Consider the following 113,060-nt stretch of genomic DNA (forward strand, 5'->3'; position numbering starts at 1 on the left):
GTGGCTGTACATCGCCTCGCTGCTGCCCGAGCCCTACACCAGCCTGGAGGCCGAGCGCCTGCCGCGTCAGCAGATCGGCTTCATCGTGTTGACCACGGCCTTGCTGCTGTTGTTCATCGGCTTGCTGGTGCACTGGCAAAGCTGGCCGCTCAAGCGCCTGGCGCGGGCTGCACGGGAAATGTCGCTGGGCGCCGATGTGGCGCCGGTGGCCGAAGGCGGTGGCAGCGAGGTGGTCGAGGTGGGGCGTGCGTTCAACAGCATGCGCGAGCGCATCAGCCGATACCTGACCGAGCGCAGCCAGCTGTTCAGTGCCATTTCCCACGACCTGCGCACGCCGATCACCCGCTTGCGCCTGCGCGTCGAGCTGCTGGAGGACGAGCGCCTGCAGGCCAAGTTCAGCCAGGATCTGGACGAGCTGGAACTGCTGGTCAAAGGCGCGTTGCAGTGCGTGAAGGACACCGACATCCACGAGAACATCGAGCCGGTCGACCTCAACCAGGTGCTGGAAATCCTGGCCGAGCCTTACCTGGGCGATGGCCGCATAACGCTCGAAGGCCGGGCGCTGGCGCCGTACCCGGGCAAGCCGCTGGCGTTGCGGCGCTGCATCGGCAACCTGATCGACAATGCCATCAAGTACGGCGAGCGGGCACGGTTGCGCATCATCGACAATGCCGAGGGTTTTGTCCTGCAGGTGGATGACCAGGGGCCGGGGGTGCCGCAGCAGCAGCTGGAGCAGGTGTTCGAGCCGCACTTCCGTCTGGCCGGGCAGCAACAGGGGTACGGGCTGGGGTTGGGGATTGCGCGCAACATTGCCCATAGCCATGGCGGGGAGGTGAGCTTGCTGAACCTGCGTGAGGGCGGGTTGCGGGTGACCTTGTATCTGCCGCGGGGCATGGACTGAAGGGTTGTATTGCCTCTACCGGCCCCTTCGCGGGTAAACCCGCTCCCACAAAGACCTCACAGGTCCATGCAGACTCCGAGGCTAACGCAAAAACCTGTAGGAGCGGGTTTACCCACGAAGAGGCCGGCACAGGCAACACAAATGTCACTGACTGGTGACAAATCCACCCTCCTTGGTGACATTCCCATCCAGGCCCGCTCACTAGAATTCGCAGACGACTGGCAAGGATCAAGCTGGCCCATGAGCACCTCCAACCTGGCTTCCACCCGCTGGCTCGATGCCCCGGCCCACAACGCCTGGCGCATGGCAGAAGGGCAACGCCTGCTGGCCTTCGCCACGGCTTCGAAACTGCCCGATGGCTTCGGTAGCCTCGACGCCGCAGGCCTGCTTGCCCCCGGTGCCCGCGCCGAAACCCTGATCACCACCCGCATGACCCACTGCTTTGCCCTGGCCCACCTGCAGGGGGTGCCCGGCTACCTGGCCTATGCCGAACACGGTGTGGCCGCCCTGCGTGGTGCGCTGCAGGATGCCACCTACGGCGGCTGGTTCGCCCACCCCGGTGGCCATGACGACAGCGGCAAGGCGGCTTACCTGCATGCCTTTGTCGCCCTGGCCGCCTGCTCGGCTGTGATGGCAGGTGCTGGTGGTGCACCAGCCCTGCTGGCAGACGCGGTGCAGGTGCTCGAAGCGCATTTCTGGAGCGAAGAGGAGGGTGCCCTGCGGGAAGCCTTCTCCCGCGCCTGGCAGTTGCCCGAGCAGTACCGTGGCGCCAACAGCAACATGCATGCGGTCGAGGCCTTCCTGGCCCTGGCAGACGTAACTGGCGACAACCTGTGGCTGCAACGCGCCTTGCGCATCGCCGAACGCATCATCCATACCCATGCCGCCGCCAACGGCTACCGGGTCATCGAGCATTTCGACGCCCTCTGGCAGCCGCTGCCGCACTACAACCAGGCGCACCCGGCAGACCACTTCCGGCCTTATGGCTCCACGCCCGGGCATGCCCTGGAGTGGGCGCGGTTGCTGCTGCACCTGGAGGCCAGCCTGGAACGGTCCGGCCTGCAAGCCCCGCAGTGGCTGCCAGACTGCGCCCGCGCATTATTCGACACAGCCTGCCGGCAGGCCTGGAGCGTCGATGGCACACCTGGTTTCGTCTACACCCTGGACTGGGCCGATCGCCCGGTGGTGCGCGCACGCCTGCACTGGGTGCATGCCGAAGCCTGCGCCGCCGCCGCGGCCCTGTTGCTGCGCACGGGCGAGGCGCACTACGAACAGTGGTACCGCCGTTGCTGGGACTTCATCGCCAACCATTTCATCGACCATGGCGCTGGCAGCTGGCACCACGAGCTCGATGCACACAACCAGCCCGCTGCGACCATCTGGCCAGGCAAACCCGACCTCTACCATGCCTACCAGGCGCTGCTGCTGCCGGGCTTGCCACTGGCACCCAGCCTGGCCAGCAGCCTGGCCGGCAATGTAACCAAACGATGACATTCGCGCATCGCTTCGTTACCTGGCGAGGCGAGCACGCTGTTTAGACTTCATGCAACGCAAGCGATCGACTTGCACGGCATAACAACAAGAAAGGTGCTTCGATGAATTCCACGCTCCGTCTCGCTGCCGCAATCTCACTGGCCTCCTTGTTCCCGCTGAGTGCCTTGGCTGCCGATGCCAAAGGCAGTGTCGAGGTCGTGCACTGGTGGACCTCCGGTGGTGAAAAAGCGGCGGTCGATGTGCTCAAGGCCCAGGTTGAAAAGGATGGCTTCACCTGGAAGGACGGCGCCGTCGCCGGTGGTGGTGGTGCCACCGCCATGACCGTGCTCAAGAGCCGCGCCGTGGCCGGCAACCCGCCGGGTGTCGCGCAGATCAAGGGCCCGGACATCCAGGACTGGGCTGCCACCGGCCTGCTCGACGCCGATGTGCTCAAGGATGTGGCCAAGGAAGAAAAGTGGGACTCACTGCTCGACAAGAAAGTCGCGGACACCGTCAAGTACGACGGTGACTATGTCGCCGTCCCGGTGAACATCCACCGCATCAACTGGCTGTGGATCAATCCCGACGTCTTCAAGAAGGCCGGGATCGACAAGGCGCCAGCCACCCTCGACGAATTCTATGCCGCCGCCGACAAGCTCAAGGCCGCCGGCTTCATCCCGCTCGCCCATGGCGGCCAGCCGTGGCAGGACAGCACCGTGTTCGAAAGCGTGGTGCTGGCGGTGATGGGGGCCGATGGCTACAAGAAGGCCCTGGTCGACCTCGACAGCGCGGCCCTGACCGGCCCGGAGATGGTCAAGGCGCTGACCGAACTGAAAAAGGTCGCCACCTACATGGACCCGGATGGCAAAGGCCAGGACTGGAACCTGGAAGCGGCCAAGGTCATCAACGGCAAGGCCGGCATGCAGATCATGGGCGACTGGGCCAAGAGCGAATGGACCCTGGCGAAGAAGACCGCCGGCAAGGACTACCAGTGCGTGCCGTTCCCCGGCACCGAAAAGGCCTTCCTATACAACATCGACTCGCTGGTGGTGTTCAAGCAGAACGACGCCGGCACGTCTGCCGGCCAGCAGGACATTGCCCGCAAGGTGCTGGGTGAGGACTTCCAGAAGGTCTTCAGCAGCAACAAGGGCTCGATCCCGGTGCGCAACGACATGCTGGCCGACATGGGCAAGTATGGCTTCGACGCCTGCGCGCAGACCTCTGCCAAGGACTTCCTGGCCGATGCCAAAAATGGCGGCCTGCAGCCGAGCATGGCGCACAACATGGCCACCACGCTGGCCGTGCAGGGCGCGTTCTTCGATGTGGTGACCAACTACATCAACGACCCCAAGGCCGACCCGGCCGATGCGGCGAAGAAGCTGGCGGCGGCGATCAAGTCTGCCCAGTAAAGCTGACGCGATTCCGTTGTAGGAGCGGCCTTGTGTCGCGATGGGCTGCGCAGCAGCCCCATAACCTGCGCACTCGATCTTTAAGGTAGGTAATCGACCTTGAGTCCTTTGGGGCTGCTGCGCAGCCCATCGCGACACAAGGCCGCTCCTACAGGGGAGTGCGGCGCCTTTGAGGTGAACCATGACCACAGCAACCGCCCAACTGCGGGCCTCACCCCTGGACGCGCTACAGCGCTGGCTGCCCAAGCTGGTGCTGGCGCCTAGCATGTTCATCATCCTGGTGGGCTTCTACGGCTACATCCTCTGGACCTTCGTTCTGTCCTTCACCACCTCGACCTTCCTGCCGACCTACAAATGGGCCGGCCTGGCGCAATACGCCCGGCTGTTCGACAACGACCGCTGGTGGGTGGCAAGCAAGAACCTGCTGCTGTTCGGCGGCCTGTTCATCGCCATCAGCCTGGTCATCGGCGTAGTGCTGGCGGTCTTGCTGGACCAGCGCATCCGTCGCGAAGGTTTCATCCGCACCATCTACCTGTACCCCATGGCGCTGTCGATGATCGTCACCGGTACCGCCTGGAAGTGGCTGCTCAACCCCGGCATGGGCCTGGACAAGCTGCTGCGTGACTGGGGCTGGGAGGGCTTTCGACTGGACTGGCTGATTGATCCCGACCGGGTGGTGTACTGCCTGGTGATCGCCGCCGTGTGGCAGGCCTCGGGTTTCATCATGGCAATGTTCCTTGCCGGCCTGCGTGGCGTCGACCCGTCGATCATCCGTGCCGCGCAGATCGACGGCGCCAGCCTGCCGCGCATCTACTGGCGCGTGGTACTGCCCAGCCTGCGCCCGGTGTTTTTCAGCTCGCTGATGATCCTCGCGCACATTGCCATCAAGAGCTTCGACCTGGTGGCGGCGATGACTGCCGGCGGCCCAGGCTACTCGTCCGACCTGCCGGCGATGTTCATGTATTCGTTCACCTTCAGCCGCGGCCAGATGGGCATGGGCTCGGCCAGCGCCATCCTGATGCTCGGGGCGATCCTGGCGATCCTCGTGCCTTACCTGTACTCGGAGCTGCGGAGCAAACGCCATGCATAGCCCTCTCGACAAAGCGGTGCTGAGCCCGAGCCGCATCGCCATCCACGCGGTGCTGTTGCTGGCGGTGCTGCTGTACCTGGTACCGTTGGTGGTGATGCTGCTGACCAGCTTCAAGACCCCGGAAGACATCAGCACCGGCAACCTGCTGAGCTGGCCGGCAGTATTTACCGGCATCGGTTGGGTCAAGGCCTGGAGCACGGTCAGCGGTTACTTCTGGAATTCGATCATGATCACCGTGCCAGCGGTGCTGATCTCCACCGCCATCGGCGCGCTGAACGGCTATGTGCTGTCGATGTGGCGCTTCCGCGGTTCACAGCTGTTCTTCGGCCTGCTGCTGTTCGGCTGCTTCCTGCCGTTCCAGACCGTACTGCTGCCGGCCTCGTTCACCCTCGGCAAGCTCGGCCTGGCCAGCACCACGACCGGCCTGGTGCTGGTGCACGTGGTCTACGGCCTGGCCTTCACCACGCTGTTCTTCCGCAACTTCTACGTAAGCATCCCCGATGCGCTGGTCAAGGCCGCGCGTCTGGACGGTGCCGGGTTCTTCACCATCTTCCGCCGCATCATCCTGCCGATGTCCACGCCGATCATCATGGTCTGCCTGATCTGGCAGTTCACCCAGATCTGGAACGACTTCCTGTTCGGGGTGGTGTTCTCCAGCGGCGATTCGCAACCGATTACCGTGGCCCTGAACAACCTGGTCAATACCAGCACCGGGGCCAAGGAATACAACGTCGACATGGCGGCGGCGATGATCGCCGGCCTGCCAACCCTGCTGGTCTACGTGGTGGCAGGCAAATATTTCGTCCGCGGGCTGACTGCTGGCGCGGTAAAGGGGTAAGTCATGGCAACGCTCGAACTTCGCAATGTGAACAAGACCTACGGCAGCGGTTTGCCGGACACCCTCAAGGACATCCAGCTGTCGATCAAGGATGGCGAGTTCCTGATCCTGGTCGGCCCCTCGGGCTGCGGCAAGTCGACCTTGATGAACTGCATCGCCGGGCTGGAGCAGATCACCGGCGGCGCGATACTCATCGACCAGCAGGACGTCAGCGGCATGAGCCCCAAGGACCGCGACATCGCCATGGTGTTCCAGTCCTACGCGCTGTACCCGACCATGAGCGTGCGCGAGAACATCGAGTTCGGCCTGAAGATCCGCAAGCTGCCGCAAGCTGCAATCGACGAGGAAGTGGCGCGGGTGGCCAAGCTGTTGCAGATCGAGCACCTGCTGGCGCGCAAGCCGGCGCAGCTGTCCGGTGGCCAGCAACAGCGCGTGGCCATGGGCCGGGCGCTGGCACGGCGGCCGAAGATCTACCTGTTCGATGAACCGCTGTCCAACCTCGATGCCAAGTTGCGCGTCGAGATGCGCACCGAAATGAAACTGATGCACCAGCGCCTGAAGACCACCACCGTGTACGTCACCCATGACCAGATCGAGGCCATGACCCTGGGCGACAAGGTGGCGGTGATGAAGGACGGCATCATCCAGCAGTTCGGCACCCCGCAGCAGATCTACAACGATCCGGCCAACCAGTTCGTCGCCAGCTTCATCGGCTCGCCGCCGATGAATTTCATCCCGGTGCGCCTCACGCAACAGGACGGGCGCCTGCTGGCCGTGCTCGACAGCGGCCAGGCGCGTTGCGAGCTGCCCTTGGGAATGGCCGCGGACGAGATGGATGGCCGCGAGGTCATCCTCGGCATCCGCCCCGAGCAGATTGCCCTGGGGGCAGCCGAGGGCAATGGCCTGCCCGGCATTCGCGCCGAGGTGCAGGTGACCGAGCCCACCGGGCCAGACCTGCTGGTATTCGTCACCCTCAACCAGACCAAGGTCTGCTGCCGCCTGGCGCCGGATGTGGCGTGCCGGGTCGGCGATAACCTGAACCTGCAATTCGACCCAGCCCGGGTGCTGCTGTTCGACGCCGCCAGCGGCGAGCGCCTGCACCTGGCCACCACTGCTGCAACCATGAAAGACAACGTGGCGCACTTCAAGGGCCGATAACTCGTCTACACCATCAAATAAGAAAAAGAGGACGCAAAGGGATGGAACAGCGCAAACGCATCAGGACATTGGGCTCGCTGGCCTTGCTCGCGCCACTGGCGATGGCTGTTGGCAGCAGCGTTCAGGCTGCCGAAGCTTTCTCCAGCGAATCGAAGTGGATGACCGGCGACTGGGGCGGCACCCGCACCGAGTTGCTGGAAAAGGGCTATGACTTCACCCTCGATTACGTCGGCGAGGTTGCCGGTAACCTGCACGGTGGATACAACGACGACAAGACTGCGCGCTACAGCGACCAGTTCGCCCTCGGCGCGCACCTGGACCTGCAGAAAATCTTTGGCTGGCATGACGCCGAGTTCAAGCTGGCGATCACCGAGCGCAGCGGCCGCAACCTGTCCAACGACCGCATCAGCGACCCGCGCGCCGGGCAGTTCAGCTCGGTGCAGGAAGTGTGGGGCCGCGGCCAGACTTGGCGCCTGACTCAGATGTGGGTCAAGCAGAAGTACTTCGACGGTGCGCTGGACGTGAAATTCGGCCGCTTCGGCGAGGGCGAGGACTTCAACAGTTTCCCCTGCGACTTCCAGAACCTGGCCTTCTGCGGCTCGCAGGTGGGCAACTGGGTTGGCGGCATCTGGTACAACTGGCCGGTCAGCCAGTGGGCGCTGCGGGTGAAATACAACATCACTCCGGAATTCTTCGTTCAGGTCGGTGCCTTCGAGCAGAACCCTTCCAACCTGGAAACCGGCAACGGCTTCAAGCTCAGTGGCAGCGGCACCAAAGGCGCGATCCTGCCGGTGGAAGCGGTGTGGTCACCCAAGGTCAATGGCCTGCCGGGCGAGTACCGCCTGGGTTACTACTACAGCACGGCCAAGGCCAACGATGTGTTCGATGACGTCAACGGCAACCCGCAGGCGCTGACGGGCGAGGCCTTCAAGTCGCACTCCAGCAAGCATGGCTGGTGGGTGGTGGCACAGCAGCAGGTCACCGCCCATGGCGGCGATGTAAACCGTGGCCTGAGCCTGTTCGCCAACTTCACCGTGCACGACAAGGCCACCAACGTCGTCGACAACTATCAGCAAGTGGGCTTGGTCTACAAAGGCGCATTCGACGCCCGGCCCAAGGACGATATCGGCTTCGGCGTGGCGCGCATTCATGTGAATGACGACGTGAAGAAACGCGCCGAACTGCTCAACGCCCAGAGCGGCATCAGCGATTACGACAACCCAGGCTTCGTGCCGCTGCAGCGTACCGAGTACAACGCCGAGCTCTACTACGGCTTCCACGTCACCAACTGGCTGACCGTGCGGCCCAACCTGCAGTACATCAAGAGCCCCGGCGGCGTGGATGAGGTGGACAACGCGCTGGTCGCAGGGTTGAAGATTCAGTCGTCATTCTGAGAGCAATTGTTGTAAATTTACGCCAATCCACTTCGGTACCCGGCAACCACTGGTCTTCAGTGGTTGTCGGGGATAGGCCGAGACAGCGCTATCTCAAACAACAAGAGCTCTGAACCATGCCCGAACATCCGCTCCATCGCTTCTTCACCTCGCAGCGGCCCCGGCCGACATTCGAGTGGGAGCGTTACCAGCAGCGCGATGTGCTGATCATCGACCATCCCCGTTGCCAGGCGGTGTTCAGCCGCCAGGGTGCGCAACTGCTGCATTTTCAACCAGCGGGTGAACGGCCCTGGCTGTGGTGCGCCGAGCAGTGGCCGCAGGTGGGGGCGATCCGCGGTGGCGTGCCGGTGTGCTGGCCATGGTATGGCCGCCACCCCAGCGAGGACTTGTGGCCCGCCCATGGCTGGGCGCGCCTGCTCGACTGGAAGCTGGTGGACAGCCGCGAGGACGAGGAGGGCGTAACCCTGAAATGGCGGCTGGACCTGTGCGACTGGCAGGTCGACCTGCATGCCCGGCTGGGTAGCCGCATGGAGCTGAGCCTGAGCACCGAGCACCAGGACAGCGAACCCTGTCAGCTGAGCCATGCCTTGCTGGCCTACTGGCGCATCAGTGACGTGTCCGAGATAGCGCTGTCCGGGTTGGAGGATATCGAAGGCTACGACCGCCTGAACCGCCAGGCCTGCCGTGAAGATGGCGCGCTGAAGCTCAAGGGCGGTTGCCAGAAGGTCTACCCCGGCACGCTGCGGGTGCAATTGCAGGACCCGGCCTGGCAGCGCGAGCTGTGCATCGATACCGGTGACAGCGACGACACGGTGGTGTGGCACCCGGGCAACCGCCCGCTGATGGGCGTGACCGGGCGTGAATGCCAGCGCTTCGTCTGTGTCGAGGCCGCCAGCGGCAGTGGCGAGGGCCTGAGCCTGGCGCCGGGGCAGCGTGCCCACCTGCGCCTGCAGGCCCACCGGCTCAGTTGAGCTCGTCGTCCTCGATCGGGTAGCGGCTGGCGTTGAGGCTTTCCTTGATCTTGCGCAGGTGCGGCTGGAAGTCCACGCCGCGCCGCAGGGTCATGCCGGTGGCCAGCACATCGAGCACGGTCAGCTGGATGATCCGCGAGGTCATCGGCATGTAGATGTCGGTGTCTTCCGGCAGCGGAATGTGCAGGCTCAGGCTGCAGGCATTGGCCAGTGGCGAACCGGCAGCGGTCAGGCCCAGTACCGAGGCGCCGTTTTCCCGGGCCAGGCGGGCCACCTCGACCAGTTCGCGGGTGCGCCCGGTGTAGGAGATGATGACGAACAGGTCGCCGGTGTGCGCCACCGAGGCCAGCATGCGCTGCATCAGCACGTCGGCGTGGGCCGATACTGCCAGGTTGAAGCGGAAGAACTTGTGCTGGGCGTCCAGCGCCACCGGGGCCGAGGCGCCCAGGCCGAAGAAGTGGATCTGCCGGGCCTGGATCATCATGTCCACGGCACGGCTGACCTGTTGCGGGTCGAGCTGCTGGCAGGCGCTGTCGAGCGAGGCGATGGCACTGGCGAAGATCTTCTGGGTGTAGGCTGCCGGGTCATCGTCAGCCTCCACCGCGCGGCTGACGTAGGCGGCGCCGCTGGCCAGGCTCTGCGCCAGCTGCAGCTTGAGCTCGGGGTAGCCGCTGACGCCGAACGAGCGGCAGAAGCGGTTGACGGTCGGTTCGCTGACCTTGGCCGCCTGGGCCAGCGCAGCGATGCTGAAACGGGTGGCTTGTTGCGGATTGAGCAGGATGACTTCGGCGACTTTGCGTTCGGCCTTGTTCAGCTCGTCGAGGCGGCCCTGGATCTGTTCCAGGAGGTTTCGCACGCGGTCCATGGGTGTGTCCTTGGGTCGGGAAGACAGCCGGCTGTTGGAGCAGCAGGCTTTTTGCACGGTCGTCTATCGTACTGTCGGCGCGGTTGACGTACCACTTGTCTGTAACACTTGTGTGTAATGTTGTGGTTTTTACTACATTATCCCTTGAAAACCGTATGTGAAAGCGGTATTCCTAGACCAACTTTAGGAAAGAACCAACATCATGGCTGCGATCAGTGTCGAACCTTGCACCTTTGCCCTGTTTGGCGCCCTAGGCGACCTGGCATTGCGCAAGCTGTTTCCTGCCCTCTATCAGCTCGACCGGGCCAACCTGCTGCACCCGGAAACCCGCCTGCTGGCGCTGGCCCGCGAGGCCGGTAGCGCGCAGGGCCACCTGGACAGCATCGAGGCGCACCTGCGCCGGCATGTGCCCGAGGCCGATATCGAGCCCGCCGCGCTGGGCCGTTTCCTCGCCAGGCTGAGCTACCAGCACCTGGATTTCCTCCAGCCCGAGGGCTATCAGGCCCTGGCCGAGCAGTTGCCGGGCGAGCTGCCGCTGATTGCCTACTTCGCCACCGCTGCGGCGGTGTACGGGGCCATCTGCGAAAACCTCGACAAGGCCGGGCTGGCCGCACGCACCCGAGTGGTGCTGGAGAAGCCCATTGGCCACGACCTGGAGTCGTCGCGCCGGGTCAATGATGCTGTGGCTCGGTTCTTCCCAGAGAGCCGGGTCTACCGCATCGACCACTACTTGGGCAAGGAAACGGTGCAGAACCTGATCGCCCTGCGTTTCGCCAACAGCCTGTTCGAAACCCAGTGGAACCAGAATTCCATCTCCCATGTGGAGATCACCGTCGCCGAGAAGGTCGGTATCGAAGGCCGCTGGGGCTACTTCGACAAGGCCGGCCAGCTGCGCGACATGATCCAGAACCACCTGCTGCAGCTGCTGTGCCTGATCGCCATGGACCCGCCCAGCGAACTGTCGGCCGACGCCATCCGTGACGAGAAGGTCAAGGTACTCAAGGCCCTGGCACCGATCACCGGTGAAGGGCTGAGCACCCGTGTGGTGCGCGGCCAGTACATCGCCGGCTACAGCGATGGCAAGCCGGTGCCCGGTTACCTGGAAGAAGACAACGCCAACGCCCAGAGCGACACCGAAACCTTCGTCGCCCTGCGTGCTGACATCCGCAACTGGCGCTGGTCGGGGGTGCCGTTCTACCTGCGTACCGGCAAGCGCATGCCGCAGAAACTGTCGCAGATCGTCATCCACTTCAAGGAAACGCCGCACTACATCTTCGCTCCGGAACAGCGTTTGCAGATCGGTAACAAGCTGATCATCCGCCTGCAACCGGACGAAGGCATTTCTTTACGGGTGATGACCAAGGAGCAGGGCCTGGATAAAGGCATGCAACTGCGCAGCGGCCCGTTGCAGCTGAATTTCTCCGATACCTGGCGCAGTGCAAGGATCCCGGATGCCTACGAGCGGCTGTTGCTCGAAGTGATGCGCGGTAACCAGAACCTGTTCGTGCGCAAGGATGAAATCGAATATGCCTGGAAGTGGTGCGACCAGCTGATTGCTGGCTGGCGTAACGCAGGCGATGCGCCCAAACCGTACGCCGCAGGCTCCTGGGGGCCGATGAGCTCGATTGCACTGATCACACGCGATGGGAGGGCGTGGTATGGGGATATCTGAACTGAAACTGCCAGCGACTGTGACGGTACATGAGCTGGTGGATGCCAAGGCTCTGGCCGCAGCCCAGGCCCATGACGTGGCCGAGCGCCTGCGCGCAGCCATTGCCGCCAAGGGCCAGGCCTGCGTGGTGCTATCCGGCGGCCGCAGCCCGGTGCCGTTCCTCGAGAAGCTGGCCAGCGAAAACCTCGACTGGGCCAAGGTCACCGTCAGCCTGGCCGATGAGCGCTGGGTGCCGGTGGAGCATGCCGACAGCAACGCCGGCCTGCTGGCGCGCCACCTGTTCAAGGGCGCGGCGGCCAAGGCCCGCTTCGTTGGTCTTTACCAGCAGGCGGAGAACCTTGATGCCGCTGCAGGCAAGGCCGATCAGGCCTTGGCCGAGCTGCCGCCAATTGACGTACTGGTGCTGGGCATGGGGGATGATGGCCATACAGCTTCGCTGTTCCCCGCCAGCCCCAACCTGGAAGCAGGCCTCGACCTGGCCAACCCACGCCGCTGCCTGCCTTTGCTGGCACCGAGCGTGCCGCGCCAGCGCCTTTCGATGACCCGCTCGCTGCTGGCCAGTTCCGCCTTTACCGCGCTGTCCGTACAAGGGCAGGGCAAACTCGCTACCCTGCGCGCCGCGCTGGCTGGCACCGACCTTTCCGAAATGCCGATACGCGCTTTTCTTCACGCCCCCCTGGACATCTACTGGTGCCCATGAGCCAAGGATCCACAGTCATGACCACCCTCGAACGCCCACAGCCCAAGCTCTCGATGGCCGACAAAGCCGCACGGATCGACGCCATTTGCAAAGAGGCGCGCATCCTGCCGGTGATCACCATCGCCCGTGAGGAAGACATCCTGCCGTTGGCTGACGCCCTGGCCGCCGGCGGTATCCGTACCCTGGAAGTGACCTTGCGCTCGCAATATGGCCTGAAGGCCATCCAGGTGTTGCGCGAGCAGCGCCCGGAGCTTTGTGTCGGTGCCGGCACCGTGCTCGATCGTGGCATGTTCGCCGCGGTTGAAGCTGCGGGTGCGCAATTCGTCGTTACGCCAGGCATTACCCAAGACATTCTCGAAGCTGGTGTGGACAGCGAGATCCCGCTGCTGCCAGGCATCAGCACGCCGTCCGAAATCATGATGGGCTACGCCCTGGGCTACCGCCGCTTCAAGCTGTTCCCGGCGGAGATCAGCGGCGGGGTAGCGGCGATCAAGGCCTTTGGCGGCCCGTTCGGCGATATTCGTTTCTGCCCTACGGGCGGTGTGAACCCGGCCAACGTGCGCAACTACATGGCGCTGCCCAATGTGATGTGCGTGGGTGGTACCTGGATGCTCGACAGCAGCTGGATCAAGAACGGCGACTGGGCGCGGATCGAAGCGTGCAGCGCGGAGGCGATGGCGCTGCTGGACGCCAACTGAATTTGTTGTGTGCTTTACGGCTTGTGGGGCGCTTGGTCGGCGCCCCTTTTTTTGCCTGAAATTCTCATTCATGCGGTATGGCTCAGGCCGCCTTGGCTTCCTGCTGGCTCAGCGAGCGGTTCAGCGCGCTGAACAATGCCTTGAAGCTGGCCGTGGTGATGTTTTCATCGATACCCACACCATGCACCGGGCGGCCACCGGCCACGCGCAGTTCGATATAGGCCGCGGCCTTGGCATTGGTGCCGGCGCCAATGGCATGCTCGTTGTAGTCCATGATCTCCACGGCAATCGGCAGGCCGGCCACCAGTGCTTCCAGTGCACCGTTGCCCTTGCCGCGCCAGTGCAGGGTGGTTTCGCCTTCACCGGCGACTTCCACTTCCACGGCGCTGTGGCCGTTCTCTTCCTGCAGACGGTGGCTGACCAGCGCATACGGGGAGTTGGCCTGCAGGTATTCCTTGTGCAGCAGGCTGTAGATCTGCTGGGCGGTCATTTCCAGGCCCAGGCGGTCGGTTTCGCCCTGTACTACCTGGCTGAATTCGATCTGCATGCGGCGCGGCAGGCTGATGCCGTATTCCTGCTCGAGCAGGTAGGTGATGCCGCCTTTGCCCGACTGGCTGTTGACGCGGATCACCGCCTCGTAGCTGCGACCGATGTCGGCCGGGTCGATCGGCAAGTAAGGTACTTCCCACAGTTCGCCTTCCTGCTGCTTGGCGAAGCCCTTGCGGATGGCGTCCTGGTGCGAGCCGGAGAACGCGGTGTGGACCAGGTCGCCCACGTACGGGTGGCGTGGGTGCACCGGCAGCTGGTTGCACTCTTCGACCACCTTGCGCACGCCGTCGATGTCGGAGAAGTCCAGCAGCGGGTCGATGCCCTGGGTGTAGAGGTTCAGCGCCAGGGTCACCAGGTCGACGTTACCGGTACGCTCGCCGTTGCCGAACAGGCAGCCTTCGGCACGATCGGCACCGGCCATCAGGCCCAGTTCGGTGGCGGCAATGCCGGTACCACGGTCGTTGTGGCAGTGCAGGCTGATGATCACGCTGTCGCGACGGCTGACATTACGGCAGAACCACTCGATCTGGTCGGCGTAGATGTTCGGGGTGGACACTTCCACGGTGGCCGGCAGGTTGAGGATGATCTTGTGCTCGGGGGTAGGGTTCCACACCTCGATGACCGCGTCGCAGACTTCCTTGGCGAACTCCATCTCGGTGGCGCTGAAGGTTTCCGGCGAGTACTGGAAGGTCCACTGGGTTTCCGGCTGCTGGGCGGCGTACTTGACGAACAGCTTGGCTGCGTTCACCGCGATGTCCTTCACGCCTTGCTTGTCCTGGTTGAAGACAATGCGGCGGAACGACGGGCTGGTGGCGTTGTACAGGTGGACGATGGCCTTCTTCGCCCCGCGCAGCGACTCGAAGGTGCGGGCGATGAGGTCTTCACGGGCCTGGGTGAGCACCTGGATGGTGGTGTCGTCCGGGATGTGGCCGTCTTCGATCAGCATGCGCACGAAGTCGAAATCGGTCTGCGAGGCGGACGGGAACGAGGCTTCGATTTCCTTCACGCCAACCTGCACCAGGGTCTTCCAGAAGCGCAGTTTCTTCTCCGAATCCATTGGCTCGATCAGCGACTGGTTGCCATCACGCAGGTCGGAGCTGCACCAGATTGGCGCGGCGGTGATGGTCTTCGACGGCCAGGTACGGTCAGGCAGGTCGATGGTCGGGAAAGCGCGGTATTTCTTCGAAGGGTCTTTGAGCATGGTCATGGAAGCAATCCTTTTGTGTGCGGCCGAGATCGGGCCTGCCGAGCGATAACGAGATAAAAGGCGAGGCGACGCGATTCAGCCTGGTAGTCGGGCGCTGACCAGGCAGAGGCTGCGATGTTGTCGGAGCAGGATGAGGGTGCTGTAGGTTTTCATGCCTTCAACCCTAACCAGTGGGGTGGGTGATGGCAAGCGTTCAGAAAAAATTGAGAGGAATGCTTAAAAAAAGCTGAAAGGCGAGATTTTATCGCTGTAATTTTCTGAGTGCTTCTCGATTTTTGCGCAGTATTTTTCGATGGCGCAACACCTTGGAAGCGAGTTTACCTGCTCTGGCCTCATCGCCGGCAAGCCAGCTCCCACAGGATTACCACAGGCCTCGAATCCTGCACGGGACCTGTGGGAGCGGGCATGCCCGCGAAGCAGGCGCCGCGATCTCAGGGCTGGAACGCGCCAATGAAAATCGCCGGATCCACCCGTGCATCGTTCAGGCTGACGTTCCAGTGCATGTGTGGCCCGGTAGCCCGCCCGGTCGAGCCCACGCGCCCGACCACCTCGCCCCGGCGCAGCTGCTGCCCCACCTGCACATCGATCTTCGACATATGGCAGAACATGCTGATAAAGCCCTGCCCGTGGTCGACGAACACCGTACGGCCATTGAAGAAGTAATCGCCCACCAGGATCACCTTGCCATTGGCCGGGGTCTTGATCGGCGTGCCGGCCGGTACCGCGAAGTCCAGCCCGGCATGCGGGTTGCGTTCTTCGCCATTGAAGAAACGGCGCACGCCGAACTTGCTCGACAGCGGGCCACTGACCGGCTTGTCGAGAATCAGGTTGCTGGGCAGGGTCGGGCTGAAGCTGCGGTATGCCTTGATCTGCTCGGCCAGCTCACGATCGATGCGCTTGAGGTCGGCCGGGTTCGGGTTGACCTGGCGGGTGTTCTTCAGGGTGATGCGCTGCTCGGGGTATTTCTTGCTACCGACCGTGAAGGGCAGGGTGCGGCCGCCCTGGCTCAGCATCGCGGTGCCGGGCTTCTGGGTCAGCGGGATGCCGACGATGGCCAGCCAGTTGTCCTGCTCTTTCACCACCAGCACCGGTTTGCCGTCGAAGCGGGCGCTGGGCGCGCTGGCGGCGGGGCCGAGGTCGACCACCGCCACGCCGCCGGGTACCGGCTTGTTCAGCGTGCGGGTGATGTAGCTGGCCTGGGCGCCGCCGGCCAGCAGCAGGAGGGAAAGGGCAAGCAGGGGCGCGAGCAGGCGGGGCATGTGTCAGTCCAGAAGTGAGAGGGTGACCGGGGTCAGGTGGTTGTCTTCGACCCGCACCAACAGCTCGCCTTCGTTCAGGCGGGCGGTCAGACGCTGGCCATTGCGGGTCTGTTCGGCGCTGCGGATGGCCTGGCCCTGTTCGTCCAGCAGGATGCTGTAGCCGCGGGCGAGGGTGGCCAGCGGGCTGACCACCTGCAGCGTCTGCAACTGGGCCTGGAAGCGCTGGCGGCGGTCCTTGAGCACCTCGCGCATGGCCCGTGGCAGGCGCTCGGCCAGGCTGTCCAGGCGTTGGCCCAGCAGTTTCAGGGTACGCCCCGGGTGCTGCGCGGCGAGGCGGGTATCCAGGCGTGCCAGGCGCTCGTGGCGCTGGTTGAGGTTGAGCATGAACGCGCGGCGCAAGCGCATGTCCAGGTCGTCCAGGCGCTGGGCCTGCTGGCGCAGGCGCTCGCCCGGGTGGCGCAGACGCCGGGTCAGCGACTCCAGGCGCAGGCGGTCGTGGGTCAGGCGGTTCTGCATGCGCAGCAGCAGGCGCCGTTGCAGGCCATCCAGGCGTTGCTGCAGGCCACTGTTGTCGGGGGCCAGCAGCTCGGCGGCGGCAGACGGTGTAGGCGCGCGCACGTCGGCGACGAAGTCGCTGATCGAGACATCGGTCTCATGGCCCACGGCGCTGACAATCGGCGTGACACAGGCGGCCACGGCCCGCGCCACCGCTTCTTCGTTGAAGCACCACAAGTCTTCAAGCGAGCCGCCGCCCCGGGCCAGGATCAGTGCATCGAACCCCAGGCTATCGGCCAGGCGGATCGCGCGCACGATCTGTGCAATGGCTTCGCGGCCCTGCACTGCGGTGGGGATCAGGTTCAGTTCCACTTGCGGGGCGCGGCGACCGAACACACTGATGATGTCGCGGATCACTGCGCCGGTGGGCGACGTAATGATGCCGATGCGCTGCGGGTGGGCCGGCAGCGGCTGCTTGCGTTCGGCGCTGAACAGCCCCTCGGCACCGAGCTTCTCTTTCAATGCCTCGAAGGCCAGGCGCAGGGCGCCATCGCCGGCCGGCTCGACGGTGTCGAGAATCAGCTGATAGTCGCCACGCCCTTCGAACAACGAAACCTTGCCGCGTACCCGCACCGCCAGGCCGTCGCGCAGGGCCTGGCGCACCCGCGTGGCGTTCTGCCGGAACAGCGCGCAGCGCACCTGTGCGCCGCTGTCCTTGAGGGTGAAGTACATGTGGCCGGACGCCGGGCGGGCGAGGTTGGAAATCTCGCCTTCCACCCATACGTTGCGGAACACGTCTTCCAGCAGCACGCGGGCGCGGCCGTTGAGTTGGCTGACGGTAAGGACCTCGCGGTCCAGGCCGAGTCGTTCGAAAGGGTCTCTGATCATGGCGGGCATCATAAAGGACATCGGCCCCGGTTGTCTGTCCTGGCCCTATCGCCGGCAAGCCGGCTCCCACAGGTATCGCGCTGGCTTGGGCCTCATGCTGTCCCTGTGGGAGCCGGCTTGCCGGCGATGGGGCCTTTCAGGCCTGCATCGCCGTCACGAACTGGCGCACCATCGAACCTGCGCCACGCCTGCAAGCCATCGCCACAGTACTCTCACACCCTCCTTCCAGTGCCACGAAGCTGACTGAGGCTGGCGCAATCTCGCGCATGCATTCCGGCAACAACGCCACCCCAAACCCCGCCTGAATCAACTGCAACTGGGTGGTCTTGCGCGACAGCACCTGCGCTGCGCGCGGGAAAAAGCCTGCCTCCATGCACATCGAGGCCGACAGGTAGCTCAGCCCGCCACGGTCCCGGTGCGGAATGGAAATGAAGCGCTCTTCCCGCAGTTGTTCCAGTCTCACCTGTGGCGCGCGGGCCAAGGGATGCCCGGCGGAGACCGCCAGCAACAGGGGTTCGCTGAACAGTTCATGCAGCACCACCCCTTCATACTGGCGCAGTACAGGCAAGCGCAGCAGGCCGATATCCAACCGCCCGGCAGCGATATCCTCCAACTGCGCCTCCGACGACTGCTGGGCAATTTCCAGCGAAACCCCTGGGTTGTCGCGCAAGTAACCGCCCAGGCGAGCCAGCAGCGGGCCGGTCAGCGGCACTGTACTGGAGTGGTTCAGGCGCAGACTGCCCTGCAGCCCTTCGCCAATGTCGCGGGTTACACGCTCGGCCTGCGCCAGGTCGGCCAGCAAGCGCCGCGCCCGTTCCAGGAAGGCCTGGCCAGCCAGTGTCAGGCGCGGCAGGCGCGCGGTGCGTTCGAACAGCGGCGTGCCCAGTTGCTGCTCCAGCTCCTTGATCTGCCGGCTCAGCGCCGACTGGGCGATGTACAGCCGCTCGGCGGCAGCGCTGAAGCTGCCGCATTCGGCGATTTCCACGAAGTAACGCAGTTGGCGGATTGACGTCATGTCATGCCTTTTCGAGATGAGTGTGGCGACAAAGGCATATTAGTCGGCATGGCTCATGGCTGGCTAACCTTTGCCTGTCTTCCCAGGAACTGCTGCCATGCTCGCCCAACTGTCGTTTTCCGGCCTCGACTGGCTGCCTATCCTGCTTGGTGTCGGCGCTGCCTACATCGTCTTCGGCATCGCCGGTTTCGGCACCGCGCTGGTGGCCGGCCCAGTGCTGATCCACTTCATGCCGCTGTCGCGGATCATTCCGCTGCTGGTGCTACTGGACTTCGTCGCCGCCTTCGGCAACCTGCTGCCCTCGCGCCGCGATGTCGTGCGCGGCGAACTGCTGCGGCTGCTGCCGTTCATGGCCATTGGCTGCGCGCTGGGTGTGGTATTCCTGCTACAGCTGAAGTCAGACCTGTTGCTGCTGCTGATGGGGCTGTTCGTCACGGCGTATGCCCTGTACGGGCTGGCGGTGAAGGTACGGCCGGCCAGTCTGTCGGGTTTCTGGGCAATGCCGATGGGCACGGCAGGCGGGCTGTTCGGCGCCTTGTTCGGCAGCGGCGGCTTCCTTTATGCGCTGTACCTGAGCGCGCGGCTGGAGGTGAAGGAGCAGGTGCGCGCTACCCAGAGCGCGCTGATCAGTTGCAGTACGGTGGTGCGGCTGACGCTGTTCCTTATCGCAGGCGTCTATGCCGACCAGAGCCTGCTGTTGCTCGCCGCCTGCCTGTTGCCGGTCATGCTCGTCGGCCTCTGGGCAGGGCGCAGGCTTACCCATCGGCTGTCTCGCGAAGCCTTCGTGCGCCTGGTCACCTGGCTGGTGCTGGCCAGCGGCCTGGCGCTGATCGGTCGCTACCTGAGCGCCTGAGCAGGCGGTAGAATTGCGCTATCACCGCAGTTTTTCAGGCTTGCCCCGTTCATGAACACCCAGAGCATCATCGTTCCCAAGCTTTCTACCGTCCCGGTGCACGAAGCCCGTGCCCGCGCCATCCTGCGCTGGCTGGTGCGCGAGAAAGTCGTCGAGGAACAGCTGACCACCTGTGGCCGCACCGGCAACCGCATGGGCCATGCCCTGGCCGAAGGTGCCCGCAAAGTGGCCCTGCATCCGGAAAAACTGCCCTTCGGCGAACAGGTCAACGGCCTGGAGGTGATGCTCAAACGCTGCATCTATACCCCTACCGAAGGTTTCCTCGAAGAGGCCGGTTGCCCCGAGTGCCGGCGCGAGGTGGGTGAGCCGCTGTTCGAAAGCCTGGAAGAATGGATGCCGGCAGTTAGCGACAACTTCACCTGCCCGTTGTGCGGCTTCGAAGATGACATCAATGGCTTCATTTACCTGCAGCCATGTGCCTTTTCCAACCTGGGGTTCATCTTCAACAACTGGGGCGAGGCCGGGTTCACCCAGGCCTTCCTCGACAGCTTCGCCGACTGGCTCGACCAGCCGGTGGCCGTGGTACAGGTAAAACTGCCACAAGGCTGACCGAAGGCCCTTATTTTGCATTGAGCGGCGCGCCGTGCATGAGTATAATGGCGCGCTTCCATTTTTCCCGCCCGGGAGCCCCCGCGATGCTGCGTATCAGCCAAGAAGCCCTGACCTTCGACGATATCCTCCTTGTACCTGGCTATTCCGAGGTACTGCCTAATGAAGTCAGTCTCAAGACCCGTTTGACCCGTGGCATCGAGCTGAACATTCCGCTGGTATCCGCTGCCATGGATACCGTGACCGAAGCGCGCCTGGCCATTGCCATGGCCCAGGAAGGCGGCATCGGCATCATCCACAAGAACATGACCATCGAACAGCAGGCCAGCGAAGTCCGCAAGGTCAAGAAGTTCGAGGCTGGCGTGGTCAAGGACCCGATCACCATCGACGCCGACGCCACCGTGCGCGACCTGTTCGACCTGACCCGCCTGAACAACATCTCCGGCGTTCCGGTGCTGGCGAACGGCGACCTGGTCGGCATCGTCACCTCCCGTGACGTGCGCTTCGAAAGCCGCCTGGACGCCAAGGTCCGCGACGTGATGACCCCGAAAGAGCGTCTGGTCACCGTCCGCGAAGGCGCCGACAAGAACGAAGTCCGCGAGCTGCTGCACAAGCACCGCCTGGAAAAAGTCCTGATCGTTGACGACAAGTTCAACCTCAAGGGCATGATGACCGTCAAGGACATCGAAAAGGCCAAGGCCTACCCGCTGGCCAGCAAGGACGACCAGGGTCGCCTGCGCGTCGGCGCCGCGGTCGGCACCGGCAAGGACACCGGCGAGCGTGTTGCCGCCCTGGTGGCTGCTGGCGTTGACGTGGTTGTGGTCGATACCGCCCACGGTCACTCCAAAGGTGTGATCGATCGCGTTCGCTGGGTCAAGGAAACCTACCCGCAAGTGCAGGTGATCGGCGGCAACATCGCCACCGGCGCTGCCGCCAAGGCTCTGGCCGAAGCTGGCGCTGACGCGGTCAAGGTCGGTATCGGCCCAGGCTCGATCTGCACCACCCGTATCGTTGCTGGCGTAGGCGTGCCGCAAATCAGCGCCATCGCCAACGTTGCCGCTGCACTGGAAGGCACTGGCGTGCCACTGATCGCCGACGGCGGCATCCGCTTCTCGGGTGACCTGTCCAAGGCCATCGTTGCCGGCGCTTCCTGCGTGATGATGGGTTCGATGTTCGCCGGTACCGAAGAGGCTCCGGGTGAAGTCGAGCTGTTCCAGGGCCGTTCCTACAAGGCCTACCGCGGCATGGGCTCGCTGGGTGCCATGGCACAGGCGCAAGGCTCGTCCGACCGCTACTTCCAGGACTCCTCGGCCGGCGCCGAGAAGCTGGTACCGGAAGGCATCGAAGGCCGTGTTCCCTACAAGGGCGCGCTGGCCGCGATCATCCACCAGCTGATGGGCGGCCTGCGTTCGTCCATGGGCTACACCGGCAGCGCAACCATCGAAGAGATGCGCACCAAGCCGGAATTCGTGCGCATCACCGGTGCCGGCATGGCCGAGTCCCACGTGCATGACGTGCAGATCACCAAAGAAGCCCCTAACTACCGCGTAGGCTGAGGCTTCCAGCTACAACAGAAAGCGGGGCTGTCATGACAGCCCCGCGTCGTTTCCGATTTCCACTGACGAGATTGAGTCATGGCCCTCGACATTCACGCTCACCGCATCCTGATCCTCGATTTCGGTTCCCAGTACACCCAGCTGATCGCCCGCCGCGTGCGCGAAATCGGCGTGTACTGCGAGCTGCATCCGTTCGACATGGACGATGAAGCGATCCGCGAATTCAACCCGCGCGGCATCATCCTCGCCGGCGGCCCCGAGTCGGTCCACGAAGCCAACAGCCCGCGCGCCCCGCAGGCGGTGTTCGACCTGAACGTACCAGTGCTGGGCATCTGCTACGGCATGCAGACCATGGCCGAGCAGATGGGCGGCAAGGTCGAAGGTTCCGACCTGCGTGAATTCGGTTATGCCCGCGTGGACGTGGTTGGCAAGAGCCGCCTGCTCGACGGCATCGAAGACCACATCGACGCCGACGGCTTGCTGGGCCTGGACGTGTGGATGAGCCACGGCGACAAGGTCACCCAGATGCCGGGCAACTTCCACGTGCTGGCCAGCACCCCGAGCTGCCCGATCGCTGGCATGTTCGACGACGCGCGCGGCTACTACGGCGTGCAGTTCCACCCGGAAGTGACCCACACCAAGCAGGGCGGTCGCATCCTGTCCCGCTTCGTGCAGGACATCTGCGGCTGTGAAGCCCTGTGGACTCCGTCCAACATCGTCGAAGACGCCATTGCCCAGGTGCGTGAGCAGGTCGGTTCGGCCAACGTCCTGCTGGGCCTGTCCGGCGGCGTCGACAGCTCCGTCGTTGCCGCACTGCTGCACCGCGCCATCGGCGACCAGCTGACCTGCGTATTCGTCGACAACGGCCTGCTGCGCCTGCACGAAGGCGACCAGGTGATGGCCATGTTCAAGGAGAACATGGGCGTCAAGGTCATCCGCGCCGACGCTGAAAAGCAGTTCCTCGACAACCTGGCCGGCGAGGCCGACCCGGAGAAGAAGCGCAAGATCATCGGCCGCACCTTCATCGACGTGTTCGATGCCGAAGCCAGCAAGCTGGAAAACATCCAGTTCCTCGCCCAAGGCACCATCTACCCGGACGTGATCGAGTCGGCGGGCGCCAAGAGCGGCAAGGCCCACGTGATCAAGTCGCACCACAACGTCGGTGGCCTGCCGGAGGAAATGAACCTCAAGCTGGTCGAGCCGCTGCGTGAACTGTTCAAGGACGAAGTGCGCAAGATCGGCCTGGAGCTGGGCCTGCCGTACGACATGGTCTACCGCCACCCGTTCCCGGGCCCGGGCCTGGGCGTGCGTATCCTTGGTGAAGTGAAGAAGGAATACGCCGACATCCTGCGTCGCGCCGACCACATCTTCATCGAAGAGCTGCGCAAGGCCGACTGGTACCACAAGACCAGCCAGGCATTCGTGGTGTTCCAGCCGGTCAAGTCGGTAGGCGTCGTCGGCGACGGCCGTCGCTACGCCTGGGTCGTGGCCCTGCGTGCCGTCGAGACCGTGGACTTCATGACCGCGCGCTGGGCGCACCTGCCGTACGAGCTGCTGGAAACCGTCAGCGGCCGTATCATCAACGAAATCGACGGTATCTCGCGCGTTACCTACGACGTGTCGAGCAAGCCGCCAGCGACTATCGAGTGGGAATGATCGGGTAGCCAGCTCAGGCTGGTACCCGTAGGCACGGATACACCAGAAAGCCCGCATAATTGCGGGCTTTCTGGTTCTTGCTCATTCAGATTTGCTTATTCTTTTGGCTTTTTGGCAAATAGCGCTTTCTGGTAGACATTATAGGAAAGCAACCTGCTCTTCACCGCGACGAACTCATCGCCCTCCACGCGCTGCGGGTGCTTTTCCTGCGGGTCATTCTCGATATTGTATTTGGTCAGGGTGTCCGAACTGAATTCGTATATGTATTTGTAAGGGTGCTCCACCAAGGCTGACGCCAGTTGGTCAAAGAACGTGGACATGAAGAATGTGCGTTTGCCATGTTCCCTCAACAAGCTGATGCCTTGGACAGACAGGGGCGACTCGGTCACGCCAAAGAAGTCGGCGACCGTGGGCGCAACATCGATCTGGTGACTGGTCGTTGTGGCGGGTTTGGGCAGTGACTTTTCCTTGGCCCAGAAAATCAGGGGTACGGTCACTTCTTCTTCGTGCATGGAAGCGTTGTGAATGAAGAGACCGTGCTCACCAAACGACTCACCGTGGTCACCCACGAGCACGAATAATGTCGAGTCCAGAAGGCCTTGCTTGTCGAATGATGTCAGCATTTCACCCAGTACGCTGTCTGTTCTGGCTATGCAGTCTTCATACTTTTCCAGCTCGCTCAGTAATGGGGGCCCTTGGCTGCATTGGTAGGGGTAGTGGGCTGCGCTTGGGAAGTAGAGTGCGATGAAACCCTGGCCATTCTTTTTTATCTTCTCCAGGTAAGAGATGCTGGACGAAAACAGCTGTTCGTCACTCTCACCGAAGCTATTGGCGTGTTGTGAGCGATTTTCGGCATGGGTGATCTCCGAAACTGCATAGGCATTCGATACGCCGATGGACTTCAGGAAACCCTCCATGTTTTCGAATTGCAGGTACAGCGAGCTGAATGCGACGGCTTCCATGTCTTTCCTGTTTTTCAGCTCATGGATGACGCTGGGTTGTAGCAGGTACATGGCCTCTTTGATTTCAATATCTGGGTAGGCGTGCAGCCCCGTCAGGATCGCGTGGTAGCCTTTGGACGAGTGAGGCACTGATACGTACGTTTTGAAGAGCATGCCCTCCCGAGAGAGCTTATCGAAGGTGGGATACCTCTCGGCGGTTTTGATGTCGGGCGCAAAAACGCTGTTCCAGCGCACCGACTCCAGAATGATGAAGACCAGGTTCTTGAAGTCTGGTGTGGCATGAGATTGAAGTTTTCGGATGTCGTTGACGCTGGTTAGCGGGTAGGCGGGTTGTTCGAATGGCAGCGGCGGTCTATGCGGAGCTGCATTCAAGGGAGTCGTGCTTCTGAGTGTTGTGACCAGCGGGCTGACGACAATATTTTCGTTCAGGTAATAGCGTGCGTCTTTGGCATGGATGGAGCCGATGAGCAGGGCGCCTATCACCAGCAGCGACGCCCAGAGGTGTTGTCTTTTCTTTATTGGGACCGTGCGCTGTTCTTTATAAGCGATGTAGGTTGCCAGCCCAGCGAAAGACCAGGTCACCAGGTAGGCAAGAAAAAGCACAAAGACAATGAACCTGAATGTGTGCCCGAACCCGGCGGCTTGGGTGAGGAACACCTCGGCTCCGGAGGTCAGGTTGCTTGCGTTCTGCAGGCTGTAGCGTATCAGTTGCCAGTCCAGTGGCTTCAGCCATAGCTCCCGAACTCGCATGTCCACCAGCAGGAACAGCAGCAAGGCGCCTGAGGCGATGCTTAACAGATAAAAATTGAATTTGTTTCTGGTAATGGTGGTGGCAGCAATCACAAAGAAGGCGACCACCAGCAGCACGTCTTGAAGCAAGTACAGGGCAATATCGAGAACACCGGTCTCCACCCATCGATAGGAGAAAAACTCGATCAGTATGATCTTCGGTGCCAGAAGAAGGCCTGAAGTGAGCAGCAGCGAAAAATACAGTAATGAATTCCTGTGCCACATGGTGTCAAACCTTCGCATTCACAGAGCAGGCGTCTTGTCTGAAGCGATAGGCGGGCAGAAGGCCAGCACCTGGGCACCCTGTCTGTTGAACTTAAGCAGCCCACCCTGAATCGGGCAAGTCAGCCTCTGGGCGTTAGTTGGGTACCGGGGGGAGCAGGTTGCCACAGGTGTCGGGGCAGATAACCGGTCGCGCGACAAGACTTCACTTAATCTTTCGCAAATGCAGGTGTATCGTATTCGCCCTTCATCGCCAGCCCCTGCTGGCAGACTGATTGCGAAGAACGCGAGGTACCCGCACCGATGTCCTTCACCCGTCGATAAATGCTCAAGGGCCCGACCGGCCTGGTTGTGGTTGGCCTGGGCGCCGGAGGCGCGGCCCGCTACTGGCTGGGCAAGGTCGAGGACGATAACGCCGGGCATGACTACGAACTGATCGCCGCGCCGCTTGACGTCGAGCTGGTGCCGAGGTTCAAGACCGAGGCCTGGGCCTTTATCATTCAGCTGTCTGCCCCGACGGGCGCATCATCACAGCGAATAGAACGGGTCGTTTTCAGGCGCCTGGTCGTGCAACGCTTGGGCGAGGTCCTGGATGTGTTCAGACCACGCCACTGTCTTTACCCATTCCTCGGGCATGCCGGATACCCCGTACAACGCTCCGGCCAGCTGCCCAGCCACGGCTGCCACGCTGTCGGCGTCGTCTGCCAGGTTTGCCGCCAGTAGCACTGCGTCTCTGAAATTGTCGGTATTCCAAACCGCCCATAGCGCAGCTTCCAAGGTGTCGATGACATACCCTGAGGAGCGGATCTGGTCGCGGCTTTTTTCCTTGTATTCGCCAGCGTTGATGATGGTGGCGCGGGGCTGCAGCGGGCGGACCATCGGGCGGCACATTTCATCCTTGTCGGCGCCGTTCAGGGCGAGGTGCAGCTGCGCGCCCAGCAGTTCGCAGCCACTCACTGCTTCGGGCGCCCGATGGGTGGCCCGACTCTGGCTTTGGGCTTCGCGCCACGTGGATGGCAGCATGTGGCGCCTGAATATGGCGGTGGGGGCGAGCCGGATGATGGAGCCATTGCCGGCCGTATTCGGCTCTGTGTTGCCTATCCAGTCCAGGCCATGGCGTAGCCACCCTTCCAAGGCAAGGCGTGTAGCATTGCCGATGTCGAAACAGACACCGTTTGCGCTGTTTTCCCCTCGCTTGTACCACCTGCACAGTCGCTCGAGATAATCTGCATGGTCGAATCGCATGCAAGCCAGGTACGAGTCCGCCAGGCAAAGCGCCATGCTCGTATCATCGGTCCACTCACCTGGCTTGAGCCTGAACGGCCCGCCGCCGACCATGTCATCGACGTGTGCTTTATCGCGAGGCAGGAACTCCAGGGTGGTGCCTACGGCATCGCCAATGGCCAAACCCAGCAACGCACCTTTGGCTCGGTCGAGCGATTGTTCGGGGGTTAATGTGCAAACGCGCGATTCTTGCCATTGCGGGTGCACGTAGGCACGGCCTGCGGACTCGCGTGGGGTGGGCGCTGGTAGCAAGTGGTTGTACCGGTAGGCATACTCGGTAACTTCAAGGGTAGGGCTGTGCAGGTCGATCATAGAACTTCTTCTAATAAGAGATGAGTCGTGGGGCCTTGCTCAATCCGGTTCAGTACCCTGAAAGAAGTACCCGGCGGGTACAGTACTTCCGCCTCGGGAATTTGCGTCAGGAAACTGATGTCCTTGCCGGATACGCCGCGTACGACCATCTGGGTATTGCCCGCGAATGGTGTTGTCGCGGATGAGCTGAAGAATGCCATGTCGGTCTCCACTGCGCCCATTTGCATGCGATTGAGCACATCCAGTGGCAGATCCGTTCCACGGTAGGTTTCAGCGCCAACATAGCGAGGCAAGCGTGCCAGACCTTCGGTTGCATGCTCGGCAAAAGCCATGATTTCAGGCGTGGCTGTGCCTTGGCGCATCGCCAGGTTATACGCCTTGTACACATCGTTGGTAGAGTAACCGTAAAGTGCGCCTATTTGATCGTCGCTGAGCAGTTTCGAAAGCTCCGGGGCCCGAAAATCTGCCCGGGCGCGGCCTTCGGCAATCCATCGCTCTGCCATGTCCTTGCCCACTGCCTCTCGCAGGCTCATGAGCTTCTTGGGCGCCGCTGCAATGCTTTTTTCAGTGGCTTGCTTTGCTGGCGGCAGCTCTGGCTCTGCTTTCTGCAGCGGTGTCGCGGCCTTCATCTGCAACTCAGGTTCAGCCAGCAGCCTGCTTTCGTTCTTCGCCAGCCAGGTGGCCAACTGTTTGTTGGAGATTTCGGCTTGAAGCTTGGCACTACGGCTGGCGATGCTTTCCACGCTGCTCATCACGCCGGCTTTCATCTGCCCGCGGGTCAGGTAGGTCACAATTGCCATCAGCAAAAGCATCACCAGCTGCTCTTGCCCACGGGCCAGTTGCCTTGCAGCGTGTTCGGTACGCTCTTGAACCAGCGCCGCCGAGCCGCCCGAAGGGTCGAGACCGGAGGGTTTCAAGCCGTCTTCGGCAGTCCACGCGGTAGCAAGCCCCTCTTGCATGGAGGCCAGGCACGCGGGAAGCCCTTGATAGAAATACTCCGCGATGGCGGCCAGGCCCAGCGCCATCAGGATCAGGTTGCCGACCTGCAGGCCGATACCGCTGCCTGCGACCACCCCAGGTGCCGCACCGACGCCAAAGGCTAGAGAACCCACGGCGCCGCCGATAGCGCCGCCTAGCGCGACGCTGCCGCCGAGAATCATCACCACTTCCTGCACGAGCTTGAGCAGTACGGGCAAAATCTGGTCGATATTGATGGACGCCCATTTGCGCGACAGATTTGACTGCATCATGGGATAGGACAAAGCCATCGCCTGCCGGACATTGTCTATCCGGTGTCCGCCTACAGCGCCATAAGCCTGGCTGGCGCCATCGCTTACGCGACGGGTGAAGCCGTCCCAGCTGTCATGGACATTGCGCAAGCCGCTGCTGACGCTTTGATTGAGGGCGCTGAATTTTTGGTCCAGGTTGCGTTCGATGTCGCCCCAGCTAGGGACGTGAGTTGATAAGTCCATTTACCATTGCATTCCTTTAGAGAAGGCAGGTGAGTGTGCGGGCGGCAGGCGATTCTTTCCCATGCACCACGCTGACGGTCAAGCCAGTCGCCAATCGAGCTGCCGATTGCATTGCGAGGCATTTTCTCATCTGAGGTGCCTCTGGCAATGGTGTCAATTTGATCTCATGCTTGTCGGTCAGTTCCGTTAAGTCTGCCGAATGGCCAATAGGGTGGCCAAAGCAAACGATGGCTGGATACTTCACTTAATATTTCCCATTTGCAGGTGTATCGTATTCGCCCTTCATCGCCAGCCGTGCTGGCAGCTTGATTGCGCAGAACGCGAGGTACCCGCACCGATGTCCTTCACCCGTCGACAAATGCTCAAGGGCCTGACCGGCCTGGTTGTGGTTGGCCTGGGCGCCGGTGGCGCGGCACGTTACTGGCTGGGCAAGGTCGAGGACGACAACGCCGGGCATGACTACGAGCTGATCGCTGCTCCCCTGGACGTCGAGCTGGTGACGGGCTTCAAGACCGAGGCCTGGGCCTTCGGCCCTTCGGCGCCAGGCACCGAGTTGCGTGTGCGCCAGGGCACCTGGCTGCGGGTGCGCTTCATCAACCACCTGCCGGTCGAAACCACCATCCACTGGCACGGTATCCGCCTGCCGCTGGAAATGGACGGCGTGCCCTATGTGTCGCAGCTGCCAGTCAAGCCGGGCGAGTACTTCGACTACAAATTCCGTGTGCCGGACGCCGGCAGCTACTGGTACCACCCGCATGTCAGCAGTTCCGAAGAGCTGGGCCGTGGCCTGGTCGGCCCGCTGATCGTCGAGGAGCGCGAGCCGACCGGCTTCCAGCATGAACGCACGCTCAGCCTGAAGAACTGGCACGTGGACGAGCAGGGCGCCTGGTTGCCGTTCAGCATCCCGCGTGAGGCGGCGCGCAACGGCACCGCCGGGCGCCTGATCACCATCAATGGCCAGGCCGATTCGGTCACCGAGTTGCCAGCCGGCCAGGTTGTGCGGGTGCGTCTGCTTAACCTGGACAACACCTGGACCTACCGCATCAACCTCAAGGGTAACTGCGAGGCAAAAATCTATGCTCTGGACGGCAACCCGGTAACCCCGCGCCCCTTGGACGATGACTACTGGCTCGGCCCAGGCATGCGTATCTGCCTCGCTATCCGTATTCCTGAGGCGGGGGAGGAGATCTCCCTGCGCGACGGTTTCGTGCGCCTGGGCACCCTGCGTTCGGTTGCCAGCAACGACGCGCCAAGTGACTGGCCGCCGGCGCTACCGCCCAACCCGATCGCCGAGCCGGACCTGGAGAATGCCGAAAAGCTCAACTTCAATTTCGAGTGGGCGGCGAAAGTCTCGGTCACTACGGACCAGGATAAGCCGTCGAGCATGTGGCAGATCAACGGCCAGGCCTGGGACATCACCGACAAGACCTGCGCCGAGCGCCCCATTGCCACGTTGCAGAAGGGCAAGAGCTACATCTTCGAGCTGAAGAACATGACCCAGTACCAGCACCCGATCCACCTGCACGGCATGAGCTTCAAGGTGATCGGCTCCAACCGTCATGACATCAAGGAGCCGTGGTTCACCGATACCTACCTGCTGGGCAAGAACGAGCGCGCCCAGGTGGCGCTGGTGGCGGATAACCCGGGCACCTGGATGTTCCATTGCCACGTCATCGACCACATGGAAACCGGCCTGATGGCCGCGATCGCGGTGGTCTGATGCGCCCGCAGATCATCGATCGCAGTCGCGATCAGGAATTCATGCGTCTGGCCCTGGCCCTGGCCGCCGAAGGTGCGGCCATGGGCGAGGTGCCGGTGGGCGCGGTAGTGGTGCAGCATGGGCAGGTGATCGGGCAGGGCTTCAACCGGCCGATCATCGACAGTGACCCCAGTGCGCACGCCGAGATGGTGGCCATTCGCGCGGCGGCGAAATCCGCCAGTAACTACCGGCTACCCGGCAGCACCCTGTATGTGACCCTGGAACCGTGCAGCATGTGTGCGGGGTTGATCGTGCATTCGCGGGTGATGCGGGTGGTATTCGGCGCGCTGGAGCCCAAGGCGGGGATCGTGCAGAGCCAGGGGCAGTTCTTCGGGCAGGGTTTCCTGAACCACCGGGTGATGGTGGAGGGGGGGGTGCTGGCGGAGGAGTGCGGGCAGATCCTCAGTGACTTCTTCAAGGCTCGCCGAGCCAAGGGGTAACCTGTCAGTGCCCTATCGCCGACAAGCCAGCTCCCACAGGATATCTGCAGGCCTTGGGGGCAGTGGTGAGCCTGTGGGAGCTGGCTTGCCGGCGATAGGGCCCTGACAGGCTACATCGGCGGCGACTGCTCCGCCGGCTTGTCCTTGTTCACCCCGGGCACATGCAGGCTGCCCTCGGCCACCTGGCCTTCGAGCTGCGGCTGGGTCACCCAGGTGAGGATGTCGTAGTAGCGACGGATGTTGGCCACGAAATGCACCGGCTCGCCGCCACGTGCATAGCCGTATTTGGTCTGCCGATACCACTGCTTCTGCGACAGCCGCGGCAGCATCTTCTTCACGTCCAGCCACTTGTTCGGGTTGAGCTTTTCGCGCTTGGCCAGGGTGCGGGCGTCTTCCAGGTGGCCGCTGCCGACGTTGTAGGCAGCCAGGGCGAACCAGGTGCGGTCCGGTTCCTGGATGCTGTCGTCGAGCTCTTCCTTGATCTTCATGAAGTACTTGGCGCCGCCCTGGATGCTCTGCTTCGGGTCCAGGCGGTTGGACACGCCCATGGCCTGGGCGGTGCGCTGGGTCAGCATCATCAGGCCGCGCACGCCGGTCTTGGAGGTGACCTCGGGCTGCCACATCGATTCCTGGTAGCCGATGGCGGCCAGCAGGCGCCAGTCCACCTGCTCGACCTTGGCGTAGCTCTTGAAGTGCTTCTCGTACTTGGGCAGGCGCTGCTGCAGGTGCTGGGCGAAAGTGTAGGCACCCACATAGCCCAGGACGTCGACATGGCCGTAGTAGCGGTCCTTCAGGCGTTGCAGGGTGCCGTTCTTCTGCGCCTTGTCGAGGAACTCGTTGACCTCGTTGAGCAGGCTGTTGTCTTCACCGGCCGCCACCGCCCAGCGCTGGTCGCGGGTGTCGCCCAGGTCGAAGGCAACCCGCACGTTGGGGAAGTACACCTGGTTCATCGCCAGCTCGTTGGAGTCGACCAGGGTCAGGTCGATCTGGCCTTCATCGACCATGCGCAGCAGGTCGACCACCTCGACGGCGTCGGATTCCTCGTATTCCAGGCCCGGGTACTGCTTTTTCAGCTCGGCCAGCTGGTCGGCATGGCTGCTGCCCTTGAGCACCATGATCTTCTTTCCGACCAGGCCCTTGGCGTTGGTGGGGCGCGTGCGACCGTTGCGGTAGATGACCTGTGGGGTCACTTCCAGATAAGGGTGGGAGTACCTGACCTGGGCCTTGCGCCGTTCGCTGGTGACCAGGCCGGCCGCTGCCAGCACCGGGCCGGAGGGCTTGCCGAGGCTGTCATACAGCTCGTCGAGGTTGTCGGCGGTCTCGATCTGCAGCTTCACGCCCAGATCTTCGGCGAAATGCTGGACCAACTCGTATTCGAAGCCGGTTTCGCCGTTGCGGTCCTGGAAGTAGGTGGCCGGGCTGTTGCGGGTGATCACGCGCAGCACGCCATCCTCCTTCACGCGCTCGAGGGTGCTGGGTTTTTCAACGCAGGCACCGAGCAGCAGAAAGAGTCCGGTTGCGAAAAGCCATCTGGCGCAACGCTGGCGCAAAGCAGTGTGGGCGAACATAGGTTGCAGTATACGCAAAGGACTGGCCCAACCATATCTCGACAACTGTTAGCTTGTCTGGTAGCGGGTTCTGTGCTTTGGGGGCTTGCCTTTGGAGGTTCAGCGCCTGGGAGGTCGAGCGCCGCCCGCGCGGCGCTTCGCAGCACAAGGCTGCTCCTACATCTGTTTCGGGCCAGTAACGCCTGCGCCAATGCGCGCGACTGCCTTGATTTTCCGACACGCTGCCGAGGTGGACGCCAAGGGGCCGCGCGCCACTCCCCCAGGAATAATTGGCCCGAAACAGATGTAGGAGCAGCCTTGTGCTGCGAAGCGCCGCGTGGGCGGCGCTCGATTTCACAGGCGCTAAATCTCTAAAGGTAGGCCCCCTGAATTCTGACCCGCAAGTCCGGTTCCGCCGCCCGGCAGCCGTGGCTTAGAGCGGGTGCCGAAACCCTTCGAATTAGGCTAGAATGCACGGCCTCTAAGCACACCCCTTCCTGAGGCTGTCCCGACGATGTTGATCCTGCGCGGCGCTCCTGCCCTTTCTGCCTTTCGCCACGGTAAATTACTCGAGCAACTGAGCCAGAAAGTCCCCGCTGTTACTGGTTTGTATGCCGAATTTGCCCATTTCGCCGATGTCGACGGCGAGCTGACCGCCGACCAGCAGCAGGTGCTGGGCCGTCTGCTCAAGTACGGCCCGAGCGTGCCGGTACAGGAGCCGAGCGGCCGCCTGTTCCTGGTCGTGCCGCGCCTGGGCACCATTTCGCCGTGGGCCAGCAAGGCCAGCGACATCGCTCACAACTGCGGCCTGCAGTCGATCCAGCGCCTGGAGCGCGGTATCGCCTACTACGTTGCCGGCAACCTGAGCGAAGCCGACGCCGAACTGATCGCGGCCGAGCTGCACGACCGCATGACCCAGCGCGTGCTCGGCCAGCTGGAGCAGGCCGCTGACCTGTTCAGCCATGCCCAGCCCAAGCCGATGACCTCGGTGGACATCCTCGGCGGCGGCCGTGATGCCCTGGCCAAGGCCAACATCGACCTGGGCCTGGCCCTGGCCGAAGACGAGATCGACTATCTGGTCAACGCCTTCCAGGGCCTCAAGCGCAACCCGAACGACATCGAACTGATGATGTTCGCCCAGGCCAACTCCGAGCACTGCCGCCACAAGATCTTCAACGCCAGTTGGGACATCGACGGCCAGGCTCAGGAAAAGAGCCTGTTCGGCATGATCAAGAACACCTACCAGATGCACAACGAAGGTGTGCTGTCTGCGTACAAGGACAACGCCTCGGTGATCGTCGGCAACGTTGCCGGCCGTTTCTTCCCGAACCCTGAAACCCGCCAGTACGGCGCGGTGCAGGAGCCGGTGCACATCCTGATGAAGGTCGAGACGCACAACCACCCGACCGCCATCGCCCCGTTCTCCGGCGCCTCCACCGGCTCCGGCGGCGAAATCCGCGACGAAGGCGCGACCGGCCGTGGCGCCAAGCCCAAGGCTGGCCTGACCGGCTTCACCGTGTCCAACCTGCGTATCCCGGGCTTCGAGCAGCCGTGGGAGCAGGCCTACGGCAAGCCTGAGCGCATCGTCGACGCCCTCGACATCATGATCGAAGGCCCACTGGGTGGCGCTGCGTTCAACAACGAATTCGGTCGCCCGGCCCTGACCGGCTACTTCCGTACCTTCGAGCAGGCCATCAACACCCCGCACGGTGAAGAAGTGCGCGGCTACCACAAGCCGATCATGCTGGCCGGTGGCATGGGCAACATCCGTGAAGACCACGTGCAGAAAGGCGAGATCACTGTCGGCGCCAAGCTGATCGTGCTCGGCGGCCCGGCCATGCTGATCGGTCTGGGCGGCGGCGCCGCTTCGTCGGTGGCGACCGGTGCCAGCTCGGCTGACCTCGACTTCGCTTCGGTACAGCGCGAAAACCCGGAAATGGAGCGCCGTTGCCAGGAGGTCATCGACCGCTGCTGGCAGCTGGGCGACACCAACCCGATCGCCTTCATCCACGACGTCGGCGCCGGTGGTATCTCCAACGCCTTCCCAGAACTGGTCAACGACGGTGGCCGTGGTGGCCGCTTCGAACTGCGCAACGTGCCCAACGACGAGCCGGGCATGGCCCCGCACGAAATCTGGAGCAACGAATCGCAAGAGCGTTACGTGCTGGCCGTCAGCGCCGTCGACTTCGAGCGCTTCAAGGCAATCTGCGAGCGTGAGCGTTGCCCGTTTGCCGTAGTGGGTGAAGCGACTGAAGAGAAGCACCTGACCGTAAGCGACAGCCATTTCGGCAACACGCCGGTAGACATGCCGCTCGACGTACTGCTGGGCAAGCCGCCACGCATGCACCGTTCGGTTACCCGCGAAGCCGAGCTGGGCGATGACTTCGACCCGAGCAAGCTGGACCTGGACAACGCCGTTCAGCGCGTTCTCAGCCACCCGGCCGTGGCCAGCAAGAGCTTCCTGATCACCATCGGCGACCGCACCATCACCGGCCTGGTAGCTCGTGACCAGATGGTCGGCCCGTGGCAGGTACCGGTGGCCGACTGCGCCGTCACCGCCACCAGCTTCGACGTATACACCGGTGAAGCCATGGCCATGGGCGAGCGTACCCCGCTGGCGCTGCTGGATGCCCCGGCGTCCGGCCGCATGGCAATTGGCGAGACACTGACCAACCTGGCTGCCTCGCGCATCGAGAAGCTGTCCGACATCAAACTGTCGGCCAACTGGATGTCTGCCGCCGGCCACCCAGGTGAAGACGCCCGCCTGTACGACACCGTCAAGGCTGTCGGCATGGAGCTGTGCCCGGAGCTGGGCATTACCATTCCGGTCGGCAAAGACTCGATGTCGATGAAGACCAAGTGGAGCGACGAGGGCGTAGAGAAGAGCGTTACCTCGCCAATGTCGCTGATCATCACCGGCTTCGCCCCGGTCACCGACATCCGCAAGACCCTGACCCCGCAACTGCGCATGGACAAGGGCGAGACCGACCTGATCCTGATCGACCTGGGCCGCGGCAAGAACCGCATGGGCGCTTCGATCCTGGCACAGACCTACGGCAAGATCGCTGCCCAGGCACCGGACGTCGACGATGCCGAAGACCTGAAGGCGTTCTTCGCCGTGATCCAGGGCCTGAACGAAGATGGTCACCTGCTGGCCTACCATGACCGTTCCGACGGCGGCCTGGTCACCACCGTGCTGGAAATGGCCTTCGCCGGCCACTGCGGCCTCGACCTGCACCTTGACCCGCTGACCGACAGCAAAGGCGACGTGCCGGCTATCCTCTTCAACGAAGAACTGGGCGCGGTCATCCAGGTTCGCCAGGATGCCACCCCGGACGTACTTGCACAGTTCAGCGCCGCTGGCCTGGGTGAAGGCTGCGTCGCGGTGATCGGCAAGCCGGTCAACAACGGTGAAGTGTCCATCAGCCTGAACGGCGAAGTGCTGTTCGACGACGACCGCCGCATGCTGCAGCGCCAGTGGGCCGAGACCAGCTACCAGATCCAGCGCCTGCGCGACAACGCCGACTGCGCCGACCAGGAATTCGACCTGCTGCTCGAGGAAGACAACCCGGGCCTGTCGGTCAAGCTGGGCTTCGACGTCAACGACGACATCGCCGCGCCGTACATCAAGAAGGGCGTGCGTCCGCAAGTGGCCATCCTGCGCGAGCAGGGCGTCAACGGCCAGGTCGAGATGGCAGCCGCCTTCGACCGCGCCGGCTTCGCCGCCATCGACGTGCACATGAGCGACATCCTCGCCGGCCGTGTCGACTTCGAAGCCTTCAAGGGCCTGGTCGCCTGCGGTGGCTTCTCCTACGGTGACGTGCTGGGTGCCGGTGAAGGCTGGGCCAAGTCGGCGCTGTTCAACAGCCGCGCCCGTGACGCCTTCCAGGCCTTCTTCGAGCGCACCGACAGCTTCGCCCTGGGCGTGTGCAACGGTTGCCAGATGATGTCCAACCTGCACGAACTGATCCCGGGCACCGAGCACTGGCCGCACTTCGTGCGCAACCGCTCGGAGCAGTTCGAGGCGCGTGTGGCCATGGTCGAAGTGCAGAAGTCCAACTCGATCTTCCTGCAGGGCATGGCCGGTTCGCGCATGCCGATCGCCATCGCCCACGGTGAAGGCCATGCGGAGTTCGCCAGCGAAGAAGCACTACTGGCAGCCGACCTGTCCGGTTGCGTGGCCCTGCGCTACGTTGACAACCATGGCAAGGTCACCGAAGCCTACCCGGCCAACCCGAACGGCTCGCCGCGTGGTATCACCGGCCTCACCAGCCGCGACGGCCGCGTGACCATCATGATGCCGCACCCGGAGCGTGTGTTCCGTGCCGTGCAGAACTCCTGGCGCCCGGATGAGTGGCAGGAAGATGCCGCGCTGATGCGTATGTTCCGTAACGCACGGGTGTGGGTGAACTAAGGCGTGTACAAGCTCGCCTTCTTTGTCCCCGCCAGCCACGTCGAAGTGGTCAAGGCCGCTGTGTTCGCCGCTGGTGGCGGGCGCATCGGTGACTATGACCACTGCGCCTGGCAGACGCTGGGCCAGGGCCAGTTCCGCCCGCTGGACGGCAGCCAGCCGTTCCTCGGGCAAACCGGCCAGGTCGAGGTGGTGGAAGAGTGGAAGGTGGAGCTGGTGGTGGCTGACGACCTGATTGCCCAGGTCGTCGCTGCACTCAAGCAGAGCCACCCGTACGAGACGCCAGCCTACGAAGTCTGGCGGCTCGCCGAGTTCTAGACCGCATCAAGGCTATTCGCGGGCAAGCCCGCTCCTACAGGAATATCGCAGTCATCAGAACCTGTGATATCTCTGTGGGAGCTGGCTTGCCGGCGATAGGGCCCTACAATCCAGCCACAATCTCCTTGCCCTGCCCAGGCCGCTTCAACCACCCACAAGCCAGCAACCCCACCTCGAACAGCACCCACATCGGCACCGCCAGCATCGTCTGTGAAAACACATCCGGCGGCGTCAGGATCATCCCCACCACAAAGCAGCCGACGATCACGTAGGGCCTGCTGCGCCGCAATGTAGCTACATCGGCCAACCCCACCCAGACCACGATAAACGTCGCCACCGGGATCTCGAACGCCAGCCCGAACGCCAGAAACAGCGCAAGGATGAAGTCCAGGTACTGGCTGATATCAGTCATCATCGCCACCCCCTCCGGTGTCACGCTGGCAAAGAAGCCGAACATCATCGGGAACACCAGGAAGAAGGCGAAGGCCATGCCGGCGTAGAACAGCACGATGCTCGATACCAGCAACGGCAGGGCAATGCGCCGTTCACGGCGGTACAGCCCCGGCGCCAGAAAGCCCCAGGCCTGGTGCAGCAGTAGTGGCATGGCGATAAACACTGCGCACATCGCAGTCAGCTTGAACGGCGTCAGGAACGGCGAAGTGACGCTGGTGGCGATCATGCTCGCGCCTTCCGGCAAGAAGCGCCGCAACGGCTCGGAAATCAGCGTATACAGCGTCTGGGCAAAGGGGAACAGGCCGGCGAACGCCAGCGCCACCAGCGCCAGGCAACGCATCAGGCGTTTGCGCAGGTCGCGCAGGTGTTCGGTCAGCGGCATGCTCGCCGCCGGGTCCATGGCAATGCTCATGAAAGGTTTTCCTTGGGGGGAGCGACCGTGGCCGCATCATTGGCCGGCTCCGCTTTCAGGCTGATGCCTTGGCGGATCTCCTGTTCCAGGCGCTGCAAAGGCGCACTGTCGAGAGTGGGTAGCTCGACAGCGGGCAGTTCGATCTCCCGCTCCACCTGCCTGCGCAAGGCGTGCATGGCCCTGCGCGCCTGGCCCAGGCCGCGCCCGAGGGTGCGTGCAGCCACCGGCAGGCGCTCCGGGCCTAAAACCAATAGTGCGACGATGCCGACCAGCAGCAACTCGCTGAAGCCTACCTCGAACATCAGGGCTGACGGTCTGCTTGCGGTTGCTGCGTACCCTGACCGGTCAACGGGCACTGTTGCTGCACCTGCGTTTGCGCTGGGGGAGTGGCGTCAGTGTCACCGCCCATGGACTTGCGAAAACCCTGGATCGCCTCGCCCATATCGCTGCCCAGGCCCTTGAGGCGCTTGGTACCAAACAGCAGGAATACGATCAGCAGTACGATCACCAGTTGCCAGATTCCAATGCCACCCATTGCGACCACTCCTGTAAGGTCATGAAAAGGAAAGACAATCCTGCCTCGCGCAGATGACGTACACATGACGAACGGTCACTGCCATCTACCTGCAACACCGGGCGTGTTGACTGGCGTCTTTATTCGGCGACAGGGGCAGGCAAGGATGGGTGGCAGGCAACAGCAGGGCGCGGCCCTGCTGATGGTGATGGTTGTGCTGGCGATGCTGGCGGCGGGCATGGCCTGGCTGGTGGAAGATGGCCGACGCCAGGTCGATGATGTGCGTCTGTTGCACCAGCGGGTGCAGGCGCGCGCGATGGAGCAGGCCGGCCTGGCCTATGCCGAGCAGGCCCTGCGTGACCCCAGCTGGCGGCTTAGCCCACTGTTCTGGCAGGCCTTGCGCGGGCAGCCGTTGAACTACGATTTTGGCGCCGGCCAGGCGCAGTTGCGGGTGCGCGACCAGCACACCTGTTTCAACGTCAATGCGCTGCTCGGTGCTGACGGCGAGCGTGCTGCGCGCCAGTTGCGCTACCTGCTGGGCGACGACATGGCTGCCGAGCGCCTGGTCGATGCCCTGGCCGACTGGCTGGATGCCGACAGCGATGCCCGCCTGCAGGGCGCCGAGAGCGCCCAGTACCTGCGCCAGCAACCACCACGCCTGGCTGCCAACCAGCCGATGCTCGATACCAGCGAGCTGAATCTGCTACTGGAGCCGGACGCCAGCCGCCAGGGCCGTTACCCGATGCTGTGCGCCTTGCCGCAGACCACCGGCTGGCGGCTGAATGCCAATGCCCTGGGGCTGGAGCATCTGCCGTTGCTGGAGGCGCTGTATGAAGGGCGTTATCCACGCTCGTTGCTCAGCCGCATCATCAGCGGCCGGCCGGCGTCGGGGTATGTGGATGCAACTGCGCTACGCCAGGCCCTGGGGGCGGTGGATGACGAAACCTTCGAGCGCTTGAGCGAAGGGCTGCTGCTGAACAGCGGGTATTTCCTGTTGCAGCTGTCGTTCGCGGAGGAGGGGCGGGTGATACGCAGTGAGTTCCAGGTGGAGGCGCTGGGGGTGGTGCAATGGCATGCCCGGGTACCGGCGCAGCAGGTGCGGGTGCGCAGCCGCGAGCCGATGGTGTGGTAGGGCTTGAGATTGCCGGGGCTGCTTTGCAGCCCATCGCGACACAAGGCCGCTCCTACAGGGGAATGCGATCCCTTGTAGGAGCGGCCTTGTGTCGCGATAGGGCCGCAAAGCGGCCCCTATGCCCAGAACGGTCAGACAGTCCCAATCTCGCCGCCATCAGTACGCTGGATCACCACAGTCACAGCCTGAAGCCTTTCCGTGGCCCATGTCGCGGAACTATTTTTCGCTGAGCAATACATCCTTGGAAGAGGCGCGTCACAAGACCACGGCGCTGCTCCAATTTGCTCGACAGCACCCTTGGATTGCAAAAGCTAATTCAATGGCGGTTGAAGCATTATGGTGCTATCGGAAATATACATTTCGAATGGCTGATGCAGTATCACTGATTAGGCGTCTATCGAGATAAGCTAGAGTTCCGAGCTCGGCGGTTACAGCGAGAGCCGTATTGGGTTCGCCAAAAATACTATTCGTTACACGGTCGGTAGTATAGGCCACTGCAAGTCCAGCGGCTGCATGGTTTAACTGTCTGACGGCCGCATTAGACAATGGTTCTAGTACTGTGGCACTATTAATGACTCTGTTTCCTATTCTCGCGGCAAACTCGATGTCACGGATATTTAGTGAAACGTGAAATGAATCCGGTGATGGTGCTTGTTCAGTGGTATGAATTCTTATATTAACGTTGGGGCTTTGTAAGGTTTGGTTTCCGGTGCGTAACTGTGGTCTATCTACAGAATATGTTGGAAGCTTACCGGCCAGCCAATTTACTCCCCGCTTCAACCATTGCCACCATTGTCCATTTGGGTCATGCCGATTGATGGGGTCGTTCTGGCAATAGCTGTATCCATTAGGTCCACCTTTACGGAACGGAGATTGATTATCACTCTGGAGAAATCGTCTTGATCTGGGACTATAGAATCGGCGTCCATTGCCAAGTGCATAACATTGCAGCATTGTATCGAGTCGCTGCCCGCTGAATGCGACAAGATGTGCTAATGGAGTTGTTTGGAGAAATCCATAGGGCGAATAGTTTTGTGGCAAACCTTCTGGAATACTGCGCAAAGCAGTGTTTGCATTGTCGGATTGCAGAATTTGGCTGGCTTTTTTCGAGGTGTCTAGTTCCGCTAGTGTAATGCCATTGGCCCACAATAGGCGACGTGGGCTGTCACTTGCTTCACAAGTCAATTGGTTATCTTGGAAAAAGAATTTTTTCCGTTTTGATTGGGGCGTTGCTGAACGCATGTGTGTGTTCCAAAGGGTTACAAGTGGTAAAAGTATTTTTCACAAGCTTGCGGATGTCTACTGGCAGATTTATCAGGTGGTTTGAATACACTGCTACTGGGCATGCGGTCCCGAGTAGAAATGTAACGGATGATTTTTCCGGGGCTGCTTTGCAGCCCATCGCGACACAAGGCCGCTCCTACAGGGGAATGCGATCCCTTGTAGGAGCGGCCTTGTGTCGCGATAGGGCCGCAAAAGCGGCCCCCGTGCGCAGATCAATCAGGCGGTGCCGATCTCTCCGCCATCGATACGCTGGATCACCACCGTCGCAGCCCGCGGCCTTACCGTGGCACCTGCCGGGGTGGCATCGGTGGCCTTGTCGGTATACGGCCAGTTCTCCGGGTGCTGGATGTTGACGAACAGCGTCTTGTTGTCCGGGGTAAAGGTAATGCCGGTCACCTCGCAGCCATTCGGCCCGACGAAGAAGCGGCGCAGGTCCACCTGGTTCTGCGCGTTCACCGGCACCTGCTTGCCGCTGGCATCCACCAGATTGGTGGGGATCACTGCCAGCAGCTGGTCGTTGGTGTAGTCGGTCACGGTGCTCTCGCCGTTGTCGGTCTCGAACCACAACACGCCACGGCTATCGAAACTCATGCCGTCCGGGCTGGCGAACTGGTTCAGTTCGGTCAGGCCGGAGCGGTTGATGTCGGCCGTACCGGCAGCGTTGGCGCCGAACACGAAGATGTCCCAGGTGAAGCTCAGCTGGTCGTCGCTGTCGTGCCAGCGGATGATGTGGCCGTGACGGTTCGGGCCGCGCGGGTTGGCTGCATCGACCTTCTCCGGGGTGCGCGCGCTGTTGTTGGTCAGGGTCAGGTACACGTCGCCGTTCAGCGGGTTGACCGTGGTCCATTCCGGGCGGTCCATCGGCGTTGCGCCCACCGCATCGCCAGCACCACGGGTGTTGAGGATGATGCCCGGCAGGTCGCCATACAGCGCACCCAAGGTGCTGCCGCCAGTGGTCGCAGTGCCCACGTCCAGCAGCAGCCATACGCCAGTGCCGTCGGCATTGAAGCGTGCCACGTACAGCTTGCCCTGGTCGAGGTACTTGGCGCCGGTGGCCAGGCGGTCGGCGGGGTTGGCGTCGGCGGCGTCCCACACAGCGGTGGACACCCACTTGTACAGGTACTCGTTGTTCGAATCGTCGCCCATGTACCACACCAGCGGTTTGCCCGCGACCGCCAGGCCCGGGCAGCAACCTTCGTGGCGGAAACGGCCCAGCGCGGTGCGCTTGGTGGCCAGTGTGGCGCTGTTGTACGGATCGATCTCGACGATGTAGCCGTAGGTGCTGGCTTCGTTGCGGTAGTCGTCGGTGGCGCTGGCGCCTTTGACGGTGACGTCGAAACGAGCGAATTCGTCGGCCACTTCGCTGCTGTCACCGGCTGCGGTTTCCCACTTGTACTGGCCGCTGGAGGTGCCCACGCCAATGCGGCGCTGGTCTTCAGGGCGGGTACCTTTGTTGACGAAGATGCCTGGCCAGTTCTCTTCACAGGTCAAGTAGGTACCCCAGGGGGTGTAGCCGTTGCCGCAGTTGTTGTTGGTGCCGCGGCAGTGGGTGCCGTCCGGCGAATACTTGGTCTTCACGTGATCAGTGCCGCGCAGGGGGCCGGTTATTTCCATGCGCGAGGCGGTTGTGAAACGGCGGTTGAGCGGGTCGTTGTCGACCACCTGCCAGCGGCCGCCGATTTTCTGCAGGCGCACCACGCCGGCACCATGGGCGTTGATTTCCTTGCGCACTTCCTCGACCGGGCGCTTGCCGTTCACATCGGTGGTCGGGCCGGCCGGGTGCAGGGCGGCGGTGTCGATGTACTCGAAGTTGATCGCCAGCAGGCCGTCTTCGGAGCTGCCGTTGATGGGGAAGAAGTGCATGCCGTCATGGTGCATGCCCATGGCGTTGGCCTGGTCGGTCGAGGTGTTGCTGCCGTCGGATTTCCACGGGTTGCCGTTGCTGTTGATCGGCGTGCCCCAGGGCGCCAGCACATAGGCGCTGTAACCGGCGGCTACCACGCAGGCGTCGGTGCGCGAGCCCGGAATGGACTGGAAGCCCAGTGCCAGTTTCGGCACTTCCGGCTCAGTCACGGGTGGCTCGGTGACCGGATCATCGTGATCGGAACCACCACCGTCGAAGCAGCCTGTCAGGCCGGTACCGGCAATCATGGCGATGGCGGCGCCCAGGCTGCCACGCATCACGCTGCGGCGGCTCAGGTAGGCGTCCATAACGCTGGCCATCGGCAGGTTGCCGCTTTGGTTCCGGTCCAGGTTGTCGCCGGTATCTCGACTCATCAGGGTGTCCTTATGTTGGCTGAGTTGGAGGAACCGCGACTTTAGTGCGCAAATATGATGATTCATTGGCAGAAATGTTAAAGGGGTTTTAAAACAACTCGCTCTTAGAAGCGTGCTCTACAGATCAATTTGGAATGGCTGTCGGATTTCTGCCATCAAACTGTAATGCCAACGCCGCAACATCCGGGGCCCTGAATGAACATGGATAAGGATGGCGGGTTCGATGGCAAGCAGTGTGCACAGGCGCGAAGTGATCAGCTGGATGGGTATCGGTGCCTTGGCACCGTTGCTCGGCGCCTGCTCCGCCCTTCCTGGGCAGCAGGGCGGCAATGCCAGCTTCGACCTGCTGTACGTGGCCGACACCCTCGATGCCCGCCAGCCTGGCCAGGCCGTGGTGCCGGCCACCCGCCTGGGGCCGGTCAGCCACCTGGGCCGCGCCCCATGGATGACCGGCAGCAGTGCCAGCATCGCCTACCCGCAACTGGCGCCATTGCTCGATGCCAGCCAGGCTGCATCTGCCCAGCTGGGCGGCTATGCGGTGCTGGCGGCGTTGCTCGAGCAACTGCGCGGTGAGGCTGGGGCGGGCAACAGCCTGACCCTGGAAAACGGCCAGGGCTGGAATGGCAGTGGCCTGGCCTACCTGACCCAGGGCGAAAGCGGCCTGCAGGGCAGCCAGCTGCTGGGCAGCGAAGCGCGGGTCAGCAGTGACGAGCGCGTGCTGTGGCCACAGCGCAGCCCGGCGCTGTATCGCCAGGCTGGCACCGTTACCCTGGGCGCCGGGCTGGCAGACACACAACGCCGGGCTTTGGGCCTGGAAGCCTTGCGCGTCTTCGAACGTGGCGGTGCACGTATTGCTGTGGTCGGCGTGACCGACCCCTACGCCCAGGACCAGAAAGCCTCTCTTAAACAGTGGTACCAATCATTGCAGCCGGTGTTCGAACAGGCGCGGCGCGATGCTGACCTGGTGGTAGCCATGGCCGATGTCGGTACCGGGCCGGGCCTGTGGCTGGCCGAGCGGGTGCCGCAGATCGACGTGTTGCTGTGCGCCCGCGGCCAGGACCTGTGGCCGGCGCCGGTCGAGGTTAGCCAGGCCAGTGGCCGCCGCGTGCCGGTGCTGTTCGCCGGTTGCCGGGGCAGCGGCGCCTTCCGCCTGCGCTGCCAGCGCGTGGCCGGGCTGTGGCAGTTCGACGGGCGTTTCTTCCCAGCCTTTGAGCACCAGCTGGCACCCGCCGCGCAGCAGCGTATCGGGGCATTGCAGGCAGAATTGCGCCAGCAGCGCGCCGGCCACGCAGCCTGGCTCGACCAACCGCTGGCCCGCGCACCCCAGGCGCTGTGGCGCCGCGATACCCGAGGCGGCAGCTGGGACCGCCTGCTGCATCAGGCCCTGGCCGACGACAGCAGCATGCCGGTGTTGCTGCCGGGCCTGCGTTACGACTATCCGCTGCCCGCCGGGGCGGCCATTACCCGCGAACACCTGATCAGCCTCACCGGTGGCTACCCGGCACCGGTGGTCGAAGCTCCGGCCCGGCAGGTCGAACAAGTGCTGGAAAACGCCGCGGAGCAACTGTTCGGCGACCCGCTGCTGCTGGACAACAGCCAGGACCTGCCGCGCTGGCAGGGCCAGGCCTGGCGTGTCAGCTACAGCCCGCAAGGCAAGCGCATCAGTGGCCTGGAGCCGGTGCAGGGCCTGTGCCGCACCTTTGGCCTGCAATTCGAAAACCAGGCCGGCGAGCCGCTGTGGCAACGGGTCGAAGCCTGGCTCGCCCGCCAGGCAAGCGACTGGCAACTGGCGCCGCTGCAACTGCCCGAAGTGCGCTACGTGCAGGGGCACCCGGGCTGGCACCCAAGGCAACTGGCCTCGTGATGCTCGCCTCGCGCCTGCTGACTGGCGCTGGCCTGACCCTGGTCGGCTGGCTGGCGGCCCAGTGCGTGCTGCAACTGGGCCGCCAGCCGCAACCGGCCACTGCGCCCGCCGCGCCCGACAAGCCGCTGCCTGGCTTGATGGTCGGCCATTGGCAGGTACCCGTCAACGACGGTGCCATCGCCATCACCCGCCTGCCGTTGCAATACCTGGGTGGCCTCAAGGCCCAGCCGCTGGCCTCCAGCGTGGTGGTGCTGCGCTATGGCGAACAGGTGCGCACCTTGGCCCGCGGCCAGCGCCTGGCGCCAGGGATCGTGCTGCAGGACATCGACAGCGATGGCCTGATTTTCAACAACCAGGGGCGGCGTGAACGCCTGCCCTGGCCGCCACGCCCCGCCGTGACCGGCTTCAAGCGGCAAGGATGAACGATGCCTGTTAGATATTGCGTGGCGGCCGCACTGAGCCTGGCCCTGTCCATGGCCTGTGCTGAAGAGCCGGTGTTCGACGACAACGGTACGCCGATGTACGAGGTGAACTTCGTCGACACCGAACTGGGCGAGTTCATCGACAGCGTGTCGCGCATCACCGGCACCACCTTCATCGTCGACCCCCGGGTCAAGGGCAAGGTCACCGTGCGCACCGTCGACCTGCACGACGCCGATGCCATCTACGACATCTTTCTGGCCCAGCTGCGCGCCCAGGGCTACGCCACTGTCGACCTGCCCAATGGCAGCGTGAAGATCGTTCCCGACCAGGCCGCTCGCCTGGAGCCTGTGCCGGTGGAGGCGGGAGGGCAGCAGGGGGAAGGCAGCGACAGTGTGGCTACGCGGGTATTCAATGTGCGTAACGCCGCCAGCGAGCAGGTGCTGGGCATTCTCAAGCCCCTGATCGACCCACGGGTCGGTGTGATCACACCTTATCCGGCGGCGCACCAGTTGGTAGTTACCGACTGGCGCAGCAACCTGGAACGTATCGCCAGCTTGCTGCGCCAGCTTGACCGCCCCCAGGACGCACCAGGCAGTGGCAGTACCCAGGTCATCTACCTGCGCCATGCCAATGCTGGCGAAGTGGTCAAGGTGTTGCGTGGGCTCAGCCAGGAAGGCATGGCGCCCTCTGAAGGTGCGGGCGAAGCAGAGGGCAAGGAAAGGCCCGTAGTGCCTGTCGCCGGGGGGGCGGGCATCCGCCTGGAATACGAAGAAGGCACCAACGCCGTGGTCATGGTCGGCCCCGACAGCGAGCTGGCCGCTTACCGCGCCATCGTCGAGCAGCTGGACATCCGCCGTGCCCAGGTAGTGGTGGAAGCGATCATCGCCGAGGTGTCCGACAGCAGCGCCCAGGAGCTGGGCGTGCAGTGGCTGTTCGCTGACGAGAAGTTCGGTGCCGGCATCGTCAACTTCGGTAGCAACGGGGTAAACATCGCCAGCATCGCAGGGGCCGCTGCCAGCGGCGACAACGAGGCCCTTGGCGATTTGCTGTCCAGCACCACCGGCGCCATGGCGGGTATCGGCCATTTCGGCGGCGGCTTCAACTTCGCCATGCTGGTCAACGCGCTGAAGGGCAAGAGCGGCTTCAACCTGCTGTCCACGCCCACCCTGCTGACCCTGGACAACGCCGAGGCGTCGATCCTGGTCGGCCAGGAAGTGCCCTTCGTCACCGGATCGGTGACGCAGAACAACGCCAACCCGTACCAGACCATCGAGCGCAAGGAAGTCGGGGTGAAGCTGCGCATCAAGCCGCAGATCAACATCGACAACAGCGTGCGCCTGGACATCGTCCAGGAAGTGTCGTCGATTGCCGACACCACGGCTGCCAGCGACGTGATCACCAACAAGCGCGAGATCAAGACCAAGGTCATGGTCGAGGACAACGGCCTGGTGATCCTCGGCGGCCTGATCAGCGACGAACTGAGCACCAGCGACCAGCGTGTGCCGCTGCTTGGCGATATCCCTTACCTGGGCCGGCTGTTCCGCTCCGACGCCACGAAGAACACCAAGCAGAACCTGATGGTGTTCATCCGCCCGCGCATCCTGCGTGACGGGCCGAGCCTGGCCGGGCTCAGCGAAGACAAGTACCGCACCTTGCAGCAGACCACGCCGCTGCAGTTGCCCGACCTGGCGGATGCGCAAAACGCTACGCCGCTGTTGCAGGTGTTCCCCTCCAGCCGCGCACGGCTGGAAGGCGGTGACTGGTGATGCTGCCTTATCGCCAGGCACGGCAGAGCGGGGTGGCCATGGCCCCTGCGGAGCAGGGCTGGCAGCTATGGTTGCGGCACGACGCCGACAGCGCCCAATTGCAAGAGCTGCTGCGCGTGCACGGCCAGCCCAGCCTGCTCGAATACCTGGAGCCTGCACTGTTCGACGAACGCCTCGGCCAGCTGTACCAGGCCGGCGATGCCGCCACCGAGGCGCTGATCGAAGGCATCGGCGACCAGGTCGACCTGGACAGCCTGATGAGCGAAATGCCGCGCATCGAGGACCTGCTGGAAAGCGACGACGAAGCCCCGGTAATCCGCCTGATCAACGGCCTGTTCGGCCAGGCCCTGCGCCTGCGTGCCTCGGACATTCACATAGAAACCTTCGAGCAGAGCCTGGTGGTGCGCTTGCGTGTCGATGGCCACCTGCGCGAAGTGTTGCGCCCACCGCGTGCGTTGTCGGCCATGCTGGTGTCGCGGATCAAGGTCATGGCCCGTCTGGACATCGCCGAAAAGCGCCAGCCCCAGGATGGCCGTATCACCCTGCGTGCGGCGGGGCGCGAAGTGGATGTGCGGGTCTCGACCCTGCCCGGCATCCACGGCGAACGGGTGGTGATGCGCGTGCTCGACAAGCAGGCCAACCTGCTGGCGCTGGGCAACCTGGGCATGCCGGCGGCGGTGTTGCAGGGCCTGCGCAGTTGCCTGGCACGGCCCAACGGCATCGTGCTGTCCACGGGGCCGACCGGTTCGGGCAAGACCACGACCCTGTATGCCAGCCTCAACAGCCTCAACGACGGCAGCCGCAACATCCTCACGGTCGAGGACCCGGTGGAATACGCTATCGCCGGCATCGGCCAGACTGCCATCAACCCGCGTGCCGGGCTGACCTTTGCCAGCGGCCTGCGCGCCATCCTGCGCCAGGACCCGGACGTGATCATGCTCGGCGAAATCCGTGACCAGGAGACCGCGCAGATCGCCGTGCAGGCCAGCCTCACCGGCCACCTGGTGTTGTCCACGCTGCACACCAACAGTGCGGTGGGTGCGGTGACCCGCCTGCGCGACATGGGCATCGAACCGTTCCTGATTGCCTCGTGCCTGCGCGGCGTACTGGCCCAGCGCCTGGTGCGGCGCTTGTGCAGTTGCGCCGTGGCGCACCCGCTGCAGCCGGCGGAACGCGACCTGTGGCCCGAGCTGGCGGCGCTGGGCAGCAGCTACCACGCGGTGGGCTGCGAGCAGTGCCAGGGCAGCGGGTATGTCGGGCGCCTGGGCCTGTATGAATTCATCGAGCTGGATGCCGGGCTGATCGGCCTGTTGTACGACGGCGCCAGCGAACTGGCCATGCAGGACTACCTGGCCGAGCGCCGGCAGAGCCTGGTGGCGATGGCCAGTGACTGCCTGGCCCGTGGCGAGACCAGCCTGGCCGAAGTACTACGCGTGGTGCAGGGCTGAGCCATGCCGACCTATCGCTACCAGGCCGTCGACCTCGCCGGCAAGACCCACAAGGCCAGCTTGCAGGCCGACAGCGAACGTCATGCCCGCCAGTTGTTGCGTGAGCAGGGCCTGTTCGCCCGCCGCTTGCAGCGTCACGAAGCCGGCACCCGGCAACCCCGGCGCCAGCGCCTGAGCCGCGCCCAGCTATGCGAACTGACTCGTCAGCTGGCCACCCTGACCGGTGCCGGTATCCCTCTGGTCGACGCCCTGGCTACCCTGGAACGGCAACTGCGCCAGCCCGCCTTGCACAGTGTGCTGGTGGCCTTGCGCGGCTCGTTGGCCGAAGGCCTGGGCCTGGCTCGCAGCCTGGCACGTCAGGGGGCACCGTTTACCGGCCTGTACTGCGCGCTGGTCGAGGCCGGCGAGCGGTCCGGTCGCCTGGCCCAGGTGCTGACCCGCCTCGCTGACCACCTGGAGCAGGTTCAACGACAGCAGCACAAGGCACGTACCGCGCTGATCTACCCCACCGTGTTGATGGGGGTGTCGCTTGCCGTGGTGGTAGGCCTGATGACCTTCGTCGTACCCAAGCTCACCGAACAGTTCGCCCATGCCGGGCAAAGCCTGCCGCTCATTACCTCGTTGCTGATCGGCCTGAGCCAAGGGCTGGTGCAGGCCGGGCCCTGGCTTTTGGCGCTGGCCCTGTTGCTTGGCGCGCTCGGCGGCTGGTTGCTGCGCAAGCCGCACTGGTGCCTGCGCCGTGACCAGCTGCTGCTACGCCTGCCACATATAGGCAACCTGCTGCAGGTGCTGGAAAGCGCGCGCCTGGCACGCAGCCTGGCAATCCTCAGCGGCAGTGGCGTGGCCCTGCTCGAAGCCCTGCAAGTGGCCACCGAAACCGTCGGCAACCGCCGTATCCGCCTGGCCATGGAGCAGGTGCGCCAGCAAGTTCAGGGCGGCACCAGCCTGCATCGCGCGCTGGATGCCTGCCAGCAGTTCCCGCCGCTGCTGGTGAACATGGTCGGCAGCGGCGAGGCCAGCGGCACCCTGGCCGACATGCTCGAGCGCGTGGCCGATGACCAGGAGCGCGGCTTCGCCCGCCAGGTCGATACCGCCATGGCGCTGTTCGAACCCCTGATGATCCTGGTGATGGGCGCCGTGGTGCTGTTCATCGTGCTGGCGGTGCTGTTGCCGATCATGCAACTCAACCAGGGCCTGCAACTGTGACGACAAGGAGTACTGCCATGCAGCATCGACGTAACCGCCAGCGCGGTTTCACCCTCATGGAAATCATGGTGGTGATCTTCATCATCGGCCTGCTCATCGCCGTGGTCGCGCCCAGCGTGCTGGGCAACCAGGACAAGGCCATGAAGCAGAAGGTGATGGCCGACCTGGCCACCCTGGAGCAAGCGCTGGACATGTACCGCCTGGACAACCTGCGCTTCCCCAGTAGCGAGCAGGGCCTGGCCGCGCTGGTGAAAAAGCCGGCCCAGGAGCCGCTGCCACGGGCCTGGCGCAGCGACGGCTACGTGCGCCGCCTGCCGGAAGACCCATGGGGCACCCCTTACCAGTACCGCATGCCCGGCGAACATGGCCGGGTCGACGTGTACTCGCTGGGTGCCGACGGGCTGCCGGGCGGCGAAGGCCAGGATGCCGACCTGGGTAACTGGGAACTGTAACGGGTGCGTCGTCAGCGGGGCTTCAGCCTGATCGAATTGCTGGTGGTGCTGGCTATCGCCGGGCTGATGACCGGATTGGCGGTGGCCGGGTTCGGCAACAGCCAGGCCAGTGTCGACCAGGCGCTGCAACGGCTGGCGAGCGAGGCCCGGTCGCAGGCCGCGCTGGCCCGGCATGCCGGGCAGCTGCGCGGGCTGCGCTGGAATGGCCAGCGTCCGGAGTTCGTCCGGCGCGAGGGTAATGGCTGGGTGGTCGAGGCAGTCGCCCTTGGTGACTGGCCCAAGGGGCTGCGCCCGGACTGGCCGGCCAGCCCGCAGCCGCGCCTGTTGTTCACCCCACATGGCTGGGCGCAACCAGGCAAGGTGCGCTGGCGTTGGGCCGATGGCAGCCAGCAATGGGCCTGGAGCCGCGATGGCCGCATGCAGGTGGTGGTCGCCCCATGAAGCGGCATCAGCGTGGCTTCACCCTGCTGGAGGTAACCGTGGCCCTGGCGATTGCCGCGGTGCTGGCGGTGATCACCAGCCAGGTTTTGCGCCAGCGCCTGGCGGTGCAGGACAACCTGCAGCAACACCGCCTTGGCCTGCTATGCGCGCGAGAACTGCAAACCCGCTTTGCCGTCGAGCAGTACTGGCCAACTGAAAACCAGGTTGGCGGTGAACTGAGCCAGGGCGGCCAGCGCTGCCACTGGCAACTGCAACTGCGCCGCACCGGCGTACGCGACCTGCGCCGTGGCGAGCTGCTGTTGTTCGCCGACCGCGACCAGCGCCTGCCGCTAGGCCAGTACACCGTGTTTCTGGAGCGGCCATGAGTTACAGAGATCGTGAAGCGTGCGCGGTCCCTGTAGGAGCGGGTTTACCCGCGAAGCAGGCACCGCGGTGCATGGCACCGGCTTCGCCGGTGTTCGCGGGTGAACCCGCTCCCACAGATGCCCAGTTCCCCCCCCCGCGCAGATGTCTACCCACGAGGCACCGCCAGGCCGGCCTTACCCTGATCGAGCTGATGGTAGCCCTGGCACTTACCGCCGTGCTCGGCATCATGCTCGCCGCCCTGGTCAACGGCTGGCTCAAGGTTCGCGAACGCCTGCAGGTCACCAACCAGGAAACCTCGGTATTGGATTTCTGCCTGGCCCTGGAGCGTCGCTTCGACAGCCCGGTAATGCGCCGTGTCTACGACCAGCGCCTGCCCTTGGCCAGGCGCTGGCTGGACTGGCAACCGGCAAGCAACCAGTTGCTCTGGGTCGCCATCACCGGCATGCCGGAAGCCGAAGGCGGCTCGCGCCTGCAGCGCCAGCGCCTGCGCTTCGAGGCGCGTGAGCAGCGCCTGCTGCTGGAAAGCTCGGCCGATCTCTATGCCGCCGCCGCCCCACGCTGGGTCCAGCGCGAGCGGCTCGACCGGGTCAGCGCCATGAATGTTCTTTATTACCAGGGCGGCCGCTGGCTGGCCTGGCCTTCCGACCAACCTACGCACCCCGGCCGTGGCGTGCGTCTGGAACTGCAGCGTGACGGAGCACCCTATGTCTGCACTTTCGCCCTCCCGTGGGGGCGCTCATGAAGTTTGAATGGCGGCGGCGCAGCCCGGCCCAGTCGTGGCTGTTGCTGCGACCGGGCGTTGTCTGGCACTGGGCGCTGGCCGAGGGCGGCCTTGTGCAACGCCATGGGCAGGGCGAGCCCCCGGCGAACCTGCAAGCCCGTGTGGCGTTGATCCTGCCTGCCGAGACCTGCAGCTACTTCCGCGTGCCGGCACCGCCGGGGCTCAAGCGTGAAGAATGGCCGCTGTTGCTCGAAGACCGCTTGCTGCAGGCAGTCGACGAGGTGACATGCGCCTGCCTGGCCCGCGAGCCCGGCCATCTTCGGTTACTGGTAGTGGCTCGTCAGCAACTGGAGGACTGGCGCGGGCAGTGCGCCGAATGGGGCTTGCAGGTGGCACGTTGCTGGGCAGAACTACAGCTGCTGCCGCCCCCCGAGGCGGGAAATGCCTGGCAATGGCAGCGCACACCCGGCATGTATTTGTACAAAGGGCTGGCCGAAGACAGGCAGGAGCACTGGCTGGCCTGGCCGGATGCACTGGGCGAGGTGCCACGGCAGCCGTGGGCGGAGCTGCAAAAGGTTTCGCTGAGCGGAGACTGGCCCAGTACGCTGGCACCGCTCGATTTATTGCCAGGCCTGTTCGAGCGTACCCGCAAGGTGCGTTCGCTGCCGGTGGTTTCCCGGCCACAGCAACGGCTGCTCGCGGCCTGCCTGGTACTGGCTGCCGTCTGGGGCGGGCTGTGGTTGAACAAGCAGTGGGCCCAGGCGCAACTCTGGCGCAGCCAGGTCATCGCCGTGACCGGTGAGCAGGCCAGCCCCCGGCACGCCGCGCAGGCCCTCAAGCGCCTGCGCGAAAGTGAACTACAACAGCAACTGCGTACACGACAGCTTGAAGACTTGCAGGCGGCGCTGCAGACATGGCTGCGTGACCATCCCGGCTGGCACTTGCAAGCGGTACGTTTCGACGGCCAGCGTTGGCACCTGCGGCTGGAGGGTGACGGCAGTACGCCGCCATGGAGCGACATGGCGACAGCTGCCGGGGCCTCCGTTCAGGTGCAGGACGGCCAAGTGATGTTCGACCTGGGAGCCGCCTCATGAACCGGAACTGGATACAGCGTCACCGTTTGAAGTTCGCCTGGCTACTGATTGCTGTTTTGCTGGCTTTCCTGGCCCTGCGCGCAGGCCTTGCGCAATGGCGCGAGCTCAGCCAGTGGCGCGGGCTGGCCGAACAGGCCGCCAGCCTTCAAGGCGGCCCGGGGTTGAGCCTGGAGCGGCTACACCAGTCGGCCCAGGCGCGGCAGATCGAACTGGCCGAGGTCGATGCGCAGGGCAAGACCTGGCAACTGCGTGGGCAGGTGGCCGACGAGCGAGTGCTGCAAGGCTGGTTGCAGACCCTGCGTGCAGAAGGCGTACAGCCATTGCAGTGGGGGCTGGAACAGCATGAAAAGAGATTGCGCTTCGACCTGGTGGTGCGGCCATGAGCCGAAGAAGTGTGGCGTGGGTGCTGTTGGTATTCACCGTGACATTGCTGGTGGAACTGCCGGCCAGCTGGGTGGTGCGCGGGATAGGCCTGCCAGCGCGTGAGGTCAGCGGCAGCCTGTGGCAAGGCCAGGCGCAGCAACTGGGGCCGGTCGGGCCATTGCGTTGGGCGGTGCAGCCCTGGCGCTTGCAGGCGGATGCACAGCTGGGCTTCCAGGGCCAGGCCTGGCAGTTGCGCGCCGAAGGCTGGCCATGGCGCTGGCGGTTGGGGGCGACGGCCATGGGCGCCCAGGCGACGGTGACGACGGATTTCCGCTTGGCCGGCCAGTGGCAAGGCGCGTTGCGGGTGCAGGGAGCAGGGCGGCAATGCCGTGCCAGCGAAGGCCGCATCGCGGTAACCGACCTTGCCTTGAGCGAGCCCTGGTCACTGGGCCTGGGGCAGGGCTGGCTGGAAATGGACTGCCGCAGCGGCTGGCACCTGCGCGGGCAGTTGGCGCAGCCGGGGCAGCATCTGTTGGCCGTGGATGCTGACCTGCCAGCGCGACGGGCGCAAGTGGTGGTGGAGTTGCAGCCAGAAGCGGCGCTGACGCCTTTGCTGCGTGGCGTGCAGTGGCTTGGGCCGCAGGCGCTGGCAGGGCAGCGGGATTTGCGCTGGTAGACAGGTGTTATCGCCGGCAAGCTGGCTCGGCTCCTACAACTTATCCAATCGACTCTGACCCGTCCTTTGTAGGAGCAGCCTTGTGCTGCGAAGAGGCCGGTACGAGCAATAATCAGGCTTTGTCAGTACCAACCTCTTCGCAGCACAAGGCTGCTCCTATAAAAACTCACTGAACCAATGAGTTCCATGAGAGCGGGTTTATCCGCGAACACGGGCGAAGCCCGTGCCCTCCAGCGCGGCGCCTGCCTCAGTTTTTCTTGCCCTGCACACTCGAAGCCCACTGCTCACTGCGATTGTGCCCACTGGTCCTCAACAACCCAAGGTCCAGTGCATTTTCCCCATCCGCCGCACCCTTGCCCTTGGCCAGCTCGGCCACCGCCGTGCCCAGGTCCACCGGTGAGTTGGACGCATCGATCGACACATCCCGGCGATAGTCGTTACCGCTCAGTGTTTCCCGGCTAACCGAGTTGGCGTCGAGTACCACATCGCCTTTGGCCGACTGCAAGCGTGCCCCCACCAGGTGAGCGTTGCCACCAACCTGCAGGTCGATGCCGTCGCTACCTTTGAGCGTGGCCTGCTGGCCTACGCTGTCGCGCTGCGCGTGCGACACGTCGAGGCTGAAAGTGGGCGAGAGCCCCGGGTCTGCCTTGCTCAGGGCGGAGCCAGCTTTTTCATTCACCTTGCTCCCCAGCGGCCCTGCCACCGAAGTGGCCGCGTTGACGTAGCCCCGCGGGTTTTTCTCCTGGCTCAGGCGGGCATCACCTTTCACGCTCAGGGTATCGACGCTGTCCTTGCGGCTGGCGATACGCAGGTCGCCATCGATCATTCCCTTGATATGCCCAGCCTCCACGTTGGCGCCTTCGAGGCGGGTATCGCCGCGGCTTTGCAAGTCGATGCGCTCGGCGCGCAGGTCGCTGGCATTCCAGGTGAGGTTGTCGCGCTTGTCGAGCTCCACTTTGACGCGGCCATGCAGGCCGCGAGTATCGAGCGCGCCCTTGGCCATGTCGAAGCCGGCACCGGCGGTGATGTCGAGGTTGTCACGTCGCTCCTGGCTGGATGACGCTTCCACCAGCATGCCCCCATTCGATGCGTCGAGGGTTATTTGTTCGGCCGAAGCCTGCAGGCCCTCAAGGTGCAGGGCGACATTCTCGCGGGCGCTGCTGCCCAGGGTCACTGTGCCGTTGCTTGCGAACAGGGCATTCACCGCCTGGCGTGCCGCTTCGTCCTGCTTGCCGTGGCTGAAGTGGCCGCCGATGGCGCCGCCCTTGGTGTTGCCAGCCTTGACCGCCAGCTCCACGCCCCCGCCCAACTTGGCGCCGGTAGCGTTCTGGGTATCGCTGGCTGCCTTGACCTGTAGCCGGCCGCCGCTTTGCAGTTGTATGTCGCCAGTCTTGGCCTCACGGCTGCCAATGCGGGTGCCTTCGAGCAACAGGTCGCCGCCACTGCTCAGCTGTACCTGGCCCTTGGCGTCGATCTGCGCCACCTGGGCCTTGCGCTGTGTGCTCTGGTTCTGGCCATGGTCGAGGTAGCCCCGGCCATCGACGCCGGTGCTGCCCGGGCGGTTGCCGACCTTGGCCCAGGCATTGCCGTCGAGCTGGCGTGACTGCTGTTCGACCTGGTCGGTTGCCTGGGGCAATGTCAGCGAACCGGCACTGCTCATGACCACGCTGCCTTCACCGCCATCGATGCGCGTCCCTTCATAATGCCCTGAGCTGCCCAGTTGCACCTGGATGCCCTGTTGCCCATACAGGCTGCCGGGTACGGCGCTGCTGGCGCTGTCCTTTTTGTCCAGCGAGCCGCCTTTGCCGGCAGCGCGTACATTGAGGTCTTCGCCGGTGCTGGTGTCCAGGCGAACATCGCCGCCGTAGGCCAGGCGTTGCACGGTATTTTCCTGGGTGTTCTCGGCAGCCTGCATCTGGTGTTGTCGGGCCTCGATCTTCAGCTTGCCGGCGTTGGCGCGCCAGGCGGTGCCCTGGTCGGTGATGTTGTCGGCCTTGACTTCGACCTTGGCCCCGGACAACTCGCTCACCTGGGCAAAGCCGCGGCGCTGGTTTTCCAGGCGCTTGATGTGCTCCACGGTCATGTCGGCGCCAACGCTGGGTGGCGCCATGGCGTCTTCGGGGGAGGCTTGCTGGAAGCGTGCGGCTTCTTCGCCCAGCACCAGGCGTTCGATGGGGCGGGTAAGGTCGCGATACTCGACACTGGCGCCGAGGCTGCCCGACCAGTCGTCACGGCTTTGTTCACGTTCCTCGATATCCTGCATCGCGCGGTTGTCGATGCGTTTGGCCGTTACCTGCAGAGTGTTGCCAGCCTTGACGCGTGCGGCCTCGGTGACCAGTTCATCGCCTTTGAGCTTCAGGTCGCCGCTGGCCTGCAATGTGCTGCGTTGCGCCTTGCTGTCGCGTTCAGTCTGCACCTGGCGGTTGTGATGGCCTTCGAACAAGCTGCCCAGCCGATCGATGCCGCCGGTCACCGTCAAGCCGCCGCCACTCTGGGTGGTGCTGGTGGTGGTGTCGTGGTCATTGCGGGTTGCCCCCAGGGTCACCTTTTGGGCCTGCACATCAAGGTCGCCTGCGGCGGCTTTCACCGTGGAACCGTTGACTTGCAGGTGGGCCCTGCTGCCAAGGCTCACCGAGGCGCCCTCGAGCTCACTGGCGACCTGGCTGGTGGTGCGCTGCCTGCTGCTGGTGGTGGCAACGTCATAGGCAATGCCGGCCGAATACTGGCGGGACTCGGGCTTGCCATCCTCGGCCTCCTGGGTCTGCTTGGCGCTGGTAGTGAAACCACGTTGCTGGTTACGGGTTTCGCGCTCGTCAACCGCTTGCGCGCTGGTAATCAGCAGGTCGCCCTTGGCCTCTACCTGCAGGTGCTCACCCGCTACGATCTTGGCCCCCTGGATGCGCATTTCCTCGGCGCTGGCCAGGCGCAGATTGGTGGCCGAGCTGACGTCGCTGGTAAGCACCTGTTGCGTACGCTCGGTGTTCTCGCGGTCGCTGCCAATCAGGCCGAACAGCTTGCTGTCGCTGGTACGGTCGGTAGAGGTGGTTCGACCATGGTCGGCTTCGATGGCCAGTGCACCTTTTGTGCTGTAGAGCACCGAGTCCTCCTTGCCGAATACGGTACTGCCCTTGATGGCTACCTGGTCAGCTGTCACGGTAAGCTTGCCATCCGCCGTGACACTGCTGCCGGCAACGGCCTGGCCTTCGCTGTCGTTACCCTTGCGGTCGCCAAAGAAGGTGCCGGATACCAGGTCGCCGCGATAGTCGCGCCGGGTACCGCGCTGCTGCAGGGCGGTGGTAGCGATGTTTGCCTCCTTGGCTTCTATCGCCATGTCGCCGCGGCTGTGCAGGCTGCTCCCCTTCACATCGACAGTATTCTTGGCCTTGAGCGTCATGCGCTGGGCCTGGAGCGCACTGCCTTGTGCGGTTTCCTTGTACTGGTCGGTATCACTGTCACCGCGCCACAAGTCCTTGCGGTGGCGAACCTGCTCTTCGGTGTGTTGGCTGTCGATGCCGGCAGCGATGGCCAGGTTGGCGCCGCTGTCGAGGGTCAGCTCATTGCCAGCATCCACCTTGGCAGCCACCAGGCGCATGTCGTCAGCGGATTGCAGCAGCACGCTGTCCTTGCCTTGCAAGCGGCTGCCCTGTTGCTGCTGCTGGGTGGTGGTAGTTTCGCGGTTGTAGGTTTCGCGGGTGACGAACAGGAACTTCTTGTTCCAGCTGTCGCTGTCGCGCTCGATGTTCTCGCGGGTTGTGGCATCCAGCGTGAGCTTCTTGCCCGCCTTGGCCTCGATTCGCCGAGCCTGCCCATCGACGGTTTCGAGTGTCAGGTCATCGGCAGCGGTCAGCCGCAGATCGCCCTGTTCGCTGTGCAGTTCGACGGGGCTGTCGGCCTTGCCGCTGACCTGCAGGGCGCCGGCCGACTGGATGTCGACCCCGTCGATGCCAAGCAGTTGCGATGCCCCCACACGCACACCAGCACCTTCTGCGGTGCTCACCACGCGAATGCGCCCGGCGCGCATGGCACCGAACAGGCTGGCATCGATGCTGGAAGGGGTACCGGGCAGGTGCTCGACAATTTCGCCGCTGCTGCTGTCGATACGGTTGCGACCCACTGTGATATCGATGGAGTTGCGCGCCATCAGCAGCCCTTTGCTGTCCACGCGCGGGGCAATCAGCTCGAGGGCGCCGTTGGGGTTTCGCTGGCCGCCCTCGAGCACTTGCAGGGTACCGCTGGCGTTCAGCGTGTCGAGATACTTCAGTTGCTGGCCCTCGAACTCGGGGGTACCCACCACGAAGCCGGCGCGCGTGGTGTTGATGAAACTGCCGCCGTTGAGGGTGATGCCATTGGGGTTGGCCAGGATGTAGTCGGCTGGGCGGCCAAAGATTTCCTGTGGCCCTTCGATCAGCGAGGCGTTGCGGCTGACCACCTCGTTGAGGATGGTCGAGGCGGCCTGGCCCTGAAATTGCGGGTTGGCCGCCAGGGCACCGGCCAGTTCCGACTGCCCGGCCTGGGTGGCATTGTTCAGCACCAGCCCTGAACGGTCGACGTTGTAGTCGAGGAACTGGTTGTGTGACAGCCCGTTGGCGTTTGGCGCGACAATATCGATGACCGGGACGCCGTGGCCGTCGTTGATGACCGGTGTACCGCCGGGGCCGCTGGTTGCTGCCAGGCCGCCCTGGGCCAGTGCGGCGCCGGGCCCGAGCAGGCCGAGGAAGATGGCCCAGCGCAAGATATCCGGGCGGGAATACGGTGACTGCGAGAGTGTTTGCATGTTCTCGTTCTCTTTGTTGTGGGTGATTCAGATGGTCAGGGCCAGTTCCACTACCCAGAAGCCGGGTTCCAGCAGCGGGCGGGGCAGGTCGCTGGCATACAGCGCCCGTTGGTAGCCCAGGCGCAGGTGGCTGCCGGGCAGGCTCAGTTCGGCCCCGGCAGTGGCCCCGGCGAGGCGTTGTGAAGGCTTGCCTTCGGCAGTGCGGGTCCAGCCCAGGTCCAGGCCGATGTAGGGGCGTACCTGCAGGGGAGCCGTCCAGCGCTCCGGCAGCGGCTGACTGACGGTGTTGCGCCAGACGGCGCTGCTGGCACCTGAGTAGGTACGCAGGCGAAACCCGCGCACGGCCGAATCGTCGCTGGCCAGCAACTGCTCGACGGCGGGTAGCGGGTCACTGCTGTACTGCAGAGCCAGTTCGCTCTGCCAGCGCCATGGGTGGCTGGCCGGGCCTTGGCGCAGGTGCAGCAGGTTGGCTCGGTACTTGCGAAAATCCGGGCGCAGGCGTTCCGCTCCCAGCGGTGAGCGGTCGGCGCCGAAGGCATCGATGCCCTGGGCGACACCGAGGTAGCCATTCCACAGGCCGCCCTGGAGCCACAGCAGGTTGATACCCGCTTCCAAGGAGACCAGGGTGGGGCTCTGCTGGACGATCACCGCGCCCGCGCTGCGGTTGACCATCTGCTTGCGGTCCAGCCGGGCGCTGGCGCTGAGCATGCCTTGTTGGTTGCGCCACAGCACCCGCTCGACGCTCAGGCCCTGGTAGCTGCTGCTGCCGTCGGCTACCTGGCGGCTGTGGGGGAGCGGCGCCTCGTAGCGCAGCTCGCTGGCGCTGAGCGCGAAGGTCCAGGCGCCGTAGGGGATGCTGTAGTACAGCGAGATGCCTTGGCTTTGCCCGGGCGCATCGAGCACCGTGCCGTTCAGTGACAGGCGCAGGTCATCATTGAGGCCCAGTGGGCTGTCCAGGCCGAAGCCGAGGTTCAGGCGATGACGCCCGGTCAGGTCGCTGCCGCGGTTGTCGAAGCGGCTGTCCAGGTGCCCGCGCGAGGCCACCTTGCGCGGCTGCACGACAACCCGGGTGCCGCCCTGCAGTTCGCCGGGCAGCAACTCTGCGGACAGGTCATAAGCGCGCAGCCGGTTGAGCTGGTCGAGGCCTTGCTCCAGGGCTGGCAGGAACAGTGGCTGCCCGAGCAGGCCGGGAAAGGCGCCGGGGAGGGACAGGGGCAACTCGGGGCCGGCCATTTCGATGGACTCGACGAACCCCTCGACGATGACCAGGTTCAGCGGTGCGCCGTCTTGTGGAGGTTGCTGCAGGTAGGGCCGGCTGGTCGGGTATCCGGCTTGCACATAGCGCTGGGTGATGGCTTTCAGCAGCCCGTTGATTTCCGCGATACCCATGCACGGGGTAATGAACCTGCGGAGGGTTGGCGTTAGCGCCGAGTCGGAAAGCTCGCGGTTGCCGGCCACGCGTACGCCGGTGATGGCCCAGCAGTGTTGGTCGTGGGGGAGGGGGGCGGTGGCGTCGTGGCTTTCGGCAGGGGCGGGCTGGCGCTGCCAGCGTTCCAGCCGCTGTTGCTGTTCCAGCTGTCGCAGCCCGCGCTGCTGATCGCGCAGTTGCTGGCTGGCCGGGTCGTCGGCCAACGCCTGTGGTGCGGCCAGCAAACCTGACAGGCAGCAGGTGAGCGCCCAGCAGGTGGCGCGATGAATGTGGAACGGCATTGAAGCACCCCGCAAATGATGTACGGATTTCGTACTCGTCTGCGTGGATGCTAAAAATTAAGGGGTTCGCCTGGATGCAGTACCCGGCCTAAGCGCTTGTAGGGCGCGTTCTTGCCTGATGGTGGGAAGCTTCCTACAGCATCAGTTGAAAGGCCCGCTATCAGGGCCGAATTTCGATCAACGTGCCATCCCGCACCAGGTCCCACACTTCCTGCATGTCGCGGTTACGCATGGCAATACACCCATCTGTCCAGTCCAGGGTATGGAAGTACCACTCCGGATACTCGTCGTTGATCGGCGTGCCATGGATCATGATCATGCTGCCGGCACTCACCCCTTCACGAGTGGCACGGGCCGCATCGTTGATGTTCGGGTAGTTGATGTGTATGGCCAGGTTGAAACGGTCGCTTTGCTTGCGCCAGTCCAGCCAGTAAAGGCCCTCGGGGGTTTTCTTGTCGCCTTCGCGCTCCTTGGCGCCTTTTGGCTGCTTGCCCAGCGAGATGCGGTAGGTTTTCAGCGGTTCGCCACGGCTGATCAGTTGCAGACGGCGCTCGGACTTGATCACCAGCACCTTGTCGATCAGCGGTTGCATGGCCTGCTGCGAAGGCGACGGGGTTTGCACTGCCGGCTGGGGCTTGCGGATGATGGTCTCGGTGAAGGCCGCCTGGGACACCGAGGTAACGCAAAGGCAGAAAAGGGCAAGCAACCAGCGCATGTAACGGTATCCCTGAAGGCTTCTAGGTGGTGGGCGAGACGTTCATCGGCGGCAGGTATTCATGGCCTATGGGGTAGTGCTGCCTGATGCGATCGCGATAGTAGCATTCTAGTGTGCGAGTGACGGTGCGGAAAGCCAGCTCGCCCCACGGAATCTCATGTTCCTCGAACAGCCGCACCTCCAGGCTTTCGACACCGACAGCGAAATCAAGGTCCGCAAGCTCGGCGCGGAAGAACACGTGCACCTGGTTGATGTGTGGCAGGTCGAACAGCTGGTACAGGCTCATGCTGCCGACCCGGGCGCAGGCCTCCTCGACGGTTTCGCGACGGGCGGCCTGGTCCAGGGTTTCGCCGTTTTCCATGAAACCGGCGGGCAGGGTCCAGAAGCCGCGGCGTGGCTCGATGGCGCGCCGGCACAGCAGCACCTGGCTGCCCCAGGTCGGCAACACGCCGGCGATGATGTTGGGGTTCTGGTAGTGGATGGTCTGGCAAACCTCGCAGACATACCGCAGGCGGCTGTCGCCCTCGGGGATCCGCTGAGTGACCGGCTGGCCGCACGCGCTGCAGAATTTCATGTGTAGTTCCTTTTGCTCCGGGCTATCTTGGCGCGCCGGCCGTGCCGTCGCAAGCGCACGGGGCTTGGGTGCTTCGCGCCTTTGGTGCATCATGCAAGGCAGGCCTTGGATATGAGCGTGCGCAATGCTGGACGAGCTACTTCGCCGAATGAGCAACCACCAACCCGCATCACTGGAAACCGACCGGCGGTTCCCCGAAGCGGCGGTCCTCTTGCCCATTACCCGCAGCGAAGCGCCCGAGCTGGTCCTGACCCTGCGCGCCAAGGGCCTGTCCACCCACGGCGGCGAAGTGGCTTTTCCCGGTGGCCGCCGCGACCCGGAAGACCCGGACCTGGTGTTCACCGCGCTACGTGAAGCCGAAGAAGAAATTGGCCTGCCACCAGGCCTGGTGGAAGTGATCGGCCCGCTCAGCCCGCTGATTTCGCTGCACGGCCTGAAAGTGACGCCATTCGTCGGGCTCATCCCCGATTTTGTCGAATACCGTGCCAATGATGCCGAGATCGCGGCAGTATTCACCGTGCCGCTGGAATTCTTCCGCCAGGACCCGCGCGACCATACCCATCGTATCGATTACCAGGGGCGCAGCTGGTATGTGCCCAGCTATCGCTATGGCGAATACAAGATCTGGGGGTTGTCGGCGATCATGATCGTCGAACTGGTCAACCTGCTGTTCGATGCCGGCATCAGCCTGCACCAGCCCCCGGAGCGTTACATCGAAAACTGAGCGGGGCCAACCCCGTCGTCTGCGTTGCAGCCTGAGGAGCAAGCATGAAATACCGCCTGGGCAACCTGCGGGTCGAGAGCCACCCCACCAGTTGGGCCGCACCCAACGCCACGCTGATTGGCAAGGTGCGCCTGCAGGCCGATGCCAGCGTGTGGTTTGGCGCGGTGCTGCGCGGGGACAACGAGCTGATCGACATTGGCGAAGGCAGCAACGTGCAGGATGGCACGGTGATGCACACTGACATGGGCTCGCCGCTGACCCTGGGCAAGGGCGTGACCGTTGGCCACAACGCCATGCTGCATGGTTGCACGGTGGGCGACTACAGCCTGGTCGGTATCAACGCGGTCATCCTCAATGGCGCGCGTATCGGCAAGCATTGCATCATTGGCGCCAATGCGCTGATTGCAGAAGGCAAGGAGATCCCCGACGGTTCGCTGGTGATGGGTTCGCCGGGCAAGGTGGTGCGCGAGCTGACCGAACAGCAGAAACGCATGCTTGAAGCCAGTGCCGCGCATTACGTGCACAATGCCCAGCGTTATGCACGGGAGTTGGTGGTTGATGATGAGTGATGTAGTGGAGCGGCCGGTGGCCTCGCCGTGCGTGAGCATCTGTGCACTGGACGAGCAGGATATCTGCACCGGTTGCCAGCGAAGCGTGGCGGAAATCAGCCGCTGGGGGCGGATGGACAACGACGAGCGCCGGGCTGTGCTCAAGCGTTGCCATGAAAGGGCCGTGGAGGCTGGCCTCATCCTGTAGGCTGACGCGCCCCCCTGTAGGAGCAGCCTTGTGCTGCGAAGAGGCCAGCAAGGCAAAAGGTGTTCGTTTGTAGTTATGGCCTCTTCGCTCGCCCGCCCCTGTGGGAGCGGGTTTACCCGCGAACCAGCCAGCGGTAATCTGTGCCGCTTGCCCACAGACTACCCGCCATGTTCTATCTGATTGCCTACATCAGCAGCGTAGTGCTGATCAACTACGCCTTCTCCAGTGCGCCGCACCTGGACATCATCTGGTCCGCCTGGGGCGGCCTGGTGTTCATCCTGCGCGACATGGTGCAAACCCGCTTCGGCCATGGCGCCCTGGTCGCCATGCTGGCGGCGCTGGTGCTGTCCTACGTCACCTCGGAACCGGCCATCGCCCTGGCCAGCGCCACCGCCTTCTTCATTTCCGAACTGATCGACTGGCTGGTGTTCAGCATCACCCGCCGACCGCTGCGCGACCGCCTGTGGCTGAGCTCGGCGCTGAGCATCCCGGTCGACACCTTCATCTTCTTCGGCATGATCGGTGCCCTGACCCCAGCCGTGATCGGCACCGCCATGGCCTCGAAATTCGCCGGTGTCACCGCCGTGTGGCTGGCCATGGCATTTCGCGCCCGGCGGGCCGCCGTGGCGGGTTGATGGTGTAGAATAGCGGTCCTTTTTCAGCGGGCGGCGCCAAGCCTGGTGCGGCCCCGGACGCCTTCGAGGACCTGAAATGACCCGTATCGGAACCCCCTTGTCGCCCACTGCGACCCGTGTACTGCTCTGCGGCTGTGGCGAGCTGGGCAAGGAAGTGGTGATCGAGCTGCAGCGCCTGGGCGTCGAAGTGATCGCCGTCGACCGCTACGCCAATGCCCCGGCGATGCAGGTGGCGCACCGCAGCCACGTGGTCAACATGCTCGATGGCGTGGCCCTGCGCGCGGTGATCGAGGCCGAGAAGCCGCACTACATCGTCCCTGAAATCGAGGCCATCGCCACCGCCACCTTGGTCGAGCTGGAAAACGAAGGTTTCAACGTGGTGCCGACCGCCCGCGCCACCCAGCTCACCATGAACCGTGAAGGCATCCGCCGCCTGGCCGCCGAAGAGCTGGACCTGCCGACCTCGCCGTACCACTTCGCCGACACCTATGAAGACTACGCCAAGGCCGTGGCCGATGTCGGCTACCCGTGCGTGGTCAAGCCGGTGATGAGCTCGTCGGGCAAGGGCCAGAGCCTGCTGCGCAGCGATGCCGACCTGCAGAAGTCGTGGGCCTACGCCCAGGAAGGCGGCCGCGCCGGCAAAGGCCGGGTCATCGTCGAGGGCTTCATCGACTTCGAATACGAAATCACCCTGCTGACCGTGCGCCACGTTGGCGGCACCACCTTCCTCGAGCCAGTCGGCCACCGCCAGGAGAAGGGTGACTACCAGGAATCGTGGCAGCCGCAGGCCATGAGCCCGAAGGCGCTGGCCGAGTCGCAGCGGGTGGCCAAGGCGGTCACCGATGCCCTGGGCGGTCGTGGCCTGTTTGGCGTGGAACTGTTCGTGAAGGGCGACCAGGTGTGGTTCAGCGAAGTCTCGCCGCGCCCGCATGACACCGGCCTGGTGACCCTGATTTCCCAGGACCTGTCGCAGTTTGCCCTGCATGCCCGCGCCATTCTTGGCCTGCCAATTCCGGTTGTGCGCCAGTTCGGCCCTTCGGCTTCGGCGGTGATCTTGCCCGAGGGGCAGTCGCAGCAGACCAGCTTTGCCAACCTGGGTGCGGCGCTGAGCGAGCCGGATACCGCCATTCGCCTGTTCGGCAAGCCGGAAATCAACGGTACCCGCCGCATGGGCGTGTGTCTGGCGCGTGACGAATCGGTCGAAGCGGCGCGTGCCAAGGCGACCCGTGCTTCGCAGGCGGTCAAGGTCGAGTTCTGATCCGATTGGGGCTGCGTTGCAGCCCTTCGCGGGCACGCCCGCTCCCACAGGTTTCGGCGCTACCCCTGTGGGAGCGGGCGTGCCCGCGAAGGGCCGCAACGCGGCCCCATTTACTTACAGCTGCGTATTGCGGGTCTCTTTCAGGCACAGCACGGCAATCAAGCTGATCACCGCCGCCACCGAAACATAACCCCCCACCCAGCTCAACCCACCCATGCTCACCAGCTTCTGGGCAAAGAACGGTGCCGCCGAGGCGCCGACGATGCCGCCCAGGTTATAGGCCGCCGAAGCGCCGGTATAACGCACGTGGGTCGGGAACAGTTCAGGCAGCAGTGCCCCCATCGGCGCAAAGGTCACGCCCATCAGGAACAGTTCGATGGCCAGGAACAGCGCCACGCCTGCGGTCGACCCCGAAGTCAGCAGCGGCTCCATGGTAAAGCCCGAGGCCACCGCCAGCAGGCCGCCGACGATCAGCACTGGTTTGCGCCCGTAGCGGTCGCTGAGCCAGGCCGACAGTGGTGTGGCCAGGGCCATGAACACCACCGCGAAGCACAGCAGGCCAAGGAACGTCTCGCGGCTGTAGCCCAGCGTGGTCACGCCATAACTCAGCGAGAACACCGTGGAGATGTAGAACAGCGCGTAGCACACCACCATCGCCGCTGCGCCCAGCAGGGTCGGCAGCCAGTATCTGGAAAACAGGTCGACCACCGGCATTTTCACCCGCTCGTGGCGGGCGACGGCCTTGGCGAACACCGGGCTTTCTTCCAGCTTCAGGCGCACATACAGGCCCACCAGTACCAGCGCGGCGCTGAGCAGGAACGGAATGCGCCAGCCCCACTCGCGGAACTGCTCGTCGCTGAGCACCAGGGCCAGGGTCAGGAACAGGCCGTTGGCGGCCAAAAAGCCGATCGACGGGCCCAGCTGCGGGAACATGCCGAACCAGGCGCGCTTGCCTTCGGGCGCGTTCTCGGTGGCCAGCAAGGCCGCGCCACCCCATTCGCCACCCAGGCCCAGGCCTTGGCCAAAGCGCAGCAGGCAGAGGATGATCGGCGCCCAGACACCAATGCTGTCGTAGCCCGGCAGCACGCCGATGGCCGTGGTGGACACGCCCATCAGCAGCAGCGAGGCGACCAGGGTCGACTTGCGGCCGATACGGTCGCCAAAGTGGCCGAACAGTGCCGAACCCAGCGGGCGCGCCAGGAAGGCGATACCGAAGGTGAGGAAGGCCGCCAGCATCTGCGCGGTGCCTGACCCGGACGGGAAGAACACCGGGCCGATCACCAGGGCGGCGGCAGTGGCGTAGACGTAGAAATCGTAGAACTCGATGGCGGTGCCGATGAAGCTGGCGGTGGCTACCCGCGCGGGCGAGTTGACCGGCGCGGCAGGCGCTTCGGCATAGGTGCTGCTGGTTGTCATTGAATAGGTCCCTGACAGTCTGGTCCGGCTCCATTGGGATAAGCCCCGCGGTGTGCAATGCAAAAGGGCAGGCACGGTGGCGCGGGCGCCGGAGCGTTTTGTTGTTGTGTGCGCCCGACTGACGATAGCCCAAGGGGGATAGGGGCGGGGGCGGGCACTGTTCGGGGTGTTGAAGCAGGACCGCGGGGCGTGTCAGTGGAGCGGACTGGCCGTGGAGCGCCGGGTGCGGGTAGCAGGCGGGACGGCGGGGCTGGGTAAGCGTGACCCGAGTATAGCTATCGGGTCACGGTCCACACCAGTACCTTGCTGGCACAATTGTCCTCTGTTTCGAGGATTTCCAGGCGATAGCGGCCGATCTTCAGGCAAACGGCGCTTTCCGGGATGCTTTCCAGCGCTTCGGTGACCAGCCCGTTGAGGGTTTTCGGCCCGCCGTCGCAGGGCAGGTGCCAGCCCAGGCTGCGGTTGATCTCGCGCAGCGAAGCAGTGCCGTCGATGACGAAAGTGCCATCGGGCTGCGGGTGCACGTGGGGGTTGTCCAGGCTGTGTTCATCCTCGAACTCGCCAACGATCTCTTCGAGGATGTCTTCCAGGGTGACGATGCCCAGCACTTCGCCGTACTCGTCCACCACCACGCCCAGGCGGCGCTGCTGCTTGTGGAAGTTCAGCAGCTGCATTTGCAGGGGCGTGCTCTCGGGCACGAAATAGGGCTCGTAGCAGGCGCCGAGCAGCATCTCCAGGGTCAGCTCGGCCTTGGGCAGCAGGTGGCTGATCAGCTTGGTATTGAGGATAGCTTCAACCTGGTTGATGTCGCTGTGGTACACCGGCAGGCGGGTGTGGCGGCTGACGATCAGTTGCTCGATGATGCGTTCGATCGGCTCGTCGAGGCTGATGCCGTCCACTTCGTTGCGCGGTACCAGGATGTCGTTGACGGTCATCTTGTCCAGTGACTGCAGGCCGTCGAGCAGGCCGTGGCGCGGTGCTTCGTGTTCCTCATCCTCGTCGAATTCGTCGGCTTCCTGCGGGTGCAGGGCCACGGCCGTGGGTTGCACGCGGAACGGACGCAGGATCAGCTTGGCAATGCCATCCAGCAGGCAGGCTAGCGGTTGCAGCAGGGCGAGGGGGACTTTCAGCAGGCTGGTGCCGAGGCTGACGAACGCTTGCGGGTTGCGCCGGGCCAGGCGCCGCGGCAGGTATTCGGCAAACACCAGCAGGACGAGGGTGGCGGCCAACCCGGCCAGCCAGAAGCCGTGCTCGCCGCTATGGCGCTGGCCAACCAGGCAGGCCAGGCCCAGCACCAGCAGCTTGCCCAGGCTGGCGCACAGCACCAAGGCCTGGGTCGGCAGCACGGGCTGGCCCTCCTCGCCGGTGCGCAGCGCGCCATTGAGTTGCAGGCGGGCGGCATCCACCGCGGTGAATAGCGCCGACCACAACAGCGCCAGTGCCAGGGTGCCGAATAGCGGTGCGTACGGCAGGGTATCCATGGGCGGCCGTCAGATATGCAGGATGAATTCGCGAACCAGCTTGCTGCCGAAATAGGCCAGCATCAGCAGGCAGAAACCGGCCAGCGTCCAGCGGATGGCCTTGTGGCCACGCCAGCCCAGGCGGGTACGGCCCCACAGCAGCACGCTGAACACCACCCAGGCGATACAGGCCAGCAGGGTCTTGTGTACCAGATGCTGGGCGAACAGGTTGTCGAGGAACAGCCAGCCGGAGATCAGCGACAGCGACAGCAGGCACCAGCCAGCCCAGAGGAAGCCGAACAGCAGGCTTTCCATGGTTTGCAGCGGCGGGAAGTTGCGGATCAGCCCGGATGGGTGCTTGTTCTTCAGTTGGCGGTCTTGCAGCAGCAACAGCAGGGCCTGGAACACCGCAATGGTGAACAGCCCATAGGCCAGGATCGACAGCAGGATATGCGCGAGGATGCCCGGCTCTTCGTTGACCAGCGGCACCGTGCCGGGGGGCGCGAACTGGGCCAGCAGCGCGGTCACCGCGCCCAGCGGGAACAGCAGCACCAGCAGGTTTTCCACGGGTATGCGCAAGCAGGCCAGCAGGGTCAGGGCGATGACGGCCACGGCGATCAGGCTGGCGGCACTGAAGAAGTCCAGGCTCAGGCCCAGCGGGGTGATCAGCTGGAAGAACAGCGCACCGGCCTGGGCGAGTACCGCGAAGGTACCCAGCAGGGCAAGCAGGCGCTTGTCGGCCTTGCGGTTCTGGGCAAGGTAAGAGCCCTGGTAGATGGCCGCTGCTATATATAGGCCGGCGGCGATCAGGTTGGGGATGAGGCTGGGTGAGGAGAACATAAGTCCTGGTTGGCGAGCCTTAAAGAGACGGAGTTTGGCATAGATCGCGCTGGTCTAGGAAGACTGGCAGACTGCGGTGCGGCATTCGCGGGCGCGCCCGCTCCCACAGGGATCGCGCCGCTCTTCAGGATGGTGATGTTCCTGTGGGAGCAGGTTCACCCGCGAAGAGGCCGGCACAGCCACCGAATATCTACCCGGCCGCCAGCAAGGTGTGCGCCGCCGCCGCACTTCGCTATAATCGCCGCCTTGCTGTGCCCGGCGGGTATGCATTCCCCCCTGGGCGCCTGACAAACCTCGGCTTTTACTGGGCCTGAAAGGATCACCATGTTCGAAAACCTGACCGACCGCCTGTCACAGACGCTGCGCCATGTCACCGGCAAGGCCAAGCTGACCGAAGACAACATCAAGGACACGCTGCGCGAAGTGCGCATGGCCCTGCTCGAGGCCGACGTTGCCCTGCCGGTGGTCAAGGATTTCGTCAACAGCGTCAAGGACCGTGCAGTCGGCACCGAAGTGTCGCGCAGCCTGACCCCAGGCCAGGCGTTCGTGAAGATCGTCCAGGCCGAGCTGGAAAGCCTGATGGGCGCGGCCAACGAAGACCTCGCACTGAACGCCGCTCCGCCAGCCGTGGTGTTGATGGCCGGCTTGCAGGGTGCCGGTAAGACCACCACCGCCGGCAAGCTGGCGCGCTTCCTCAAGGAGCGCAAGAAGAAGAGCGTGATGGTGGTGTCCGCCGACGTCTACCGCCCGGCGGCGATCAAGCAGCTGGAAACCCTGGCCAACGACATCGGCGTAACCTTCTTCCCGTCCGACATCAGCCAGAAGCCGGTGGCCATCGCTGAAGCGGCCATCCGCGAAGCCAAGCTGAAGTTCATCGACGTGGTCATCGTCGACACCGCCGGCCGTCTGCACATCGACGCCGACATGATGGACGAGATCAAGGCGCTGCATGCCGCGGTCAAGCCGATCGAGACCCTGTTCGTGGTCGACGCCATGACCGGCCAGGACGCCGCCAATACCGCCAAGGCCTTTGGCGAGGCGCTGCCGCTGACCGGCGTGGTGCTGACCAAGGTTGACGGTGACGCCCGTGGCGGTGCCGCGCTGTCGGTGCGTGCCATCACCGGCAAGCCGATCAAGTTCATCGGTATGGGCGAGAAGACCGAAGCCCTCGAACCGTTCCACCCCGACCGCGTCGCCTCGCGCATCCTCGGCATGGGTGACGTGCTCAGCCTGATCGAGCAGGCCGAGCAGAACATCGACAAGGCCAAGGCCGACAAGCTGGCCAAGAAGCTGAAGAAGGGCAAGGGCTTCGACCTCGAAGACTTCCGCGACCAGTTGCAACAGATGAAGAACATGGGCGGCCTCGGTGGCCTGATGGACAAGCTGCCGAGCATCGGCGGGGTCAACCTGTCGCAGATGGGCAACGCCCAGGGCGCCGCCGAGAAGCAGTTCAAGCAGATGGAAGCGATCATCAACTCCATGACCCCGGCCGAGCGCCGTGATCCGGAGCTGATCAGCGGCTCGCGCAAGCGCCGTATCGCCATTGGTTCCGGCACCCAGGTGCAGGACGTCGGCCGCCTGATCAAGCAGCACAAGCAAATGCAGAAGATGATGAAGAAATTCTCCGCCAAGGGCGGCATGGCCAAAATGATGCGCGGCCTGGGCGGGATGCTGCCGGGCGGCGGCATGCCGAAGCTGTAACCCCTATTCCGGGTGCCTGCCGTTTGTCCGGCAGGCGTCCAGAACCCCCGCCGTGGCGGGGCAATGGCCGCGGATTTCGCGGCTCAACCGGCAGATCTGGACGGCAGGGCAGGGCCTTGCCGAAAAAGTCATTTGCAAATGTCCGTGTATTCCCCGAGAATATGCGGCCTTTTGGGCACCCGTGTGCCTATTTGGCATTCAGATTTGCAGTACCAGCTGCTGTATCAACTGCAGCACCGACTATAGGAACGATGTTCACATGGTAACCATTCGTCTGGCCCGTGGCGGCTCGAAAAAGCGCCCATTCTACCACCTGACCGTGACCAACTCGCGTAACGCCCGTGACGGCCGTTTCGTTGAGCGCGTAGGTTTCTTCAACCCGATCGCTGCTGGCGCCGAAGTCAAGCTGTCGGTCAACCAAGAGCGCGTCAACTACTGGCTGAGCCAGGGTGCACAGCCGTCTGAGCGCGTTGCTCAGCTGCTGAAGGACGCTGCCAAGGCTGCTGCCTGAGTAGTATGAACGCGACGCCAGAAAAGGCTGACGACCTCATCGTCGTTGGCAAGATTTTTTCGGTTCACGGCGTTCGCGGCGAGGTGAAGGTGTATTCCTTTACCGATCCGATTGAAAACCTGTTGGATTATCCGCGCTGGACGCTTCGGCACGAAGGCAAGGTAAAGCAGGTCGAGCTGGTCAACGGTCGTGGCTCCCAGAAGGGCCTGGTCGTGAAGCTGAAAGGCCTCGATGATCGCGATGAAGCCCGTCTTCTGAGCGGTTACGAAATCTGCATTCCGCGGAGCCTTCTGCCCAACCTGGCTGCTGACGAGTACTACTGGTACCAGTTGGTCGGCCTGAAGGTCATCAACCAGGACGAACAACTGTTCGGCAAGGTCGATCACCTGTTGGAGACCGGTGCGAACGATGTAATGGTGGTCAAGCCCTGCGCAGGCAGCCTGGATGATCGCGAGCGTCTGTTGCCCTATACGGCGCAATGCGTGCTCGACGTCGACCTGGAAGCAGGCGTGATGCGGGTTGAATGGGACGCGGACTTCTAAACGATGGGTAACCTTCGCGTAGACGTCATCACGTTGTTCCCCGAGATGTTCTCGGCCATCACGGAGTACGGCATTACCAGCCGCGCGGTGAAACAGGGGTTGCTTCAGGTGACTTGCTGGAACCCGCGGGACTACACCACAGATCGTCACCACACGGTGGATGATCGGCCGTTTGGCGGTGGTCCGGGCATGGTGATGAAAATCAAGCCTCTGGAAGATGCCCTGGTTAGCGCCAGGCAAGCGACCGGAGCAGCGGCGAAGGTGATCTACCTTTCGCCACAAGGCCGCAAGCTGACTCAGCAGGCGGTCAAAGGCCTGGCCGAACAGGAATCGTTGATCCTGATCGCCGGTCGTTATGAAGGCATCGACGAGCGCTTTATCGAGGCTCATGTCGATGAGGAGTGGTCGATTGGCGACTATGTGCTTTCCGGTGGCGAGCTGCCGGCCATGGTACTGATCGATGCGGTTACACGGCTGCTGCCCGGAGCTTTAGGGCATGTGGACTCGGCGGAAGAAGATTCCTTCACCGACGGTCTGCTCGATTGCCCGCACTACACCCGACCTGAGGTGTATGCGGATCAGCGTGTTCCCGACGTGTTGCTAAGTGGCAACCATGCACACATCCGGCGTTGGAGAATGAAGCAGTCCCTTGGTAGGACCTTCGAACGACGCGCCGATCTTCTGGAAAGTCGCTCGCTTTCTGGAGAAGAGAAGAAGCTGCTCGAGGAATATCTCCGCGAGCGGGACGATAGTTAAACGTATCGATGGTGGATCACGTATCCATCTTAGGAGCACAGCATGACCAACAAGATCATCCAGCAGCTCGAAGCCGAGCAGATGAGCAAGGAAATCCCGACCTTCGCACCAGGCGACACCGTTGTCGTTCAGGTTAAAGTGAAGGAAGGTGAGCGTTCCCGTCTGCAGGCGTTCGAAGGCGTCGTTATCGCCAAGCGTAACCGCGGTCTGAACAGCGCCTTCACCGTGCGCAAGATCTCCAGCGGCGTTGGCGTAGAGCGTACCTTCCAGACCTACAGCCCGCAAATCGACAGCCTGGCCGTGAAACGTCGTGGTGACGTGCGTAAAGCCAAGCTGTACTACCTGCGCGACCTGTCCGGCAAAGCCGCTCGCATCAAGGAAAAACTGTCCTGAGTGCAGTTTGCCCGGTGGCCGAGGCCGCCTAGCGAGAAAAAAGCAGCCTTCGGGCTGCTTTTTTGCGTTTTGACCCCCGAAGATGTGATTGCCATGACTACCCGAGAGCAGGAAATCCTGCGCCGCACCGAGCTGTCGGTGACCCGCGTGACCAAGGCGGTGTTCCCCAACACCACCAACCACCACAACACCCTGTTCGGCGGCACCGCCCTGGCCTGGATGGACGAAGTGTCGTTCATTGCTGCCACGCGCTTCTGCCGCCTGCCACTGGTGACCGTGTCCACTGACCGCATCGACTTCAAGCACCCGATCCCGGCGGGCTCGATCGTCGAGCTGGTGGGGACGGTCATCAAGGTGGGTAATACCAGCTTGCAGGTGCAGGTGGATGTGTTCGTCGAGAACATGTACCTGGATGGGCGCGAGCGAGCGATTCATGGGGTGTTCAGCTTCGTCGCCATCGACGAGGACAAGCGGCCGGTGCCGGTCTTGCCCCAGGCCTGAGCCCATCCTGGGCCTGACGCGGCCCCTGTAGGATCACCTTGTGTCGCGATGGGCTGCACAGCAGCCCCAAGATGGTACAGCCCTTGGAATCCTGGGGCTGCTGTGCAGCCCATCGCGACACAAGGCCGCTCCTACAAGGCCCGCGTCAGCTGCCCAAGCCCCTGATTGGGCACGACAACTTGTCAGCTGCTGTGAAACACTAGCCCCACCTCCAACACCCAGCAGCCCCGAATGCCCGCCCTAGACCACCCCCTGATCGACCAGTTCCTCGACGCCCTGTGGCTTGAAAAGGGCCTGTCCGACAACACCCGCATGTCCTACCGCAGCGATCTGGCCCTGTTCAACGGTTGGCTGCAGGAACACGGCGTCAGCTTGCCCGATGCCGGCCGCGACCTGATTCTCGACCACCTGGCCTGGCGCCTCGACCAAGGCTACAAGCCGCGCTCCACGGCACGCTTCCTGTCCGGCCTGCGCGGTTTCTTCCGCTACCTGCTGCGGGAAAAACTGGTGGCCATCGACCCGACCCTGCAAGTCGACATGCCGCAACTGGGCAAGCCGCTGCCCAAGTCGTTGTCCGAAGCCGACGTCGAAGCCTTGCTGCAGGCCCCGGACCTGAGCGAAGCCATTGGCCAGCGTGACCGCGCCATGCTCGAAGTCCTCTACGCCTGCGGCCTGCGGGTCACCGAACTGGTCAGCCTGGCCCTCGATCAGGTCAACCTGCGCCAGGGCGTGCTGCGGGTGATGGGCAAGGGCAGCAAGGAGCGCCTGGTGCCCATGGGCGAAGAGGCGGTGCTTTGGTTGCAGCGCTACCTGCGCGATGGCCGCGCCGAACTGCTCAATGGCCGCCCCAGCGATGTCTTGTTCCCCAGCCAGCGTGGCGATCAGATGACCCGCCAGACCTTCTGGCATCGCATCAAGCACCATGCCCGGGTCGCCGGTATCGACAAACCGCTGTCGCCGCATACCCTGCGCCATGCCTTCGCTACTCATCTGCTCAACCATGGTGCCGACCTGCGCGTGGTGCAGATGCTGCTGGGCCACAGTGATCTGTCGACCACGCAGATCTACACCCATGTCGCCAAGGCTCGCCTGCAGCAATTGCACGCTCAGCACCACCCGCGTGGATGAATGTTTTTCATGTTCCGCCGACCGGTCCTTGCAAGGCCCTTCACTGGCGGTGTGATGTGGTAGGCTTGAGCGGTTTGCACCAAGGGCCGCACGGTCACCGCGTATTTTCCGCAGGTGGCGCCCTCCGGCCCCTGTCCGCCTTCAGGAGTTCCCATGCGCGTGACCCAGTTTTTCGCCGCCGCCGCGTTGGCGCTGGCCAGTACCTTTGCCGTTGCCGCGGCAACCGACAGCAATACCGCTGCCGAGCAGGCCATCCGTAAGTCGTTGCAGAACCTCGAGCTGGAAGTGCCCGTCGAAAGCGTGGCCAGCAGCCCGGTCAGCGGCCTCTATGAAGTCAAGCTGCAGGGCGGCCGCGTGCTGTATGCCAGCGGCGACGGCCAATTCGTGATGCAGGGCTACCTGTTCCAGATCCAGGACGGTAAGCCGGTCAACCTCACCGAGAAGACCGAGCGCCTGGGCATTGCCAAGCTCATCAACGGCATTCCAGCCGCCGAGATGGTGGTTTATCCTGCCAAAGGCGAGACCAAGTCGCACATCACCGTGTTCACCGACACCACCTGCCCGTACTGCCACAAGCTGCACGCCGAGGTGCCCGAGCTCAACCGCCGCGGTATCGAAGTGCGCTATGTCGCCTTCCCGCGTCAGGGCCTCGGTTCGTCGGGTGACCAGCAGTTGCAGGCCGTCTGGTGTTCCAGCGACCGCCGTGCGGCGATGGACAAGATGGTCGAGGGTGAGGAAATCAAGGCCGCCAAGTGCGCCAACCCGGTCAGCAAGCAGTTCCAGCTGGGCCAGTCGATCGGCGTCAACGGCACGCCGGCGATCGTCCTTGAAAGCGGCCAGGTCATTCCGGGCTACCAGCCGGCACCGCAGGTCGCCAAGCTGGCATTGGCCAAGTAATCCAATTCAGTACGCCGTCGTCATGGGGTGACGGCATGTTTCACGGTCGGCATAGGTGCCGGCCGTTCAATGGGGAGTTCACAGTGAAACCGGTCAAAGTAGGCATCTGTGGGTTGGGGACCGTCGGTGGCGGAACCTTCAATGTACTTCAGCGCAACGCCGAGGAGATCGCCCGCCGTGCCGGGCGCGGTATTGAAGTGGCACAGATTGCCATGCGCTCGCAGAACCCGAACTGCCAGATTACCGGTACCCCCATTACCGCTGATGTGTTCGAAGTTGCGAGCAACCCGGAGATCGACATTGTCATCGAGCTGATCGGTGGCTACACCGTGGCCCGCGAACTGGTGCTCAAGGCCATCGAAAACGGCAAGCACGTGGTCACCGCCAACAAGGCGCTGATTGCCGTGCACGGCAACGAAATCTTCGCCAAGGCCCGCGAGAAGGGCGTGATCGTCGCCTTCGAAGCGGCCGTGGCCGGTGGCATCCCGGTGATCAAGGCCATCCGCGAAGGCCTGTCGGCCAACCACATCAACTGGCTGGCCGGCATCATTAACGGCACCGGCAACTTCATCCTCACCGAAATGCGTGAGAAGGGCCGCGCCTTCCCGGACGTGCTGGCCGAAGCCCAGGCGCTGGGTTACGCCGAAGCCGACCCGACCTTCGACGTTGAAGGCATCGATGCCGCGCACAAGCTGACCATCCTGGCCTCGATCGCTTTCGGCATCCCGCTGCAATTCGACAAGGCCTACACCGAAGGCATCACCCAGCTGACCACTGCTGACGTGAACTATGCCGAGGCCCTGGGCTACCGCATCAAGCACCTGGGTGTGGCCCGCCGCACTGCCGAAGGTATCGAGCTGCGCGTACACCCGACGCTGATCCCGGCCGACCGCCTGATCGCCAACGTCAACGGCGTGATGAACGCCGTCATGGTCAACGGCGACGCTGCCGGCTCCACCCTGTACTACGGCGCCGGTGCCGGCATGGAGCCTACCGCTTCGTCGGTGGTCGGTGATCTGGTGGATGTGGTCCGTGCCATGACCTCCGACCCGGAAAACCGCGTACCGCACCTGGCCTTCCAGCCGGATTCGCTGTCGGCCCACCCGATCCTGCCGATCGAAGCCTGCGAAAGTGCCTACTACCTGCGCATCCAGGCCAAGGATCACCCTGGCGTACTGGCCCAGGTGGCCAGCATCCTCTCGGAGCGTGGCATCAACATCGAGTCGATCATGCAGAAGGAAGCCGAGGAACAGGACGGCCTGGTGCCGATGATCCTGCTGACCCATCGCGTGGTCGAGCAGCGCATCAACGACGCCATCGTCGCCCTGGAAGCCCTGCAGGACGTCATCGGCAAGGTCGTGCGCATTCGCGTCGAGCAGCTCAACTAACAATAGTGCCGTGGGGCCGCCAGCGCGGCCCCGGCCCCAGTATCGAAGGTTTGCACCCATGCGCTATATCAGTACCCGCGGCCAGGCTCCGGCCCTCAATTTCGAAGACGTCCTGCTGGCTGGCCTGGCCAGCGACGGCGGCCTGTACGTCCCGGAAAACCTGCCACGCTTCACCCAGGAAGAAATCGCCTCGTGGGCTGGCCTGCCGTACCACGAACTTGCTTTCCGGGTGATGCGCCCGTTCGTCGAAGGCAGCATCGCCGACGCCGACTTCAAGAAGATCCTCGAGGAAACCTACGGCGAGTTCGCCCACGCCGCGGTTGCCCCGCTGCGTCAATTGAACAGCAACGAGTGGGTGCTGGAGCTGTTCCACGGCCCGACCCTGGCGTTCAAGGACTTCGCCCTGCAACTGCTCGGCCGCCTGCTGGACCACGTGCTGGCCAAGCGCAACGAGCGCGTGGTGATCATCGGCGCCACCAGTGGTGACACCGGTTCCGCCGCCATCGAAGGTTGCCGCCGTTGCGACAACGTCGACATCTTCATCCTGCACCCGCACCAGCGCGTGTCGGAAGTGCAGCGCCGGCAAATGACCACCATCTTCGGCGACAACATCCACAACATCGCCATCGAAGGCAACTTCGACGACTGCCAGGAAATGGTCAAGGCCAGCTTCGCCGACCAGTCGTTCCTCAAGGGCACCCGCCTGGTTGCGGTCAACTCGATCAACTGGGCGCGGATCATGGCCCAGATCGTCTACTACTTCCACGCTGCCCTGCAGCTGGGTGGCCCGGCGCGTTCCGTGGCGTTCTCGGTGCCGACCGGCAACTTCGGCGACATCTTCGCCGGCTACCTGGCACGTAACATGGGCCTGCCGGTCAGCCAGCTGATCGTCGCCACCAACCGCAACGACATCCTGCACCGCTTCATGAGCGGCAACCAGTACGTCAAGGAAACTTTGCACGCGACCCTGTCGCCGTCGATGGACATCATGGTCTCGTCCAACTTCGAGCGCCTGCTGTTCGACCTGCACGGCCGCAACGGCGGCGCCATTGCCGAGCTGATGGCCAACTTCAAGCAAGGTGGCGGCTTCAGCGTCGAGCAAGACCGCTGGACCGAAGCGCGCAAGCTGTTCGACTCGCTGGCAGTGAGCGACGAGCAGACCTGCGAAACCATCGCCGAAGTGTTCGCCGCTACCGGCGAAGTGCTCGACCCGCACACCGCTATCGGCGTCAAGGCCGCCCGCGAGTGCCGCCGCAGCCTGGACACGCCGATGGTGGTGCTGGGCACCGCGCACCCGGTCAAGTTCCCGGAAGCGGTGGAGAAGGCCGGTGTTGGCAAGGCGCTGGAGCTGCCAGCGCACCTCAGCGACCTGTTCAGCCGTGAAGAGCGTTGCACGGTGCTGGCCAATGACCTGAAGGCCGTGCAGGGCTTTGTCAGCCAGCATGGTAACCGCGGCAAGCCTTTGTAAGCATCGGGGCCGCACTACGGCCCATCGCTGGCAAGCCAGCTCCCACCCCGACCGCATAGACCCAAGGTCATGTGCAATCCCTGTGGGAGCTGGCTTGCCAGCGATGGGCTGCGGAGCAGCCCTAATTATCCGAATCTTCCCACTGCTCCATCAGAAACATCCTATTCAGGCCGCCCAGCGCAACGCCTAAATTAGCCGGTCCTCCCATCAGGAGCGGCTCATGCACCAGCCCTACGTGTTGATCCACCAGGCTCGCCCATCCCATCAGATCCTCCTGCACCAGGCCCTCAACGCTCAGGGCATGTTCCGTGTGCGCATCAGCGAAACCAGTGCAGACCTCGACGCCTGCCTGAACGCCGATCACCGCCCCGATCTGCTGATCCTTGACCACGCCATGCCAACCCGGGCCGGCCTTGCCTTGCTCGAACAGCAGCACCGAACTCGTGCTTTGCTGTTCGTCGGCCAGGCTACCCCCAAGCGCCGCAACCTTGCCCAAGAGGCCAGAAACCGGGGCCTGTGGGTGCTCGCGGAACTGTCCTGGCCACTGTCGATGCCATGCCTGCAGCGAGCTCTGCAGGCACTGCAGGTGCGCCCGTGGCGGCGTATTCAAACTGTCACGTCCGCCCCGCATGCTCACTGAAGCAGCCGCGGTGTAACGAACTTTCCGCTGCGTCTGTTGGTCAGTTCCTCTATATCCCACCACGCAGCGAGTGATCCGGATGGAAAGAATCTGCAGACTGCTCAACGAAGCCCTGACCCCCTATCAGACCCACCTCGGCGTCGCCGATGCCCAGGGTAATCGCCAACTGACCGTTCATGACCGCCTCGCCGGCATCACCTTGCGGCGCACGGTGAGCGAACGCCAGTTGCAGGAACAACGCCTGTTGGTCGACCTGGTGGATGGCCTTCACCGTGACCTGCAGATCGCCGAAGGGCGTTTGCAGCCCTGTGTGATCGCGGCATTGCAGCAGCGTCAGCAACCCCATGGAACCTTTGCCTGAGTGGTTTATCAGACACTGTAGGGGCAGCCTGGCCAGTGCTTTGCTCCGGCGCTGGCAAGGCTGTCACGGGAAGCCCCCAAGGGCTTTCGCTTGGCCCCGGGCGTGTTTCCCCAGCGCCCGGGGTTTCTTTTCTTGGGGGGCAGGCACATGTCCTTGTAGGAGCGGCCTTGTGTCGCGATGGGCCGCAAAGCGGCCCCGGCAATCTTTGCGGCGAAGCTGAAAATGTGGGGCCGCTACGCGCCCCATCGCGACACAAGGCCGCTCCTACAGGGGCCGATCGGGCAGCTAGTGGTCTTCGAAGAAGCGCTTGCTCTCTTCCAGGTAGTCTTCCTGCAACGCCGGGTCCAGCCAGCGTGCATACAACCCCGGCAACACATCCCGACGCAGGGCAGGCAGCAGCTGGTCGATGTGCGCAATGGCTTCACGCCCCAGCTCGCTGTTTGAACAGCCCACATGCAGAAACTGGTAGCGGTTTACCCCTTTCACAGGGTGAAACTGGTAGTCAGCCAGCGCCCCGCCTTGCAGGTCGACCAGGTAGCGCACCTCGGGCCAGTAGCCGAGCACCATGCGCAGGCGCCCGAGCTGTTGCATCTGCAGCAGGTTGGCGGTGGCGTCGTTGCCGTAGTGGCGGCTGAACGCGGTGTCGGGCAACTGGCGCAGGATGGCGTCGATCTGTGTGCCATAGCTGCGCTCGGCGACAACACCCAGCTTCAGTGGGGTCTTGCTCAGCAGGTTGAGCAGGTCTACCTCCTGGCCGTCGAGGTAAGGCGCCACCAGCGCCTCGCTTTCCTTGCGCAGCACCAGGCCGCCACTGAGCACGCCCAGGGAAGGCACGGAAAACCTCACATATTCGGCGCGTTCCGGCGTCCACAGCAGGGTCGGGTCGCAGGTGAAACTTTTCGGGTCCTGCAGCATCTGGATGCCGCGGGCGCGGTTGACCCGCAGGATGCTGTGGTCGTACTCGGGCATCTGCCTGATCAGCAGGGGCAGCAACTGGTCGATCACCCCTTGGCCTTTTTCCGGCCCTTCCAGAATGGTGAACGGCGGCAGGTCGCGCACCAGCCAGAAGATGCGCTCCTTGGCGCTGGCTGGCTGCAGCAGTGCAGGCAGCAGCCCGCACAGCAGGACCAGGTGACATAGGCAACGGGCAGCGCGCATGGACCAGGGCCGCGCCAGGGTCAGACCGTGCCTGCTGCGCGCAGGCTGGCGATGGCCGCCGCGTCGTAGCCCAGGGTGCCGAGCAGTGCCTCGGTGTGTTCGCCCAGCGCCGGGCCTACCCACTCGGTAGAGCCGGGGGTGTCCGACAGCTTGGGCACGATCCCCGGCATGCGGAATGGCTTGCCGTCCGGCAGCTTGGCCTGCAGGAACATTTCGCGTGCCAGGTACTGCGGGTCATTGAACATGTCCTCGGCCGAATAGATGCGGCTGGCCGGTACTTCGGCGGCGTTCAGCACCTGTATCAGTTGCTCCAGCGGCAGGCTGTTGGCCCAGCGGTCGATTACCCCGTACAGCTCGTCACGGCGCAGGTCGCGGCCATCGTTGGTGGCCAGGGTCGGGTCGTCGGCCAGGTCGGTGCGGCCAATGGCTTGCATGAAGCGCTTGAAGATCGCATCGCCGTTGGCGCCGATCTGTACATGCTTGCCGTCGGCGCTGGTGTGAATGGAGGAGGGCGTGATGCCTGGCATGATGTTGCCGGTACGTTCGCGGATAAAGCCGAACACATCGAACTCCGGGACCATGCTTTCCATCATGGCGAAGATCGCTTCGTACAGGGCCACGTCTACCACCTGGCCCTGGCCGCCGTTGACTTCCCGGTGTCGCAGCGCCATCAGTGCACCGATCACACCCCACAGGGCAGCAATCGAGTCACCGATGGAAATACCCGTGCGCACCGGTGGGCGGTCGTCGAAGCCGGTGATGTAGCGCAGGCCGCCCATCGACTCGCCCACGGCGCCGAAGCCCGGCTGGTCCTTCATCGGCCCGGTCTGGCCGAAGCCCGACAGGCGCACCATTACCAGGCGCGGGTTGAGCGCGTGCAGCACGTCCCAGCCCAGGCCGAGTTTTTCCAGCACGCCCGGGCGGAAGTTCTCGATCAGGATGTCGGCGTCGGCCAGCAGGCGTTTTAGAATCTCGCGGCCCTCTGGGTGCTTGAGGTTGAGGGTGAGCGACTGCTTGTTGCGGGCCTGCACGAACCACCACAGCGAGGTGCCCTCGTACAGCTTGCGCCATTTGCGCAACGGGTCGCCGCCATCGGGCGATTCGACCTTGATCACCTCGGCGCCGAATTCGGCACAGATACGCGAGGCGAACGGGCCAGCGATGAGGGTGCCGAGTTCGACAACCTTGAGACCGGCGAGGGGTTTGCTGGGCGTAGTCATGGGGCATCCGTGGCAGCTGGGCAGATGCGTGGTTTTATCATAGGTCCGAAGCGGCAGATACTGCTGCGGGGCAACGAAGGGCAGTATCGGTTAGACTGTGTCACTTTTTCTCTGCGCAAGAAGCCCGTCGACCATGGCCCAGCCGTCCACCACCTACAAATTCGAACTGAACCTGACCGACCTCGACCGCGGCGTGTACGAAAACGTCCGTCAAACCATTGCCCGCCACCCTTCGGAAACCGAAGAACGCATGGCCGTACGCTTGCTGGCCTACGCCCTCTGGTACAACGAAAACCTGTCGTTCGGCCGTGGCCTGTCCGACGTGGACGAGGCGGCGCTGTGGGAAAAGAGCCTGGACGATCGCATCCTGCACTGGATCGAGGTAGGCCAGCCGGACGCCGACCGACTGACTTGGTGCTCGCGCCGCACCGAGCGCACCAGCCTGCTGGCCTACGGCAGCCTGCGCGTATGGCAGAACAAGGTGGTAGATGCGGTCAAGGGCCTGAAGAACCTGAACATCGCCGCGGTGCCGCAAGAGGTGCTGGAAACCCTCGCCACCGACATGCCCCGCACCATCAAGTGGGACGTGATGATCAGTGAAGGCACCTTGTTCGTCACCGACGACCGTGGCCAGCACGAAGTGCAGCTGGACTGGCTGCTTGGTGAGCGCGGCTGAAGCACCCCATGCGTATCGAACCTCGCCCGCTGCCGCCGACCCTGCCATTCCTGGGTAACCTGCCACCCTTGCTGACCCGCCTGTACGCCGCGCGCGGCGTGCAGAGCGAGGCCGAGCTGGACAAAAGCCTCGCGCGCCTGCTGCCGTACCAGCAGCTCAAGGGCATCGAGGCCGGCGTGGATCTGCTGGTCGAGGCTATCGACCAGCGCCAGCGCATCCTCATCGTCGGCGACTTCGATGCCGACGGCGCCACTGCCAGTACTGTCGGCGTGCTGGGCCTGCGCCTGCTGGGCGCGGCCCATGTCGACTACCTTGTGCCCAACCGCTTCGAATACGGCTACGGCCTGACCCCGGAAATCGTCGAGGTGGCGCTGCAACGCCAGCCGCAGCTGCTGATCACCGTGGACAACGGCATTTCCAGCGTCGAGGGTGTGGCTGCTGCCAAAGCCGCCGGGCTCAAGGTGCTGGTCACCGACCACCACCTACCGGGCGCGGAGTTGCCCGACGCCGACGCCATCATCAACCCCAACCAGCCGGGCTGCAGTTTCCCGAGCAAGGCGCTGGCCGGGGTAGGGGTGATCTTCTACGTGCTGATGGCCCTGCGTGCGCGCCTGCGCAGCCTGGGGCGCTACGAAACGCAGCCGCAGCCGAACATCGGCGAATTGCTCGACCTGGTTGCCCTGGGCAGCGTCGCCGACGTGGTGCCATTGGATGCCAACAACCGCATCCTGGTGCACCAGGGCCTCGAACGCATTCGTGCCGGCCGCGCCCGACCGGGGCTGAAGGCCATTCTTGAAGTGGCCCGTCGCGATCACCGGCGTATCACCTCGACCGACCTCGGCTTCATCCTCGGCCCGCGGCTGAACGCTGCCGGGCGCCTGGACGACATGAGCCTGGGCATCGAATGCCTGCTGTGTGAAGACGCGGCCCTGGCCCAGGACATGGCCCAGCAGCTGGACGACCTGAACCAGGACCGCAAGTCCATCGAACAGGGCATGCAGCGCGAGGCCCTGGCCCAGCTCAAGGACCTGCCTGTCGAGTCGATGCCATATGGCCTGTGCCTGTTCGATGCCGACTGGCACCAGGGGGTTATCGGTATTCTGGCTTCGCGCCTGAAGGAGCGTTACCACCGGCCGACCATCGCTTTCGCCGACGCTGGCGAGGGTATGCTCAAAGGGTCGGCGCGTTCGGTGCCGGGGTTCCATATTCGCGATGCGCTGGATGCGGTGGCGGCGCGCCACCCGCACCTGATCAGCAAGTTCGGCGGCCACGCGATGGCGGCGGGGTTGTCTTTGCCCGAGGCCAATTTCCCGGCATTTGCCGAGGCGTTCGATGAAGAAGTGCGACGCCAGCTGCGCGAAGAGGACCTGACCGGTCGGCTGTTGTCCGACGGCAGCCTGGCGGTGGAGGAGTTCCACCTCGACCTGGCCAAGGCCCTGCGCCATGCCGGGCCCTGGGGGCAGCACTTCCCCGAGCCGCTGTTCCATGGCGTGTTCCAGCTGGTGGAGCAACGCGTGGTGGGCGAGCGGCACCTGAAGGTGGTGCTCAAGAGCGAGTGCGGCTCGGTGCGGCTGGACGGCATTGCCTTTGGCATTGACCGCGAAGTGTGGCCGAACCCGACGGTGCGTTGGGTCGAGTTGGCGTACAAGCTGGATGTGAACGAGTTCCGTGGCAACGAAAGTGTGCAGTTGATGATTGCCCACATGGAGCCGCGCTGACTGCAAGTACTGCGGCTTCCGCAACTCTGTAGGTATGGCACAAGGCCTTGATGCCAGGTGAAGATCCCTGTGGGAGCGGGCATGCCCGCGAACACCGGCGAAGCCGGTGCCATCCACTGAGTCGCCTTCTTCGCGGGCACGCCCGCTCGCACAGGGTCAGCGCCGCGCTTGAGGCTTGCACCGTACCTGTAGGAGCGGGCATGCCCGCGAACACCGGCAGAGCCGGTGCCAGCCACCGAGTCGCCTTCTTCGCGGGCACGCCCGCTCCCACATGGCCTGAGCCGGGCTCAAGGCTTGCGCTGTACCTGTGGGCTGGCGAATGGCTGATTGACCGCCTCTCCGATTCCACACGAAGGGTGGCAGTTGTACGCGGTGTGGAATCCAGGCTACGAGTAGACCCGTTAGGCTTTGCGGCCTTCCGCGCACAACTGCCATGACGACAGCTACTCGGTAATTGATCGGGATTCCACCCCCGGCCGCTGAATGCCAGCGACCAGCAAAGGCCAGAGAGTCGGGATTCCAGTAACAATCAGACGCGAGTCGACAGGACTTGTAGGTTATTTCCTCAGCCTAGGCTTCACCAGATCTGGGCCGTAAGGGATATCTGAAACTCTGATCAGACATGGCGCTGGTAACGCAGAGCCGTTCAACCTCTACCAAATCCCATGGAACCTCCCCCCCAACCATTCTGGTCTAGTCTGAAGTTATGACCGGACCTGGGCCAGGGACGTGCAATTGAGTGTCCGGGCCGGATCACCATTGGAGTCCTTGGGAGGTGCCCTCATGAGCCTGCTGCTCGAGCCTTACACCCTGCGTCAGCTGACCCTGCCCAACCGCATCGCCGTTTCGCCGATGTGCCAGTATTCCGCCGTCGATGGCCTGGCCAATGATTGGCACCTTGTCCATTTAGGCAGCCGCGCCGTGGGTGGCGCTGGCCTGGTAATCACTGAAGCCGTGGCGGTGACCGCCGATGGCCGCATCACCGCTGAAGACCTCGGCCTGTGGGACGACGCTCAGATCGCCCCGCTGCAACGCATCACCCGTTTCATCACCGCCCAGGGGAGCGTGCCCGGCATCCAGCTGGCTCACGCCGGGCGCAAGGCCAGCACCTATCGCCCATGGCTGGGCAAGCAAGGCAGCGTCAAGCTCGAGGAGGGCGGCTGGCAGCCGGTGGGCCCGTCGAAAATCGCCTTCGACCCGCAACACACGACGCCGCACGAGTTGAACCACAATGAGATTCAGGGTGTGATCGACGCCTTCGTCGCCTCGACCGAGCGCGCCCTGAAGGCCGGTTTCAAGGTGGTCGAAATCCATGCCGCCCACGGGTACCTGTTGCACCAGTTCCTGTCGCCGCTGAGCAACCAGCGTCGCGACGAATACGGCAGTTGCTTCGAAAACCGCATCCGCCTGACCCTGCAGGTGGTCGAGGCCGTGCGCAAGGTCTGGCCTGCCGAGTTACCGCTGTTCGTGCGGGTATCGGCAACCGACTGGGTCGAGGACGGCTGGAACCCGGATGAAACCGTCGAACTGGCCCGCCGCCTGCGTGGTTTGGGCGTCGACCTGATCGACGTGTCCTCCGGCGGCACCTCGGTCAACGCCGAAATCCCCACCGGCCCGGGCTACCAGACGCGCTTCGCCGAGCGTGTGCGCAAGGAATCGGAAATCGCCACCGGCACCGTGGGCATGATCACCGAACCGGCCCAGGCCGAGCACATTCTGCGCACTGGCCAGGCCGACATCATCTTCCTCGCCCGCGAACTGCTGCGCGACCCGTACTGGCCGCTGCATGCCGACGACGACCTGGGCGGCAACAAAGCTACCTGGCCAGCGCAATACCAGCGCGCCACCAGCCGGGCCAACCCGATTCACGAGTCGGACCTGCGGGACTAGGTTCTACCTGCACAGGCCTCTTCGCGGGCATGCCCGCTCCCACAGGTACATCAAAAACCTCAAGGGCTGTGATGTACCTGTGGGAGCGGGCAAGCCCGTGAAGAGGCCAGTAGATTCAACCCTGGACTAGTGCTTGATCATCACATGCCGCACACAGGTGTAGTCCTCCAGCCCATACATCGACATGTCCTTGCCATACCCCGAATGCTTCTGCCCGCCATGGGGCATTTCGCTGACCAGCATGAAGTGGGTGTTCACCCAGGTGCAGCCATACTGCAGGCGCGCCGCCAGGCGGTGGGCGCGGCCGGTGTCGCGGGTCCATACCGATGAGGCCAGGCCGTAGTTGGAGTCGTTGGCCCATTCCAGCGCCTGCGCTTCGTCGTTGAAGCGGGTCACCGACACTACCGGGCCGAACACTTCATTACGCACGATTTCGTCGTCCTGCAGGGCGTCGGCCAGTACGGTCGGTTCGAAGAAGAAACCGTCGCCCTCGATCGCCTTGCCACCGGTCACCAGGCGAATGTGCGGTTGGGCGATGGCCCGTTGCACCAGCCCTGCGACCTTGTCGCGGTGCTGGGCACTGATCAGTGGCCCCAGTTCGGTGTCCTCGGCTTCCTGCAGGCCCGGTTTGAGGCTGGCCACCGCGGCCCCCAGGCGTTCGACGAAACGCTCGTAGATGCCATCCTGCACGTACAGCCGACAGGCGGCGGTGCAGTCCTGGCCGGCGTTGTAGAAGCCGAAGGTACGGATGCCGTCGATGGCGGCATCGATGTCGGCATCGTCGAACACCAGCACCGGGGCCTTGCCGCCCAGTTCCATGTGCATGCGTTTCACGCTGTCGGCGGTGGCGCTGATGATGTGCGCGCCGGTGGGGATCGAGCCGGTCAGCGACACCATGCGCACCTTGGGGTGGTTGACCAGCGGGTTGCCGACCGTCTGGCCACGGCCGAAGAGGATGTTCAGCACCCCCGGTGGCAGCAGGTCCCGGGTCAGTTCGCCAAGGCGCAGGGCGGTCAGCGGGGTCAGCTCGGAGGGCTTGATCACCACCGTGTTGCCGGCAGCCAGGGCCGGGGCGATCTTCCACGCCAGCATCATCAACGGGTAGTTCCACGGCGCGATCGAGGCCACCACGCCCAGCGGGTCGCGGCGGATCATCGAAGTATGGCCCGGCAGGTACTCGCCAGCTGCCGAGCCACCCAGGCAGCGCGCCGCACCGGCGAAGTAGCGGAACACGTCGGCAATTGCCGGGATCTCGTCATTCAGCGCAGCGCTCAGCGGCTTGCCGCAGTTCTGCGATTCCAGTCGGGCCAGTTCATCGCCATGGGCTTCGATAGCGTCGGCCAGTGCCAGCAAGGCTTGCGAGCGTTCCTTGGGGCTGGTTTGCGACCAGCTGTCGAAGGCCTGGTCGGCGGCGCGCACGGCGCTGTCCACCTGGGCCTCGCTGGCTTCGTTGATCTGCGCCAGGGCACTGCCCAGCGCCGGATTGAGCACGGTCCAGGCCGGGCCTTCGCCAGCGACCAGTTGGCCATTGATTAGCATCTGCGTTTGCATCGGGGACTCCTCCAGGGTCATTTGCCGCTGCCCGCGACGCTTTCGCCGCCACGGGTCAGGTAATAGGCGCCAAGTATCGGCAGCATGGTCACCAGCATCACCAGCATGGCGACCACGTTGGTCACCGGCACGTCGCGCGGGCGGCTGAGCTGGTTGAGCAGCCAGATCGGCAGGGTGCGTTCGTGGCCGGCAGTGAAGGTGGTGACGATGATTTCGTCGAACGACAGGGCAAAGGCCAGCATGCCACCGGCCAGCAGCGCCGAACCGAGGTTGGGCAGGATGATGTAGCGGAAGGTTTGCCAACCGTCGGCACCGAGGTCCATCGAAGCTTCGATCAGGCTCTGCGAAGTGCGCCGCAGGCGGGCGATCACGTTGTTGTAGACGATCACCACGCAGAACGTGGCGTGGCCGACCACGATGGTGAACACGCCGGGCTCGATCCCCAGGCTCTTGAACGCCGAGAGCAGGGCGATGCCGGTAATGATGCCAGGCAGGGCAATAGGCAATATCAGCATCAGCGAAATGCTCTCCTTGCCGAAAAAGCTGCGCCTGTACAGCGCCGCCGAGGCCAGCGTGCCGAGCACCAGGGCGATCAGCGTGGCCAGGCAGGCCACCTGCAGCGACAGCTTTATCGCTTCCAGCACATCGGGCCGGGCAAAGGCCACGGCGAACCACTTCAGGGTTAAGCCCTTGGGCGGGAAGCTGAATGCCGCGTCTTCGGTGTTGAAGGCGTACAGGAAGATGATCAGGATCGGGAAGTGCAGGAACAGCAATCCGCCCCAGGCCGCCAGGCGCAGCCCGGTCGAGGCTTTTTCAGAGTGCATCGAAGGCCCCCAGTCGCTTGACGATGGACAGGTACACCGCGATCAGCACGATCGGCACCAGGGTGAACGCGGCGGCCATCGGCATGTTGCCGATCGCCCCTTGCTGGGCATAGACCATGCTGCCGATGAAATAGCCGGGCGGGCCGATCAGCTGCGGCACGATGAAGTCGCCCAGGGTCAGCGAGAAGGTGAAGATCGAGCCGGCGGCGATGCCCGGGATCGACAGCGGCAGGATCACCTGCACGAAGGTTTGGCCGGGCCTGGCGCCCAGGTCTGCCGAGGCTTGCAGCAGCGACGGCGGCAAGCGTTCCAGCGAGGCCTGGATCGGCAGGATCATGAACGGCAGCCAGATGTACACGAACACCATGAAGCGCCCCAGGTGCGAAGTCGACAGCGTGCTGCCGCCCACGCCCGGCACCGTCAGCACCATTTGCAGCAGGGCATCCAGGTGCAGTTGCTGGGCGAACCACTGGGCCACGCCGCCCTTGGCCAGCAGCAGGGTCCAGGCGTAGGTCTTGACGATGTAGCTGGCCCACATCGGCATCATCACTGCGATGTAGAAAAATGCCTTGGTCTTGCCGCTGGTGTAGCGCGCCATGTAGTAGGCGATGGGGAAGGCCAGCACCGCGCTGGCCAGCGACACCGCCAGCGCCATTCCCAGGGTGCGCAGGATGATGTCGAAGTTCGACGGGTTGAACAGCGCGGCGAAATTGCCCAGGGTCAGGTCCGGGGTCACCGCCATGGTGAAGTCGTCGAAGGTATAGAAGCCTTGCCACAGCAGGTTCAGCAGCGAGCCCAGGTAGATCGCGCCGAACCAGGTCAGCGGTGGGATCAGCAGCAGGGCCAGGTACAGGTTGGGGCGCCGGTACAGCAGGTTGGACAGGCCGCGCAGCGTGCTCATGTCAGCGGCCCTCCGTTTCCTGCAGCACTGTCATGGCTTCACGGGGCCAGTGCGCCTGTACCCGTTGCCCTGTTTGCCATGCCTGTGCCTGTGCCTGCGCCTGCCAGCGGTCGTTGGCCTGGCTCACCGCCAGCAGCTGGCCGCCGTCCAGCTGCAGCTCGTAGCGGGTGGCACTGCCCTGGTACTGGATATCGCGCAGCAGGCCGCTGACCTGGACGTGCTGGCTGGCTGTGGCCGGGTCGCCGAGGCGGATGTGTTCGGGGCGGATGGAGAAGGGCGCCGGGCTGCCATTGAGCAACGTGGCCAGTTCGCCGCGCACAACGTTGGAGGTGCCGACGAATTCGGCGACGAAGGTGGTGGCCGGCTGCATGTACAGGTTGCGCGGGGTGTCGACCTGCTCGATACGGCCGCGGTTGAATACTGCGACGCGATCGGACATCGACAGCGCCTCAGTCTGATCGTGGGTGACGAAGATGAAGGTGATACCCAACTGGCGTTGCAGCTTTTTCAGCTCGCCCTGCATCTGTTCGCGCAACTTCAGGTCCAGCGCGCCAAGCGGCTCGTCCAGCAGCAGTACCCGTGGCCGATTGACCAGCGCGCGGGCCAGGGCCACGCGCTGGCGCTGGCCACCGGACAACTGCGCCGGCTTTCGCGCGCCATAGCCGGCCAGGGCCACCATCGCCAGGGCTTCTTCGGCGCGGCTGTGGCGTTCGGCCTTGGCCACGCCTTTTACCTTCAGGCCGTAGGCGATGTTGTCCAGTACGTTCATGTGCGGGAACAGGGCGTAGTCCTGGAATACGGTGTTGACGTCGCGCTGGTAGGGCGGTACGCCCGCAGCTTCGACACCGTGGATGCGGATCGAACCGCTGGTGGGTTGCTCGAAGCCTGCGATCAGGCGCAGGCAGGTGGTCTTGCCCGAGCCAGAGGGGCCGAGCATGGAGAAGAATTCGCCATCGATGATGTCGATGCTGACCTGGTCGACGGCCTTGACCTCGCCGAAGGTGCGGGAAACCTGGGTGAACTGGACGGCTAGGGGCATAGGCGGTACTCGGTTGTTCTTGTATTGCCAGTGCCGGCCCTATCGCCGGCAAGCCAGCTCCCACAGGTACTGTGCAGGCTTCAAGGCCTATGCGGGCCCTGTGGGAGCCGGCTTGCCGGCGATAGGGCCGGTACAGGTGAAGAAACCCTCAGCGCCCGCCCATGATCGCAATGTAATCCTGGGTCCAGCGGCTATACGGCACGAACTTGCCGCCCTGGGCCTGCGGGGTTTTCCAGAAGGCGATCTTGTCGAAGTTGTCGAAACCGTTGGTCTTGCAGCCCTCGGCCCCCAGCAGCTCGTTGCCGGTGCAGGCCGCCGGCACCGCCGGCAACGAACCGAACCAGGCCGCCACGTCACCTTGTACTTTCGGCTGCAGCGACCAGTCCATCCATTTGTAGGCACAGTTGGGGTGCTTGGCCTCGCTGTGCAGCATGGTGGTGTCGGCCCAGCCGGTCGCGCCTTCTTTGGGAATGGTCGAGGCCACGGGCTGCTTCTCGGCCTTCAGGCCGTTGACCATGTAGCCCCAGGAGCTGGAGGCAACCACGCCTTCGTTTTTCACGTCGCTCATCTGCACCGTGGCGTCATGCCAGTAGCGGTGGATCAGCGGTTGCTGCTGGCGCAGCAGTTCCAGCACGGCCTTGTACTGCGCTTCGCTCAGCTCGTACGGGTCCTGGATGCCCAGCTCCGGTTTGGCCGTCTTCAGGTACAACGCCGCATCGGCGATGTAGATCGGCCCATCGTAGGCCTGCACGCGGCCCTTGTTCGGCTTGCCGTCGGGCAGGTTCTGCGGCTCGAACAGCACACCCCAGGTGGTGGGCGCCTGTTTGAACACGTCGGTGTTGTACAGCAGCACGTTCGGGCCCCATTGGTACGGGGTGCCGTAGACCCGCTTGTCGACCACGTACCAGCCACCGTTCTGCAGCCGTGGGTCGATGTTCTTCCAGTTGGGGATCAAGTCGGTGTTGATCGGCTGTACCCGCTTGCCCGCGATCAGCCGCAGCGAGGCATCGCCCGAGGCGGTGACCAGGTCATAGCCGCCCTTGGTCATCAGGCTGACCATCTCGTCCGAGGTGGCGGCGGTCTTGACGCTGACCTTGCAGCCGGTTTCCTTCTCGAAGCCGGTCACCCAGTCGTAGGCCTTGTCGCTTTCACCGCGCTCGATGTAGCCGGGCCAGGCGACGATGTCCAGGCGGCCCTCGCCGGGCCCCAGGGCCTTGGGCGGTTCGGCAGCCTGCAGGCTGGCGCTGGCCAGCACGGCGCAGGCGGTTGCGCCGAGCAATGCGGTCTTGTGCACTGACATGGTGTTCCCTCTTCTTGGAGATTTTGGTCGGGGCAGTCATCAAGCAAGCCGTGAAGCGAGCGTTATAGGCGTAGTGCGGTTTACGCGCGGTATTGGCGATATCGAGTCTAGTTGGCTTTTTGCCAGCCAATGCAACATCCGGAAGCAAATCCCCCCATGGCGATCGGGCGGGCAGGGCTTAACCTGACGGCTCCCTTGGCCAACGTGGAGACCGTTTGATGAACACCCGGGGATTGCTCGACCAGTTGCTCAAGTCCGGCCAGGACTTGCTCGCCAGCCAGGCCGGCAAGGGCAGCTCTGGCAAGCCAGGCGCCAGTGCCGGCGGCCTTGGCAGCCTGCTTTCCGGTGCCGGTGGCGGCGCCCTGGCGGCGGGCGCCATGGGCTTGCTGCTGGGCAACAAGAAGGCCCGCAAGTATGGCGGCAAGGCCCTTACCTATGGCGGCCTGGCCGCGCTCGGTGTGCTGGCCTACAAGGCCTACGGCAACTGGCAGGCGCGCCAGCAGGTGGCCGCCGCCGAGCCGCAGACCGTCGACCGCCTGCCGCCGGCCCAGGCCGAACTGCACAGCCAGGCGGTGCTGCGGGCGCTGGTGGCGGCGGCTAAGTCAGATGGCCATATCGATGAACGCGAGCGTGCGCTGATCGAGGGTGAATTCACCCGCCTGGACAACGACCGCGAGTTGCAGCACTGGCTGCATGCCGAGCTGAACAAGCCGCTGGACCCGGCCGAAGTGGCCCGTGCCGCGCAAACGCCGGAAATGGCCGCCGAGATGTACCTGGCCAGCGTGATGATGGTCGACCAGGAAAACTTCATGGAGCGCGCCTACCTGGACGAACTGGCCCGCCAGCTGCGCCTGGACCCGGCCCTGCGCCAGGAGCTGGAAAGCCAGGCAAGGCTTGCCGCCGGCCAGTGATGGGGGCTGCGTTGCAGCCCATCGCCGGCAAGCCGGGTCCCACAGGGATCACACATGACCTGAGGTCATGCGGTCGAGGTGGGAGCCTGGCTTGCCGGCGATGGGCCGCACAGCGGCCCCAATGGCGTTGGGCACAAATGACCGGTCTGTCGGCAAGGTTACCTGGTCACCCCACATTTCAGCCGCATGAGCACTGGGCGCCTGGGCTATACTTCGGCGATTTTTCCCGCTCGTTGTGAATTCCTGAGGGCTGAATGTGAAGAACTGGACCTTGCGCCAACGGATCCTGGCAAGTTTCGCCGTGATCATCGCCATCATGCTGCTGATGATCGTGGCCGCCTACTCGCGGTTGGTGACCATCGCATCCGCCGAACAGGCAGTGGGGACCGACAGCATTCCCGGCCTCTACTACAGCTCGATGATCCGCAGTGCCTGGGTCGACGGTTACGTGGCTAGCCAGCAGTTGGTAGGCCTGTCCAACCAGCGTGAATTCACCTCGGCCGATGCGGAACTGTTCAAGAGCTTCCAGGACCGCCTGAAAGAGCACATGGCCAGCTACCAGGGCACCATTCAGGATGATGACGACCAGGCGCGGTTCGACGCCTTCATCCAGATGGAGGTTGCCTACCTCAAGATCATCGAGCAGGTGCTGGAAGCCTATCGAAAGCACGACTATGCCGAAGCCCAGCGGTTGATCACCGATGTGCTGACCCCGGCCTGGGTAGAAGGCCGCAAGCTTCTGAACGAAGTGATCGAGCACAACCGGGCCGCCGCCGACACCGACACCAACGAGATCGTCGGCGCCGTGAGCACCGCCAAGGGCAGCATGATGGTTTCGCTGCTGCTGGCGATCATCGCCGCCGGTATCTGCGGCCTGTTGCTGATGCGCGCCATCACCGCGCCCATGCAGCGCATTGTTCATGCCCTCGACAAACTGCGCTCCGGCGACCTGAGCATGCGCCTGAGCCTGGACCGCAAGGACGAGTTCGGCGCGATCGAAAGCGGCTTCAACGAAATGGCCGAGGCCCTGGCCAACCTGGTGGCCCAGGCCCAGCGTTCGTCGGTGCAGGTGACCACCTCGGTGACCGAAATTGCCGCAACCTCCAAGCAACAGCAGGCCACCGCCACCGAAACGGCCGCCACCACCACCGAAATCGGCGCCACCTCGCGGGAAATCGCCGCCACTTCGCGTGACCTGGTGCGCACCATGACCGAAGTTACCTCGGCCGCCGACCAGGCCTCCAGCCTGGCCGGCTCCGGCCAACAGGGCCTGGCACGCATGGAAGAAACCATGCACCAGGTGATGGGTGCCGCCGACCTGGTCAACGCCAAGCTGGGCATCCTCAACGAAAAGGCCAGCAACATCACCCAGATGGTGGTGACCATTGTCAAGGTTGCCGACCAGACCAACCTGCTGTCGCTCAACGCTGCCATCGAAGCGGAAAAGGCCGGCGAGTACGGCCGGGGCTTTGCCGTGGTGGCCACCGAAGTGCGCCGCCTGGCCGACCAGACCGCCGTTGCCACCTACGACATCGAGCAGATGGTGCGCGAGATCCAGTCGGCGGTGTCGGCCGGGGTCATGGGCATGGACAAGTTTTCCGAAGAAGTGCGCCGCGGCATGTTCGAGGTGCAGCAGGTGGGCGAACAGCTCAGCCAGATCATCCACCAGGTGCAGGCCCTGGCGCCGCGCGTGCTGATGGTCAACGAAGGCATGCAGGCCCAGGCCACCGGTGCCGAGCAGATCAACCAGGCGCTGGCCCAGCTCAGCGATGCCAGCACCCAGACAGTCGAGTCGCTGCGCCAGGCCAGTTTCGCCATCGATGAGCTGAGCCAGGTGGCCGCGGGCCTGCGTGGCGGCGTGTCGCGCTTCAAAGTCTGACCGCGATGAACGACTTGCAATCGCGGGCCGCGCGGACGGGCAACGCCAAGGGGGCGTTGTACCTGCAGTTTCGCATTCGGGAGCAACGCTTTGCCCTGAGCGTGCACGAGGTGATCGAGGTGCTGCCGCGTCAGCCGCTGAAACCGATCGCCAAGGCACCTGCCTGGGTCGCAGGCATCCTTGCGCACCGAGGCCTGTTGGTACCAGTGGTCGACCTGGCGGCATTGAGCTTCGGCCAACCGGCAGCGCAGCGCACCAGTACCCGCCTGGTTCTGGTGCACTACCGAGTCGGCCTACAGCTTGGTCTGATACTGGAGCAGGCCACCGAAACCCTGCGTTGCCACCCCGACGAGTTCCAGCCGTATGGCGTGGACAGCGGCGAGGCCCCGTACCTGGGCCCGGTGCGTCAGGATGAGCAGGGCTTGTTGCAGCGCATCGAAGTCAACGACCTGCTCCCCGATGCCGTGCACGAGTTGCTGTATGCGGGTGATCCGACAGGGATGCCGACATGAACGAACAGCATTTCTTCCGCTACTTGCGCGAGCGCATAGGCCTGGACGTGGAGTCGGTGGGCGCGCCCATGGTCGAGCGTGCGCTGCGCCAGCGTTGCGTGGCCGTGGACGCCGCGGACCTGGATGATTACTGGCTGCACCTGCAGCAGTCGACGGATGAGCAACAGGCGTTGATCGAAGCGGTCATCGTTCCGGAAACCTGGTTCTTCCGTTACCCCGAATCCTTCACCGCCTTGGCCAGCCTGGCGCACAAGCGCCTGGCCGAGCTGGCCGGGGCGCGCCCGCTGCGCTTGCTCAGCCTGCCTTGCTCGACCGGCGAGGAGCCCTATTCGTTGGCCATGGCCTTGCTCGATGCCGGTATCGCGCCGGGGGCGTTCATGATCGACGGCATGGACATCAGCCCCAGTTCCGTGGCCAAGGCCGGGCAGGCCGTGTACGGGCGCAATGCCTTCCGTGGCAGTAACCTGGGCTTTCGCGAGCGTTACTTCGATGCGCTCGACGAAGGCCACCTCCTGCATGAGCGGGTGCGTGACCAAGTCAGCCTGCAGGTGGGCAACGTACTCGACCCGGCCCTGGCCAGCCGCGATGGCCTGTACGACTTCGTGTTCTGCCGCAACCTGCTGATCTATTTCGACGTGCCGACCCAGCAACGGGTGTTCGAAGTGCTCAAGCGCTTGCTGCATCCACAGGGCGTACTGTTCATCGGCCCCGCCGAAGGCAGCTTGCTGGCGCGGTTGGGCATGCGCCCGCTGGGGATTGCCCAGTCGTTCGCCTACGTGCGCCAGGAGGGCGGTAGCGCTGCGCTGGCTACGCCCCCGGTCCAGCCCTTGCGTCGCACGTCGCCAGCACCTGCCAAGCCAGGCTCTCCGTTACCGAGCGCAGCGTTGCCGCGCCCATTGCGGGTGCTCCCCTTTGCCGCCAAGCCAGCACCGGCGCGCGAGCACAAACGTGAGGATGCAACTGAGTTGCTGGCCAGCATTGCCCGGCTTGCCAACGCCGGTGCCAGCGAGCAGGCCCGTGCCGAATGCCAGCGCTACCTGGGCCAGTTCGCGCCTTCGGCGCAGGTTTACTACTGGCTGGGGCTGCTCAGCGACACCGAAGGCGATGCGCAGCAGGCTCTGACCCACTATCGCAAAGCCCTGTACCTGGAACCGCAGCACTCCGAGGCGCTGGTACACCTGGCTGCCTTGCTGGCAGCCCAGGGTGACCTGGCCGGTGCCCGGCGCCTGCAGGAGCGCGCCGCGCGGGTTGGCCGGGAGTCTGAACGATGAAGGAATCCGCGATGCAATTGCTCGCCGAGGCTGACACGCACGTCGATGACTGCTGGAACCGCATTGGCGTGCACGGCGACAAGCAGTGCCCATTGCTGGAGCGTCATGTTCACTGTCGCAACTGCGAGGTATATGCCGCAGCGGCCACACGCCTGCTCGACCGCTACGCACTTATGCAGGACCACCAGGCCGCCGTGGCTGCGCCGGTGGAGGAAAACACTGGCCGCTCCATGCTGCTGTTCCGCCTTGGCGAAGAATGGCTGGCGCTGCCCACCGCCTGCCTGGCCGAAATTGCCCCGCTGCAGGCGGTGCATTCGCTGCCGCACCAGCGCTCGCGGGTGCTGCAGGGGGTGGCCAACGTACGTGGTGCGCTGGTGCCGTGCCTGTCACTGGCTGACTTGCTGGGTGTGCAGGCCAGCGCTGCCGAGCAACGTGGCGGCCGGGCGATGCCACGCATGCTGATCCTGGCCGCGGAGGGCGGGCCGGTGGTGATGGCGGTCGAGGAAATCGACGGCATTCACCGGCTCGACCCGCTGCTGCTGAACAGCGGGCAGGACGCCTCCCACTTCACCGCAGCGGTCCTGCAATGGCGTGGCCGCAGCGTGCGGGTGCTGGACGATCAACATTTACTGTCTGCCGTGCGGCGGAGCCTGTCATGACCCCAGAGCAAATGCGCGACGCATCGTTGCTCGAACTGTTCAGCCTGGAGGCCGAGGCGCAGACCCAGGTGCTCAGTGCCGGCCTGATGGCGCTGGAGCGTAATCCCACGCAGGCCGACCAGCTTGAGGCTTGCATGCGCGCGGCCCACTCGCTGAAGGGCGCGGCGCGGATCGTCGGAGTGGACGCTGGCGTCAGCGTCGCCCATGTCATGGAGGACTGCCTGGTGGCCGCCCAGGAGGGTCGCCTGCGGCTGAGCGCCGAGCATATCGATGCCCTGTTGCAGGGCACCGACCTGTTGATGCGCATCGCCACGCCTGGCGATGCCGGGGCGCAGGCGACCCTGCCGGTGTTCCTTGCGCAAATGGCCAACCTGCTCGACCCGGGGGCGGCAGCCTTGCCCCCCGCGCCGCCAGCCGTGCCAGCGCTGCCGGAAGCGCCGGCGCAAACCGTGCAAGCCGAACCTTTGCCGCTGCCCGTCGAACCCTTGGAGCCTGAGCCCGAGCCCGAGCTGGCCCCGCGTCGCAAGGCCGGCAAGCGCACCGGCGAAGGTACGGAGCGGGTGCTGCGGGTCACCGCCGACCGCCTCAACAGCCTGCTCGACCTGTCCAGCAAGTCGCTGGTGGAAACCCAGCGGCTCAAGCCTTACCTGGCCACCCTGCAGCGCCTCAAGCGCATGCACGGCCAGGGCATGCAGGCGCTTGATGGCCTGCGCTTGCAACTGGAGGACAGTGGCCAGAGCAGCGAGGTGCTCGAAGCCCTGGCACAGACCCAGCGCCTGCTGGCGGAAACCCAGCAGATCCTGCAGCAGCAGGCTGCCGACCTGGACGAGTTCGGCTGGCAGGCCAGCCAGCGCGCACAACTGCTCTACGACACCGCGCTGGCCTGCCGGATGCGGCCGTTTGCCGATGTGCTGACCGGCCAGAGCCGCATGGTGCGCGACCTTGGTCGTTCGCTGGGCAAGCCGGTGCGGCTGTTGGTGGAAGGGGAAAAGACCCAGGTCGACCGTGATGTGCTGGAAAAGCTCGAGGCACCGTTGACCCACCTGTTGCGCAACGCGGTCGACCACGGCATCGAGCTGCCCGAGCGGCGCCTGCTGGCGGGCAAGGCGGAGGAGGGCGTGATCCGCCTGCGGGCCTCGCACCAGGCCGGTATGCTCAGCCTTGAACTGATCGACGACGGTGCCGGCATCGACCTCGAACGCCTGCGCAGCAGCATTGTCGAGCGCGCCCTGTCGCCCGCTGACACGGTGGCGCGCATGAGCGAGGAAGAGTTGCTGACATTCCTGTTCCTGCCCGGTTTCAGCCTGCGCGACAAAGTCACCGAGGTGTCCGGGCGCGGTGTCGGCCTGGATGCGGTGCAGCACATGATCCGGGAGCTGCGCGGTTCGATAGAGCTGACCCAGCTGGCCGGGCAGGGCTGCCGTTTCCATTTGCAGGTGCCACTGACCTTGTCGGTTGTGCGCAGCCTGGTGGTCGAGGTGGGTGGCGAGGCCTATGCCTTCCCGCTCGCTCATATCGAACGCACGCTCGAAGTAAGTGCCGAAGAGATCGTGCAGATCGAGGGGCGCCAGCATTTCTGGCACGAAGGCCGGCACATAGGCCTGGTCGCGGCCAGCCAACTGCTCAATCGCCCGGCCGGGCAAACGCAGGAGAGCAACCTGCGCGTGGTGGTGATCCGCGAGCGCGAGCAGTTGTACGGGGTAGCCGTGGAGCGACTGGTGGGCGAGCGGGTGCTGGTGGTGATGCCGCTCGACCCACGGCTGGGCAAGGTGCAGGACATCTCTTCCGGCGCCCTGCTCGACGATGGCTCGGTGGTGCTGATCGTCGATGTGGAGGACCTGCTGCGTTCGGTGGAGAAGCTGCTCAGCACCGGCAGCCTGGAACGCATCGACCGCGGCAGCAGCGGCACCCGTGGCGTGGCGCGCCAGCGCATTCTGGTGGTCGATGATTCGCTGACCGTGCGTGAACTGCAGCGCAAGCTGCTCGGCAACCGTGGCTACGACGTGGCCGTTGCGGTGGATGGCATGGACGGCTGGAACGCCTTGCGTGGCGAGGACTTCGACCTGCTGATCACTGATATCGACATGCCGCGCATGGACGGCATCGAGCTGGTCACCCTGGTACGCCGCGACCAGCGCCTGCAATCGCTGCCGGTGATGGTGGTGTCCTACAAGGACCGTGAGGAAGACCGACGGCGGGGCCTGGATGCCGGCGCCGACTACTATTTGGCAAAGGCCAGTTTCCATGACGATGCGTTGCTGGATGCTGTGGTTGAGCTGATCGGAGGTGCTCAGGGATGAAGATCGCCATCGTCAACGACATGCCCATGGCCGTCGAGGCGCTGCGCCGGGCGATTGCCCTCGAACCGGCGCATCAGGTGGTGTGGGTGGCCAGTAATGGCGCCGAGGCGGTGCAGCGCTGCACCGAGCAGCAGCCAGACCTGATCCTCATGGACCTGATCATGCCGGTCATGGATGGCGTCGAGGCCACCCGGCGGATCATGGCCGAAACCCCTTGCGCCATCGTCATCGTCACGGTCGATCGCAAGCAGAACGTGCACCGGGTATTCGAGGCCATGGGCCACGGCGCCCTCGACGTGGTCGACACGCCGGCGCTGGGGGCGGGCGATCCGCGTGAAGCGGCAGCGCCACTGCTGCGCAAGATCCTCAACATAAGCTGGTTGATTGGTCAGCAGCGCGCACCGGCCGCACGACCGGTCGCCGCACCCGTGCGGGCGGCGTCACAACACCGCGGGCTGGTTGCGATCGGTTCGTCCGCTGGCGGCCCGGCGGCCCTCGAAGTACTGCTCAAGGGCCTGCCGGCGGCGTTTCCGGCGGCCATCGTGCTGGTCCAGCATGTGGATCAGGTATTTGCCGCGGGCATGGCAGAATGGCTCAGCAGCGCCGCCGGCTTGCCGGTGCGCCTGGCCCGTGAGGGCGAGCCACCACAGCCGGGGCAGGTATTGCTGGCCGGCACCAATCACCACATCCGCCTGCTACAGAACGGCCAACTGGCCTACACTGCCGAACCTGTCAATGAAATTTACCGGCCCTCGATCGATGTGTTCTTCGAGAGTGTGGCGCGCTATTGGACCGGCGATGCGGTGGGTGTGTTGCTTACCGGCATGGGTCGCGATGGTGCCCAGGGCCTGAAGCTGATGCGCCAGCAGGGTTTCCTGACCATTGCCCAGGACCAGGCCAGCAGTGCGGTGTACGGGATGCCCAAGGCCGCTGCGGCCATCGATGCCGCAGTGGAAATCCGCCCGCTGGAACGCATAGCCGGGCGCTTGATGGAATTTTTCGCAAAATGACGAAGTGTATTGAATCACGCCGCCAGGCCGGCAGTGATCGGGTGAACAGGTATGAATGATTTACCGATCGAAGGTTTCACGACCCCCAACGAGAACTCGGCGATGGTGCTGCTGGTCGACGACCAGGCCATGATCGGCGAGGCGGTGCGGCGTGGCCTGGCCCATGAAGAGAACATCGACTTCCACTTCTGCGCCGACCCGCACCAGGCGGTGGCCCAGGCCGTGCGCATCAAGCCCACGGTGATCCTGCAGGACCTGATCATGCCTGGCCTGGACGGGCTGACCCTGGTGCGTGAATACCGCAACAACCCGGCGACCCAGGACATTCCGATCATCGTCCTGTCGACCAAGGAAGACCCGCTGGTCAAGAGCGCAGCCTTTGCTGCCGGGGCCAACGATTACCTGGTCAAGCTGCCGGACACCATCGAGCTGGTGGCGCGCATCCGCTATCACTCGCGTTCCTACCTTACCCTGTTGCAGCGCGACGAGGCCTACCGCGCTTTGCGTGTCAGCCAGCAGCAACTGCTCGATACCAACCTGATGCTGCAGCGGCTGATGAACTCCGATGGCCTGACCGGGTTGTCCAACCGCCGCCACTTCGACGAGTACCTGGAACTGGAATGGCGCCGGGCCATGCGTGAGCAGCAGCAGTTGTCGCTGCTGATGATCGACGTGGACTACTTCAAGGCCTACAACGACAGCTTTGGCCACCTGGCCGGTGACGAGGCCTTGCGCCAGGTGGCCGAAGCGATCCGCGGCTCGTGCTCGCGGCCGACCGACCTGCCGGCGCGCTATGGTGGCGAGGAATTCGTCCTGGTATTGCCCAACACTTCGCCGGGTGGGGCACGCCTGATGGCCGAGAAGCTGCGCCAGACCGTGCTCGGCCTGGGCATCCCGCACACCGCGCCGGTGCCCGACTCGTATCTGACCGTGAGCATTGGCCTGGCTACCCAGACTCCGTCCATCGGCAGCCATAGCCGGCAACTGATCTCGGCTGCGGACAAAGGCCTGTACCAGGCCAAGAATGGCGGGCGCAACCAGGTTGGCATCGCCTGACAGGGCCTGCACGGTAATTGCAGCCATTCGGCGCCCGGCGGGTCTGCCGCCCTGCGGCGGACTCGGTTATACTCGCAGGCTTTTCACCGAATTCGTGCGAGTAGCCAGCCCATGGAAATCCAACCGATCCTGAACACCATCAAGGACCTCACCGAGCGTTCCCAGTCCATTCGGGGGTATCTTTGACTACGATCACAAGCATGACCGCCTGATCGAAGTCAACCGCGAGCTGGAAGACCCCAACGTCTGGAACAAGCCCGAGTACGCCCAGGCCCTGGGCCGCGAGCGTGCCATGCTGGCGCAGGTCGTCGAGACCCTGGACAAACTGTCCAATGGCCTGTCCGACTGCAAGGACCTGCTCGACATGGCCGTCGAGGAAGAGGATGAAGGCGCCGTAAGCGACGTCGAGACCGAGCTGCAAGCCCTGGAAGAGTCCCTGGCCCTGCTTGAGTTCCGTCGCATGTTCAGCGGCGAGATGGACATGAACAACGCCTACCTGGACATCCAGGCCGGCTCCGGCGGTACCGAGGCGCAGGACTGGGCCAACATCCTGCTGCGCATGTACCTGCGCTGGGCCGACAAGCGTGGTTTCGATGCCACCATCATCGAGCTTTCCGAAGGTGAAGTCGCCGGCATCAAGGGCGCCACCGTGCATATCAAGGGCGAGTACGCCTTCGGCTGGCTGCGCACCGAGATCGGCGTGCACCGCCTGGTGCGCAAGAGCCCGTTCGACTCCGGTGCCCGTCGCCACACCTCGTTCTCGGCGGTGTTCGTGTCGCCCGAGATCGACGACAAGGTCGAGATCGAGATCAACCCGGCCGACCTGCGTATCGACACCTATCGTTCCTCCGGTGCCGGTGGTCAGCACGTGAACACCACCGACTCGGCGGTGCGTATTACCCACGTACCGACCAACACCGTGGTGGCCTGCCAGAACGAACGCTCCCAGCACGCCAACAAGGACACCGCCATGAAAATGCTGCGGGCCAAGTTGTACGAGCTGGAAATGCAGAAGCGCAACGCCGCCTCGCAGGCGCTGGAAGACAGCAAGTCGGACATCGGCTGGGGCCACCAGATCCGCTCCTACGTGCTGGATGACTCGCGTATCAAGGACCTGCGTACCGGTGTCGAGCGCAGCGACTGCCAGAAGGTATTGGACGGCGACCTCGACCAGTACCTGGAAGCGAGCCTCAAGCAAGGGCTGTAAATCGCACACAACCGCCGCGGTACCTGGCCTGGGCCGGTACCGCGTGCCCTGCCCGAAAGGGGCACCGAACACCTGATGGAAAGAATGACGAAATGAGCGACCTCAAGACCGAAGCGCAAGACCTGCAACAGGAAGAAAACGCCCTGATCGCCCTGCGCAAGGAAAAGCTTGCCGCCGAGCGCGCCAAGGGCAATGCCTTCCCCAATGACTTCCGTCGCGACAGCTACTGCAACGACCTGCAGAAGCAGTATGCGGACAAGACCAAGGAAGAACTGGAAGCTGCAGCGATTCCGGTCAAGGTTGCCGGCCGCATCATGCTCAACCGCGGCTCGTTCATGGTCATTCAGGACATGACCGGCCGTATCCAGGTCTACGTCAACCGCAAGACCCTGCCGGAAGAGACCCTGGCTGCGGTCAAGACCTGGGACCTGGGCGACATCATCAGCGCCGAAGGTACCCTGGCCCGTTCCGGCAAGGGCGACCTGTACGTCGAAATGACCAACGTGCGCCTGCTGACCAAGTCGCTGCGCCCGCTGCCCGACAAGCACCACGGCCTGACCGACACCGAGCAGCGCTACCGCCAGCGTTACGTCGACCTGATGGTCAATGAAGAAACCCGCCACACCTTCCGTGTGCGTTCGCAGGTGATCTCGCACATCCGCAAGTTCCTCATCGAGCGCGACTTCCTCGAAGTCGAGACGCCGATGCTGCAAACCATCCCGGGCGGTGCCGCAGCCAAGCCGTTCGAAACCCACCACAACGCCCTGGACATGGCCATGTTCCTGCGTATCGCGCCGGAGCTGTACCTCAAGCGCCTGGTGGTTGGTGGCTTCGAGAAGGTATTCGAGATCAACCGCAACTTCCGTAACGAAGGCGTTTCGACTCGTCACAACCCTGAATTCACCATGCTCGAGTTCTACCAGGCCTACGCCGACTACCGCGACAACATGGACCTCACCGAGGAACTGTTCCGCGAGCTGGCGCAGCTGGTACTGGGCACTACCGACGTGCCGTACGGCGACAAGGTGTTCCACTTCGGCGAGCCGTTCGCCCGCCTGTCGGTATTCGACTCGATCCTCAAGTACAACCCGGAGCTGACCGCTGCCGACCTGCAGGACGTCGACCGCGCCCGCGACATCGCCAAAAAGGCCGGTGCCAAGGTGCTGGGCCACGAGGGCCTGGGCAAGCTGCAGGTGATGATTTTCGAAGAGCTGGTCGAGCACAAGCTGGAGCAGCCGCACTTCATCACCGAGTACCCGTTCGAAGTATCGCCGCTGGCCCGTCGCAACGACGACAACCCGGCTGTTACCGACCGTTTCGAACTGTTCATCGGTGGCCGCGAGATCGCCAACGCCTACTCCGAGCTCAACGATGCCGAAGACCAGGCCGAGCGCTTCCTGGCCCAGGTGGCCGAGAAGGACGCCGGTGACGACGAAGCCATGCACTACGACGCCGACTTCGTTCGCGCACTGGAGTACGGCATGCCGCCGACTGCAGGTGAAGGTATCGGTATCGACCGCCTGGTGATGCTGTTGACCAACTCGCCGTCGATCCGCGACGTGATCCTGTTCCCGCACATGCGTCCGCAGGCCTGAGTGAATTGAATGAGCCGCCTTTCGAGGCGGCTTTTTCTTGCCTGAAGCTTTATGTTGTCAGTACCGGCCCTATCGCCGGCAAGCCAGCTCCCACAGGGTTCCCACAATCTTCAGGACTTGTGCAGTACCTGTGGGAGCTGGCTTGCCGGCGATAGGGCCGGTACAGGCTGCAGATGACTTGAACCATGAGGTACCCCCTGTGACACCCGCAATGCCTCACCAGGGCGCCGCCGGCATCGCCACCGCCGTCGCCGAAAGCGTGCAATACCAAGGCCGCAAGACTGCCCGCCAGGGCAGCGAGCAGCGTCGCCAATTGATCCTCGACGCCGCCATGCGCATTGTCGTGCGCGATGGCGTACGCGGTGTGCGCCATCGCGCCGTCGCCGCCGAGGCCGGTGTGCCATTGTCGGCCACCACCTACTACTTCAAGGATATCGAGGACCTGCTCACCGATACCTTTGCCCAGTACGTCGAACGCAGCGCCGCCTATATGGCCAAGCTGTGGGCCAATACCGAGGTGGTGTTGCGCCAGTTGCTGGCCCAGGGTGACGGCAGCCCGCAGGCGCGGGCGCGGTTGGCTGACGAGGTAGCACGCATGACTGCCGACTACGTGCAGCGACAGTTGCTGAACCGCCGTGATTTTCTGATGGCCGAGCAGGCCTTCCGCCAGGAGGCGCTACTGTGCCCGCGCCTGGCTCAACTGGTGTGCGCCCATGAACAGATCCTGTTGCATGGCACCCGCCAATTGCTGCAGGTGGTGGGCTCGCAACAACCGGAACAGGACGCCCAAATGTTGACGGCGATTATCGAGCAGATGGAATATCAGGGCCTGCTCAAGGATGCGAACGCGCAAGCCGATGGGCAGATGCTCGCTATGCTTAGCCGATACCTGCAGCTGGTGCTTGCATCGGCCTGAGCCGAGACTGACTTTTCAAGGAGAACCTGATGAAAGCCTGGCGTGTGGTGTTGTTGACTCTGTCATTCCTGCTGCTGGGCGGTTGTCTGGTGACCTTCCACGAGCCCTTGCCTAGCAACCAGGCGGCGCCCAAGGCCCTGCTCGGCAAGTGGAGCAGCAAGGACGCCTGGGGCGAGCCGCTGAAGTTGGTGATCAGCCGTAGCGGCGGTGATGCCTACAAGGCGGTGGCCACGGCCAAAGGCAAGGCCCCTGAGGAATACGTGTTCACCGTGTCGCGCCACGGCAACCGCTGGTACCTGTCGGCTGGCGTGCCGAAGCGCCTGGGTGGCAATTTCCTGATCGGCGGTTTCGATATCGTCGATGGCAAGGAACTGGTGGTCTACAACCTGGATGTCGAGCAGGTGCAGCAGGCGGTGGACAAGAAGGAGCTGACCGGGCGCAGCACCGAAGTGCCGGAAGACAACGGCGACGGCGTGCTGATCGACAGCCCGTCGGCGCGGGTGCTGGCGTACCTGGACGACCCGGCCAACTCCGACCTGTTCGTTGAAGTGGCGCGGTTCCAGCGCTCCGGCAAGTAATTACCTGTGCCGGCCCAGGTCCCCTGTAGGAACAGCCTTGTGCTGCGAAGAGGCCAGTAGGGCAAACCATTTCAGTTGCCGCTAATGGCCTCTTCGCAGCACAAGGCTGCTCCTGCAGGAACCGAGGCCGGTACAGGCAAAGCAAGGCTTGGCACTTTGTTCCAATAAGGAGTCCCCGGTGGACGAATACCAGCAAACCATCCGCGCCCTGTCCGACCGCATCGTCGCGGCACAGACCCCGATCCGGGTTCTGGACGCGGTGAAGTGGGACGACAACATCCGCCAGGGTTTCCTCAAGGCCAAGGGCAAGGAGCCGCCGGCTGTCGACCGTGCCTACTACCAGTCGCGCCCGCTGGCGTTCGATTCCAGCGCGGTCAAGGCCGAGTTTCAGGGCATCGAGCGCGACATCATTCGCCAGCTCGGCCAGTTCAACCCGGTCGGGCAGATCATGAAGCGCATGTGCCGCGAATACCGCATGGTGGTGCGCATGCTCGAAGCGCGTGGCACCGAGGATTTCGGGCTGATCTCCCAGGAACTGTACGGCGCTGCCTCGGATGCCTTCCACGCTGGTGATCCGACCTTGGCCGACCTCGGCCTGATGCTGTCGGACTACCTGAACAACATCGATGGCCGTGGCGACCTCAAGGACGAACCGAAGAACCTCACCGCCAAGGAGGCCGTGGAAATCCTCCAGCACCGGCTGAACAAGGTGTTTGGCGAGGCCGAAGAGACCATCCGTGTGTTCGAGTCCGACGGTATCGTCGCCGATGCCGCGGCCGGGGCCGACTACATCAAGGTGCGTGCCGACGCCATGTTCAACTCCCGTGACGTGCGTGCCCTGGAGGTGCACGAAGGGCTGGTGCATGTCGGCACCACGCTCAACGGCCTGAACCAGCCGATCTGTACCTTCCTGGCCAAGGGCCCGCCCTCGTCGACGGTGACTCAGGAAGGCCTGGCCATCCTCATGGAGGTGATCGCCTTCGCCTCCTACCCCAGCCGCCTGCGCAAGCTCACCAACCGCACCCGCGCCATCCACATGGTCGAGGAGGGTGCCGATTTCATGCAGATCTACAACTTCTTCCGCGAGCAGGGGTTCGAGATGACGCAGAGCTACAGCAACGCCAGCCGGGTGTTCCGCGGGTCGGTGCCCAATGGCCTGCCATTTACCAAGGACTTGTCCTACCTCAAAGGCTTCATCATGGTTTACAACTACATTCAGTTGGCCGTGAAGAAGGGCAAGCTCGAACAGATCCCGTTGCTGTTCTGTGGCAAGACCACCCTGGAAGACATGCGTACCCTGCGACAGCTGGTCGAGGAAGGCCTGGTCGAGCCGCCCAAGTACCTGCCCGAGCAGTTCCGCGACCTCAATGCGCTGTCGGCCTGGATGTGCTTCTCCAACTTCCTCAACCACCTGAGCCTGGACCGTATTGAAGCCGATTACGCGAACATTCTCTGAGTGCTGCCGCCTGCTGGCCCTGGGTTTGATCCTGCTGGGCCTGGGCGGTTGCAGCAGCCTGCTGTTCTATCCCGAGCGCGGCCAGCCGTTCACGCCCGAGCGGGCCAGGCTCGAGTACCGCGATGTCACCTTGATCACTGCTGATGGCATCCGCCTGCACGGCTGGTGGTTGCCGGCCAAGGCCGGGGTCGAGGTCAAGGGCACGGTGCTGCACCTGCATGGCAATGGCGGCAACCTGCCTGGGCACCTGGGCGGCAGCTACTGGCTGCCGGAGCAGGGCTACCAGGTGTTGATGATCGATTACCGCGGCTATGGCCTGTCCCAGGGCGAGCCGAGCCTGCCCGAAGTGTACCAGGACATCGCCGCGGCCATGGCCTGGCTGGAGCAGGCGCCCGAGGTCAAGGGCAAGCCGCTGGTGCTGCTGGGGCAGAGCCTTGGCGGGGCCATGGCCATTCACTACCTGGCGGCCCATCCGGAGCAGCGCCAGCGTTTCAACGCCCTGGTGTTCGATGGTGTGCCGGCCAGTTACCGTGCGGTCGGGCGCTTTGCCCTCAGCACCTCGTGGATGACCTGGCCGCTGCAGGTGCCGCTGTCGTGGCTGGTGCCGGACGGCGACAGCGCGATCCGCTCGATCGAACAGCTGAGCAGCCCGCCCAAGCTGTTCTTCCACAGCATCGACGATACCCTGGTGCCGATGGACAACGGCATCCGCCTGTACCAGCACGCGCCAGCGCCGCGGGTGCTGCAACTGACCCGTGGTGGCCACGTGCAGACCTTCGCCGACCCGACCTGGCGCCAGGTCATGCTGCGTTTTCTTGACGACCCCAGCCATTTCAACGGCCTGCGGCGGCTGGCCGAAGTGCCCAATTACCCTGACGAGAAGAACAAGCAATGAGTGAAGAACGCAACGCCATCCCGCTGATCCTGACCGGTGTCGGCAGCATCATCGTGACGGTGGGGGCCTTGTGGTACTACGGTTACCTGCATTTCGCCAAGCCCGAAGATGCCCTGTTGCTGCAGGACTTCACCATGCTCAAGACCATCCCCGGCGAGGACTACAAGGTCTCGCTGGACCCGGCACCACAAATGGCCCAGTGCGTCGACGGCGTGTTGGTGCTGTTCGATACCCAGCAGAAAGGCCTGACAGGGGTGCTGGTGGACAACCGCAAGCGCGCTGTGCGTTGCATGGGCGAGGAAACGCCGCAGCAGGTGCAGTGAGCCATTATCTCTGCTGCCTGTGCTGGCCCTTTCGCGGCTGAAGCCGCTCCTACAGGGACCGCGCCAGTCCCTGTGGGAGCAGCTTCAGCCGCGAAAGGGCCAGCACAGGCAAAAGAAAGCCCCGCTTCGATCGCGGGGCTTGTCAGTTCAGCTAGCCAGCCTTACTGCTGTACCTGGCTCACAGAGCGAGGTGCCACCGGCTGGTTGTCGTTGGAGATGGTCACCTCCACCCGGCGGTTCTGCGCACGCCCCGAATTGCTCGAGTTGTCCGCTACCGGGTACTCCTTGCCATAGCCCTGGGCGACGATGCGCGCTGGGTCGACGCCAGCACGTACCAGTGCCATGCGTACACTGTTGGCGCGGCGCTCCGACAGGCCCTGGTTGTAGTTGGCCGAGCCGACGCTGTCGGTGTAACCCTCGACGATCACCTTGCGTTCCGGGTTTTCCTGGAGGAATTGCGCCAGCTTGGTGACGTTCGGGTAGGCGTTGCTCTTGAGTTCGGCCTTGTTGAAGTCGAACAGCACGTCTCCGAAGGTGACCAGCGTGCCGCGGTCGGTCTGCTTGGCGTTGAGGCTGTCCTGCAGCTTGGCGATCTGTGCGTCGCGTGCGTCAAGCTTGGCCTGGGCGCGCTGGGCCGAAGCGTTCTTCAGTTCGCTTTCGGCAGTGCGCAGGGCGATGGTCTGCTTGGCCACTTCGACGCGCTGGTTGGTCAGGTAGGCCAATTGGTCGACCTTCTTCTCGTCTTCACGGTCCATGTAGGCCTTGTCGGCCTTGTTCAGCCAGTCCTGGGCGTCCTTGGTCTCCAGCGCCGCAACCTTGCTCGATTGCGGGTCGCTCTGCAGCGAGGAGAAGTTGGTGCGGGCCGATTCGAGGTTGGCGTTAGGGTCGTGCGAGCAGGCGGCAAGGCCGACGCTCAGGGCCAGCAGGGCGGGAATCATGACGTAGTTGCGCATAGTGTTCATCCTTTGATCGTGTGCGAAGACCGAGGTGGGCAGGGCAGGGCTCACTGAGCGCTGCGCAGGCCTTCCTCACGTACGTCCTGAACGCCCTGGCGGGCATCCTGCACGGCCTTCTGGGCCTTGGCCGCCTGGGCCTTGCGTTCGGCGAGGCGGGCGTCCCACTCGGCCTGTTCGGCCAGGCGCCTGGCGTCGTCGTACTTCTTGTCATGCATGGCGATCTCGGCCTGCTTGAACTTGTCCTGTGCCGCTTTCATTTCAACGGCGGCGAACTCGGTGCCGCCAGCGCTGACGGCGGAGTTCACGGCGGACTGGGTGACTGCATACTGCTCGGTGGGCGGGTTGCCGGCACAGCCAGCCAGGACCAGGCTGCTGCCCAAGGCCAGCGCTGCCAGCTTGAACCCGCGCACATGAGTGGATGAGGGTTTGTAGATGCGGGTGTTCTTGGTGGTCAGTTCCATTGGATCACTCCTGTTTACGACATTGTCCGTAGCAGTCCATCGCTCGTTCCCTGACACGTGCGCGCGCTTCAGCTCAACGGTGCACAACGGCAGGTGTGCAGGGTTTTAGCGTGATGGCTATCGGCTGTGACTGACGCATTTTTCGGATAGTTCAGAAAAATTTGATCCTGTCTGGGGTTTGTGGCGTCTGGGAGATCGAGCGCCGCCCCCGCGGCGCTTGATCTCACAGGCGCTGCAAACCCCACGTCCTACCCATTAGCTATTCGCTATCGGCCCCAGGGTTGCTCAGGGCGTGCAGATGCTGTCGCGACAGTGACAGAAAGCGCGGAGTAGGGCCGATGTCCTCGTACAGCGGGTCGCCTTCCTCGTCGGTGGCAATGACCTGGCGGCCTTGCACATAGGGGAAGCTGGCCTCCAGTTCCTCGAGGGCTGCCGCGACCAGCTCTCCGAGCAGTTCCTCGGCGGTGCGCTTGGGGTACATGTCGATCAGCGCGGCCAGGCGCGCTTCGGACTCAAGGTCCAGATGCAGGACATGGCCCGTGGGGCTGAGGGTACCGGCGGCATTCTGTTCCCAGTGCTGGGCGAGTTCACGGATTTTCATGCTGACCTCTGTTGACGCCTGAAAGGGCTGCAATGCATGGGAGTGTCGTGCTTTCACTTTAGTTTGCTTTGGCCGATCACGGCTTGCCATCGGCGCCTGGCTGTGGGCACTCTTGGAGCGAATACCGCGCTCCCACAGGGGATCGCGTAAAGGCTGAAAAAGGGATGCAATGCGCCAGAGCCGCGCCGGAGAGAGGGCCAATGACCGATATCGATGTGCGTTTGCGTGAAGATGTCCATGTGTTGGGTGAACTGCTTGGCGATACCATTCGCCTGCAGCATGGCGAGGCGTTCCTGCAGAAGATCGAGGACATCCGTCACAGTGCCAAGGCCGACCGCCGTAGCGCCGGCGAGCAACTGAGCTCGACCCTGGCGGACCTGGCCGATGAAGACTTGCTGCCCGTGGCCAGGGCCTTCAACCAGTTCCTCAACCTGGCCAACATGGCCGAGCAGTACCAGTTGATCCGCCGCCGCGACGCCGACCAGCCCGAGCCGTTCGAGGCCCGGGTGCTGCCCGAGCTGCTGGCGCGCCTGAAGCAGGCCGGGCACAGCAATGATGCCCTGGCCCGGCAATTGGCCAAGCTCGACATCCAGCTGGTGCTCACTGCGCACCCCACCGAAGTGGCTCGCCGCACCCTGATCCAGAAGTACGACGCCATCGCCGGCCAACTGGCTGCCCAGGACTACCGCGACCTGACCCCGGGGGAACGCCAGCAGGTGCGCGAGCGCTTGCGCCGGCTGATCGCCGAGGCCTGGCACACCGAAGAAATCCGCCGTACCCGACCGACGCCGGTGGACGAAGCCAAGTGGGGCTTTGCGGTAATCGAGCATTCGCTGTGGCACGCCATCCCCAGCCACTTGCGCAAGGTCGACAAGGCCCTGCTGGAGGCTACCGGCCTGCGCTTGCCGCTGGAGGCGGCGCCGATCCGCTTCGCCTCGTGGATGGGCGGTGACCGTGATGGCAACCCCAACGTGACCGCAGCGGTCACCCGCGAAGTCCTGCTGCTGGCGCGCTGGATGGCTGCCGACCTGTTCCTGCGCGACATCGATGCGCTGGCTTCCGAGTTGTCCATGCAGCAGGCCGACGATGCGCTGCGTGAGCAGGTCGGCGACAGTCCCGAACCCTACCGCTCCCTGCTCAAGCAACTGCGCGATCGCCTGCGAGCAACGCGCGCGTGGGCGCATTCGGCATTGACCAGCAGCCAGCCGGCCAGCGCCGAGGTGCTGGTGGACAACCGCGACCTGATCGCGCCGCTGGAGCTGTGCTACCAGTCCCTGCACGCCTGCGGCATGGGTGTGATCGCCGAAGGCCCGTTGCTCGACTGCCTGCGCCGCGCCGTGACCTTTGGCCTGTTCCTGGGCCGCCTGGACGTGCGCCAGGACGCCGCTCGCCACCGTGATGCGTTGAGCGAGATTACCGACTACCTGGGCTTGGGGCGTTATGCCGACTGGGATGAAGAGCAGCGCATTGAGTTCCTACAGGCCGAGCTGAAAAACCGCCGGCCACTGCTGCCCGCGCATTTCAAGCCGCAGGCCGAAACCGCCGAGGTGCTTGCCACCTGCCGGGAAATTGCCGCCGCGCCAGCCGCATCGCTGGGCTCTTACGTGATCTCCATGGCCGGTGCCGCCTCGGATGTGCTGGCGGTGCAGCTGCTGTTGAAGGAGGCCGGCCTGACGCGGCCCATGCGCGTGGTGCCGCTGTTCGAGACCCTGGCCGACCTCGACAATGCTGGCCCGGTGATGCAACGCCTGCTTGGCCTGCCAGGCTACCGAGCGAACCTGCGCGGCCCGCAGGAAGTGATGATCGGCTATTCCGACTCGGCCAAGGACGCTGGTACCACGGCAGCAGCCTGGGCGCAGTACCGGGCCCAGGAAAACCTGGTGCGCATCTGCGCCGAGCACCAGGTCGAATTGCTGCTGTTCCACGGCCGTGGCGGCACGGTGGGCCGCGGCGGTGGCCCGGCCCACGCGGCGATCCTGTCGCAGCCACCGGGTTCGGTGGCGGGGCGCTTCCGCACCACCGAGCAGGGCGAGATGATCCGCTTCAAGTTCGGCTTGCCGGGTATCGCCGAGCAGAACCTGAACCTGTACCTGGCTGCGGTGCTGGAAGCCACCTTGTTGCCACCGCCACCACCGCAGCCGGCCTGGCGCGAGGTGATGGACCAGCTTGCCGCCGATGGCGTCAAGGCCTACCGCGGCGTGGTGCGGGAGAACCCCGATTTTGTCGAGTACTTCCGCCAGTCGACCCCGGAGCAGGAACTGGGGCGCCTGCCGCTGGGCAGCCGACCGGCCAAGCGCCGCGCCGGTGGCATCGAAAGCCTGCGGGCCATCCCGTGGATCTTCGGCTGGACCCAGACCCGCCTGATGCTGCCAGCCTGGCTTGGTTGGGAAACGGCATTGAACAATGCCCTGGCCCGTGGCCAGGGTGAACTGCTGGCGCAGATGCGCGAGCAATGGCCGTTCTTCCGCACCCGCATCGACATGCTCGAGATGGTGCTGGCCAAGGCCGATGCGCAGATCGCCGAGGCCTACGACGAACGTCTAGTGCAACCGCACCTGCTGCCTTTGGGTGCGCACCTGCGCGACCTATTGTCGCAGTCGTGCCAGGTGGTACTGGGCCTTACCGGGCAGCCGGTGCTACTGGCGCACAGCCCCGAGACGCTGGAATTCATCAGCCTGCGCAATACCTACCTGGACCCGTTGCACCGCCTGCAGGCCGAGTTGCTGGCCCGCTCGCGCAGCCGCGAAGCCGCTCTGGACAGCCCGTTGGAGCAGGCCTTGCTGGTGACTGTGGCGGGTATTGCAGCCGGCCTGCGCAACACCGGCTGAGGGTAGGCCCGGGGCGCACAGGGCAGGTGCCGTGCGGGGGATGCAAGTGGGCGAAGAGGGTGGTTGCGCCGGGCGCAACCGCCTGCCAGGCCAGCCGTAGGTGGCGCAATCCTGCAACTTTGGGACGCTTGTCTGGCTGCCGGGCGCTGTGTATCTTGAGCAGCCTTCTGACCGATTTATGGTCATACCCGATTTTCCGGACTTGGCCCTGGTCGCCGAATCCATTGAATTTCATAACAAAATTTGAGGAGCACGAGATGCGCGTAATTCTGCTGGGAGCTCCCGGGGCCGGTAAAGGTACTCAGGCAAAGTTCATCACCGAAAAGTTCGGTATCCCCCAGATCTCCACCGGTGACATGCTGCGTGCCGCCGTCAAGGCCGGTACCCCGCTGGGCCTGGAACTGAAGAAAGTCATGGATGCCGGCCAGCTGGTCTCCGACGAGTTGATCATCAGCCTGGTCAAGGAGCGCATCGCCCAGCCTGATTGCGCCAAGGGCTGCCTGTTCGACGGCTTCCCACGCACCATCCCGCAAGCCGAAGCCATGGTCGCTGCCGGT

Annotated in this window: 100 protein-coding genes and 1 pseudogene (2 of these 101 cut by a window edge); 70 read left to right on the forward strand and 31 right to left on the reverse strand. The window is 64.0% G+C overall.

The features are described 5' to 3' along the window. The 8 genes from GEV38_RS05705 to GEV38_RS05740 form a co-directional block, all read left to right on the forward strand. On the forward strand, nt 1-901 hold the 3' portion of the coding sequence (locus tag GEV38_RS05705; protein ID WP_054573358.1) for an ATP-binding protein. It extends 554 nt beyond the left edge of the window; only the last 901 of its 1,455 coding nucleotides appear in the window; the start codon falls outside the window, past its left edge; it ends in the stop codon at nt 899-901. A gap of 240 nt (nt 902-1,141) precedes the next feature. Next, on the forward strand, nt 1,142-2,392 hold the full coding sequence (locus GEV38_RS05710; RefSeq protein WP_015269096.1) for an AGE family epimerase/isomerase: 1,251 nt from the start codon (nt 1,142-1,144) through the stop codon (nt 2,390-2,392). A gap of 104 nt (nt 2,393-2,496) precedes the next feature. Next, entirely contained in the window at nt 2,497-3,783 is a 1,287-nt protein-coding gene (locus tag GEV38_RS05715; RefSeq protein ID WP_054573357.1) for an ABC transporter substrate-binding protein, read from the forward strand. 181 nt (nt 3,784-3,964) lie between these two features. Further along, the gene (locus GEV38_RS05720) at nt 3,965-4,873 is read left to right on the forward strand and encodes a carbohydrate ABC transporter permease (protein WP_013971125.1); all 909 of its coding nucleotides are present in this window, start codon (nt 3,965-3,967) and stop codon (nt 4,871-4,873) included. Continuing rightward, complete coding sequence (locus tag GEV38_RS05725; RefSeq protein ID WP_003257967.1) at nt 4,866-5,711, forward strand: carbohydrate ABC transporter permease; 846 nt, start codon at nt 4,866-4,868, stop codon at nt 5,709-5,711. Before GEV38_RS05720 ends, GEV38_RS05725 begins: the two co-directional genes overlap by 8 nt. A gap of 3 nt (nt 5,712-5,714) precedes the next feature. After that, nucleotides 5,715-6,869 (forward strand): ABC transporter ATP-binding protein, encoded by a 1,155-nt coding sequence (locus tag GEV38_RS05730; RefSeq protein WP_013971127.1) that lies wholly within the window; start codon nt 5,715-5,717, stop codon nt 6,867-6,869. Between the two features lie 101 nt (nt 6,870-6,970). Continuing rightward, on the forward strand, nt 6,971-8,263 hold the full coding sequence (locus GEV38_RS05735; protein WP_235891285.1) for a carbohydrate porin: 1,293 nt from the start codon (nt 6,971-6,973) through the stop codon (nt 8,261-8,263). 116 nt (nt 8,264-8,379) lie between these two features. Then, entirely contained in the window at nt 8,380-9,234 is an 855-nt protein-coding gene (locus GEV38_RS05740; RefSeq protein WP_054573355.1) for a D-hexose-6-phosphate mutarotase, read from the forward strand. Here GEV38_RS05740 and hexR read toward each other — a convergent pair. Then, nucleotides 9,227-10,090 (reverse strand): DNA-binding transcriptional regulator HexR, encoded by an 864-nt coding sequence (gene hexR / locus GEV38_RS05745; protein ID WP_169774905.1) that lies wholly within the window; start codon nt 10,088-10,090, stop codon nt 9,227-9,229. The two genes, GEV38_RS05740 and hexR, sit on opposite strands and share 8 nt — an antisense overlap. Before the next feature lie 211 nt (nt 10,091-10,301). Here hexR and zwf point away from each other — a divergent pair, with 211 nt between their 5' ends. From zwf to GEV38_RS05760, 3 genes are read left to right on the forward strand one after another with little or no spacing between them, the layout of a single operon-like run. Further along, on the forward strand, nt 10,302-11,771 hold the full coding sequence (zwf, locus tag GEV38_RS05750; protein WP_015269100.1) for a glucose-6-phosphate dehydrogenase: 1,470 nt from the start codon (nt 10,302-10,304) through the stop codon (nt 11,769-11,771). Continuing rightward, nucleotides 11,758-12,471, forward strand: coding sequence for a 6-phosphogluconolactonase (pgl, locus tag GEV38_RS05755; RefSeq protein ID WP_173895610.1), 714 nt, complete (start codon nt 11,758-11,760; stop codon nt 12,469-12,471). Before zwf ends, pgl begins: the two co-directional genes overlap by 14 nt. A 17-nt stretch (nt 12,472-12,488) precedes the next feature. Then, on the forward strand, nt 12,489-13,169 hold the full coding sequence (locus tag GEV38_RS05760; protein ID WP_015269102.1) for a bifunctional 4-hydroxy-2-oxoglutarate aldolase/2-dehydro-3-deoxy-phosphogluconate aldolase: 681 nt from the start codon (nt 12,489-12,491) through the stop codon (nt 13,167-13,169). 82 nt (nt 13,170-13,251) lie between these two features. On the opposite strand, the gene leuA is transcribed toward GEV38_RS05760, so the two are convergent. The 4 genes from leuA to GEV38_RS05780 all read right to left on the reverse strand — a co-directional run bounded on the left by leuA (nt 13,252) and on the right by GEV38_RS05780 (nt 18,582). After that, nucleotides 13,252-14,925 (reverse strand): 2-isopropylmalate synthase, encoded by a 1,674-nt coding sequence (gene leuA, locus GEV38_RS05765; RefSeq protein ID WP_013971133.1) that lies wholly within the window; start codon nt 14,923-14,925, stop codon nt 13,252-13,254. A 431-nt stretch (nt 14,926-15,356) separates the two neighbouring features. Further along, entirely contained in the window at nt 15,357-16,184 is an 828-nt protein-coding gene (locus tag GEV38_RS05770; protein ID WP_015269103.1) for a M23 family metallopeptidase, read from the reverse strand. A 3-nt stretch (nt 16,185-16,187) separates the two neighbouring features. Beyond that, entirely contained in the window at nt 16,188-17,567 is a 1,380-nt protein-coding gene (gene xseA / locus GEV38_RS05775; protein ID WP_015269104.1) for an exodeoxyribonuclease VII large subunit, read from the reverse strand. 136 nt (nt 17,568-17,703) lie between these two features. Then, nucleotides 17,704-18,582, reverse strand: a complete 879-nt coding sequence (locus tag GEV38_RS05780) for a LysR family transcriptional regulator (protein ID WP_054573353.1) — start codon at nt 18,580-18,582, stop codon at nt 17,704-17,706. A gap of 97 nt (nt 18,583-18,679) precedes the next feature. On the opposite strand from GEV38_RS05780, the gene GEV38_RS05785 reads away from it, so the two are divergent. From GEV38_RS05785 to guaA, 4 genes are all read left to right on the forward strand, one after another. Then, nucleotides 18,680-19,435, forward strand: a complete 756-nt coding sequence (locus tag GEV38_RS05785) for a sulfite exporter TauE/SafE family protein (protein WP_013971137.1) — start codon at nt 18,680-18,682, stop codon at nt 19,433-19,435. 51 nt (nt 19,436-19,486) lie between these two features. Next, entirely contained in the window at nt 19,487-20,044 is a 558-nt protein-coding gene (locus GEV38_RS05790) for a hypothetical protein (RefSeq protein WP_003257977.1), read from the forward strand. An 86-nt stretch (nt 20,045-20,130) separates the two neighbouring features. Beyond that, nucleotides 20,131-21,600: an IMP dehydrogenase gene (gene guaB, locus GEV38_RS05795; protein ID WP_013971138.1), complete on the forward strand. Its 1,470-nt coding sequence runs from the start codon at nt 20,131-20,133 to the stop codon at nt 21,598-21,600. 78 nt (nt 21,601-21,678) lie between these two features. Then, a complete protein-coding gene (gene guaA / locus GEV38_RS05800; RefSeq protein ID WP_015269106.1) occupies nt 21,679-23,256 on the forward strand; it encodes a glutamine-hydrolyzing GMP synthase in 1,578 nt (525 codons plus the stop codon). Nucleotides 23,257-23,351: 95 nt separating this feature from the next. On the opposite strand, the gene GEV38_RS05805 is transcribed toward guaA, so the two are convergent. Continuing rightward, nucleotides 23,352-25,232, reverse strand: coding sequence for an LTA synthase family protein (locus GEV38_RS05805; RefSeq protein ID WP_054573352.1), 1,881 nt, complete (start codon nt 25,230-25,232; stop codon nt 23,352-23,354). A gap of 321 nt (nt 25,233-25,553) precedes the next feature. Between GEV38_RS05805 and GEV38_RS05810 the strand changes: the two are divergent. Continuing rightward, a pseudogene (locus GEV38_RS05810) lies at nt 25,554-25,724 on the forward strand (multicopper oxidase family protein); the annotation flags it as partial. A 33-nt stretch (nt 25,725-25,757) separates the two neighbouring features. Here GEV38_RS05810 and tri1 read toward each other — a convergent pair. Together tri1 and GEV38_RS05820 are read right to left on the reverse strand one after the other, a co-directional pair. Beyond that, nucleotides 25,758-26,825, reverse strand: a complete 1,068-nt coding sequence (tri1, locus tag GEV38_RS05815; RefSeq protein ID WP_015269108.1) for an ADP-ribosylarginine hydrolase Tri1 — start codon at nt 26,823-26,825, stop codon at nt 25,758-25,760. Beyond that, on the reverse strand, nt 26,822-28,297 hold the full coding sequence (locus GEV38_RS05820) for a DUF6861 domain-containing protein (RefSeq protein WP_015269109.1): 1,476 nt from the start codon (nt 28,295-28,297) through the stop codon (nt 26,822-26,824). Before GEV38_RS05820 ends, tri1 begins: the two co-directional genes overlap by 4 nt. Before the next feature lie 337 nt (nt 28,298-28,634). Here GEV38_RS05820 and GEV38_RS05825 point away from each other — a divergent pair, with 337 nt between their 5' ends. Then, on the forward strand, nt 28,635-30,017 hold the full coding sequence (locus GEV38_RS05825) for a multicopper oxidase family protein (protein ID WP_054573351.1): 1,383 nt from the start codon (nt 28,635-28,637) through the stop codon (nt 30,015-30,017). After that, nucleotides 30,017-30,496 carry a tRNA adenosine(34) deaminase TadA gene (tadA, locus tag GEV38_RS05830; protein WP_015269111.1) on the forward strand — a complete coding sequence of 160 codons (480 nt, stop codon included), beginning with the start codon at nt 30,017-30,019 and terminating at the stop codon, nt 30,494-30,496. The genes GEV38_RS05825 and tadA overlap by 1 nt, the downstream gene beginning before the upstream one ends. Before the next feature lie 110 nt (nt 30,497-30,606). Here tadA and mltF read toward each other — a convergent pair whose 3' ends face one another. Beyond that, nucleotides 30,607-32,064 (reverse strand): membrane-bound lytic murein transglycosylase MltF, encoded by a 1,458-nt coding sequence (gene mltF, locus GEV38_RS05835; RefSeq protein ID WP_015269112.1) that lies wholly within the window; start codon nt 32,062-32,064, stop codon nt 30,607-30,609. A 493-nt stretch (nt 32,065-32,557) separates the two neighbouring features. On the opposite strand from mltF, the gene purL reads away from it, so the two are divergent. Then, the gene (gene purL / locus GEV38_RS05840; RefSeq protein WP_173895612.1) at nt 32,558-36,457 is read left to right on the forward strand and encodes a phosphoribosylformylglycinamidine synthase; all 3,900 of its coding nucleotides are present in this window, start codon (nt 32,558-32,560) and stop codon (nt 36,455-36,457) included. 3 nt (nt 36,458-36,460) lie between these two features. Next, the gene (locus tag GEV38_RS05845) at nt 36,461-36,772 is read left to right on the forward strand and encodes a hypothetical protein (protein ID WP_015269114.1); all 312 of its coding nucleotides are present in this window, start codon (nt 36,461-36,463) and stop codon (nt 36,770-36,772) included. Nucleotides 36,773-36,875: 103 nt separating this feature from the next. On the opposite strand, the gene tatC is transcribed toward GEV38_RS05845, so the two are convergent. The 3 genes from tatC to tatA are packed head-to-tail and all read right to left on the reverse strand — an operon-like array spanning nt 36,876 to nt 38,172. Continuing rightward, complete coding sequence (tatC, locus tag GEV38_RS05850) at nt 36,876-37,637, reverse strand: twin-arginine translocase subunit TatC (protein WP_054573196.1); 762 nt, start codon at nt 37,635-37,637, stop codon at nt 36,876-36,878. After that, nucleotides 37,634-37,939, reverse strand: coding sequence for a Sec-independent protein translocase protein TatB (gene tatB / locus GEV38_RS05855; RefSeq protein WP_015269116.1), 306 nt, complete (start codon nt 37,937-37,939; stop codon nt 37,634-37,636). Before tatB ends, tatC begins: the two co-directional genes overlap by 4 nt. After that, on the reverse strand, nt 37,939-38,172 hold the full coding sequence (gene tatA / locus GEV38_RS05860) for a twin-arginine translocase TatA/TatE family subunit (RefSeq protein ID WP_015269117.1): 234 nt from the start codon (nt 38,170-38,172) through the stop codon (nt 37,939-37,941). Before tatA ends, tatB begins: the two co-directional genes overlap by 1 nt. A 145-nt stretch (nt 38,173-38,317) precedes the next feature. On the opposite strand from tatA, the gene gspK reads away from it, so the two are divergent. Continuing rightward, nucleotides 38,318-39,283, forward strand: a complete 966-nt coding sequence (gspK, locus tag GEV38_RS05865; RefSeq protein ID WP_015269118.1) for a type II secretion system minor pseudopilin GspK — start codon at nt 38,318-38,320, stop codon at nt 39,281-39,283. Between the two features lie 342 nt (nt 39,284-39,625). Here the strand turns inward: gspK and GEV38_RS05870 are convergent, their stop codons facing one another. Together GEV38_RS05870 and GEV38_RS05875 are read right to left on the reverse strand one after the other, a co-directional pair. Continuing rightward, entirely contained in the window at nt 39,626-40,525 is a 900-nt protein-coding gene (locus tag GEV38_RS05870; protein ID WP_152976823.1) for an RHS repeat-associated core domain-containing protein, read from the reverse strand. A 258-nt stretch (nt 40,526-40,783) separates the two neighbouring features. After that, nucleotides 40,784-42,844, reverse strand: a complete 2,061-nt coding sequence (locus tag GEV38_RS05875; protein WP_015269119.1) for a PhoX family phosphatase — start codon at nt 42,842-42,844, stop codon at nt 40,784-40,786. 223 nt (nt 42,845-43,067) lie between these two features. Here GEV38_RS05875 and GEV38_RS05880 point away from each other — a divergent pair, with 223 nt between their 5' ends. The 12 genes from GEV38_RS05880 (at nt 43,068) to GEV38_RS05935 (ending at nt 53,664) form a co-directional block, all read left to right on the forward strand. Beyond that, nucleotides 43,068-44,708 (forward strand): hypothetical protein, encoded by a 1,641-nt coding sequence (locus GEV38_RS05880; protein ID WP_054573197.1) that lies wholly within the window; start codon nt 43,068-43,070, stop codon nt 44,706-44,708. Next, nucleotides 44,705-45,130, forward strand: a complete 426-nt coding sequence (locus tag GEV38_RS05885) for a pilus assembly protein PilZ (protein WP_170976270.1) — start codon at nt 44,705-44,707, stop codon at nt 45,128-45,130. Before GEV38_RS05880 ends, GEV38_RS05885 begins: the two co-directional genes overlap by 4 nt. A 3-nt stretch (nt 45,131-45,133) precedes the next feature. Continuing rightward, a complete protein-coding gene (gene gspD, locus GEV38_RS05890) occupies nt 45,134-46,897 on the forward strand; it encodes a type II secretion system secretin GspD (protein WP_173585793.1) in 1,764 nt (587 codons plus the stop codon). After that, nucleotides 46,897-48,345: a GspE/PulE family protein gene (locus tag GEV38_RS05895; protein WP_054573198.1), complete on the forward strand. Its 1,449-nt coding sequence runs from the start codon at nt 46,897-46,899 to the stop codon at nt 48,343-48,345. The genes gspD and GEV38_RS05895 overlap by 1 nt, the downstream gene beginning before the upstream one ends. A 3-nt stretch (nt 48,346-48,348) precedes the next feature. Continuing rightward, the gene (gene gspF, locus GEV38_RS05900) at nt 48,349-49,551 is read left to right on the forward strand and encodes a type II secretion system inner membrane protein GspF (RefSeq protein WP_015269124.1); all 1,203 of its coding nucleotides are present in this window, start codon (nt 48,349-48,351) and stop codon (nt 49,549-49,551) included. A 17-nt stretch (nt 49,552-49,568) separates the two neighbouring features. Then, complete coding sequence (gene gspG, locus GEV38_RS05905; RefSeq protein ID WP_013971171.1) at nt 49,569-50,003, forward strand: type II secretion system major pseudopilin GspG; 435 nt, start codon at nt 49,569-49,571, stop codon at nt 50,001-50,003. Between the two features lie 3 nt (nt 50,004-50,006). Then, nucleotides 50,007-50,444, forward strand: a complete 438-nt coding sequence (gene gspH / locus GEV38_RS05910; protein ID WP_015269125.1) for a type II secretion system minor pseudopilin GspH — start codon at nt 50,007-50,009, stop codon at nt 50,442-50,444. Continuing rightward, the gene (locus GEV38_RS05915) at nt 50,441-50,809 is read left to right on the forward strand and encodes a type II secretion system protein GspI (RefSeq protein ID WP_054573199.1); all 369 of its coding nucleotides are present in this window, start codon (nt 50,441-50,443) and stop codon (nt 50,807-50,809) included. Before gspH ends, GEV38_RS05915 begins: the two co-directional genes overlap by 4 nt. 71 nt (nt 50,810-50,880) lie before the next feature. Then, nucleotides 50,881-51,552 (forward strand): prepilin-type N-terminal cleavage/methylation domain-containing protein, encoded by a 672-nt coding sequence (locus GEV38_RS05920; protein ID WP_081013997.1) that lies wholly within the window; start codon nt 50,881-50,883, stop codon nt 51,550-51,552. Next, complete coding sequence (gspL, locus tag GEV38_RS05925; RefSeq protein ID WP_015269128.1) at nt 51,549-52,625, forward strand: type II secretion system protein GspL; 1,077 nt, start codon at nt 51,549-51,551, stop codon at nt 52,623-52,625. Before GEV38_RS05920 ends, gspL begins: the two co-directional genes overlap by 4 nt. Beyond that, nucleotides 52,622-53,008 (forward strand): type II secretion system protein GspM, encoded by a 387-nt coding sequence (gspM, locus tag GEV38_RS05930; RefSeq protein WP_015269129.1) that lies wholly within the window; start codon nt 52,622-52,624, stop codon nt 53,006-53,008. The genes gspL and gspM overlap by 4 nt, the downstream gene beginning before the upstream one ends. Beyond that, nucleotides 53,005-53,664 carry a general secretion pathway protein GspN gene (locus GEV38_RS05935; protein WP_043935376.1) on the forward strand — a complete coding sequence of 220 codons (660 nt, stop codon included), beginning with the start codon at nt 53,005-53,007 and terminating at the stop codon, nt 53,662-53,664. Before gspM ends, GEV38_RS05935 begins: the two co-directional genes overlap by 4 nt. Before the next feature lie 247 nt (nt 53,665-53,911). Here GEV38_RS05935 and GEV38_RS05940 read toward each other — a convergent pair whose 3' ends face one another. The 4 genes from GEV38_RS05940 to GEV38_RS05955 form a co-directional block, all read right to left on the reverse strand. Then, entirely contained in the window at nt 53,912-58,438 is a 4,527-nt protein-coding gene (locus GEV38_RS05940; protein ID WP_054573201.1) for a hemagglutinin repeat-containing protein, read from the reverse strand. Between the two features lie 27 nt (nt 58,439-58,465). Beyond that, on the reverse strand, nt 58,466-60,148 hold the full coding sequence (locus GEV38_RS05945) for a ShlB/FhaC/HecB family hemolysin secretion/activation protein (RefSeq protein ID WP_054573202.1): 1,683 nt from the start codon (nt 60,146-60,148) through the stop codon (nt 58,466-58,468). A 160-nt stretch (nt 60,149-60,308) separates the two neighbouring features. Then, nucleotides 60,309-60,863, reverse strand: a complete 555-nt coding sequence (locus tag GEV38_RS05950; RefSeq protein ID WP_013971179.1) for a murein L,D-transpeptidase family protein — start codon at nt 60,861-60,863, stop codon at nt 60,309-60,311. Between the two features lie 22 nt (nt 60,864-60,885). Further along, on the reverse strand, nt 60,886-61,437 hold the full coding sequence (locus GEV38_RS05955; protein WP_054573203.1) for an NUDIX hydrolase: 552 nt from the start codon (nt 61,435-61,437) through the stop codon (nt 60,886-60,888). A gap of 124 nt (nt 61,438-61,561) precedes the next feature. Here GEV38_RS05955 and GEV38_RS05960 point away from each other — a divergent pair, with 124 nt between their 5' ends. The 5 genes from GEV38_RS05960 to purT all read left to right on the forward strand — a co-directional run bounded on the left by GEV38_RS05960 (nt 61,562) and on the right by purT (nt 64,810). Then, nucleotides 61,562-62,161, forward strand: coding sequence for a CoA pyrophosphatase (locus tag GEV38_RS05960; protein ID WP_003252125.1), 600 nt, complete (start codon nt 61,562-61,564; stop codon nt 62,159-62,161). Nucleotides 62,162-62,205: 44 nt separating this feature from the next. Beyond that, nucleotides 62,206-62,730 (forward strand): gamma carbonic anhydrase family protein, encoded by a 525-nt coding sequence (locus GEV38_RS05965; RefSeq protein ID WP_054573204.1) that lies wholly within the window; start codon nt 62,206-62,208, stop codon nt 62,728-62,730. Next, the gene (locus GEV38_RS05970) at nt 62,720-62,917 is read left to right on the forward strand and encodes a DUF1289 domain-containing protein (RefSeq protein WP_043935378.1); all 198 of its coding nucleotides are present in this window, start codon (nt 62,720-62,722) and stop codon (nt 62,915-62,917) included. The genes GEV38_RS05965 and GEV38_RS05970 overlap by 11 nt, the downstream gene beginning before the upstream one ends. A 167-nt stretch (nt 62,918-63,084) precedes the next feature. Further along, nucleotides 63,085-63,552 (forward strand): VUT family protein, encoded by a 468-nt coding sequence (locus tag GEV38_RS05975; RefSeq protein WP_003252131.1) that lies wholly within the window; start codon nt 63,085-63,087, stop codon nt 63,550-63,552. 76 nt (nt 63,553-63,628) lie between these two features. Beyond that, nucleotides 63,629-64,810 (forward strand): formate-dependent phosphoribosylglycinamide formyltransferase, encoded by a 1,182-nt coding sequence (gene purT, locus GEV38_RS05980; protein WP_013971185.1) that lies wholly within the window; start codon nt 63,629-63,631, stop codon nt 64,808-64,810. A 114-nt stretch (nt 64,811-64,924) separates the two neighbouring features. On the opposite strand, the gene GEV38_RS05985 is transcribed toward purT, so the two are convergent. The 3 genes from GEV38_RS05985 to GEV38_RS05995 all read right to left on the reverse strand — a co-directional run bounded on the left by GEV38_RS05985 (nt 64,925) and on the right by GEV38_RS05995 (nt 68,526). Beyond that, nucleotides 64,925-66,226, reverse strand: a complete 1,302-nt coding sequence (locus GEV38_RS05985) for an MFS transporter (RefSeq protein ID WP_054573205.1) — start codon at nt 66,224-66,226, stop codon at nt 64,925-64,927. Between the two features lie 275 nt (nt 66,227-66,501). Next, nucleotides 66,502-67,707, reverse strand: a complete 1,206-nt coding sequence (locus tag GEV38_RS05990; RefSeq protein WP_054573206.1) for a transporter associated domain-containing protein — start codon at nt 67,705-67,707, stop codon at nt 66,502-66,504. 9 nt (nt 67,708-67,716) lie between these two features. Continuing rightward, a complete protein-coding gene (locus GEV38_RS05995) occupies nt 67,717-68,526 on the reverse strand; it encodes an inner membrane protein YpjD (RefSeq protein ID WP_015269139.1) in 810 nt (269 codons plus the stop codon). Nucleotides 68,527-68,850: 324 nt separating this feature from the next. On the opposite strand from GEV38_RS05995, the gene ffh reads away from it, so the two are divergent. The 12 genes from ffh (at nt 68,851) to GEV38_RS06055 (ending at nt 78,812) form a co-directional block, all read left to right on the forward strand. After that, a complete protein-coding gene (gene ffh, locus GEV38_RS06000) occupies nt 68,851-70,227 on the forward strand; it encodes a signal recognition particle protein (protein WP_013971189.1) in 1,377 nt (458 codons plus the stop codon). A gap of 259 nt (nt 70,228-70,486) precedes the next feature. Continuing rightward, nucleotides 70,487-70,738: a 30S ribosomal protein S16 gene (rpsP, locus tag GEV38_RS06005; RefSeq protein ID WP_003259424.1), complete on the forward strand. Its 252-nt coding sequence runs from the start codon at nt 70,487-70,489 to the stop codon at nt 70,736-70,738. A 5-nt stretch (nt 70,739-70,743) separates the two neighbouring features. Then, the gene (rimM, locus tag GEV38_RS06010) at nt 70,744-71,280 is read left to right on the forward strand and encodes a ribosome maturation factor RimM (RefSeq protein WP_013971190.1); all 537 of its coding nucleotides are present in this window, start codon (nt 70,744-70,746) and stop codon (nt 71,278-71,280) included. Between the two features lie 3 nt (nt 71,281-71,283). Next, a complete protein-coding gene (trmD, locus tag GEV38_RS06015) occupies nt 71,284-72,036 on the forward strand; it encodes a tRNA (guanosine(37)-N1)-methyltransferase TrmD (protein WP_003252146.1) in 753 nt (250 codons plus the stop codon). A 42-nt stretch (nt 72,037-72,078) separates the two neighbouring features. Further along, nucleotides 72,079-72,429: a 50S ribosomal protein L19 gene (gene rplS, locus GEV38_RS06020; RefSeq protein ID WP_003252148.1), complete on the forward strand. Its 351-nt coding sequence runs from the start codon at nt 72,079-72,081 to the stop codon at nt 72,427-72,429. A 93-nt stretch (nt 72,430-72,522) separates the two neighbouring features. Next, complete coding sequence (locus GEV38_RS06025; protein WP_054573223.1) at nt 72,523-72,930, forward strand: acyl-CoA thioesterase; 408 nt, start codon at nt 72,523-72,525, stop codon at nt 72,928-72,930. A 231-nt stretch (nt 72,931-73,161) separates the two neighbouring features. Beyond that, nucleotides 73,162-74,058, forward strand: coding sequence for a site-specific tyrosine recombinase XerD (gene xerD / locus GEV38_RS06030; protein WP_054573207.1), 897 nt, complete (start codon nt 73,162-73,164; stop codon nt 74,056-74,058). Between the two features lie 153 nt (nt 74,059-74,211). Next, nucleotides 74,212-74,955 carry a DsbC family protein gene (locus tag GEV38_RS06035; RefSeq protein WP_054573208.1) on the forward strand — a complete coding sequence of 248 codons (744 nt, stop codon included), beginning with the start codon at nt 74,212-74,214 and terminating at the stop codon, nt 74,953-74,955. Between the two features lie 83 nt (nt 74,956-75,038). Next, entirely contained in the window at nt 75,039-76,343 is a 1,305-nt protein-coding gene (locus GEV38_RS06040) for a homoserine dehydrogenase (RefSeq protein WP_003259434.1), read from the forward strand. A gap of 58 nt (nt 76,344-76,401) precedes the next feature. Next, entirely contained in the window at nt 76,402-77,811 is a 1,410-nt protein-coding gene (gene thrC / locus GEV38_RS06045; protein WP_010952565.1) for a threonine synthase, read from the forward strand. A gap of 220 nt (nt 77,812-78,031) precedes the next feature. Next, nucleotides 78,032-78,451, forward strand: coding sequence for a response regulator (locus GEV38_RS06050; RefSeq protein WP_054573209.1), 420 nt, complete (start codon nt 78,032-78,034; stop codon nt 78,449-78,451). Between the two features lie 79 nt (nt 78,452-78,530). Beyond that, on the forward strand, nt 78,531-78,812 hold the full coding sequence (locus tag GEV38_RS06055) for a DUF3509 domain-containing protein (RefSeq protein WP_015269143.1): 282 nt from the start codon (nt 78,531-78,533) through the stop codon (nt 78,810-78,812). A 285-nt stretch (nt 78,813-79,097) separates the two neighbouring features. On the opposite strand, the gene GEV38_RS06060 is transcribed toward GEV38_RS06055, so the two are convergent. Continuing rightward, on the reverse strand, nt 79,098-79,970 hold the full coding sequence (locus tag GEV38_RS06060; RefSeq protein WP_054573210.1) for a TIGR02285 family protein: 873 nt from the start codon (nt 79,968-79,970) through the stop codon (nt 79,098-79,100). Between the two features lie 20 nt (nt 79,971-79,990). After that, a complete protein-coding gene (locus tag GEV38_RS06065; protein WP_015269145.1) occupies nt 79,991-81,190 on the reverse strand; it encodes a CaiB/BaiF CoA-transferase family protein in 1,200 nt (399 codons plus the stop codon). Nucleotides 81,191-81,323: 133 nt separating this feature from the next. Here GEV38_RS06065 and GEV38_RS06070 point away from each other — a divergent pair, with 133 nt between their 5' ends. The 3 genes from GEV38_RS06070 (at nt 81,324) to GEV38_RS06080 (ending at nt 85,474) form a co-directional block, all read left to right on the forward strand. Then, a complete protein-coding gene (locus tag GEV38_RS06070; protein WP_015269146.1) occupies nt 81,324-81,866 on the forward strand; it encodes a YaeQ family protein in 543 nt (180 codons plus the stop codon). An 8-nt stretch (nt 81,867-81,874) separates the two neighbouring features. Next, entirely contained in the window at nt 81,875-83,584 is a 1,710-nt protein-coding gene (recJ, locus tag GEV38_RS06075) for a single-stranded-DNA-specific exonuclease RecJ (protein ID WP_054573211.1), read from the forward strand. Nucleotides 83,585-84,367: 783 nt separating this feature from the next. After that, nucleotides 84,368-85,474: an NADH:flavin oxidoreductase/NADH oxidase gene (locus GEV38_RS06080; RefSeq protein ID WP_054573212.1), complete on the forward strand. Its 1,107-nt coding sequence runs from the start codon at nt 84,368-84,370 to the stop codon at nt 85,472-85,474. Between the two features lie 126 nt (nt 85,475-85,600). On the opposite strand, the gene GEV38_RS06085 is transcribed toward GEV38_RS06080, so the two are convergent. From GEV38_RS06085 to ydcS, 5 genes are all read right to left on the reverse strand, one after another. Next, the gene (locus GEV38_RS06085; RefSeq protein WP_015269149.1) at nt 85,601-87,025 is read right to left on the reverse strand and encodes a gamma-aminobutyraldehyde dehydrogenase; all 1,425 of its coding nucleotides are present in this window, start codon (nt 87,023-87,025) and stop codon (nt 85,601-85,603) included. Between the two features lie 17 nt (nt 87,026-87,042). Then, complete coding sequence (locus GEV38_RS06090; protein ID WP_015269150.1) at nt 87,043-87,849, reverse strand: ABC transporter permease; 807 nt, start codon at nt 87,847-87,849, stop codon at nt 87,043-87,045. Next, nucleotides 87,839-88,750: an ABC transporter permease gene (locus GEV38_RS06095; RefSeq protein ID WP_015269151.1), complete on the reverse strand. Its 912-nt coding sequence runs from the start codon at nt 88,748-88,750 to the stop codon at nt 87,839-87,841. The genes GEV38_RS06090 and GEV38_RS06095 overlap by 11 nt, the downstream gene beginning before the upstream one ends. A 1-nt stretch (nt 88,751) precedes the next feature. Beyond that, entirely contained in the window at nt 88,752-89,789 is a 1,038-nt protein-coding gene (locus GEV38_RS06100) for an ABC transporter ATP-binding protein (RefSeq protein WP_015269152.1), read from the reverse strand. A gap of 148 nt (nt 89,790-89,937) precedes the next feature. After that, complete coding sequence (gene ydcS / locus GEV38_RS06105; protein ID WP_039612798.1) at nt 89,938-91,089, reverse strand: putative ABC transporter substrate-binding protein YdcS; 1,152 nt, start codon at nt 91,087-91,089, stop codon at nt 89,938-89,940. Between the two features lie 218 nt (nt 91,090-91,307). On the opposite strand from ydcS, the gene GEV38_RS06110 reads away from it, so the two are divergent. The 15 genes from GEV38_RS06110 (at nt 91,308) to GEV38_RS06180 (ending at nt 107,657) form a co-directional block, all read left to right on the forward strand. Beyond that, a complete protein-coding gene (locus GEV38_RS06110) occupies nt 91,308-92,000 on the forward strand; it encodes a tellurite resistance TerB family protein (RefSeq protein ID WP_015269154.1) in 693 nt (230 codons plus the stop codon). A 256-nt stretch (nt 92,001-92,256) separates the two neighbouring features. Next, the gene (locus GEV38_RS06115; RefSeq protein ID WP_015269155.1) at nt 92,257-93,879 is read left to right on the forward strand and encodes a methyl-accepting chemotaxis protein; all 1,623 of its coding nucleotides are present in this window, start codon (nt 92,257-92,259) and stop codon (nt 93,877-93,879) included. Nucleotides 93,880-93,884: 5 nt separating this feature from the next. Continuing rightward, nucleotides 93,885-94,391, forward strand: coding sequence for a chemotaxis protein CheW (locus tag GEV38_RS06120; RefSeq protein ID WP_015269156.1), 507 nt, complete (start codon nt 93,885-93,887; stop codon nt 94,389-94,391). Next, nucleotides 94,388-95,662 carry a protein-glutamate O-methyltransferase CheR gene (locus GEV38_RS06125; protein WP_015269157.1) on the forward strand — a complete coding sequence of 425 codons (1,275 nt, stop codon included), beginning with the start codon at nt 94,388-94,390 and terminating at the stop codon, nt 95,660-95,662. The genes GEV38_RS06120 and GEV38_RS06125 overlap by 4 nt, the downstream gene beginning before the upstream one ends. Next, nucleotides 95,659-96,321 carry a chemotaxis protein CheW gene (locus tag GEV38_RS06130; protein ID WP_054573213.1) on the forward strand — a complete coding sequence of 221 codons (663 nt, stop codon included), beginning with the start codon at nt 95,659-95,661 and terminating at the stop codon, nt 96,319-96,321. Before GEV38_RS06125 ends, GEV38_RS06130 begins: the two co-directional genes overlap by 4 nt. Then, a complete protein-coding gene (locus tag GEV38_RS06135; RefSeq protein WP_054573214.1) occupies nt 96,318-98,621 on the forward strand; it encodes a hybrid sensor histidine kinase/response regulator in 2,304 nt (767 codons plus the stop codon). The genes GEV38_RS06130 and GEV38_RS06135 overlap by 4 nt, the downstream gene beginning before the upstream one ends. Further along, nucleotides 98,618-99,631, forward strand: a complete 1,014-nt coding sequence (wspF, locus tag GEV38_RS06140) for a Wsp signal transduction system protein-glutamate methylesterase WspF (RefSeq protein WP_054573215.1) — start codon at nt 98,618-98,620, stop codon at nt 99,629-99,631. The genes GEV38_RS06135 and wspF overlap by 4 nt, the downstream gene beginning before the upstream one ends. Before the next feature lie 51 nt (nt 99,632-99,682). Beyond that, nucleotides 99,683-100,687, forward strand: coding sequence for a Wsp signal transduction system regulator diguanylate cyclase WspR (gene wspR / locus GEV38_RS06145; protein ID WP_015269160.1), 1,005 nt, complete (start codon nt 99,683-99,685; stop codon nt 100,685-100,687). Between the two features lie 111 nt (nt 100,688-100,798). Continuing rightward, nucleotides 100,799-101,894, forward strand: a protein-coding gene (gene prfB, locus GEV38_RS06150; RefSeq protein ID WP_096009945.1) for a peptide chain release factor 2 whose coding sequence is annotated in 2 segments (ribosomal slippage) — nt 100,799-100,870 and nt 100,872-101,894 — 1,095 coding nt in all. Because the reading frame shifts where the segments join, the coding sequence is not laid out codon by codon here. 92 nt (nt 101,895-101,986) lie between these two features. Further along, the gene (lysS, locus tag GEV38_RS06155) at nt 101,987-103,489 is read left to right on the forward strand and encodes a lysine--tRNA ligase (protein ID WP_013971217.1); all 1,503 of its coding nucleotides are present in this window, start codon (nt 101,987-101,989) and stop codon (nt 103,487-103,489) included. Nucleotides 103,490-103,700: 211 nt separating this feature from the next. Continuing rightward, on the forward strand, nt 103,701-104,405 hold the full coding sequence (locus GEV38_RS06160) for a TetR/AcrR family transcriptional regulator (RefSeq protein ID WP_015269162.1): 705 nt from the start codon (nt 103,701-103,703) through the stop codon (nt 104,403-104,405). Nucleotides 104,406-104,434: 29 nt separating this feature from the next. Further along, the gene (locus GEV38_RS06165) at nt 104,435-104,983 is read left to right on the forward strand and encodes a hypothetical protein (protein ID WP_003258915.1); all 549 of its coding nucleotides are present in this window, start codon (nt 104,435-104,437) and stop codon (nt 104,981-104,983) included. Between the two features lie 178 nt (nt 104,984-105,161). Next, a complete protein-coding gene (locus GEV38_RS06170; RefSeq protein WP_054573216.1) occupies nt 105,162-106,439 on the forward strand; it encodes a flavohemoglobin expression-modulating QEGLA motif protein in 1,278 nt (425 codons plus the stop codon). After that, entirely contained in the window at nt 106,411-107,334 is a 924-nt protein-coding gene (locus tag GEV38_RS06175) for an alpha/beta hydrolase (protein ID WP_054573217.1), read from the forward strand. The genes GEV38_RS06170 and GEV38_RS06175 overlap by 29 nt, the downstream gene beginning before the upstream one ends. Next, nucleotides 107,331-107,657 carry a hypothetical protein gene (locus tag GEV38_RS06180; RefSeq protein ID WP_013971221.1) on the forward strand — a complete coding sequence of 109 codons (327 nt, stop codon included), beginning with the start codon at nt 107,331-107,333 and terminating at the stop codon, nt 107,655-107,657. Before GEV38_RS06175 ends, GEV38_RS06180 begins: the two co-directional genes overlap by 4 nt. Before the next feature lie 161 nt (nt 107,658-107,818). Here the strand turns inward: GEV38_RS06180 and GEV38_RS06185 are convergent, their stop codons facing one another. The 3 genes from GEV38_RS06185 to GEV38_RS06195 form a co-directional block, all read right to left on the reverse strand. Further along, on the reverse strand, nt 107,819-108,610 hold the full coding sequence (locus tag GEV38_RS06185) for an OmpA family protein (RefSeq protein ID WP_015269164.1): 792 nt from the start codon (nt 108,608-108,610) through the stop codon (nt 107,819-107,821). 50 nt (nt 108,611-108,660) lie between these two features. Further along, nucleotides 108,661-109,074 carry a DUF4398 domain-containing protein gene (locus GEV38_RS06190; RefSeq protein ID WP_003258911.1) on the reverse strand — a complete coding sequence of 138 codons (414 nt, stop codon included), beginning with the start codon at nt 109,072-109,074 and terminating at the stop codon, nt 108,661-108,663. A 259-nt stretch (nt 109,075-109,333) separates the two neighbouring features. Then, nucleotides 109,334-109,675: a pilin assembly protein gene (locus GEV38_RS06195; RefSeq protein ID WP_025337943.1), complete on the reverse strand. Its 342-nt coding sequence runs from the start codon at nt 109,673-109,675 to the stop codon at nt 109,334-109,336. Nucleotides 109,676-109,875: 200 nt separating this feature from the next. Between GEV38_RS06195 and ppc the strand changes: the two genes are divergently transcribed. Together ppc and adk are read left to right on the forward strand one after the other, a co-directional pair. Next, on the forward strand, nt 109,876-112,503 hold the full coding sequence (ppc, locus tag GEV38_RS06200) for a phosphoenolpyruvate carboxylase (protein ID WP_054573218.1): 2,628 nt from the start codon (nt 109,876-109,878) through the stop codon (nt 112,501-112,503). A 257-nt stretch (nt 112,504-112,760) separates the two neighbouring features. After that, nucleotides 112,761-113,060 carry the 5' portion of an adenylate kinase gene (adk, locus tag GEV38_RS06205; RefSeq protein WP_003259830.1) on the forward strand. Its footprint extends 351 nt past the window's final position, so the window shows 300 of its 651 coding nt (coding positions 1-300); its start codon is at nt 112,761-112,763; the stop codon falls past the right edge of the window.

Source organism: Pseudomonas sp. 13159349 (assembly GCF_013305685.1).
Lineage (GTDB): Bacteria > Pseudomonadota > Gammaproteobacteria > Pseudomonadales > Pseudomonadaceae > Aquipseudomonas > Aquipseudomonas asiatica.

What these genes read in the sequence shown, in the direction of transcription:
- GEV38_RS06085 (WP_015269149.1), bottom strand. Translation starts at nt 87,025, where the DNA reads ATGCAAACGCAGATGCTAATCAATGGCCAACTGGTCGCTGGCGAAGGC.
- xseA (WP_015269104.1), bottom strand. Translation starts at nt 17,567, where the DNA reads ATGATCAGAGACCCTTTCGAACGACTCGGCCTGGACCGCGAGGTCCTT.
- GEV38_RS05780 (WP_054573353.1), bottom strand. Translation starts at nt 18,582, where the DNA reads ATGACGTCAATCCGCCAACTGCGTTACTTCGTGGAAATCGCCGAATGC.
- GEV38_RS06180 (WP_013971221.1), top strand. Translation starts at nt 107,331, where the DNA reads ATGAGTGAAGAACGCAACGCCATCCCGCTGATCCTGACCGGTGTCGGC.
- purL (WP_173895612.1), top strand. Translation starts at nt 32,558, where the DNA reads ATGTTGATCCTGCGCGGCGCTCCTGCCCTTTCTGCCTTTCGCCACGGT.
- rimM (WP_013971190.1), top strand. Translation starts at nt 70,744, where the DNA reads ATGAACGCGACGCCAGAAAAGGCTGACGACCTCATCGTCGTTGGCAAG.
- recJ (WP_054573211.1), top strand. Translation starts at nt 81,875, where the DNA reads ATGCGTATCGAACCTCGCCCGCTGCCGCCGACCCTGCCATTCCTGGGT.
- rpsP (WP_003259424.1), top strand. Translation starts at nt 70,487, where the DNA reads ATGGTAACCATTCGTCTGGCCCGTGGCGGCTCGAAAAAGCGCCCATTC.
- GEV38_RS06190 (WP_003258911.1), bottom strand. Translation starts at nt 109,074, where the DNA reads ATGGAACTGACCACCAAGAACACCCGCATCTACAAACCCTCATCCACT.
- gspM (WP_015269129.1), top strand. Translation starts at nt 52,622, where the DNA reads ATGAACCGGAACTGGATACAGCGTCACCGTTTGAAGTTCGCCTGGCTA.
- GEV38_RS05935 (WP_043935376.1), top strand. Translation starts at nt 53,005, where the DNA reads ATGAGCCGAAGAAGTGTGGCGTGGGTGCTGTTGGTATTCACCGTGACA.
- GEV38_RS05895 (WP_054573198.1), top strand. Translation starts at nt 46,897, where the DNA reads ATGCTGCCTTATCGCCAGGCACGGCAGAGCGGGGTGGCCATGGCCCCT.
- zwf (WP_015269100.1), top strand. Translation starts at nt 10,302, where the DNA reads ATGGCTGCGATCAGTGTCGAACCTTGCACCTTTGCCCTGTTTGGCGCC.
- wspR (WP_015269160.1), top strand. Translation starts at nt 99,683, where the DNA reads ATGAATGATTTACCGATCGAAGGTTTCACGACCCCCAACGAGAACTCG.
- GEV38_RS06130 (WP_054573213.1), top strand. Translation starts at nt 95,659, where the DNA reads ATGAAGGAATCCGCGATGCAATTGCTCGCCGAGGCTGACACGCACGTC.
- GEV38_RS06095 (WP_015269151.1), bottom strand. Translation starts at nt 88,750, where the DNA reads ATGAGCACGCTGCGCGGCCTGTCCAACCTGCTGTACCGGCGCCCCAAC.
- GEV38_RS05710 (WP_015269096.1), top strand. Translation starts at nt 1,142, where the DNA reads ATGAGCACCTCCAACCTGGCTTCCACCCGCTGGCTCGATGCCCCGGCC.
- GEV38_RS05970 (WP_043935378.1), top strand. Translation starts at nt 62,720, where the DNA reads ATGATGAGTGATGTAGTGGAGCGGCCGGTGGCCTCGCCGTGCGTGAGC.
- GEV38_RS05915 (WP_054573199.1), top strand. Translation starts at nt 50,441, where the DNA reads ATGAAGCGGCATCAGCGTGGCTTCACCCTGCTGGAGGTAACCGTGGCC.
- pgl (WP_173895610.1), top strand. Translation starts at nt 11,758, where the DNA reads ATGGGGATATCTGAACTGAAACTGCCAGCGACTGTGACGGTACATGAG.
- GEV38_RS05770 (WP_015269103.1), bottom strand. Translation starts at nt 16,184, where the DNA reads ATGCCCCGCCTGCTCGCGCCCCTGCTTGCCCTTTCCCTCCTGCTGCTG.
- GEV38_RS05790 (WP_003257977.1), top strand. Translation starts at nt 19,487, where the DNA reads ATGAACACCCAGAGCATCATCGTTCCCAAGCTTTCTACCGTCCCGGTG.
- GEV38_RS06125 (WP_015269157.1), top strand. Translation starts at nt 94,388, where the DNA reads ATGAACGAACAGCATTTCTTCCGCTACTTGCGCGAGCGCATAGGCCTG.
- GEV38_RS05945 (WP_054573202.1), bottom strand. Translation starts at nt 60,148, where the DNA reads ATGCCGTTCCACATTCATCGCGCCACCTGCTGGGCGCTCACCTGCTGC.
- gspD (WP_173585793.1), top strand. Translation starts at nt 45,134, where the DNA reads ATGCCTGTTAGATATTGCGTGGCGGCCGCACTGAGCCTGGCCCTGTCC.
- ffh (WP_013971189.1), top strand. Translation starts at nt 68,851, where the DNA reads ATGTTCGAAAACCTGACCGACCGCCTGTCACAGACGCTGCGCCATGTC.
- GEV38_RS05940 (WP_054573201.1), bottom strand. Translation starts at nt 58,438, where the DNA reads ATGCAAACACTCTCGCAGTCACCGTATTCCCGCCCGGATATCTTGCGC.
- mltF (WP_015269112.1), bottom strand. Translation starts at nt 32,064, where the DNA reads ATGTTCGCCCACACTGCTTTGCGCCAGCGTTGCGCCAGATGGCTTTTC.
- GEV38_RS05825 (WP_054573351.1), top strand. Translation starts at nt 28,635, where the DNA reads ATGTCCTTCACCCGTCGACAAATGCTCAAGGGCCTGACCGGCCTGGTT.
- GEV38_RS05805 (WP_054573352.1), bottom strand. Translation starts at nt 25,232, where the DNA reads ATGTGGCACAGGAATTCATTACTGTATTTTTCGCTGCTGCTCACTTCA.
- GEV38_RS05955 (WP_054573203.1), bottom strand. Translation starts at nt 61,437, where the DNA reads ATGAAATTCTGCAGCGCGTGCGGCCAGCCGGTCACTCAGCGGATCCCC.
- GEV38_RS05880 (WP_054573197.1), top strand. Translation starts at nt 43,068, where the DNA reads ATGGCAAGCAGTGTGCACAGGCGCGAAGTGATCAGCTGGATGGGTATC.
- gspG (WP_013971171.1), top strand. Translation starts at nt 49,569, where the DNA reads ATGCAGCATCGACGTAACCGCCAGCGCGGTTTCACCCTCATGGAAATC.
- gspF (WP_015269124.1), top strand. Translation starts at nt 48,349, where the DNA reads ATGCCGACCTATCGCTACCAGGCCGTCGACCTCGCCGGCAAGACCCAC.
- GEV38_RS06055 (WP_015269143.1), top strand. Translation starts at nt 78,531, where the DNA reads ATGGAAAGAATCTGCAGACTGCTCAACGAAGCCCTGACCCCCTATCAG.
- GEV38_RS05870 (WP_152976823.1), bottom strand. Translation starts at nt 40,525, where the DNA reads ATGCGTTCAGCAACGCCCCAATCAAAACGGAAAAAATTCTTTTTCCAA.
- GEV38_RS05975 (WP_003252131.1), top strand. Translation starts at nt 63,085, where the DNA reads ATGTTCTATCTGATTGCCTACATCAGCAGCGTAGTGCTGATCAACTAC.
- GEV38_RS05875 (WP_015269119.1), bottom strand. Translation starts at nt 42,844, where the DNA reads ATGAGTCGAGATACCGGCGACAACCTGGACCGGAACCAAAGCGGCAAC.
- ydcS (WP_039612798.1), bottom strand. Translation starts at nt 91,089, where the DNA reads ATGTCAGTGCACAAGACCGCATTGCTCGGCGCAACCGCCTGCGCCGTG.
- GEV38_RS06050 (WP_054573209.1), top strand. Translation starts at nt 78,032, where the DNA reads ATGCACCAGCCCTACGTGTTGATCCACCAGGCTCGCCCATCCCATCAG.
- thrC (WP_010952565.1), top strand. Translation starts at nt 76,402, where the DNA reads ATGCGCTATATCAGTACCCGCGGCCAGGCTCCGGCCCTCAATTTCGAA.
- GEV38_RS05715 (WP_054573357.1), top strand. Translation starts at nt 2,497, where the DNA reads ATGAATTCCACGCTCCGTCTCGCTGCCGCAATCTCACTGGCCTCCTTG.
- GEV38_RS05950 (WP_013971179.1), bottom strand. Translation starts at nt 60,863, where the DNA reads ATGCGCTGGTTGCTTGCCCTTTTCTGCCTTTGCGTTACCTCGGTGTCC.
- rplS (WP_003252148.1), top strand. Translation starts at nt 72,079, where the DNA reads ATGACCAACAAGATCATCCAGCAGCTCGAAGCCGAGCAGATGAGCAAG.
- ppc (WP_054573218.1), top strand. Translation starts at nt 109,876, where the DNA reads ATGACCGATATCGATGTGCGTTTGCGTGAAGATGTCCATGTGTTGGGT.
- GEV38_RS06110 (WP_015269154.1), top strand. Translation starts at nt 91,308, where the DNA reads ATGAACACCCGGGGATTGCTCGACCAGTTGCTCAAGTCCGGCCAGGAC.
- tri1 (WP_015269108.1), bottom strand. Translation starts at nt 26,825, where the DNA reads ATGATCGACCTGCACAGCCCTACCCTTGAAGTTACCGAGTATGCCTAC.
- tatB (WP_015269116.1), bottom strand. Translation starts at nt 37,939, where the DNA reads ATGTTCGAGGTAGGCTTCAGCGAGTTGCTGCTGGTCGGCATCGTCGCA.
- GEV38_RS05785 (WP_013971137.1), top strand. Translation starts at nt 18,680, where the DNA reads ATGCTCGCCCAACTGTCGTTTTCCGGCCTCGACTGGCTGCCTATCCTG.
- GEV38_RS05720 (WP_013971125.1), top strand. Translation starts at nt 3,965, where the DNA reads ATGACCACAGCAACCGCCCAACTGCGGGCCTCACCCCTGGACGCGCTA.
- GEV38_RS06080 (WP_054573212.1), top strand. Translation starts at nt 84,368, where the DNA reads ATGAGCCTGCTGCTCGAGCCTTACACCCTGCGTCAGCTGACCCTGCCC.
- leuA (WP_013971133.1), bottom strand. Translation starts at nt 14,925, where the DNA reads ATGACCATGCTCAAAGACCCTTCGAAGAAATACCGCGCTTTCCCGACC.
- GEV38_RS06185 (WP_015269164.1), bottom strand. Translation starts at nt 108,610, where the DNA reads ATGCGCAACTACGTCATGATTCCCGCCCTGCTGGCCCTGAGCGTCGGC.
- GEV38_RS06135 (WP_054573214.1), top strand. Translation starts at nt 96,318, where the DNA reads ATGACCCCAGAGCAAATGCGCGACGCATCGTTGCTCGAACTGTTCAGC.
- GEV38_RS06060 (WP_054573210.1), bottom strand. Translation starts at nt 79,970, where the DNA reads ATGCGCGCTGCCCGTTGCCTATGTCACCTGGTCCTGCTGTGCGGGCTG.
- gspL (WP_015269128.1), top strand. Translation starts at nt 51,549, where the DNA reads ATGAAGTTTGAATGGCGGCGGCGCAGCCCGGCCCAGTCGTGGCTGTTG.
- GEV38_RS05730 (WP_013971127.1), top strand. Translation starts at nt 5,715, where the DNA reads ATGGCAACGCTCGAACTTCGCAATGTGAACAAGACCTACGGCAGCGGT.
- GEV38_RS05960 (WP_003252125.1), top strand. Translation starts at nt 61,562, where the DNA reads ATGCTGGACGAGCTACTTCGCCGAATGAGCAACCACCAACCCGCATCA.
- wspF (WP_054573215.1), top strand. Translation starts at nt 98,618, where the DNA reads ATGAAGATCGCCATCGTCAACGACATGCCCATGGCCGTCGAGGCGCTG.
- GEV38_RS05965 (WP_054573204.1), top strand. Translation starts at nt 62,206, where the DNA reads ATGAAATACCGCCTGGGCAACCTGCGGGTCGAGAGCCACCCCACCAGT.
- gspK (WP_015269118.1), top strand. Translation starts at nt 38,318, where the DNA reads ATGGGTGGCAGGCAACAGCAGGGCGCGGCCCTGCTGATGGTGATGGTT.
- lysS (WP_013971217.1), top strand. Translation starts at nt 101,987, where the DNA reads ATGAGCGACCTCAAGACCGAAGCGCAAGACCTGCAACAGGAAGAAAAC.
- GEV38_RS05985 (WP_054573205.1), bottom strand. Translation starts at nt 66,226, where the DNA reads ATGACAACCAGCAGCACCTATGCCGAAGCGCCTGCCGCGCCGGTCAAC.
- GEV38_RS06025 (WP_054573223.1), top strand. Translation starts at nt 72,523, where the DNA reads ATGACTACCCGAGAGCAGGAAATCCTGCGCCGCACCGAGCTGTCGGTG.
- guaB (WP_013971138.1), top strand. Translation starts at nt 20,131, where the DNA reads ATGCTGCGTATCAGCCAAGAAGCCCTGACCTTCGACGATATCCTCCTT.
- GEV38_RS05920 (WP_081013997.1), top strand. Translation starts at nt 50,881, where the DNA reads ATGGCACCGGCTTCGCCGGTGTTCGCGGGTGAACCCGCTCCCACAGAT.
- GEV38_RS06090 (WP_015269150.1), bottom strand. Translation starts at nt 87,849, where the DNA reads ATGCACTCTGAAAAAGCCTCGACCGGGCTGCGCCTGGCGGCCTGGGGC.
- GEV38_RS06065 (WP_015269145.1), bottom strand. Translation starts at nt 81,190, where the DNA reads ATGACTACGCCCAGCAAACCCCTCGCCGGTCTCAAGGTTGTCGAACTC.
- purT (WP_013971185.1), top strand. Translation starts at nt 63,629, where the DNA reads ATGACCCGTATCGGAACCCCCTTGTCGCCCACTGCGACCCGTGTACTG.
- GEV38_RS05760 (WP_015269102.1), top strand. Translation starts at nt 12,489, where the DNA reads ATGACCACCCTCGAACGCCCACAGCCCAAGCTCTCGATGGCCGACAAA.
- GEV38_RS06035 (WP_054573208.1), top strand. Translation starts at nt 74,212, where the DNA reads ATGCGCGTGACCCAGTTTTTCGCCGCCGCCGCGTTGGCGCTGGCCAGT.
- GEV38_RS06160 (WP_015269162.1), top strand. Translation starts at nt 103,701, where the DNA reads ATGCCTCACCAGGGCGCCGCCGGCATCGCCACCGCCGTCGCCGAAAGC.
- GEV38_RS06070 (WP_015269146.1), top strand. Translation starts at nt 81,324, where the DNA reads ATGGCCCAGCCGTCCACCACCTACAAATTCGAACTGAACCTGACCGAC.
- GEV38_RS05820 (WP_015269109.1), bottom strand. Translation starts at nt 28,297, where the DNA reads ATGGACTTATCAACTCACGTCCCTAGCTGGGGCGACATCGAACGCAAC.
- tatC (WP_054573196.1), bottom strand. Translation starts at nt 37,637, where the DNA reads ATGAGCATTGCCATGGACCCGGCGGCGAGCATGCCGCTGACCGAACAC.
- GEV38_RS05740 (WP_054573355.1), top strand. Translation starts at nt 8,380, where the DNA reads ATGCCCGAACATCCGCTCCATCGCTTCTTCACCTCGCAGCGGCCCCGG.
- GEV38_RS06195 (WP_025337943.1), bottom strand. Translation starts at nt 109,675, where the DNA reads ATGAAAATCCGTGAACTCGCCCAGCACTGGGAACAGAATGCCGCCGGT.
- guaA (WP_015269106.1), top strand. Translation starts at nt 21,679, where the DNA reads ATGGCCCTCGACATTCACGCTCACCGCATCCTGATCCTCGATTTCGGT.
- GEV38_RS06100 (WP_015269152.1), bottom strand. Translation starts at nt 89,789, where the DNA reads ATGCCCCTAGCCGTCCAGTTCACCCAGGTTTCCCGCACCTTCGGCGAG.
- GEV38_RS05725 (WP_003257967.1), top strand. Translation starts at nt 4,866, where the DNA reads ATGCATAGCCCTCTCGACAAAGCGGTGCTGAGCCCGAGCCGCATCGCC.
- GEV38_RS06165 (WP_003258915.1), top strand. Translation starts at nt 104,435, where the DNA reads ATGAAAGCCTGGCGTGTGGTGTTGTTGACTCTGTCATTCCTGCTGCTG.
- trmD (WP_003252146.1), top strand. Translation starts at nt 71,284, where the DNA reads ATGGGTAACCTTCGCGTAGACGTCATCACGTTGTTCCCCGAGATGTTC.
- tadA (WP_015269111.1), top strand. Translation starts at nt 30,017, where the DNA reads ATGCGCCCGCAGATCATCGATCGCAGTCGCGATCAGGAATTCATGCGT.
- GEV38_RS05735 (WP_235891285.1), top strand. Translation starts at nt 6,971, where the DNA reads ATGGCTGTTGGCAGCAGCGTTCAGGCTGCCGAAGCTTTCTCCAGCGAA.
- GEV38_RS06120 (WP_015269156.1), top strand. Translation starts at nt 93,885, where the DNA reads ATGAACGACTTGCAATCGCGGGCCGCGCGGACGGGCAACGCCAAGGGG.
- xerD (WP_054573207.1), top strand. Translation starts at nt 73,162, where the DNA reads ATGCCCGCCCTAGACCACCCCCTGATCGACCAGTTCCTCGACGCCCTG.
- GEV38_RS05990 (WP_054573206.1), bottom strand. Translation starts at nt 67,707, where the DNA reads ATGGATACCCTGCCGTACGCACCGCTATTCGGCACCCTGGCACTGGCG.
- GEV38_RS05995 (WP_015269139.1), bottom strand. Translation starts at nt 68,526, where the DNA reads ATGTTCTCCTCACCCAGCCTCATCCCCAACCTGATCGCCGCCGGCCTA.
- tatA (WP_015269117.1), bottom strand. Translation starts at nt 38,172, where the DNA reads ATGGGTGGCATTGGAATCTGGCAACTGGTGATCGTACTGCTGATCGTA.